This window comes from Streptomyces sp. NPDC052687, assembly GCF_040678395.1.
In the GTDB taxonomy this organism is placed as follows: Bacteria; Actinomycetota; Actinomycetes; order Streptomycetales; family Streptomycetaceae; genus Streptomyces.
In genome coordinates, this window is record NZ_JBFATR010000001.1 from 1 (window position 1) to 112620 (window position 112620).

Annotated in this window: 112 protein-coding genes, 1 rRNA gene and 5 pseudogenes (1 of these 118 only partly in view); 81 read left to right on the top strand and 37 right to left on the bottom strand. The window is 71.9% G+C overall.

The features are described from left to right. Positions 1–139: 139 nt before the first annotated feature. From rrf to AB0K92_RS00045, 9 genes are all read left to right on the top strand, one after another. Positions 140–256, top strand: a 5S ribosomal RNA gene (rrf, locus tag AB0K92_RS00005). Positions 257–318: 62 nt separating this feature from the next. Next, positions 319–963 (top strand): HAD family hydrolase, encoded by a 645-nt coding sequence (locus tag AB0K92_RS00010; protein WP_365917862.1) that lies wholly within the window; start codon positions 319–321, stop codon positions 961–963. A 79-nt stretch (positions 964–1042) separates the two neighbouring features. Next, the gene (locus AB0K92_RS00015; protein WP_365917864.1) at positions 1043–2260 is read left to right on the top strand and encodes an MFS transporter; all 1218 of its coding nucleotides are present in this window, start codon (positions 1043–1045) and stop codon (positions 2258–2260) included. Next, positions 2211–3383, top strand: a complete 1173-nt coding sequence (locus AB0K92_RS00020; RefSeq protein WP_365917866.1) for an acetoin utilization protein AcuC — start codon at positions 2211–2213, stop codon at positions 3381–3383. The genes AB0K92_RS00015 and AB0K92_RS00020 overlap by 50 nt, the downstream gene beginning before the upstream one ends. A gap of 232 nt (positions 3384–3615) precedes the next feature. Continuing rightward, positions 3616–4431, top strand: a complete 816-nt coding sequence (locus tag AB0K92_RS00025; RefSeq protein WP_365917868.1) for a phosphatase — start codon at positions 3616–3618, stop codon at positions 4429–4431. A gap of 129 nt (positions 4432–4560) precedes the next feature. Beyond that, positions 4561–4770 (top strand): helix-turn-helix domain-containing protein, encoded by a 210-nt coding sequence (locus AB0K92_RS00030; RefSeq protein WP_166001181.1) that lies wholly within the window; start codon positions 4561–4563, stop codon positions 4768–4770. Positions 4771–4925: 155 nt separating this feature from the next. Beyond that, a complete protein-coding gene (locus tag AB0K92_RS00035; RefSeq protein WP_003948845.1) occupies positions 4926–5024 on the top strand; it encodes an AURKAIP1/COX24 domain-containing protein in 99 nt (32 codons plus the stop codon). 295 nt (positions 5025–5319) lie between these two features. Next, on the top strand, positions 5320–6423 hold the full coding sequence (locus AB0K92_RS00040; protein WP_365917870.1) for an NAD-dependent epimerase/dehydratase family protein: 1104 nt from the start codon (positions 5320–5322) through the stop codon (positions 6421–6423). A 14-nt stretch (positions 6424–6437) separates the two neighbouring features. Beyond that, a complete protein-coding gene (locus AB0K92_RS00045) occupies positions 6438–7532 on the top strand; it encodes a lysophospholipid acyltransferase family protein (protein WP_365917872.1) in 1095 nt (364 codons plus the stop codon). Positions 7533–7640: 108 nt separating this feature from the next. On the opposite strand, the gene AB0K92_RS00050 is transcribed toward AB0K92_RS00045, so the two are convergent. From AB0K92_RS00050 to AB0K92_RS00060, 3 genes are all read right to left on the bottom strand, one after another. Continuing rightward, the gene (locus AB0K92_RS00050) at positions 7641–8861 is read right to left on the bottom strand and encodes a DUF5667 domain-containing protein (RefSeq protein ID WP_365917874.1); all 1221 of its coding nucleotides are present in this window, start codon (positions 8859–8861) and stop codon (positions 7641–7643) included. Positions 8862–9133: 272 nt separating this feature from the next. After that, the gene (locus tag AB0K92_RS00055) at positions 9134–9904 is read right to left on the bottom strand and encodes an ECF subfamily RNA polymerase sigma factor, BldN family (protein WP_365917876.1); all 771 of its coding nucleotides are present in this window, start codon (positions 9902–9904) and stop codon (positions 9134–9136) included. 346 nt (positions 9905–10250) lie between these two features. Continuing rightward, positions 10251–11168 (bottom strand): HAD-IB family hydrolase, encoded by a 918-nt coding sequence (locus tag AB0K92_RS00060; RefSeq protein ID WP_166001191.1) that lies wholly within the window; start codon positions 11166–11168, stop codon positions 10251–10253. A gap of 117 nt (positions 11169–11285) precedes the next feature. Here AB0K92_RS00060 and AB0K92_RS00065 point away from each other — a divergent pair, with 117 nt between their 5' ends. The 5 genes from AB0K92_RS00065 (at position 11286) to AB0K92_RS00085 (ending at position 16952) form a co-directional block, all read left to right on the top strand. After that, positions 11286–11573 carry a glutaredoxin family protein gene (locus AB0K92_RS00065; RefSeq protein ID WP_365917879.1) on the top strand — a complete coding sequence of 96 codons (288 nt, stop codon included), beginning with the start codon at positions 11286–11288 and terminating at the stop codon, positions 11571–11573. Between the two features lie 189 nt (positions 11574–11762). Next, complete coding sequence (locus AB0K92_RS00070) at positions 11763–12524, top strand: redox-sensing transcriptional repressor Rex (RefSeq protein ID WP_365917881.1); 762 nt, start codon at positions 11763–11765, stop codon at positions 12522–12524. Continuing rightward, positions 12521–14251 carry a glutamyl-tRNA reductase gene (locus AB0K92_RS00075; RefSeq protein ID WP_365917883.1) on the top strand — a complete coding sequence of 577 codons (1731 nt, stop codon included), beginning with the start codon at positions 12521–12523 and terminating at the stop codon, positions 14249–14251. Before AB0K92_RS00070 ends, AB0K92_RS00075 begins: the two co-directional genes overlap by 4 nt. Further along, positions 14248–15249: a hydroxymethylbilane synthase gene (hemC, locus tag AB0K92_RS00080; RefSeq protein WP_365917885.1), complete on the top strand. Its 1002-nt coding sequence runs from the start codon at positions 14248–14250 to the stop codon at positions 15247–15249. Before AB0K92_RS00075 ends, hemC begins: the two co-directional genes overlap by 4 nt. Beyond that, positions 15246–16952: a uroporphyrinogen-III synthase gene (locus tag AB0K92_RS00085; RefSeq protein ID WP_365917887.1), complete on the top strand. Its 1707-nt coding sequence runs from the start codon at positions 15246–15248 to the stop codon at positions 16950–16952. The genes hemC and AB0K92_RS00085 overlap by 4 nt, the downstream gene beginning before the upstream one ends. A 107-nt stretch (positions 16953–17059) precedes the next feature. Here the strand turns inward: AB0K92_RS00085 and AB0K92_RS00090 are convergent, their stop codons facing one another. Together AB0K92_RS00090 and AB0K92_RS00095 are read right to left on the bottom strand one after the other, a co-directional pair. Beyond that, on the bottom strand, positions 17060–17227 hold the full coding sequence (locus AB0K92_RS00090; RefSeq protein WP_365917889.1) for a DUF397 domain-containing protein: 168 nt from the start codon (positions 17225–17227) through the stop codon (positions 17060–17062). Continuing rightward, positions 17218–18082: pseudogene (locus AB0K92_RS00095) on the bottom strand (helix-turn-helix transcriptional regulator). Before AB0K92_RS00095 ends, AB0K92_RS00090 begins: the two are co-directional and overlap by 10 nt. A gap of 383 nt (positions 18083–18465) precedes the next feature. Here AB0K92_RS00095 and AB0K92_RS00100 point away from each other — a divergent pair. After that, a complete protein-coding gene (locus AB0K92_RS00100) occupies positions 18466–19359 on the top strand; it encodes a helix-turn-helix domain-containing protein (RefSeq protein WP_365917891.1) in 894 nt (297 codons plus the stop codon). A 113-nt stretch (positions 19360–19472) separates the two neighbouring features. Next, positions 19473–20471, top strand: coding sequence for a porphobilinogen synthase (gene hemB / locus AB0K92_RS00105; protein WP_365917893.1), 999 nt, complete (start codon positions 19473–19475; stop codon positions 20469–20471). 41 nt (positions 20472–20512) lie between these two features. Here the strand turns inward: hemB and AB0K92_RS00110 are convergent, their stop codons facing one another. Beyond that, a complete protein-coding gene (locus AB0K92_RS00110) occupies positions 20513–21247 on the bottom strand; it encodes a DUF4232 domain-containing protein (protein WP_365917895.1) in 735 nt (244 codons plus the stop codon). Positions 21248–21463: 216 nt separating this feature from the next. Here AB0K92_RS00110 and AB0K92_RS00115 point away from each other — a divergent pair, with 216 nt between their 5' ends. Together AB0K92_RS00115 and AB0K92_RS00120 are read left to right on the top strand one after the other, a co-directional pair. Further along, on the top strand, positions 21464–22885 hold the full coding sequence (locus AB0K92_RS00115; protein ID WP_365917897.1) for a helix-turn-helix domain-containing protein: 1422 nt from the start codon (positions 21464–21466) through the stop codon (positions 22883–22885). Positions 22886–23021: 136 nt separating this feature from the next. Beyond that, positions 23022–24263: a PLP-dependent aminotransferase family protein gene (locus AB0K92_RS00120; RefSeq protein WP_365917899.1), complete on the top strand. Its 1242-nt coding sequence runs from the start codon at positions 23022–23024 to the stop codon at positions 24261–24263. A 38-nt stretch (positions 24264–24301) separates the two neighbouring features. On the opposite strand, the gene argS is transcribed toward AB0K92_RS00120, so the two are convergent. Beyond that, positions 24302–26077: an arginine--tRNA ligase gene (gene argS / locus AB0K92_RS00125; RefSeq protein WP_365918730.1), complete on the bottom strand. Its 1776-nt coding sequence runs from the start codon at positions 26075–26077 to the stop codon at positions 24302–24304. A 296-nt stretch (positions 26078–26373) separates the two neighbouring features. Between argS and lysS the strand changes: the two genes are divergently transcribed. After that, positions 26374–28122, top strand: coding sequence for a lysine--tRNA ligase (gene lysS, locus AB0K92_RS00130; RefSeq protein ID WP_365917901.1), 1749 nt, complete (start codon positions 26374–26376; stop codon positions 28120–28122). Positions 28123–28194: 72 nt separating this feature from the next. Here lysS and AB0K92_RS00135 read toward each other — a convergent pair whose 3' ends face one another. From AB0K92_RS00135 to AB0K92_RS00145, 3 genes are all read right to left on the bottom strand, one after another. Continuing rightward, entirely contained in the window at positions 28195–29463 is a 1269-nt protein-coding gene (locus AB0K92_RS00135; RefSeq protein WP_365917903.1) for a DUF2637 domain-containing protein, read from the bottom strand. A gap of 105 nt (positions 29464–29568) precedes the next feature. Beyond that, a complete protein-coding gene (locus tag AB0K92_RS00140; protein WP_365917905.1) occupies positions 29569–30471 on the bottom strand; it encodes a DUF3558 family protein in 903 nt (300 codons plus the stop codon). A 105-nt stretch (positions 30472–30576) separates the two neighbouring features. Continuing rightward, complete coding sequence (locus AB0K92_RS00145; RefSeq protein ID WP_365917907.1) at positions 30577–31491, bottom strand: DUF3558 domain-containing protein; 915 nt, start codon at positions 31489–31491, stop codon at positions 30577–30579. 169 nt (positions 31492–31660) lie between these two features. Between AB0K92_RS00145 and AB0K92_RS00150 the strand changes: the two genes are divergently transcribed. Next, positions 31661–32854: an RtcB family protein gene (locus AB0K92_RS00150; protein ID WP_365917909.1), complete on the top strand. Its 1194-nt coding sequence runs from the start codon at positions 31661–31663 to the stop codon at positions 32852–32854. Here AB0K92_RS00150 and AB0K92_RS00155 read toward each other — a convergent pair. Continuing rightward, the gene (locus tag AB0K92_RS00155; RefSeq protein WP_365917911.1) at positions 32851–34116 is read right to left on the bottom strand and encodes a GNAT family N-acetyltransferase; all 1266 of its coding nucleotides are present in this window, start codon (positions 34114–34116) and stop codon (positions 32851–32853) included. The two genes, AB0K92_RS00150 and AB0K92_RS00155, sit on opposite strands and share 4 nt — an antisense overlap. Before the next feature lie 88 nt (positions 34117–34204). Then, positions 34205–34981 (bottom strand): SDR family NAD(P)-dependent oxidoreductase, encoded by a 777-nt coding sequence (locus AB0K92_RS00160; RefSeq protein ID WP_365917913.1) that lies wholly within the window; start codon positions 34979–34981, stop codon positions 34205–34207. Positions 34982–35144: 163 nt separating this feature from the next. Between AB0K92_RS00160 and AB0K92_RS00165 the strand changes: the two genes are divergently transcribed. Beyond that, positions 35145–35585: a nuclear transport factor 2 family protein gene (locus tag AB0K92_RS00165; protein WP_365917915.1), complete on the top strand. Its 441-nt coding sequence runs from the start codon at positions 35145–35147 to the stop codon at positions 35583–35585. Between the two features lie 118 nt (positions 35586–35703). Here AB0K92_RS00165 and AB0K92_RS00170 read toward each other — a convergent pair whose 3' ends face one another. Continuing rightward, a complete protein-coding gene (locus tag AB0K92_RS00170; RefSeq protein WP_365917917.1) occupies positions 35704–36039 on the bottom strand; it encodes a YnfA family protein in 336 nt (111 codons plus the stop codon). A gap of 228 nt (positions 36040–36267) precedes the next feature. On the opposite strand from AB0K92_RS00170, the gene AB0K92_RS00175 reads away from it, so the two are divergent. From AB0K92_RS00175 to AB0K92_RS00195, 5 genes are all read left to right on the top strand, one after another. After that, positions 36268–36699: a hypothetical protein gene (locus tag AB0K92_RS00175; protein WP_365918732.1), complete on the top strand. Its 432-nt coding sequence runs from the start codon at positions 36268–36270 to the stop codon at positions 36697–36699. 69 nt (positions 36700–36768) lie between these two features. Continuing rightward, positions 36769–37935 carry an LLM class flavin-dependent oxidoreductase gene (locus AB0K92_RS00180; protein WP_365917919.1) on the top strand — a complete coding sequence of 389 codons (1167 nt, stop codon included), beginning with the start codon at positions 36769–36771 and terminating at the stop codon, positions 37933–37935. Continuing rightward, positions 37932–38591 (top strand): CE1759 family FMN reductase, encoded by a 660-nt coding sequence (locus AB0K92_RS00185; protein WP_365917921.1) that lies wholly within the window; start codon positions 37932–37934, stop codon positions 38589–38591. The genes AB0K92_RS00180 and AB0K92_RS00185 overlap by 4 nt, the downstream gene beginning before the upstream one ends. A 75-nt stretch (positions 38592–38666) precedes the next feature. Next, positions 38667–39404 carry a response regulator transcription factor gene (locus AB0K92_RS00190; protein WP_365917923.1) on the top strand — a complete coding sequence of 246 codons (738 nt, stop codon included), beginning with the start codon at positions 38667–38669 and terminating at the stop codon, positions 39402–39404. Next, positions 39405–40823: a HAMP domain-containing sensor histidine kinase gene (locus AB0K92_RS00195; RefSeq protein ID WP_365917925.1), complete on the top strand. Its 1419-nt coding sequence runs from the start codon at positions 39405–39407 to the stop codon at positions 40821–40823. It abuts the gene before it with no gap. A 122-nt stretch (positions 40824–40945) separates the two neighbouring features. Here AB0K92_RS00195 and AB0K92_RS00200 read toward each other — a convergent pair. The 3 genes and pseudogenes from AB0K92_RS00200 to AB0K92_RS00210 all read right to left on the bottom strand — a co-directional run. Next, positions 40946–41152 (bottom strand): annotated as a pseudogene (locus AB0K92_RS00200) (HTTM domain-containing protein); the annotation flags it as partial. Between the two features lie 54 nt (positions 41153–41206). Next, positions 41207–41515 (bottom strand): annotated as a pseudogene (locus AB0K92_RS00205) (DUF5819 family protein); the annotation flags it as partial. Between the two features lie 409 nt (positions 41516–41924). Then, positions 41925–42362 (bottom strand): hypothetical protein, encoded by a 438-nt coding sequence (locus tag AB0K92_RS00210; protein ID WP_010353923.1) that lies wholly within the window; start codon positions 42360–42362, stop codon positions 41925–41927. 466 nt (positions 42363–42828) lie between these two features. Between AB0K92_RS00210 and hemL the strand changes: the two genes are divergently transcribed. The 10 genes from hemL (at position 42829) to AB0K92_RS00260 (ending at position 52636) form a co-directional block, all read left to right on the top strand. Next, the gene (gene hemL, locus AB0K92_RS00215; RefSeq protein WP_365917927.1) at positions 42829–44145 is read left to right on the top strand and encodes a glutamate-1-semialdehyde 2,1-aminomutase; all 1317 of its coding nucleotides are present in this window, start codon (positions 42829–42831) and stop codon (positions 44143–44145) included. Beyond that, positions 44142–44828 (top strand): histidine phosphatase family protein, encoded by a 687-nt coding sequence (locus tag AB0K92_RS00220; RefSeq protein WP_365917929.1) that lies wholly within the window; start codon positions 44142–44144, stop codon positions 44826–44828. Before hemL ends, AB0K92_RS00220 begins: the two co-directional genes overlap by 4 nt. Positions 44829–44966: 138 nt before the next feature. Next, a complete protein-coding gene (locus AB0K92_RS00225; RefSeq protein WP_365917931.1) occupies positions 44967–46211 on the top strand; it encodes a hypothetical protein in 1245 nt (414 codons plus the stop codon). Positions 46212–46299: 88 nt separating this feature from the next. Then, positions 46300–46917: a TlpA disulfide reductase family protein gene (locus AB0K92_RS00230; RefSeq protein WP_365917933.1), complete on the top strand. Its 618-nt coding sequence runs from the start codon at positions 46300–46302 to the stop codon at positions 46915–46917. A gap of 1 nt (position 46918) precedes the next feature. Then, a complete protein-coding gene (locus tag AB0K92_RS00235; protein WP_365917935.1) occupies positions 46919–47686 on the top strand; it encodes a cytochrome c biogenesis protein CcdA in 768 nt (255 codons plus the stop codon). Positions 47687–47689: 3 nt separating this feature from the next. Next, positions 47690–49432: a cytochrome c biogenesis protein ResB gene (locus tag AB0K92_RS00240; protein ID WP_365917937.1), complete on the top strand. Its 1743-nt coding sequence runs from the start codon at positions 47690–47692 to the stop codon at positions 49430–49432. Continuing rightward, on the top strand, positions 49429–50538 hold the full coding sequence (gene ccsB / locus AB0K92_RS00245; RefSeq protein ID WP_365917939.1) for a c-type cytochrome biogenesis protein CcsB: 1110 nt from the start codon (positions 49429–49431) through the stop codon (positions 50536–50538). The genes AB0K92_RS00240 and ccsB overlap by 4 nt, the downstream gene beginning before the upstream one ends. Before the next feature lie 89 nt (positions 50539–50627). Further along, a complete protein-coding gene (locus tag AB0K92_RS00250; protein WP_365917941.1) occupies positions 50628–51233 on the top strand; it encodes an RNA polymerase sigma factor in 606 nt (201 codons plus the stop codon). Next, entirely contained in the window at positions 51230–52165 is a 936-nt protein-coding gene (locus AB0K92_RS00255) for a CU044_5270 family protein (RefSeq protein ID WP_365917943.1), read from the top strand. The genes AB0K92_RS00250 and AB0K92_RS00255 overlap by 4 nt, the downstream gene beginning before the upstream one ends. 39 nt (positions 52166–52204) lie before the next feature. Continuing rightward, positions 52205–52636, top strand: coding sequence for an SRPBCC family protein (locus AB0K92_RS00260; protein ID WP_365917945.1), 432 nt, complete (start codon positions 52205–52207; stop codon positions 52634–52636). Between the two features lie 2 nt (positions 52637–52638). Here the strand turns inward: AB0K92_RS00260 and AB0K92_RS00265 are convergent, their stop codons facing one another. The 5 genes from AB0K92_RS00265 to AB0K92_RS00285 form a co-directional block, all read right to left on the bottom strand. Then, positions 52639–54180 carry a hypothetical protein gene (locus tag AB0K92_RS00265; RefSeq protein ID WP_365917947.1) on the bottom strand — a complete coding sequence of 514 codons (1542 nt, stop codon included), beginning with the start codon at positions 54178–54180 and terminating at the stop codon, positions 52639–52641. Next, on the bottom strand, positions 54180–56276 hold the full coding sequence (locus AB0K92_RS00270; protein ID WP_365917949.1) for a hypothetical protein: 2097 nt from the start codon (positions 56274–56276) through the stop codon (positions 54180–54182). Before AB0K92_RS00270 ends, AB0K92_RS00265 begins: the two co-directional genes overlap by 1 nt. A gap of 88 nt (positions 56277–56364) precedes the next feature. Continuing rightward, complete coding sequence (locus tag AB0K92_RS00275) at positions 56365–57507, bottom strand: helix-turn-helix domain-containing protein (RefSeq protein ID WP_365917951.1); 1143 nt, start codon at positions 57505–57507, stop codon at positions 56365–56367. Between the two features lie 366 nt (positions 57508–57873). After that, a complete protein-coding gene (locus AB0K92_RS00280; RefSeq protein ID WP_166001298.1) occupies positions 57874–58047 on the bottom strand; it encodes a hypothetical protein in 174 nt (57 codons plus the stop codon). Between the two features lie 397 nt (positions 58048–58444). After that, positions 58445–59245, bottom strand: a complete 801-nt coding sequence (locus AB0K92_RS00285; protein WP_365917953.1) for a TioE family transcriptional regulator — start codon at positions 59243–59245, stop codon at positions 58445–58447. 80 nt (positions 59246–59325) lie between these two features. On the opposite strand from AB0K92_RS00285, the gene uvrA reads away from it, so the two are divergent. The 7 genes from uvrA to AB0K92_RS00320 all read left to right on the top strand — a co-directional run bounded on the left by uvrA (position 59326) and on the right by AB0K92_RS00320 (position 65966). Further along, positions 59326–61782 (top strand): excinuclease ABC subunit UvrA, encoded by a 2457-nt coding sequence (gene uvrA / locus AB0K92_RS00290; protein WP_365917955.1) that lies wholly within the window; start codon positions 59326–59328, stop codon positions 61780–61782. Positions 61783–61926: 144 nt separating this feature from the next. Then, positions 61927–62322: a WXG100 family type VII secretion target gene (locus tag AB0K92_RS00295; protein WP_365917957.1), complete on the top strand. Its 396-nt coding sequence runs from the start codon at positions 61927–61929 to the stop codon at positions 62320–62322. A gap of 15 nt (positions 62323–62337) precedes the next feature. Then, entirely contained in the window at positions 62338–62640 is a 303-nt protein-coding gene (locus tag AB0K92_RS00300) for a WXG100 family type VII secretion target (protein WP_365917959.1), read from the top strand. Next, positions 62640–64313, top strand: coding sequence for an RNase A-like domain-containing protein (locus AB0K92_RS00305; protein ID WP_365917961.1), 1674 nt, complete (start codon positions 62640–62642; stop codon positions 64311–64313). Before AB0K92_RS00300 ends, AB0K92_RS00305 begins: the two co-directional genes overlap by 1 nt. A gap of 26 nt (positions 64314–64339) precedes the next feature. Then, a complete protein-coding gene (locus AB0K92_RS00310; protein WP_365917963.1) occupies positions 64340–64900 on the top strand; it encodes a hypothetical protein in 561 nt (186 codons plus the stop codon). A gap of 42 nt (positions 64901–64942) precedes the next feature. Next, on the top strand, positions 64943–65242 hold the full coding sequence (locus AB0K92_RS00315) for an RNase A-like domain-containing protein (protein WP_365917965.1): 300 nt from the start codon (positions 64943–64945) through the stop codon (positions 65240–65242). Positions 65243–65273: 31 nt separating this feature from the next. After that, positions 65274–65966, top strand: coding sequence for a contact-dependent growth inhibition system immunity protein (locus tag AB0K92_RS00320; RefSeq protein ID WP_365917967.1), 693 nt, complete (start codon positions 65274–65276; stop codon positions 65964–65966). 31 nt (positions 65967–65997) lie between these two features. Here AB0K92_RS00320 and AB0K92_RS00325 read toward each other — a convergent pair whose 3' ends face one another. After that, positions 65998–66423, bottom strand: coding sequence for a hypothetical protein (locus AB0K92_RS00325; RefSeq protein ID WP_365917969.1), 426 nt, complete (start codon positions 66421–66423; stop codon positions 65998–66000). 105 nt (positions 66424–66528) lie between these two features. Between AB0K92_RS00325 and AB0K92_RS00330 the strand changes: the two genes are divergently transcribed. Both AB0K92_RS00330 and AB0K92_RS00335 read left to right on the top strand, forming a co-directional pair. Beyond that, complete coding sequence (locus AB0K92_RS00330) at positions 66529–67491, top strand: helix-turn-helix transcriptional regulator (protein WP_365917971.1); 963 nt, start codon at positions 66529–66531, stop codon at positions 67489–67491. Then, positions 67439–67552, top strand: a complete 114-nt coding sequence (locus AB0K92_RS00335) for a DUF397 domain-containing protein (RefSeq protein WP_365917973.1) — start codon at positions 67439–67441, stop codon at positions 67550–67552. The genes AB0K92_RS00330 and AB0K92_RS00335 overlap by 53 nt, the downstream gene beginning before the upstream one ends. Here the strand turns inward: AB0K92_RS00335 and AB0K92_RS00340 are convergent. Both AB0K92_RS00340 and AB0K92_RS00345 read right to left on the bottom strand, forming a co-directional pair. Beyond that, a complete protein-coding gene (locus AB0K92_RS00340) occupies positions 67533–68672 on the bottom strand; it encodes an MFS transporter (RefSeq protein WP_365917975.1) in 1140 nt (379 codons plus the stop codon). The two genes, AB0K92_RS00335 and AB0K92_RS00340, sit on opposite strands and share 20 nt — an antisense overlap. Before the next feature lie 97 nt (positions 68673–68769). After that, a complete protein-coding gene (locus AB0K92_RS00345) occupies positions 68770–69366 on the bottom strand; it encodes a helix-turn-helix domain-containing protein (protein ID WP_365917977.1) in 597 nt (198 codons plus the stop codon). A 147-nt stretch (positions 69367–69513) separates the two neighbouring features. Between AB0K92_RS00345 and AB0K92_RS00350 the strand changes: the two genes are divergently transcribed. Beyond that, the gene (locus AB0K92_RS00350) at positions 69514–70476 is read left to right on the top strand and encodes a DMT family transporter (RefSeq protein ID WP_365917979.1); all 963 of its coding nucleotides are present in this window, start codon (positions 69514–69516) and stop codon (positions 70474–70476) included. Here the strand turns inward: AB0K92_RS00350 and AB0K92_RS00355 are convergent. Then, positions 70373–71254 (bottom strand): LysR family transcriptional regulator, encoded by an 882-nt coding sequence (locus tag AB0K92_RS00355; RefSeq protein WP_365917981.1) that lies wholly within the window; start codon positions 71252–71254, stop codon positions 70373–70375. The genes AB0K92_RS00350 and AB0K92_RS00355 overlap by 104 nt on opposite strands. 1 nt (position 71255) lies before the next feature. Continuing rightward, on the bottom strand, positions 71256–71576 hold the full coding sequence (locus AB0K92_RS00360) for a PLD nuclease N-terminal domain-containing protein (RefSeq protein ID WP_166001314.1): 321 nt from the start codon (positions 71574–71576) through the stop codon (positions 71256–71258). A gap of 89 nt (positions 71577–71665) precedes the next feature. Here AB0K92_RS00360 and AB0K92_RS00365 point away from each other — a divergent pair, with 89 nt between their 5' ends. From AB0K92_RS00365 to AB0K92_RS00420, 12 genes are all read left to right on the top strand, one after another. After that, positions 71666–73117: a menaquinone biosynthesis decarboxylase gene (locus tag AB0K92_RS00365; protein ID WP_365917984.1), complete on the top strand. Its 1452-nt coding sequence runs from the start codon at positions 71666–71668 to the stop codon at positions 73115–73117. Then, a complete protein-coding gene (gene mqnP / locus AB0K92_RS00370; RefSeq protein WP_365917986.1) occupies positions 73114–74016 on the top strand; it encodes a menaquinone biosynthesis prenyltransferase MqnP in 903 nt (300 codons plus the stop codon). Before AB0K92_RS00365 ends, mqnP begins: the two co-directional genes overlap by 4 nt. Before the next feature lie 44 nt (positions 74017–74060). Beyond that, positions 74061–74621: a Uma2 family endonuclease gene (locus tag AB0K92_RS00375; RefSeq protein WP_365917988.1), complete on the top strand. Its 561-nt coding sequence runs from the start codon at positions 74061–74063 to the stop codon at positions 74619–74621. 61 nt (positions 74622–74682) lie between these two features. Then, on the top strand, positions 74683–75333 hold the full coding sequence (locus tag AB0K92_RS00380) for a UbiX family flavin prenyltransferase (protein ID WP_365917990.1): 651 nt from the start codon (positions 74683–74685) through the stop codon (positions 75331–75333). A 58-nt stretch (positions 75334–75391) separates the two neighbouring features. Continuing rightward, positions 75392–75853 (top strand): Lrp/AsnC family transcriptional regulator, encoded by a 462-nt coding sequence (locus tag AB0K92_RS00385; RefSeq protein ID WP_166001319.1) that lies wholly within the window; start codon positions 75392–75394, stop codon positions 75851–75853. A gap of 33 nt (positions 75854–75886) precedes the next feature. After that, positions 75887–77050 carry an aminofutalosine synthase MqnE gene (gene mqnE, locus AB0K92_RS00390; protein ID WP_365917992.1) on the top strand — a complete coding sequence of 388 codons (1164 nt, stop codon included), beginning with the start codon at positions 75887–75889 and terminating at the stop codon, positions 77048–77050. A gap of 77 nt (positions 77051–77127) precedes the next feature. After that, positions 77128–77775, top strand: a complete 648-nt coding sequence (locus AB0K92_RS00395) for a UdgX family uracil-DNA binding protein (RefSeq protein ID WP_365917994.1) — start codon at positions 77128–77130, stop codon at positions 77773–77775. A 92-nt stretch (positions 77776–77867) separates the two neighbouring features. Then, the gene (locus tag AB0K92_RS00400; protein WP_365917996.1) at positions 77868–78392 is read left to right on the top strand and encodes a GNAT family N-acetyltransferase; all 525 of its coding nucleotides are present in this window, start codon (positions 77868–77870) and stop codon (positions 78390–78392) included. Positions 78393–78467: 75 nt separating this feature from the next. Further along, positions 78468–78767 (top strand): DUF4229 domain-containing protein, encoded by a 300-nt coding sequence (locus tag AB0K92_RS00405; RefSeq protein ID WP_365917998.1) that lies wholly within the window; start codon positions 78468–78470, stop codon positions 78765–78767. A gap of 140 nt (positions 78768–78907) precedes the next feature. Next, positions 78908–79015 (top strand): putative leader peptide, encoded by a 108-nt coding sequence (locus AB0K92_RS00410; RefSeq protein WP_346767995.1) that lies wholly within the window; start codon positions 78908–78910, stop codon positions 79013–79015. A gap of 39 nt (positions 79016–79054) precedes the next feature. Then, on the top strand, positions 79055–80374 hold the full coding sequence (locus AB0K92_RS00415; RefSeq protein ID WP_365918000.1) for a dicarboxylate/amino acid:cation symporter: 1320 nt from the start codon (positions 79055–79057) through the stop codon (positions 80372–80374). A gap of 44 nt (positions 80375–80418) precedes the next feature. Further along, positions 80419–81048 carry a TetR/AcrR family transcriptional regulator gene (locus AB0K92_RS00420; RefSeq protein WP_365918002.1) on the top strand — a complete coding sequence of 210 codons (630 nt, stop codon included), beginning with the start codon at positions 80419–80421 and terminating at the stop codon, positions 81046–81048. Here AB0K92_RS00420 and AB0K92_RS00425 read toward each other — a convergent pair. Then, positions 81031–82050 carry a MaoC/PaaZ C-terminal domain-containing protein gene (locus AB0K92_RS00425; protein ID WP_365918004.1) on the bottom strand — a complete coding sequence of 340 codons (1020 nt, stop codon included), beginning with the start codon at positions 82048–82050 and terminating at the stop codon, positions 81031–81033. The genes AB0K92_RS00420 and AB0K92_RS00425 overlap by 18 nt on opposite strands. 226 nt (positions 82051–82276) lie before the next feature. Between AB0K92_RS00425 and AB0K92_RS00430 the strand changes: the two genes are divergently transcribed. Beyond that, positions 82277–84226 (top strand): AMP-dependent synthetase/ligase, encoded by a 1950-nt coding sequence (locus tag AB0K92_RS00430; RefSeq protein WP_365918006.1) that lies wholly within the window; start codon positions 82277–82279, stop codon positions 84224–84226. A 33-nt stretch (positions 84227–84259) separates the two neighbouring features. Here AB0K92_RS00430 and AB0K92_RS00435 read toward each other — a convergent pair whose 3' ends face one another. After that, positions 84260–85165, bottom strand: coding sequence for a LysR family transcriptional regulator (locus tag AB0K92_RS00435; protein ID WP_365918008.1), 906 nt, complete (start codon positions 85163–85165; stop codon positions 84260–84262). 198 nt (positions 85166–85363) lie between these two features. Between AB0K92_RS00435 and AB0K92_RS00440 the strand changes: the two genes are divergently transcribed. Then, on the top strand, positions 85364–85909 hold the full coding sequence (locus AB0K92_RS00440) for a DUF6817 domain-containing protein (RefSeq protein ID WP_365918010.1): 546 nt from the start codon (positions 85364–85366) through the stop codon (positions 85907–85909). Positions 85910–85919: 10 nt separating this feature from the next. Here the strand turns inward: AB0K92_RS00440 and AB0K92_RS00445 are convergent, their stop codons facing one another. The 3 genes from AB0K92_RS00445 to AB0K92_RS00455 are packed head-to-tail and all read right to left on the bottom strand — an operon-like array spanning position 85920 to position 87621. Beyond that, the gene (locus AB0K92_RS00445) at positions 85920–86564 is read right to left on the bottom strand and encodes a class I SAM-dependent methyltransferase (RefSeq protein ID WP_365918012.1); all 645 of its coding nucleotides are present in this window, start codon (positions 86562–86564) and stop codon (positions 85920–85922) included. 50 nt (positions 86565–86614) lie between these two features. Continuing rightward, on the bottom strand, positions 86615–86929 hold the full coding sequence (locus AB0K92_RS00450) for an AzlD domain-containing protein (protein WP_365918014.1): 315 nt from the start codon (positions 86927–86929) through the stop codon (positions 86615–86617). After that, positions 86926–87621 carry an AzlC family ABC transporter permease gene (locus AB0K92_RS00455; protein WP_365918016.1) on the bottom strand — a complete coding sequence of 232 codons (696 nt, stop codon included), beginning with the start codon at positions 87619–87621 and terminating at the stop codon, positions 86926–86928. Before AB0K92_RS00455 ends, AB0K92_RS00450 begins: the two co-directional genes overlap by 4 nt. 68 nt (positions 87622–87689) lie before the next feature. Between AB0K92_RS00455 and AB0K92_RS00460 the strand changes: the two genes are divergently transcribed. Continuing rightward, positions 87690–88265 carry an XRE family transcriptional regulator gene (locus AB0K92_RS00460; RefSeq protein WP_365918018.1) on the top strand — a complete coding sequence of 192 codons (576 nt, stop codon included), beginning with the start codon at positions 87690–87692 and terminating at the stop codon, positions 88263–88265. A 106-nt stretch (positions 88266–88371) separates the two neighbouring features. Here the strand turns inward: AB0K92_RS00460 and AB0K92_RS00465 are convergent, their stop codons facing one another. Further along, entirely contained in the window at positions 88372–88575 is a 204-nt protein-coding gene (locus tag AB0K92_RS00465) for a cold-shock protein (protein WP_004984723.1), read from the bottom strand. A 286-nt stretch (positions 88576–88861) separates the two neighbouring features. Between AB0K92_RS00465 and AB0K92_RS00470 the strand changes: the two genes are divergently transcribed. The 10 genes and pseudogenes from AB0K92_RS00470 to AB0K92_RS00515 all read left to right on the top strand — a co-directional run bounded on the left by AB0K92_RS00470 (position 88862) and on the right by AB0K92_RS00515 (position 97955). Further along, positions 88862–89710, top strand: a complete 849-nt coding sequence (locus AB0K92_RS00470) for a menaquinone biosynthesis protein (protein WP_365918020.1) — start codon at positions 88862–88864, stop codon at positions 89708–89710. A gap of 75 nt (positions 89711–89785) precedes the next feature. Further along, a pseudogene (locus AB0K92_RS00475) lies at positions 89786–89971 on the top strand (serine/threonine protein kinase); the annotation flags it as partial. Positions 89972–90179: 208 nt separating this feature from the next. After that, positions 90180–90734 (top strand): DinB family protein, encoded by a 555-nt coding sequence (locus AB0K92_RS00480; RefSeq protein WP_365918022.1) that lies wholly within the window; start codon positions 90180–90182, stop codon positions 90732–90734. Between the two features lie 11 nt (positions 90735–90745). Continuing rightward, positions 90746–91678, top strand: coding sequence for an A24 family peptidase (locus tag AB0K92_RS00485; protein ID WP_365918024.1), 933 nt, complete (start codon positions 90746–90748; stop codon positions 91676–91678). A gap of 68 nt (positions 91679–91746) precedes the next feature. Further along, positions 91747–92868, top strand: coding sequence for a peptidoglycan bridge formation glycyltransferase FemA/FemB family protein (locus tag AB0K92_RS00490; protein WP_365918026.1), 1122 nt, complete (start codon positions 91747–91749; stop codon positions 92866–92868). Positions 92869–92935: 67 nt separating this feature from the next. Then, positions 92936–94132, top strand: coding sequence for a cyclic dehypoxanthinyl futalosine synthase (gene mqnC / locus AB0K92_RS00495; protein WP_365763105.1), 1197 nt, complete (start codon positions 92936–92938; stop codon positions 94130–94132). 7 nt (positions 94133–94139) lie between these two features. Further along, positions 94140–94739, top strand: a complete 600-nt coding sequence (locus AB0K92_RS00500; protein WP_365918028.1) for a hypothetical protein — start codon at positions 94140–94142, stop codon at positions 94737–94739. A gap of 186 nt (positions 94740–94925) precedes the next feature. Then, positions 94926–96026, top strand: coding sequence for an endo-1,4-beta-xylanase (locus AB0K92_RS00505; RefSeq protein ID WP_365918030.1), 1101 nt, complete (start codon positions 94926–94928; stop codon positions 96024–96026). A gap of 71 nt (positions 96027–96097) precedes the next feature. Beyond that, positions 96098–97030, top strand: coding sequence for a helix-turn-helix domain-containing protein (locus AB0K92_RS00510; RefSeq protein ID WP_365918032.1), 933 nt, complete (start codon positions 96098–96100; stop codon positions 97028–97030). Between the two features lie 52 nt (positions 97031–97082). Then, positions 97083–97955 (top strand): carbohydrate-binding protein, encoded by an 873-nt coding sequence (locus AB0K92_RS00515; protein ID WP_365918034.1) that lies wholly within the window; start codon positions 97083–97085, stop codon positions 97953–97955. A gap of 120 nt (positions 97956–98075) precedes the next feature. Here AB0K92_RS00515 and AB0K92_RS00520 read toward each other — a convergent pair whose 3' ends face one another. Further along, complete coding sequence (locus tag AB0K92_RS00520; protein ID WP_365918036.1) at positions 98076–98501, bottom strand: hypothetical protein; 426 nt, start codon at positions 98499–98501, stop codon at positions 98076–98078. Between the two features lie 73 nt (positions 98502–98574). Here AB0K92_RS00520 and AB0K92_RS00525 point away from each other — a divergent pair. Continuing rightward, positions 98575–98829: pseudogene (locus AB0K92_RS00525) on the top strand (acyltransferase); the annotation flags it as partial. Then, a complete protein-coding gene (locus AB0K92_RS00530) occupies positions 98826–99521 on the top strand; it encodes a demethylmenaquinone methyltransferase (protein ID WP_365918038.1) in 696 nt (231 codons plus the stop codon). The pseudogene AB0K92_RS00525 and the gene AB0K92_RS00530, both read left to right, overlap by 4 nt. Here the strand turns inward: AB0K92_RS00530 and AB0K92_RS00535 are convergent. Both AB0K92_RS00535 and AB0K92_RS00540 read right to left on the bottom strand, forming a co-directional pair. After that, a complete protein-coding gene (locus AB0K92_RS00535; protein WP_365918040.1) occupies positions 99508–99843 on the bottom strand; it encodes a PASTA domain-containing protein in 336 nt (111 codons plus the stop codon). The two genes, AB0K92_RS00530 and AB0K92_RS00535, sit on opposite strands and share 14 nt — an antisense overlap. A 135-nt stretch (positions 99844–99978) precedes the next feature. Beyond that, positions 99979–100485 (bottom strand): GNAT family N-acetyltransferase, encoded by a 507-nt coding sequence (locus AB0K92_RS00540; RefSeq protein WP_365918042.1) that lies wholly within the window; start codon positions 100483–100485, stop codon positions 99979–99981. A gap of 97 nt (positions 100486–100582) precedes the next feature. Here AB0K92_RS00540 and AB0K92_RS00545 point away from each other — a divergent pair, with 97 nt between their 5' ends. Next, positions 100583–101872 carry a geranylgeranyl reductase family protein gene (locus tag AB0K92_RS00545; protein WP_365918044.1) on the top strand — a complete coding sequence of 430 codons (1290 nt, stop codon included), beginning with the start codon at positions 100583–100585 and terminating at the stop codon, positions 101870–101872. Here the strand turns inward: AB0K92_RS00545 and AB0K92_RS00550 are convergent, their stop codons facing one another. Next, entirely contained in the window at positions 101873–103036 is a 1164-nt protein-coding gene (locus tag AB0K92_RS00550; protein ID WP_365918046.1) for a Cmx/CmrA family chloramphenicol efflux MFS transporter, read from the bottom strand. A 306-nt stretch (positions 103037–103342) separates the two neighbouring features. Next, positions 103343–104203, bottom strand: coding sequence for a C40 family peptidase (locus AB0K92_RS00555; protein ID WP_365918048.1), 861 nt, complete (start codon positions 104201–104203; stop codon positions 103343–103345). Positions 104204–104917: 714 nt separating this feature from the next. Here AB0K92_RS00555 and AB0K92_RS00560 point away from each other — a divergent pair. The 7 genes in view from AB0K92_RS00560 to AB0K92_RS00590 are tightly spaced (at most 13 nt apart) and all read left to right on the top strand, a layout consistent with a single transcriptional unit that may run on beyond the window. Continuing rightward, positions 104918–105277, top strand: a complete 360-nt coding sequence (locus tag AB0K92_RS00560; RefSeq protein WP_007383963.1) for an NADH-quinone oxidoreductase subunit A — start codon at positions 104918–104920, stop codon at positions 105275–105277. A gap of 13 nt (positions 105278–105290) precedes the next feature. Next, positions 105291–105845: an NADH-quinone oxidoreductase subunit B family protein gene (locus tag AB0K92_RS00565; RefSeq protein ID WP_030494814.1), complete on the top strand. Its 555-nt coding sequence runs from the start codon at positions 105291–105293 to the stop codon at positions 105843–105845. Then, positions 105842–106603, top strand: a complete 762-nt coding sequence (locus AB0K92_RS00570; RefSeq protein WP_166001378.1) for an NADH-quinone oxidoreductase subunit C — start codon at positions 105842–105844, stop codon at positions 106601–106603. Before AB0K92_RS00565 ends, AB0K92_RS00570 begins: the two co-directional genes overlap by 4 nt. Further along, positions 106600–107922, top strand: coding sequence for an NADH-quinone oxidoreductase subunit D (locus tag AB0K92_RS00575; protein WP_365918051.1), 1323 nt, complete (start codon positions 106600–106602; stop codon positions 107920–107922). Before AB0K92_RS00570 ends, AB0K92_RS00575 begins: the two co-directional genes overlap by 4 nt. Beyond that, complete coding sequence (gene nuoE / locus AB0K92_RS00580; protein WP_365918053.1) at positions 107919–108788, top strand: NADH-quinone oxidoreductase subunit NuoE; 870 nt, start codon at positions 107919–107921, stop codon at positions 108786–108788. Before AB0K92_RS00575 ends, nuoE begins: the two co-directional genes overlap by 4 nt. Beyond that, complete coding sequence (gene nuoF / locus AB0K92_RS00585; RefSeq protein ID WP_365918054.1) at positions 108785–110137, top strand: NADH-quinone oxidoreductase subunit NuoF; 1353 nt, start codon at positions 108785–108787, stop codon at positions 110135–110137. Before nuoE ends, nuoF begins: the two co-directional genes overlap by 4 nt. After that, on the top strand, positions 110134–112620 hold the 5' portion of the coding sequence (locus AB0K92_RS00590) for an NADH-quinone oxidoreductase subunit G (RefSeq protein ID WP_365918056.1). The gene runs 18 nt beyond the window's last position; 2487 of the gene's 2505 nt are visible here — the first part of the coding sequence; the start codon lies at positions 110134–110136; its stop codon lies off the right edge, out of view. The genes nuoF and AB0K92_RS00590 overlap by 4 nt, the downstream gene beginning before the upstream one ends.

Consider the following 112620-nt stretch of genomic DNA (forward strand, 5'->3'; position numbering starts at 1 on the left):
AAGCACGGTAACGTGTGGAGTTGACCGGTACTAATAGGCCGAGGGCTTGTCCTCAGTTGCTCGCGTCCACTGTGTTGGTTCTGAAACCACGAACAGCCCCATGTGCCACACATGGTGCGGCTGGACAGTTTCATAGTGTTTCGGTGGTCATAGCGTGAGGGAAACGCCCGGTTACATTCCGAACCCGGAAGCTAAGCCTCACAGCGCCGATGGTACTGCAGGGGGGACCCTGTGGGAGAGTAGGACGCCGCCGAACAATTATTGGGAAAACCCCCGCATCATATGATGCGGGGGTTTTCTGCGTTTAAGGTCTATCGCATGCGCTATGACTTGGTCATCTTCGACAACGACGGTGTGCTCGTCGACAGTGAGCCGATTTCCAATCGGCATCTGGCGGCCTATCTCACCGAGCTGGGGCACCCGACGACGTACGAGGACTCCATTCGGGACTTCATGGGGTCCGCGATGCACCGGGTCCACGAGCTGATAGAGGAGCGCACCGGGCGGCAACTGCCGGCGGAGTTCGACGACGTCTTCCACGCTCGGGTGTTCGCCGCGTTCGAGCGGGAGCTGAAGGCGGTCGACGGGGCCGCCGAGGTGCTGGAGAAGCTGGCCGCGGACGGGGTGCCGTACTGCGTGGCGTCCTCGGGGAGCCATGAGCGGATCCGGGTGGGGCATCGGGTGGCCGGGCTGGAGCGGTGGTTCGACGACGGGCGGATCTTCAGTTCGCAGGACGTCGGGCGGGGCAAGCCGGCGCCGGATCTGTTCCTGCACGCGGCGGAGCGGATGGGGGTCGCGCCGGAGCGGTGTGTGGTCGTCGAGGACAGCCCGCTGGGGGTGCGGGCGGCGGTGGCCGCGGGGATGGACGTGTACGGGTTCACCGCCATGACGCCGGCCGCGAAGCTCGCGGAGGCGACCGGGCTGTTCTCCGAGATGGGGCAGCTGATCGGACTGCTCGGCTGAGCCGGCGCCGAACAGCTGAAAGAAATTCATCTTTGGCTTGATGTACCCAGCGGTACGCCGGGGCCCTACGCTCGCCGCCATGACGGATCAGCTGCGGCGCGGCAGGGCTTCGCTGGCGTTCGGATTCTTCGCTCAGGGCGTCGCCTTCGCGTTGCTCGTGACGCGGATTCCGGCGATCCAGGACCGGTACGGGGTGTCGGACGCGCTGCTGCCGGCGTTCCTTGCGGCCGTTCCGGTGCTCGCCGGGGCCGGGAGCGTGGCGACCGAGTGGCTGGTGCGGCGCGTACCGGCCAGCGCGGTGCTGCGGTGGTCCCAGCCCGTCGTGCTCCTGGCGCTCCTCGGCGTGGGCGCGGGGGAGCGGATGGCGGTACTGGCCGTGGCGCTGGGGGTGTTCGGGCTGGCCGTGGGGGCGCTGGACGCGTCGATGAACATGCTCGGGGTGAGCCTCCAGCGGTCGTACGGGCGCAGCATCATGCTCGGGTTTCACGCGGCGTACAGCCTGGGCGGGATTCTCGGGGCCTCGCTGGCGTGGGTGGGGGCGCACTGGGGGCAGGCGCTGGTCGTGTCGTATCTGCCGGTCGTGGGGGTGTTGTTGCCGCTGTGTCTGGTGGGGAGCCGGTGGTACGTCGACGGGGGGCGGGCGGCGGCCGGTGAGGGGGAGGGGGACGCGGGTGGCGGCGGTGTCGTGTTCAAGGCGCTGCTGCCGTTGTGTCTGGTGATGACCTTCGCGTACATCGGGGACTCGACCGTGGCCAACTGGAGTGCGAAGTACCTCCAGGACGTGCTGGGGAGTTCCGAGCAGGCGGCGACGGTCCCGTACAACGTCTACATGGTGACCACGCTGCTGGGGCGGGCCGTCGGGGACGCCGGGGTGCGGCGGTTCGGGGCCGTGGCGGTGGTGCGGGGCGGGGCGCTGGTGGCGGCGGCCGGGTTCGCGGTGGTGGCCGGGGCGCCCGGGGCGTGGGTGGGGATGCTCGGGTTCACGCTGCTGGGGCTGGGGTTGTGCGTGCTCGTGCCGCAGACGTTCGCGGCGGCGGGGCGGCTGTTCCCGGGGGCGTCCGATGCGGCGGTCGCGCGGCTGAACGTATTCAACTACGTGGGGTTTCTGATCGGTTCGCCGCTGGTGGGGGCGCTGGGCGACACGTGGAGTTATCGCGGGGCGATGCTTGTGCCGATGGTGCTGGTCCTGGTGACGCTGGTGTATGCCAGGTCGTTCGCCGCTCAATCGGACCGATACGGTGGCGGGCATGAGCGGCCGCGCACAGCTGATGTGGGACGAGGCAGTAACGGGGTATGACTTCGGGCCGGGGCATCCGATGGATCCGGTCCGGCTGGCCCTGACCCGGCGACTGGTCTCGGCGTTCGGGCTCGACCGTGAGCTGAAGGTCGTGGCGGCGAAGCCGGCCGGGGAGTCGACGTTGCGGCTCGTCCATCGCGAGGACTACATCGAGGCGGTGAAGGCGGCTTCGGCGGATCCCCGGAGGGCGGACGGGGCGTACGGGATCGGGACGCTGGACGATCCGGCGTTCGCCGGGATGCACGAGGTGTCGTCGCTGATCGCCGGGATGTCGGTGGGGGCCGCGGAGGCGGTGTGGCGGGGCGACGCGCTGCACGCGGTGAACTTCGCGGGCGGGCTGCACCACGCGATGCCGGGCGGGGCGGCGGGGTTCTGCGTCTACAACGACGCGTCGCTGGCGATCGCGCGGCTGCTGGAGCTGGGGGCCGAGCGGGTCGCTTACGTGGACGTCGACGTGCATCACGGGGACGGGGTGCAGGCGGCCTTCTGGGAGGATCCGCGGGTTCTGACGATCTCGTTGCACGAGCATCCGCGCACGCTGTTCCCGCAGACCGGGTGGCCGGAGGAGACCGGCGGCGGCGCGGGCGAGGGGTCCGCGGTGAACCTGGCGTTGCCGGCGGGGACGGGGGACGCGGGGTGGCTGCGGGCGTTCCACGCGGTGGTGCCGGAGCTGATCGCGGACTTCCGGCCGCAGGTGCTGGTGACGCAGCACGGGGCGGACACCCACTTCGAGGACCCGCTGGCGCATCTCGCGGTGTCGCTGGACGCGCAGCGGGCGGTGCAGGTGGCGTGTCACCGGCTGGCGCATGAGTACGCCGACGGGCGGTGGCTCGCGCTGGGCGGGGGCGGGTACGCCGTGGTGGACGTGGTGCCGCGGTCGTGGACGCATCTGGTGGGCATCGCGGCGGGGCGGGAGATCGCGCCGGAGACGGTGATCCCGGAGGCGTGGCGCCAGGAGGTGTTCGCGCGGACTCGGGAGCTGGGGCCGATGCGGATGACGGACGGCCGGTGGCCGGTGTCCTTCCGGGAGTGGGAGGACGGGTACGACCCGGCGGACCGGCTGGATCAGGCGGTGCTGGCGGTGCGGCGGGCGGTGTTTCCGTTGCGGGGGCTGCTGGCGTAGCTGCGAGGGCTGTCGGCGTCGTCGCGGGGGTCTTGGACCGGCGGCCGGCGATACGGGGGCGGGGCCGGCGGTACGGGCGGTGCTAGCGGGGTCGGCGGTGCCAGCCGTGCCGGCGGGACGAGTGAGGGCCGCGGTGCCGGCGGTGCGCCGGGCCTTCCGTCCAGTTACGCCAACCGCGCGGTGGTCCCCCGTTTCCGGGGCGGAAGCGGATGCCGTCCGGCAGCATCGGTGCATGGTGAGTGCCGGGGTTCTGCGGGAGCATCTGGTGGCGGCCGGGCTGGCCGGGCGGGTGGCCACGGGGCGGGAACGGAGTCTGCGGAGTTACCGGCTGTTCGCTGCTCGGGATCCCCGCGTGCTGATCGGCATCGATCCGGTGGGAGCATGGCGCGTGCCGGATTTGGTGGGATTGATGGCTGAAAGGTGTGGCGTTTCTGGTGACATGAGGTGCGTTTCGGGTCCGGATCTGATTGATCCGGAGCTGACGCTCGCCGCCCTGGACGCCTTCGCGGAGCGGCTCGGGGCCGCGGCGCGGCGGCGGGCGCCGGTGCTCCTCGGGACCGGGCACCCGCACCGGCTGCTCGGCTTCTACGCCGACTTGGCGGACGCCCTCTCGGCGGCGGGATGTGTTGTCCTCACACCGGCGAAGGGTCGCTGTGTCGACATATTGACCCGGTTCGGTCTACGCACACACAACCTCGACTACGTACGAGGAGTCGCGCTCGTGCGGGAACCCGCCGCCCCGGGCCACGGTCGTGCGACCGGCGCACACACGCATTCCCCGCTCCCGATTCGTACCGCTCTGGCCGCCGCGGCGGAGGCCGGCGGACCCCTTCCGGAGCTGGTGATCGGGGACCACGGCTGGGTCTGCGGAGCAGGTCAGCTGGGGTTTGAGGCCATTGGGCTGGCTGACACCGACGACCCCGCGCTCTTCGTGGGGCAGGCCGAGGGGTGCGTGGCCGTCGTCGTTCCGGTTGATGACGCTGTGCGGTCTGCTTACTACCGCCCGCTTACCCGCTACGTACTCAATCGAGCGTGTCTGTCACAGTAGGCCGCCGATGGGTGCACCTCTTCCCCACTTGCATCACCCGCCCCTAGTCTGGGGAGTGAGCACGCAGCGACGAAGAGTCACCGGAAGGGGAAGCCGGTGGCCGTCGAGTGCGGAAGGTTCAGGTGTGTCATGGCAGCTGGCGAGAGGCCTCTGAGCGAGGTTCAGTTCCTTACCGTGGCGGAAGTGGCCGCGGTGATGCGAGTGTCGAAGATGACCGTGTACCGGCTGGTGCACAGCGGTCATCTGCCCGCGATCCGGGTCGGGAGGTCCTTCCGGGTCCCGGAGAACGCGGTTCACGAGTACCTTCGCGACAGCTACGTGGGGGTGGAATCCGCCTGAGACGACGGTCCGGGGGGATCACCACAGGGCATTTTCGATCTCCCCGGTCACCCCGATTACGACCTCAGCGCTCGGTTGGGTAGGCTAGCCCCTCGTAGGTCGTGTGGGCCCATGGCGCCCAAACACCGAGTGATGAGAAGTGAGCGAGGGTAGTCGTGGGCTCTGTTATCAAGAAGCGGCGCAAGCGGATGGCCAAGAAGAAGCACCGCAAGCTGCTCAAGCGCACGCGCGTTCAGCGTCGCAACAAGAAGTAAGGCGACGCGGCAAGCCGCAACGCGCGCAACGCGTTTCTGTGGCCCCCCACCGGGTTCGGTGGGGGGCCACCCGCGTTTCCCGGTGGGCCACCGCGTTTCCCCAGCGGGCCGCACCCGTATCCCCGGCGGGCCGCACCCGTATCCCGCGCGTTTTCCGTCATGTCACGCGTCAGGCGGTCGTCACAGGGCGGTGCCGACCCGCTAAGTTGGCCGCGAGAGGGGAACGCGGCAGGGTACGGGCGGGGACGCAGAGGACGTACGGCTGTACGACGTTGTACGAAGGAAGGCGCTGATCTTGGGCAAGGTCGTGCTCGTCACCGGAGTGGCCCGCCGGCTGGCCGGCCGGTTCGTACGGCGGATCCAGCGTGATCCGGAGGTGGACCGGGTCGTCGCCGTGGACGCGGTGCCGCCCGAGCACCACCTGGGCGGGGCCGACTTCGTCCAGGCGGACATCCGGCAGCCCGGCATCGCCCGGGTGGTCGCGGAGTCCGGCGCCGACACGGTCGTGCACATGGACGTCACGGGCACCGCGCTGGGCGGCGGCAGCCGGGCCACGGTCAAGGAGACCAACGTCATCGGCACCATGCAGCTGCTCGGCGCCTGCCAGAAGTCGCCGACGGTGCAGCGGCTGGTGGTGAAGTCCAGTACGAACGTGTACGGGTCGGCGCCGCGCGATCCGGCCGTTTTCAGCGAGACGACGCCGCCGAAGTCGCTGCCCAGCGGTGGCTTCGCCAAGGACGCGGTCGAGGTCGAGGGGTACGTCCGCGGGTTCGCCCGGCGGCGGCCGGACGTCGCCGTGTGCGTGCTGCGGTTCGCGAACATCCTCGGCCCGTGCGCCGACTCGCCGCTCGCCTCCTACTTCGCGCTGCCGGTGCTGCCGACCGTGTTCGGCTACGACCCGCGGCTGCAGTTCGTGCACGAGGACGACGTGATCGAGGTGCTGCGGCTGGCCTCGCACGAGCCGGCCCGGGGCACCCTGAACAGCGGCACCTTCAACATCGCCGGGGACGGTGTGGTGCTGCTGTCCCAGTGCTCGCGGCGGCTCGGACGGCCCACGGTGCCGTTGCTGCTGCCCGCGGTGACCTGGGCCGGGTCGCTGGTGCGGACCCTGGGCATGACGGACTTCTCGCCGGAGCAGATCCGGCTGCTCACCCATGGCCGGGTGGTGGACACCACCCAGATGCGCGAGACGCTGGGCTTCGAGCCGAAATACACCACCGCCGAGACCTTCGCGGAGTTCGCCCGCGGCCACGGCCCCGGGCTGCTGCCGCCGGAGGCGCTGGCGGGCGCCGTCGACCGGCTGGCCGCCGCGCTGTCCGCCGAGCCGGGCGCGCCCGGCTCGCCGCGCCATGCGGCCGGCCACTCCCCGAGCCAGTCCCCGACGCAGAGCGCCAACTGAGGAGCGCAGCAACGATGGCGGATGCCAAGGTCATTCCCTTCGACGACGACCGGTCCCGCGGAGGCGCCGCACAGCGGCCGTCGCGACGGCGGAGCACGGCCGGCCGGCGCGGTGGGGGCGGGGAGCAGGCGCGGGCGCGCGAGGCCGGCCGTGAGGCGGGTCGCGAGGCCGGTCAGGTGGGCGACGTCCAGCCACTGCCCACGCGCGCCGCGGCGCCGCAGGACGCCCCCGTGAGCGGCGCGCAGGAGCCGCCGCGGCCGGGGGACGCCGGGTCTCTGGACCGGCGGATCGCGGGCGGGCTGGCGTTCCTGCGCCGCCGCCTCACCGGGGACTACGAGGTCGACGACTTCGGCTACGACGAGGAGCTGACCGACCAGGTCCTGATGTCGCTGCTGCGGCCGGTGTACGACAAGTACTTCCGGGTCGAGGTGAAGGGCGTCGAGAACATCCCGGCGGAGGGCGGGGCGCTGATCGTCGCCAACCACTCCGGGACGCTGCCGCTGGACGGCCTGATGATGCAGGTCGCGGTGCACGACCACCACCCGGCCGGCCGTCATCTGCGGCTGCTCGCCGCGGACCTGGTGTTCGTGCTGCCGGTGGTCAACGAGCTGGCCCGCAAGCTGGGGCACACCCTGGCGTGCGCGGAGGACGCCGAGCGGCTGCTGTCGCAGGGCGAGCTGGTCGGGGTGATGCCGGAGGGCTTCAAGGGCATCGGGAAGCCGTTCGGCGAGCGCTACAAGCTCCAGCGGTTCGGCCGGGGCGGTTTCGTCTCCACGGCGCTGCGGCAGGGCGTCCCGATCATCCCCTGCTCGATCGTCGGGGCCGAGGAGATCTACCCGATGATCGGCAACGCGAAGACGCTGGCGCGGCTGCTGGGCTTCCCGTACTTCCCGATCACGCCGACCTTCCCGTGGCTGGGCCCGCTGGGCGCGATCCCGCTGCCGACGAAGTGGACGATCCAGTTCGGCGAGCCGATCCCGACGGACGGCTATCCGCCGGAGGCGGCGGAGGATCCGATGCTGATGTTCAACCTGACGGACCAGGTGCGCGAGCAGATCCAGCACACGCTGTACAAGCTGCTGGTGCAGCGGCGGTCGGTCTTCTTCTGAGCCGTGCACCGGCCGTATGAGCCGTGCACCGGCCGTGGCGGTACGACGACGGGGGCGCCCCTTGCACCACAGGGCGCCCCCGTCGTCGTTCGGCTCTTCGGGCCGCTGTTACTCCGCGTCCTCCGCCTCGATGTCCAGGCCGGGCAGCAGGCCGGGGAGGAGGGGCGGGACCGTGACGTCGGGCTCGGGGGCCGGCGCCTTGGTCTCGGACGGGGAGGCCGTGCCGGTGGTCTTTGGCGGGTCGAGGAGGCCGCCGGTGTTGCCGCCGAGCAGGCCGTCGCCGTCGTTGCCGGAGTCAGCCGACTGGCTGGGCCGTCCGGCGCTGCCGGACTGGCCGGTGTCGGCGCTGCCGCCGCCGGTGCTGGGCACCGAGGAGTGACCGGTGCCGGAGGAACCGGTGGACTCGTCGGTGTCCGGTCCCTGCTGCCCGCCGCCCGTGGGGCCGCCCCGGGCGGGGGGCTGGGGGAGCAGGGACTGCAGCGGGGCGACCTCTTGGTCTATGGCGTCGAAGACCGACGACACCTGCTCGCTGACATCGCCCAGCTGGAGCGGCAGCCGTTCGCGCAGGGCGCCCCAGGCCTCGCGGTGCGAGCGGGAGAACGCGGACAGCGCCTGGATGGGGGCCAGCGAGTCGGGGTCGCGCTGGAAGGCCGCGCTGAGCAGCCGGTGGCCCTCGGAGGCGTCGTGGCGCATCCCGGACAGGGCGCGGCGGATCTCCCCGAGGGACTCGTGGTCGAGGTGGCCGCCGCGGCCGCGCTCCAGCAGCCGGCGGGCCTCGCTCAGGCGGGTGGAGGCCTGGTCGAGATACATCCGGCCGCGCTCGTCGTCCTCGTCGGCCAGGCCCAGTTTGAAGTCCTCGATGCCCCGTTTGAGGCCGTAGAGCGAGTCACCGGGCAGGGCGTCCGAGCTCGCAGCGGCGACTCCGCCGAAGGCCCCGGCGGCGACCCCGACACTGAGGCCGCCGGCGGTGAGGCCCTTGGCCAGCCGGGTGCGCGGCCGGAACTTTCCCAGTGGCGTCGCCCGGTGTGCGCCCCGGGTGCGGCGCTGTTCGGGCACCGATGGGTCCGCCTCGCCGCCCTCCTGCAGCATGGCCTCCATCGCGGCCACCAACTGGGCCCGCTGGACGACCTTCACCTCGGGGTCCAGCTCCGGTTTGGGCAGCTCGCCGAGACTGGTCGCGAGGGCCAACAGGTGGCTCTGTCCGGTCGGCTCCGAGGCATCCGGTGCCGATGCCTCGGGCTGCTCGTCCGCCGTGTCCCGGTCGGACTGCTCCTCCAGAGCCTGGGCGAAGGCGTTCGCCCGCCGGTGCGCCGATACGTTCGCGATCACTGGCGGCACCTCCTCTCGTCATGACGGTCGACTCCCCAGGGGGTCCTGAGGGTTGCACACCCCGGCCGCACCCACACGAACGAGCGATCGGATACAGCCGGGGAGTGACCACAGGGAGCCTGCATCCCGCACAACGAGCGGCGCGGTACTTCGGTTACGGACGGCGGACGAGCGGACCGCGAAGTCAACGCGCTTTCACGGACGGTGAGTTGAAGGCAGCGGAGAGTGCGCGCGGGCCGGAAGCCGGGCGGGGCGGGCCGCGGGTGGCGCGCTCAGCGGGCGTCGTCCGGGAGGAGCCGGGCGAGGGTGCGGACGGCGCGGTACTGGAGGGTCTTGATGGCGCCCTCGTTCTTGCCCATGACACGGGCGGTCTCGGCGACCGAGAGGCCCTGGAGGAAGCGGAGCGTCACGCACTCCTGCTGCTGGGGGTTGAGCCGCCGTACGGCGTCGAGCAGGGCGGCGTTGGAGAGGGACTCGAGGACGGACTCCTCGGGGGAGCGCTCGACCTCGTTGGCGTCGAGCATCTCGCCGGTGGTCACTTCGAGGCGGAAACGGCTCGACTTGAAGTGGTCGGCGACCAGGTTGCGGGCGATCGTGACCAGCCAGGCGCCGAAGTCGCGGCCCTGCCAGGTGAACGTGCCGATGCGGCGCAGGGCCCGCAGAAAGGTCTCGCTGGTCAGGTCCTCGGCGGTGGCCTTGCCTCCCACGCGGTAGTAGATGTACCGGTACACCGTGTCGCTGTACTGGTCGTAGAGGCGGCCGAAGGCTTCGGCCTCGCCGGCCTGGGCGCGCTCCACGAGGTCCATCATCCGGGCGCTGTCGCTGTCGGCGGCCGGCCGGCGCGCGGCGGGGGCGCCGGTGGCACGTCCTCGTCTGCCGACCGCGGCGCCGCCGTCGGCCAGTGCGTAGCACGGGCCCGCGGGCGCGGCGGAGGCGAAGGCGGGGACGGCGTACGCGGTGGGGACGAAGTCGCGCAACAGTCGGTGGACCGTTGCGCGCAGCGTAGCCAGGCCCGAGGCGTCAACCCCGACGTGTGGGTACACGAGACTCCCAGAGGCAGAGCTTCCATCACGTGCAGTGCGGGACCTTTCACCCGTCGTAGCGACGGAGGGGTACCGGTTTGCGTCTGAGGAGAATAACGCTTCGTACAGGCGCTGCTACACCCAGTTGCTCAAATCATCGAATACGTCGCTTCTGTAACCGATTGACGCCGCATCAAGTCGCGCATAGTGACAACTTGTTGATCGGAAAGGTTCGGGTTCCGGGTGGGTCCGAGACGGGTTGTGGCCGGGTGCGGTAAGGAGGGACTGGCCGGGCGTCCGGGTGGGTACGACTGGTGGATTGGCCGCACGCCAGGGCGTGTCGGCCCGGCGGGACGCGCCCGGACCGCTAGCGGCGGCGGCGGTGCAGGGCGATCGCCGCGGCCGTGCCGCCGGCGACCGCGCCCACACCCGCCGCGGCGGGGATGCCGACCTTCGCGGCCTTGCGGCCGGTGCGGTAGTCACGCAGGCGCCAGTCCATCCGGCGGGCGTGTTTGCGCAGCTTGCTGTCGGGGTTGATCGCATACGGGTGGCCGACCAGCGACAGCATGGGGATGTCGTTGTGCGAGTCGGAGTAGGCGGCGCAGCGGGACAGGTCCAGTCCCTCCGCGGCGGCCAGGGCGCGGACCGCCTCGGCCTTGGCGGGGCCGTGCAGGGGCTCGCCGACGAGCTTGCCGGTGTAGACGCCGTCGACGGACTCGGCGACCGTGCCGAGCGCGCCGGTCAGGCCGAGGCGGCGGGCGATGACCTGCGCGATCTCCACGGGGGCGGCCGTCACCAGCCAGACCCGCTGGCCCGCGTCCAGGTGGGCCTGGGCGAGCGCGCGGGTGCCCGGCCAGATCCGCTCGGCCATGTACTCGTCGTAGATCTCCTCGCCGATGGAGCTGAGTTCGGCGACGCGGTGACCCTTGACGATGGACAGCGCCGAGTCGCGGGCGTCCTGCATGTGCTCGGGGTCCTCGACGCCCGCGAGCCGGAACCAGGCCTGCTGCCAGGCGAACCGGGCCAGGTCGCGGGTCTCGAAGAACTTGCGCTTGTACAGGCCCCGCCCGAAGTGGAACAGGGCGGCGCCCTGCATGACCGTGTTGTCCAGGTCGAAGAAGGCGGCGGCCTGCTCGTCGCCGGGCACCGGGAAGGGGGGTTCCGCGCCGGAGACCCCGGTGGCCCCGGCGGACTTGCGCGCGGCCTCAGCCGAGGCCTCGCCTGCCAACACGCTGCGCGCCGTGGCGGAGCGCCTACGGCCCGTGAGCCATCCGAGAGCGGCCATGGCGTGAGCATAGCCAGTTTGTTCGGAGGTTCCGTTCGCCGTGAGGGCGGAGGCGGTGAACACCGGGCGGCCGGCCCGCCGAGGGAGGGCTGAAGCACGGGCCCGAGGCGCGGGAGAATGGCCGGTATGAGTCCCATCTTCCGGCGGCGGGGCGCGGCCCCTCCGCGAGACCGTCTCGTCACCCTCATCCGCAAGCCCGGCTGCCACCTGTGTGATGACGCACAGATCGTCATCGAGAAGGTGTGCGCGGAACTGGGCGTGCCCTGGGAGCAGAAGGACATCACTCAGGACGCTGACCTGCACGATCGCTACTGGGAGCAGATTCCGGTCGTACTGGTCGACGGGGAGCAGCACACCTTCTGGCGAGTCGATGAGGAGCGGCTTCGCAAGGCCCTCACGGCTTAGGATCCATGGCTGTCGTGGTCTCGGGGGCGTGGATCGTGAGGAAGGAAATCGGTCGTGACCCCCGTCACGTTGGCCGGGCAAATCGGACACTATCTTTGTGCACGCGTTCACAAAGACATAGCCTGCTGTCGACGGGGCGGTCTGGGGACGTATGACCGCCTACAGCCCCGCTCTACCCGCAGGAGCACCGTGGCAACTGGCCGAACTCACCGACCGGCGACCCGTAGCCGAGGGATTCCCGAGGCCACCGTCGCCCGGCTTCCGCTGTACCTCCGCGCCCTGACCGCGCTCTCCGAGCGCTCGGTGCCGACGGTCTCCTCCGAGGAGCTGGCGGCCGCGGCGGGGGTCAACTCCGCGAAGCTGCGCAAGGACTTCTCGTACCTGGGCTCCTACGGGACGCGTGGCGTGGGCTACGACGTCGAGTATCTCGTGTACCAGATCTCCCGCGAACTGGGGCTCACCCAGGACTGGCCGGTCGTGATCGTCGGTATCGGCAACCTCGGCGCCGCCCTCGCCAACTACGGCGGTTTCGCCTCCCGCGGCTTCCGGGTCGCCGCGCTGATCGACGCCGACCCGAACATGGCGGGCAAGCCCGTCGCCGGGATCCCGGTGCAGCACACCGACGACCTGGAGAAGATCATCCAGGACAACGGTGTGTCGATCGGTGTCATCGCCACCCCCGCCGGTGCCGCCCAGCAGGTCTGCGACCGGCTCGTGGCCGCCGGGGTCACCTCCATCCTGAACTTCGCGCCGACCGTGCTGTCCGTCCCGGACGGCGTCGACGTGCGCAAGGTCGACCTGTCGATCGAACTCCAGATCCTCGCCTTCCACGAGCAGCGCAAGGCCGGCGAGGAGGCCGCGGGCGAGTCCGCCGTACCGGCCGCCGCCCAGCGCGGCGACTCCGCCGACCAGGGACCCGACGGGGACATGCCCGCCGTGATGCCGGCATGAGCCTCCTCGTCGTCGGACTGAGCCACCGCAGCGCCCCGGTCAGCGTGCTGGAGCGGGCGGCGCTGAGCGCGGACGCGCAGATCAAGCTGGCGCAGGACACCGTCGCCGCCGAACCGGCCGGCGAGGCCGCCGTGCTGGCCACCTGCAACCGCATCGAGCTGTACGCCGACGTGGACAAGTTCCACGCCGGTGTCGCCGAGCTGTCCACCCTGCTCGCCCAGCACAGCGGGGTCGGGCTGGACGAGCTCACTCCCTATCTCTATGTGCACTACGAGGACCGGGCCGTCCACCACCTGTTCTCGGTGGCCTGCGGACTGGACTCCATGGTCGTCGGCGAGGGCCAGATCCTCGGCCAGATCAAGGACTCCCTGGCCCGCGCCCAGGAACTGCACACCGCCGGGCGGCTGATCAACGACCTGTTCCAGCAGGCCCTGCGGGTCGGCAAGCGCGCGCACTCCGAGACCGGCATCGACCGCGCCGGGCAGTCCCTGGTCACCTTCGGCCTGCAGCAGCTCGCCGTCGGCACGCCGGTCGAGGACTGGGTGCGCGGCAAGAGGGCGCTGGTGATCGGCGCCGGTTCGATGTCCTCGCTGGCCGCCGCGACGCTCGCGCGCGCCGGGGTCGCCGAGGTCGTCGTCGCCAACCGCACCCAGGAGCGCGCCGAGCGGCTGGCCCGGATACTCACCGAGGCCGAGGACACGGACGTGCCGGCCCGCGCGGTACCGATGGACGCGGTGCCGGCCGAGCTGACACGTGCCGACATCGCCGTCTCCTGCACCGGCGCGACCGGCCTGGTGCTCGCCGCCGAGACGGTCGCCGCCGCGGTGCGCGACCGCGCCGGCGCGCCGGTCACCGAGGCCGCGGGCCGCCTCCGTACGCCGGACCGGGCGGACGGGAAGGCGGCGGACGACCGGACCGGCGTACGGCCCACGCCGCTGCCGCCCACCAGCGTCGCCACCGAGGACGGCTGCCCGCTGGACCTGTCCGCGGCGCCCGGGTTCTCCGTGATGGGCGAGGCCGCCGTGGCCGGGATGGACGCGGCGACGCTGGAGCAGCACGCCGCCTGGGTCGTCGGCGGCACCACCGCCCGCCGGGAGACCGCCCGGCGCGGGCCCGAAGCGGACGCCGAGCTGATCGGCGCGCTCGCCGCGACCGCCTCCGCCGTCGGCCGGATCCCGGAGCGGCGCAAGCCCGAACCGGTGGCCGCCGAGCGCCCCGAGCCCGTGCTCTTCCTGCTCGACCTCGCCATGCCCCGCGACATCGACGCCGCCGTGCACCGGCTCGCCGGAGTGCGCCTCGTCGACATCGAGTCGCTGGCCGAGGCGTCCGCCGACGCGCCGATGGCGGCCGACGTCGACCAGGTCAGGCGTATCGTTTCCGACGAGGTGGCGGCCTTCGGCGCGGCGCTGCGGGCCGCCCACATCACGCCGACCGTCGTCGCGCTGCGCGCGATGGCCGCCGACGTCGTCGCCGCGGAGATCGCCCGGCTCGACGGCCGGCTGCCCGGCCTGGACGACAAGCAGCGCGGCGAGATCCGGCAGACCGTCCACCGGGTCGTCGACAAACTGCTGCACGCCCCGACCGTGCGGGTCAAGCAGCTCGCGGCCGAGCCCGGCGGCGCCGGGTACGCGGACGCGCTGCGCACCCTGTTCGACCTCGACCCCGAGACGGTGGCCTCCGTCTCCCGCGCCGAGGACAGCACCGAGAAGAACCGAGGGCCACGATGAGTGAGAAGGCGCTGAGGCTCGGGACCAGGCGGAGCAAGCTCGCCATGGCTCAGTCCGGGCAGGTGGCGGAGGCCGTCCGCCAGGTCACCGGGCGGCCCGTCGAACTGGTGGAGATCACCACCTACGGCGATGTCTCCCGGGAGGCGCTGGCGCAGATCGGCGGCACGGGTGTGTTCGTGACCGCGCTGCGCGACGCGCTGCTGCGCGGCGAGGTCGACTTCGCGGTGCACTCGCTGAAGGACCTGCCGACCGCGCAGCCCGCGGAGCTGGTCCTGGCCGCCGTGCCGGTGCGCGAGGACCCGCGTGACGTGATCGTCGCCAAGGACGCGCTGAAGCTCACCGACCTGCCGCGCGGCGCGCGCGTCGGCACCGGTTCGCCGCGCCGCATGGCGCAGCTGCACGCGTACGCCCGCACCCACGGACTCGACCTCGCGTGCGTGCCCATCCGCGGCAACGTCGACACCCGGATCGGATACGTCCGCGACGGCGAGCTGGATGCCGTCGTGCTGGCCGCCGCCGGACTGAACCGGATCGGCCGCAGCGAGGAAGTGACCGACTTCCTGTCGGTCGACACGGTTTTGCCCGCCCCCGGCCAGGGGGCCCTGGCGATCGAGTGCACCGCGGACAACGCGGACCTGATCGCCGCACTCGGCGAGCTCGACGACCCGTTCACCCGGGCCGCCGTGACCGCCGAGCGGTCACTGCTCGCCGCCCTGGAGGCCGGCTGCAGCGCCCCCGTGGGCGCGCTGGCCGACCTTCCCCCACTCTCGGCTCCGCTCGAGCGGGGGGACCCCCAGGCCGCCGGCGGCGGGCAGATTGTCAAGGAAATGCGCCTGCGCGGCGTCGTCGGCACGACCGACGGTGCCACGCTGGTGCAGCTGTCCACCACCGGTCCCGTGCCCCAGACGCACGACCAGGCAGTGGCGCTCGGCCGCGAACTCGCCGCCGAGATGCTCGCCCAGGGCGCGGCCGGTCTGATGGGGGAGCGAGCACAGTGAGCCCCACCACCCTTCCCGCCGGTCCGGAACACGGTCACGTCACCTTCCTGGGTGCCGGACCCGGAGATCCGGGACTGCTCACACTGCGCGCCGTCGAGGCGCTGGCGAACGCGGACGTCCTCGTCGCCGAGCACCAGGTGCTCGACGTCGTGCGCGTCCACGCCAAGCCGGGCGTCGCCGTGGTGAACCCGGACCCGGATCCTTCCTCGGACCGGCTTCCGGGCGCAGGCACGCCCCAGCTGACGGTGGTTGACGGCACGTCAACAACCGTGGTGGCGCCCGTGGAACGGGATGCCGCACATCTTGTCATGGAGGCCGCGCGGGGCGGCAGGCGGGTGGTGCGTGCCGTCTCCGGCGATCCCGGACTCGACGCGTACGCCGCCGAGGAGATGCTCGCCTGCGCCGCCGCCGGGGTGCCCTTCGAGGTCGTGCCCGGTGTCGCCGCCGCCGTCGGCGTCCCCGCGTACGCCGGTGTGCCGCTGCGCGACGCCCAGGGCGCCGACGTGCGGTTCGTCGACGCGCGCACGGCGTCCGACCGGTGCTGGACGGAGGTGGGGGCGTCGGACGGGACGGTCGTCGTGTCGACGACGCTCGACTCCGTGGCGGCGGCCGCGGGGGAACTGGTCGCCGCCGGCCGCAAGCCGGACACCCCGATGACCGTCACCGTCGCCGGGACGACCACCCGGCAGCGGACCTGGACGGCCACCCTCGGCACCGTCGCCCAGACCCTGAAGCAGGCGAAGGTGCTGCCCTCGCCCGAGGGCGGGCAGCCGGTGATAGCCGTGGTCGGTGAGCGTTCCGCCGCCGCCCGGCGCGAGAAGCTGTCGTGGTTCGAGTCCAAGCCGCTGTTCGGCTGGAAGGTGCTCGTGCCGCGCACGAAGGAGCAGGCGGCGTCGCTCTCCGACCAGCTGCGGTCCTACGGGGCCGTGCCGCACGAGGTGCCGACCATCGCCGTCGAGCCGCCGCGCACCCCCCAGCAGATGGAGCGCGCGGTCAAGGGCCTGGTCACCGGCCGCTACGAGTGGATCGCCTTCACCTCGGTCAACGCGGTCAAGGCCGTCCGGGAGAAGTTCGAGGAGTACGGCCTCGACGCCCGCGCCTTCGCCGGGATCAAGGTCGCCGCGGTGGGCGAGCAGACCGCCAAGGCGCTCATCGCCTTCGGCGTGAAGCCCGACCTGGTACCCAGCGGCGAGCAGTCCGCGGCCGGGCTCCTGGAGGACTGGCCGCCGTACGACCCCGTCTTCGACCCGATCGACCGGGTGTTCCTGCCGCGCGCCGACATCGCGACCGAGACCCTGGTCGCCGGGCTCATCGAGCTGGGCTGGGAGGTCGACGACGTCACCGCCTACCGGACCGTGCGCGCCTCGCCGCCGCCGGCCGAGACCCGCGAGGCGATCAAGGGCGGCGGCTTCGACGCCGTGCTGTTCACCTCGTCCTCGACCGTGCGGAACCTGGTCGGCATCGCCGGCAAGCCGCACAACGTCACCGTGATCGCCTGTATCGGCCCCGCCACGGCCAAGACGGCCGAGGAGCACGGCCTGCGGGTCGACGTCATGGCGCCCGAGCCGTCCGTGCACAAGCTGGCGGAGGCGCTGGCCGACTTCGGCATGAAGCGGCGGCTGGCCGCGCTGGAGGCCGGCGAACCGGTGACGCGGCCGAGCGAGCGGCGTCCGGGGGCGCGCAGGCGGCGTACGACGACCTGAGCCGTGGAGCGGGGTGGATCGCGCGTGCGTGTCCACCCCGCTTCATTCCGGTCTCGGACCCTGCGTTCTCATACGGCCCGCACCGGGACTCGGTGCGGGCGACTCCGTCAGTGGGCGGAGGCGTACGGCAGGAAGGTCGCCCACGTGGTGGGGGTGAGGGTGAGGCGGGGGCCGGCGGGGTTCTTGGAGTCGCGGACGAGGACGTGGTCGGGGGCGGTGGCCACCTCGACGCAGTCGGGGCCCTCGTCCGTGCTGTAGCTGCTCTTTATCCACACGTGGTCCGGGCCGGCTCCGCCGTAGGGCTTGAGGGGCATGTCTCTCCAAGCACTTTCTCGATGAAGGCCATCGACTCTCGTGGGCTGAGAGCCTGCGCCCGGATGGTCCCATAACGCATGTCGAGGAGTTGCACTTCCTTCGGATCGGCGATCACACGGCTGATGTGCTGCACTTCGACGTGCCCGACCGTGGTGCCGTCCTTGAGCCTGAGCAGCCTGAACGGCCCGGCGAGACCCGAGTTCTCCTCGTGGCCGAGCGGAAGTACCTGAAGGTCGACGTTGGGGAACTTCGCGATCTTCAGGAGTCGTTCGAGCTGTCCCCGCATGACCGTCCTGCCTCCGATGGGCCGTCGAAGCGTCGACTCGCACTGGACGAAGCTGAAGACGGGCCGGACCGCCGTATCGCTGACGATCTCCTGACGTGCCACGCGGGCTGACAGCCGCTGTTCGAGCTCGTCGGGCGTGAAGGGAGGCCGACGAGCGCTGAACACGGCTCGTGCGTACTCCATGGTCTGCGACGGAGTTGTTGTAGGCGCACAGCTCGACGGCCTCCGCCTCCAGTTTCTTCAGGTCCCGTACCTTCTTCGGATACCGGACCTCCGCCACGTCCCGCTTGAGTGCCGCGACTTTCCCGCCCGCGCCCAGCACCTCGTCCGCCGCGTCCAGGTATTCCGGCCGGGGGATGCGCCGCCCCCGCTCCACGGAGGAGACCAGGTCCTCTCCGTACCCGATGGCCGCGCCGAACTCGGCCTGGGTGAGGCAGGCCGCCTCCCGCCACAGCTTCAACTCCTGGGAGGCCGTGCGCAGCACGGCCCCTGCCTCGTCGTCGTCCGGTCCCGCGTCCCAGTCGCTCACGGCCCTCGCCCTCCCGCCGGCCCTCATACGTTCCGCTTTTTCACAGGCTACGCACGAGCGGACACCGTGAGTGACGGGAATCGTCGGATCACCCCTCGCGGGTCCGCCGCGCCGGAGCCCGGAAACACGTGGACCGGTGGGGTGCGGGCCGGGGCTGCGGGCGGTAAAAGACCAAAGAACCCCGGGAAAAAACCCTCCCAACCAACCAAACCTCGCGTGTGTCACACGGGTGGGTGAAACCGGTCGGTGCGGCTGGCGCGGCGGTGGCGCGGACGTGCAGTCTCGGCCCAGGCACCATCACAACCCCACACATGCATCGGCCCCCGCCGGGACGGCAATCCCAGTGCGAGGGCCTGACCAACGAGGAAGAGAGCACCTTCCCCATGGCTGAGAAGAAGCCTAGCGCTGCCGCGCGCTCGCATCAGGGTGTTCGGCGCAGCGCCACCCGCTCCGGTGTCACCCACGTACGGGCGTCCCAACCCGACCGGTACACGATCGTCGGCAACCACCTCGCCCAGCACCGCGAGCTGTCGCTGACCGCGATCGGACTGGCCACCCACATCCTGTCGCTGCCGGAGGGCGCCCCCGTCGACATCCGCAGCCTCGCCGAGCGCTTCCCCGAGGGGCGGGACCGGATCGCCTTCGCCCTGCGGGAGCTGGAGGCGCATGGCTACCTGGAGCGGGTGCGCGAGCGCACGGAAGCCGGCCGCCTGTACACGCGGACCTACGCCCACCACGTCCCCGCCGCCGAGGGCGCCGCCCGCGCCGCCGACGGAGCCGTGACCGGCGGGGAACCGGAACCGCCCGCGCCTGCCGCACCACCCGTCCCGCCGCAGACGGGGGAGCCCGAGCGCACCCCCGGTGACCGGCACCACGACAGGGCCGTCGCCCTGCTCACGGATCTGCGCCGCACCGACGACCGCCTCACCCTCTCCCGGCGGCAGGTGGACCGGCTCGCTCCCGCCGTCGCCGCCTGGTTCGCCGGGGGCGCCACGACCGCCGTCGTCCACCGCGTCCTGACCGACGGCCTCCCCGAGGACATGCGCCACCCGGCCGGTGTGCTCGCCCACCGCCTGCGCGAACTGCTGCCACCACCCCTGCCCGTTCGCCCTCCGGCCGCGTCCGCCGACGCCGGAACCGCCCGCCGCCCCCACCCGTTCCAGACGTGCGACGGCTGCGAGCGTGCCTTCCGTGCCCCGTGCCCCGGCCGCTGCCGGGACTGCCGTGACCACCCGGACCGGTCCCCGGGGGCGGGCGAGCCGCTCCGGGCGGCGTGACGCGGGCGGTCGCGAACGGCCACGGCCGCCCGCCTCCGGGGGGCGTCGGCTGCATGCGGGGCGCCGACTGGGCGTCGGTAAAGGGGGTGTCGGGGCGGGCGTAGCGTAGGCGTATGACGAAGTACGGATCCTTCCCCGGGACGCGTCCGCGTCGGCTGCGTACGAGCCCCGTCATGCGGCGGATGGTCGCCGAGACCCGGCTGCACCCGGCGGACTTCATCCTGCCCGCGTTCGTGCGCGAGGGCGTGAGCGAGCCGGTGCCGATCGCGGCGATGCCGGGGGTCGTGCAGCACACGCGGGACAGCCTCAAGAAGGCCGCCGCCGAGGCGGTGGAGGCCGGGATCTCCGGGATCATGCTGTTCGGCGTGCCGGAGGAGTCCAAGAAGGACGCCCAGGGCACGCCCGGGACCGACCCCGACGGGATTCTGCAGGTCGCCATCCGGGACGTGCGCGCCGAGGTCGGGGACGACCTGCTCGTCATGTCCGACCTGTGCCTGGACGAGACGACCGACCACGGGCACTGCGGGGTGCTCGACGAGCACGGCCGCGTCGACAACGACGCCACGCTGGAGCGGTACGCCGAGATGGCGCAGGTCCAGGCCGACGCCGGCGCCCATGTCGTCGGGCCCAGCGGGATGATGGACGGGCAGATCGGCGTCATCCGCGACGCCCTCGACCAGATCGGGCGCGAGGACGTCGCCATCCTCGCCTACACCGCGAAGTACGCCTCCGCCTTCTACGGGCCGTTCCGGGAGGCCGTCGCCTCCTCGCTCCAGGGCGACCGCAAGACCTACCAGCAGGACCCGGCCAATGTGCGCGAGTCGCTGCGCGAGCTGGCCCTGGACCTGGAGGAGGGCGCGGACATGGTGATGGTCAAGCCCGCCGGCCCCTACCTCGACATCCTCGCCCGGGTCGCCGACGCGGTGGACGTGCCGGTCGCCGCCTACCAGATCTCCGGCGAGTACTCGATGATCGAGGCCGCCGCCGAGAAGGGGTGGATCGACCGGGATCGCGCCATTCTGGAGACGCTGACCGGCATCAAGCGTGCCGGTGCGCGCTCCATCCTCACCTACTGGGCGACCGAGGCCGCCCAGAAGCTGGGCCGGGACTAGCCGGACCAGCCGGGACCGGTCCTGGACGGTCGGTTCCCGGACTAGTTCAGCGCGTCCTCCATGGAGGACTGCCAGTACGTCACCGACAGGGAGCTGTCGTAGTAGACGCCCTCGGACGGGAGCGGCGGGGTCGCCGAGGCCCCGCCGTTGCTGTTGGGCGTGCCGCCCTGGAAGGAGACGGTCAGCTTGCGGGCGGTCGTGCCGCCGTCGCCGCTGCCGTCCGCCGAGGCGAGCAGGACGCCCGCGTAGCCGGACTCGCCCGGTGCGAGCGTGGGCACCGCCTGCGGCTTGGTCTCCGGCCGGGCCTGCGGCACCCACTGCATCTCGTCGAAGCGGAGCACCGGGTAGTACATGAGGTTGCACGGTCCCGAGCCGGTGTTGGTGACGGTGAGCAGCATGTGGTTCAGCGGGCGGGGCACGGGCTGTGCGGTGACCTTGGTGTTGGAGCCGTTGCAGATGGTGCGCACCGGTCCGTCGTCGGAGCCGGAGCCGGATCCGGAGCCTGAGCCGGCCGACCGTCCCGGGTCCGCCGATTCCGGGGCGTTGCGCGTCGGCTCGGGAGCCTGCCGGGTTCCTTCCGGGGCGCCCGACGGCCGGGCGTTCGTCGGCTTCGCGCTCGGCGTGGCGGCGCTCGGGGCGGTCGCGGACGGGGTGGTGGTCGCTGACGGCTTGCTCTCCACCCGCGCTCCCGTTCCGTCCTCGCAGGCGGTGAGCGCGAGGGCGGTGACGGCGATGCCGGTGGCGGCGAGCAGGCGGGTACGGCGGAACACGCGCATGGCTGAATCCTTCGTTCGAACAGGAGTTGAGGGCCGCCGCTCGACCGTCCGGCGGGAGCGGCGTGCTTGGATGAGAGGAGCCTGCGGTGTGTTCCGTCCCGGCTGCCAGACCTGGCGGGGGAAACGGGACGCTGGAACGCCCGCAGTCGCTTGACCTGGGGGAACAGCCACCGGCTGGAATGCCGGAACGGGACACGGATACGGGGGCGGACAACGGTGTCGGAGGATTTCGCCGCGCTGCTGCGGGAGTTGAAGGAGCGCTCGGGGCTCAGTTACGGGGTGCTCGCGCGGCGGCTGCACATGAGTACGTCGACGCTGCACCGCTACTGCAACGGGGACGCCGTACCGGCCGAGTACGCGCCCGTCGAGCGGCTGGCCCGGCTGTGCAAGGCGTCGCCGCGGGAGCTGGTGGAGCTGCATCGGCGGTGGGTGCTGGCGGACGCGGGGCGCGGGCAGCGCAGGGCGGCTCCGGGGCAGGTGCCGCGGGAGGGCGAGGCGGCGGCGGAACGGGTGCCGGAGGTGGTGCCCGAGGTAGTGCCGGAGGCGGTTTCGGAGGCGGTGCCCAACGTGGTGCCGGAGGCGGTCTCGGAGGCGGTGCCGGACGCGGCGGCCGAGGTGGTGCCGGACCAGGGGACGCCCGAGGTGGCGACCGAGCCCTCGGGGCAGCCCTTCCGCCGGCGGCGGGCCGCGCTCCTCGCCGGTGCCCTCGGCGTCGTCGCAGCCGTGGCGCTCGCGGTGAGCCTGCCGTCAGGGGGCCATGGGGCGCCCGGGGCGACGGACGCGCGCGGACCCGTCGGCGTGGCCTCGTCCGACGGCGGGCAGCGGGCATCCGCGCACGCGTCGGCGTCCCTTCCGCCGTCCGCGTCGGGATCACCGGAGGAGAGGCAGCGCAAGCAGGAGAAGCAGGGGGAGAAGGGCAAGGGCGGAACCGGATCCTCCGCCGGGAGCGCCGCCGACCCCTCCGCGAGCCCCCGTTCCGCGCCCCCGAGGCGCGGCGAGTCCGCCTCCGCCCCGGTGCCGCTGACCGTCACGACCCGCCCGTACGCCTGGGAGTCCCCCTGCTCCCAGCACTATCTGATCGACCGCCCGCCGGGCGAGGTGCCCCCGCCGCCGGTGGAGCTGGAGGCGCCGGCGTGGGTCGCCTCCCAGCGGGCGGTGTCGGCGGGCGAGCAGTACGTGACGCTCACCGTGCAGGGCACCGGTCGGGAGACGGTCGTCGTGGAGGATCTCACCGTGCGGGTGGTGGGCCGGGGCGCGCCGCTGCCGTGGAACGACTACGCAATGGGCGTCGGCTGCGGCGGCGACGTGCCCACCCGGCCGTTCACCATCGCGCTGGACGCGGCGCGGCCGGCGGTGAAGGCGGCGGCGGGCGGCCGGGACTTCCCGTTCAAGGTCAGCGAGTCCGACCCGGAGGTCTTCCACGTCACGGCCGACGCCTCGGCGTACGACGTGCGCTGGTACCTGGAGCTGACCTGGTCCAGCGGCTCCCGGGGCGGCACCCTGCTGATCGGCGACGGGGACAAGCCGTTCCGCACCAGCGGCAACAACGGCCGTCCCGCGTACGACTTCCCGCTGGGCGGCTCCGGGTGGGGCGAGGCGATGGTCGACGCCGACGCCGGCGCCGACGTCGGCGGGTAGGCGTCCGGGGCATACGGGGCGTAGGGCATCCGGGCGTCCGTATCGCGGAAACACCGGTGTAGACGGCAGCTATCTCTCTAGGGTGCGGCCGAGACGGTATGCGACCGTCGTCCCGACGCACCCCAGGAGCCGCACCGTGACCCTCGCCGCCGAGTCAGCGCCCACCGCGTCCAGCCCAGTCCCCGCGACCGCCGCCGCTCCCGTCCCGCCGCTCGCCGCCCGGGTGAGCGCGATCGGCGGGTCGCCGGTCCGGGACATCCTGGCCGTCACCGCCCGCCCCGAGGTGATCAACTTCGCGGGCGGGCTGCCGGCGCCGGAGCTGTTCGACACGGAAGGCGTCGCGGCGGCCTTCCGGGACGTGCTCGCCGAGTCGCCCGCGCGGGCGTTGCAGTACTCCACGACCGAGGGCGAGCCGGCGCTGCGGGCCGCGCTCGCCGCCCGGACCACCGCGCGCGGCCTGCCCACCGACGCCGACGACCTGCTCGTGACCACCGGCTCCCAGCAGGCCCTGTCGCTGCTCGCGACCGCCCTGCTGGAGCCCGGGGACACGGTGCTGGTCGAAAACCCCTGCTACCTGGCCGCACTTCAGGCCTTCGGGTTCGCGGGCGCGCGGATCGTGCCCGTGCCCGGCGACCCGGACGGGATGGACCCGGCGGCGCTGGCGGAGCTGGTGGTGCGGGAGCGCCCCAGGCTGCTGTACACCGTGCCGACCTTCCAGAACCCCACCGGCCGCACCCTGCCCGCCGAGCGCCGCGCCGCGATCGCCGCGGTCGCCGCCCGGCACGGCCTGTGGATCGTCGAGGACGACCCGTACGGCGAGTTGCGGTTCGAGGGGGAGCGGGTGCCGTGGATCGCCGCCCACGACGACGCGCGGGACCGGACCGTGCTGCTCGGCTCCTTCTCCAAGGTCATGGCGCCGGGGCTGCGGATCGGCTGGCTGCGGGCGCCCGCCGCGCTGCGCCAGGCCTGCGCGGTCGCCAAGCAGAGCGCCGACCTGCACACCCCGACCGTCACCCAGCTCGCCGCCGCCCGCTACCTGGCCGACCGCGACCTCGACGCCCATGTGGCGCGCGTGGCCCGCGTCTACGGCGAGCGCCGCGACGCGATGCTCGCCGGGCTGCCGGACGCCCTGCCCGAGGGCTCGACCTGGACCCGCCCCGAGGGCGGCATGTTCCTCTGGGCGCGGCTGCCGGAGCCGTACGACACCACCGCCCTGCTGCCGACGGTCGTGCGCGAGGACGTCGCCTACGTCCCCGGCGCCCCCTTCCACGCCGGCGAGCCCGACCGCGCCACCCTGCGGCTGTGCTTCGTCACCCAGGCTCCGGAGGAGATCGCGGAGGGGCTGCGCAGGCTGGCGCGGGGGCTCGGAGCGGCGTAGGACCGCCCGCGGGCGTTACGTCGGTAACGCCCGCGGGGTTACAGGCGCTCGGGCGTGCGGATGCCCAGCAGGGCCATGCCGCGGTGCAGGGTGCGGGCCGTGAGGTCGCACAGGAACAGACGGTTCTCGACCTGCTCCGGCGACTCCGCCTTCAGCACCGGGCACTTGTCGTAGAAGGAGGTGTAGAGGGAGGCGAGCTGGTAGAGATACGCGGCCAGCTTGTGCGGGGCGTACTCCCTCGCCGCCTCGTCCACCGTCTCCGCGAACGCGTCCAGGTGCAGGCCCAGCGCCCGCTCCGCCGCGTGCAGCTCCAGCTCCGGGCGGGCGGCGGGGCGGACCTCGCCGGCCTTGCGGAGGATGGAGCGGATACGGGCGTACGCGTACTGGAGGTAGACGGACGTGTCGCCGTTCAGCGAGACCATCTGGTCCAGGTCGAACTTGTAGTCCCGGTTCGCCGACGTCGACAGGTCCGCGTACTTCACCGCGCCGATGCCCACCTGGGCGCCCCGCTCGGCGATCTCCTCCTCGGACAGGTCCTGCGCCTTCTCCCGTACGACGGCCGAGGCGCGGTCGATGGCCTCGTCGAGGAGGTCGACCAGCCGGACCGTCTCGCCCTCACGGGTCTTGAACGGCTTGCCGTCCTTGCCGAGGACCGTGCCGAAGGCCAGCTGGTACGCCTTCACGTCGTCGTTCAGCCAGCCGGCCCGCCGGGCGGTCTCGAAGACCATCTTGAAGTGCAGGGACTGGCGGGCGTCGACGACGTACACCAGCGAGGTCGCCTTGAGGTTGAAGACGCGGTCGCGGATCGCGGACAGGTCGGTCGCCGCGTAGCCGTAGCCGCCGTCCGACTTCTGCACGATCAGCGGGACCGGCTTGCCGTCCGGGCCCTTGACGTCGTCGAAGAAGACGCACAGCGCGCCCTCCGAGCGGACCGCCACCCCCGACTCCTCCAGCAGCCGGCAGGTCTCCGCGAGCATGTCGTTGTAGCCGGACTCGCCGACGATGTCGGCATCGCGGATCTCCATGTCCAGCTTGTCGAAGACGGAGAAGAAGTAGATCTTCGACTCGTCGACGAACTTCTGCCACATGGCCAGCGTGTGCGGGTCCCCGGCCTGGAGGTCGACCACCCGGCGCCGGGCGCGCGTCTTGAACTCCTCGTCGGAGTCGAACTTCCGGCGCGCGGCCTTGTAGAGCCGGTCCAGGTTCGACATGGCCTCCTCGCCGGAGGCCCGGAGGTCGTCGCTCGCCTTGTGGTCCAGCTCGTGCGGGTGCTCGTCCAGGTACTGGATCAGCATGCCGAACTGGGTGCCCCAGTCGCCGATGTGGTGGCGGCGCACCACGTTCTCGCCGGTGAACTCCAGCAGCTGGACGACCGAGTCGCCGATCACCGCGGAGCGCAGGTGACCGACGTGCATCTCCTTCGCCACGTTCGGCTGGGCGTAGTCGATGACCGTGGTGCCCGGGTTCGCGGCGGCCGGGATGCCCAGGCGGCCCGTCTCGTCCGCGTACCGCGCGGCCAGGTTCCGCGTGATCGCCCGGTCCGCGATCGTGATGTTGAGGAAGCCGGGGCCGGAGACCTCGACGTCCTTGATCAGCTCGTCCCCGGTGGTCACCCGGGCAACGACCTGCGCCGCCAGCTCCCGCGGGTTCGCCTTCGCCTTCTTGGCCAGCGCGAGGATGCCGTTGGCCTGGAAGTCGGCCCGGTCGCTTCGTCGCAGCAGCGGGTCGACTCCGTCGGCCTCCGGCAGGGCGGAGGCGAGGGCGTCGGCGAGGTGCTGCTGGACGGAGTCGCTGAGGGACGTGACCGAGGCCATAGGTGGGGTGCCGTTCTCCTCGTGGGGATCGATAGACACGGTCAGTATCCCATGGGGGGTAAAGCGGATTTCGCGGCCGCGGGGGCGGGGGGTGCGGTCTGTCGCCGGGTGCGGGCCGGTGGGGGTTGTTCGCGCAGTTCCCCGCGCCCCTGAGACGGGCGGCTGCGCCGCCGTCCCCCGCGCCCCCGGGACGGGCGGCTGCGCCGCCGTCCCCAGGGGCTTCGAAAAGGCGTTTTCTCGGATGCGGCACGTCCTGGGACAATGGGGCCACCATCAAGCCTTCAGCAACAGAGGACGTGCCGATCGTGGCTCAGAGCACCGAGACCACCGACTGGGTCTCCCGTTTCGCGGATGAGGTCATCGAGGAGTCGGAGCGCCGGGCCCCGGGCAAACCGGTCGTCGTCGCGTCCGGGCTCTCGCCCTCCGGCCCGATCCACCTGGGCAACCTGCGCGAGGTCATGACCCCGCACCTCGTCGCCGACGAGATCCGGCGGCGCGGGTACGAGGTCAGGCACCTGATCTCCTGGGACGACTACGACCGGTACCGCAAGGTGCCCGCCGGCGTCACCGGCATCGACGACTCCTGGGCGGAGCACATCGGCAAGCCGCTGACCTCCGTGCCCGCGCCCAAGGGCTCGCCCCACCCGAACTGGGCCGAGCACTTCAAGGCGGCCATGATCGAGGCGCTGGGCCAGCTGGGCGTCGAGTTCGACGGCATCAGCCAGACCGAGCAGTACACCTCGGGGGCGTACCGGGAGCAGATCCTGCACGCCATGAAGCACCGCCACGACATCGACGCGGTCCTCGCGCAGTACCGGACCAAGCCGAAGCCCGCCGCCGCGGTGCAGAAGCAGCAGAAGCCGGTCGACGAGGCCGAGCTGGAGGCCGCCGAGGGCTCCGGCGCCGCCTCCGAGGACGACGGCAGCTCCGGCTCCGCCGGCTACTTCCCGTACAAGCCCTACTGCGGCAACTGCGAGAAGGACTTCACCACCGTCACCTCCTACGACGACACGACCACCGAGCTGACGTACGCCTGCACCGCGTGCGGCTTCTCCGAGACCGTCCGGCTCAGCGAGTTCAACCGCGGCAAGCTGGTCTGGAAGGTCGACTGGCCGATGCGCTGGGCGTACGAGGGCGTGATCTTCGAGCCGAGCGGTGTCGACCACTCCTCTCCGGGCTCGTCGTTCCAGGTCGGCGGGCAGATCGTCGGGATCTTCGGCGGCAAGCAGCCCATCGGCCCGATGTACGCCTTCGTCGGCATCTCCGGCATGGCCAAGATGTCGTCGTCGAAGGGCGGCGTGCCGACCCCGTCCGACGCGCTGAAGATCATGGAACCGCAGCTGCTGCGCTGGCTGTACGCCCGCCGCAAGCCCAACCAGTCCTTCAAGATCGCCTTCGACCAGGAGATCCAGCGGCTCTACGACGAGTGGGACAAGCTCGACGCCAAGGTCGCCGACGGCACCGCGCTGCCCGCCGACGTCGCCGCGCACTCCCGCGCGGTGCGCACCGCCGCCGGTGAGCTGCCGAAGACGCCGCGCCCGATGCCGTACCGCACGCTCGCCTCCGTCGCCGACATCACCGCCGGCCACGAGGACCAGGCGCTGCGCATCCTCAGCGAGCTGGACCCGGCGCGCCCGCTGGCCTCGCTGGACGAGGTGCGGCCCCGGTACGAGAAGGCCGAGGCGTGGATCAACACCCACGTCCCCGCCGACCAGCGGACCATCGTGCGCGAGGAGCCCGACACCGAGCTGCTGAAGTCGCTCGACGACCAGGCGCGCGAGTCGGTCCGGCTGCTGCTCGACGGGCTCGCCGACCACTGGTCCCTGGACGGCCTGACCCACCTGGTCTACGGCGTGCCGAAGGTGCAGGCCGGGTTCTCCGCCGACGCGACGCCCAAGGAGCTGCCGCCGGAGATCAAGACCGCCCAGCGCGCGTTCTTCGTGCTGCTGTACCACCTGCTGGTGGGCCGGGACACCGGCCCCCGGCTGCCCACGCTGCTGCTGGCGGTCGGCCAGGAGCGGGTGCGGCGCCTGCTCGGCGAGTAAGCCGGTCCGTACGACGGAAGGGGGCGCCCGGTGTTCCGCCGGGCGCCCCCTTCCGTCGTCGCGCGCGGGCGCTCACGCGATGTGGTCCTCCTCCAGCTCCGCGTTGAAACGCTGCTGGAAGCGGTCCGAGAGGGCCTTCAGGGCGCTCGGGGTGAGCTTCACGCCGTAGGTCGCCTCGATGTTGTCGCCGAGGACGCCCGGCGTGGGGAAGCTGCCGTCGATCGACTGGCGGAACACCTGGTAGTACGCCTCCTCGTCGGGCTCCGGGGTGCCGCCGCCCTCACCCAGCTCCCGCGTGCGCCCCGGCACGACCGGGATGGGGAAGCTGCCGGTGTCGTCCGCCGGAGGCTCCTCCTGGTACTGGTCCTCGTACTCCTCCGCCAGGCGCTGCTCCTCGTACCACTGGGCGTACGCGGCGTCCGGGTCGTAGTTGGGGTCGTAGTCGCCCTGGTACTGGACCGTGTGCGGGTCGCGGGCGTGCAGCCAGGGGTTCTGCGCGGGCTCCGGGGCCTGCTCCTGGACGGGGCCGCCCTGCTGCCGCGGCGCGGGCGCCTGGGCCGCCGCGGCGAGCTGCGGCTGACCGGGCTGCTGCCCGAGCTGCGGCTGCCCGGTTTGCTCCGCCTGGGGCGGCGCAGGCGGGATCAGGGCCGGTTCGATGCCCGCCGCCGCCAGGCCCGCCGGGGCCGTCTCCGACAGCGGGACGCCGTAGCGGGCCAGCCGCAGCGGCATCAGGGACTCCACCGGGGCCTTGCGGCGCCAGGCGCGGCCGAAGCGGGAGCGCAGCCGGGCCTGGTAGACGAGACGTTCCTGCTCCAGCTTGATCACCTGGTCGTAGGAGCGCAGCTCCCACAGCTTCATCCGGCGCCACAGCAGGAAGGTGGGGACCGGCGAGAGCAGCCAGCGGGTGAGGCGGACACCCTCCATGTGCTTGTCCGCCGTGATGTCGGCGATCCGGCCGATCGCGTGCCGGGCCGCCTCGACGGCCACCACGAACAGCACCGGGATCACCGCGTGCATCCCGACGCCCAGCGGGTCCGGCCAGGCCGCCGCGCCGTTGAAGGCGATCGTCGCCGCCGTCAGCAGCCAGGCCGTCTGACGCAGCAGGGGGAACGGGATGCGGATCCACGTCAGCAGCAGATCCAGGGCGAGCAGGACACAGATGCCCGCGTCGATGCCGATCGGGAAGACGTAACTGAAGTCCCCGAAGCCCTTCTTGAGGGCCAGTTCGCGTACGGCGGCGTACGAGCCCGCGAAGCCGATGCCCGCGATGATCACGGCACCGGTCACGACCACGCCGATGAGAACGCGGTGCATCCGTGTCAGCTGTATGGGCGCGGCCACCCGTACTCCCCTCCCGCTGCGTGTTGTTGCGCGCAACAGAGTGGCACACGTGTGCGGAGAACGAGTGACCGGTCCGTGCAGGGCTGCGCTTTCGTGACCCTCGGGTCAGCTCTTCTTCGCCGGGGCCTTCGACGAGGCGGCCGGTGAACCGGCCGACCCGGACGGGGAGCCGGCCGACGCGGACGGGGAGCCGGCCGGCTTCGACGGCGAGCCGGACGCGCCCGGCGACTTCGCCGCGCCGCCGCCCTCGTTCGCCTCGGTCACCGCGGCGACCACCTCCTTGGCGGCCTTCGTCGCGTCCTTCATCAGGTCGTCGGCGTCCGGCGTCTTCTCGCCGGCCAGGCCCGCGCCGTTGTAGTCCAGGGTGACGACCACGTTCTCCACGCGCGCCACGATCGTCTGCTGCTTGAAGGAGCCTTCCTTCTTCTTCAGGTCGTAGCGCACCGCCGTCGCCTCGTCGCCGGTGCCGGCCAGCGGCTCCGCCTTGGTGTCCTTCGCGCCCTCGACCGAGCGGACGTCGGTGACCTGCTTCTCGTAGTACTCCTGGGCCAGCTCCTCGCCCGAGCCGCGCGTCACATCGGACTCGAAGCGCAGCAGCGAGACGTTCAGCCAGCGGAACTGGGAGCCCTTCACGCCGTTGTTGTCGAGGCTGTTCCAGGAGCAGCTGGCGCGCGACGAGACATCGTCGGAGCTGCCCTCCTTGCCCGACTTCGTGCCCTTCGGGACGAGTTCTTCCAGCGTCTTCTCCGACAGCACGTCACACGGCTTCGGCAGGGTCCGGTACGCCGCGGCCCGCACCGTCGGCGACGGGCTCGCCGGCGTGCTCGCACTGGCCGCCGACGCCTTCGCCTCGTCGCCGGAGCCGGAGTCCGAGGAGCAGCCGGCGGCGAGCAGGATCACGGGGAGGGCGGCGGCGGAGACAAGGACGCGCCCGCGCCGTCCGGCTCGCTCAACACGCTGGTCACGCTTCTCTCGCTGTGCTCGTCGCTGCATGGTTCCTTCACTCATGACGCTCGGTTCCTGCGGTCGGATCGGGTCCGAGGGGCCACGGTACGCGGTGAAGGAACCGTGCGTTTCCGGTTCGGCGGATGTGCGCGGGCGCGCGAAGCGGGGCTAACCGGCCAGCGAGTCGGCCAGTTGGGACGCCAGATTCAGGGCCCTGTCCTGCATTTCCTTGCTGTCCGGCGCCATGCCGACGGTCGCCGGCAGCTCCTCGTACTCGATGGTCACGATGACGTTCGACGTGCGGAACGCCACAGTCACCGTGCGCTGCCTGGCCGTCGAACCACTGCTGCTCAGCTCGTCGTCAACGAACGCCTCGTCGCCGAGGTCGTCAAGGGTGCGGGGCTGGAGACCGGTGGGGGTGGCGCTGGGGGAGCCGGAGCCGGAGGGGGAACCGGTCGGAGAACCGGACGGCGAGCCGGAGGGCGAGGCGCCCTTGGCGGAACCGGCGGAACCGGCGGAACCGGCGGAGGGGCCGGTGGACGCGTCGGCCAAGGGGGCGCCCGAGGAAGCGCCGGCCGACGGCCCGTCGGATCCCTCCGTCGTGCCGGTCGCCGCGGACGTGGCCGCCGCAGGCAGCGGCAGATCCGCCTTCGCCTGCTTCGCGGCGAACAGTTGCTGGGCCTGGTTGTCGTCGCTGACGGTGTTGTCGTACGACACCACCCGCTCCAGGTCGACGAACAGATAGTTCGTCGCCGTCGGGGACGACACCTTCCAACGGCAGCCGACCTTGCGGTCGTTGTCGAAGGTGAGCGTGGCCTCGCCCTCGTAGGCCTTCTCGCGCTGCTCCTCGTCCAGGATCTGCGCGATGCCGGGCAGCAGGTCGTCGAGGGTGTCCTCGCCGACCGCGGAACACGGCTCCGGGAGGGAGCGGTAGCGGCCGGGTTCGACGGTGGCCACGGCGGTGCCGCCGTCGTCGGGGTTGGTGCCGTCCGTGGTGCCGCCGTCGTCGGAGCCGCCGGTGCAGCCGGCCAGCAGGGCCGCGAGGAGCGCGGCGGTGCCGGGTACGTACGCCTTCCGCTGCACGGTCAGGCTCCTCTCGCGGGGTAAATCGGTTGCCGGGCCGATCGCTGCCCGGGACACAATGTGTATCGCACGCGCAGCCGTGAACGCCGGTCCGTTGCCCCTTTCATCGACCTTGGCTCCGGTTTTTGCGATTCGAGAATTCTGTCCTGACTTACGGGGGATGAGGCGTATGTCGTACGTGGAAATGCAGGGCGCGAAGGTGCCGATCCGGATGTGGACCGACCCCACGACGGTCGAGGAGGGCGCCCTCCAGCAGCTCCGCAACGTCGCGACCCTGCCGTGGATCAAGGGCCTGGCCGTCATGCCGGACGTCCACTACGGCAAGGGCGCGACCGTCGGTTCCGTCATCGCCATGCAGGGCGCGGTGTGCCCGGCGGCGGTCGGGGTCGACATCGGCTGCGGAATGTCGGCGGTGAAGACGTCCCTGACCGCGAACGACCTGCCCGGAGACCTCTCCCGGCTGCGGTCGAGGATCGAGCAGGCGATTCCGGTGGGGCGGGGGATGCACGACGATCCCGTCGACGCGGGGCGGCTGCACGGGTTCGGCACGGCGGGGTGGAGCGACTTCTGGGGGCGGTTCGACGGAGTCGCCGAAGCGGTCAAATTCCGTCACGATCGCGCCGAAAAGCAGATGGGAACGCTCGGAAGCGGCAACCACTTTGTCGAGGTATGTCTCGACACGACCGGTTCCGTATGGCTCATGCTGCACTCCGGCTCCCGGAACATCGGCAAGGAACTCGCCGAGCACCACATCGGCATCGCCCAGAAGCTCCCGCACAACCAGGGCCTGGTCGACCGCGACCTCGCCGTCTTCATCGCGGACACCCCGCAGATGGCGGCGTACCGCAACGATCTGTTCTGGGCGCAGGAGTACGCGAAGTACAACCGCTCGATCATGATGGCGCTCCTCAAGGACGTGGTCCGCAAGGAGTTCAAGAAGGCGAAGCCGACCTTCGAGCAGGAGATCAGCTGCCACCACAACTACGTGGCGGAGGAGCGTTACGAGGGCATGGACCTGCTCGTGACCCGCAAGGGCGCGATCCGGGCCGGCTCCGGCGACTACGGGATCATTCCGGGCTCGATGGGCACGGGGTCGTACATCGTGAAGGGTCTCGGCAACGAGAAGTCCTTCAACTCGGCCTCGCACGGCGCGGGCCGGCGCATGAGCCGCAACGCGGCCAAGCGCCGGTTCACCACGAAGGACCTGGAGGAGCAGACGCGGGGCGTGGAGTGCCGCAAGGACTCCGGCGTCGTCGACGAGATCCCCGGCGCCTACAAGCCGATCGAGCAGGTCATCGACCAGCAGCGGGACCTCGTCGAGGTGGTCGCCAAGCTCAAGCAGGTCGTCTGCGTGAAGGGCTAGCCGAGCCGCTTCTCCAGCAGGGTCACCGCGTACGGGCTGCCTGTGCCGTCTGTTTTGGCGGGCTGTTCGCCGACGACCGTGTAGCCCGCCTTCTCGTAGTAGGCGCGCAGGCGGGGGTTGCTGGACAGGCAGTCGAGGCGGGCGTAGGGGCGGGAGGCGGCCCGGATGCGGGACTCGGCGTGGGCGAGGAGGGCGCGGCCGGTGCCCGGTGGGGTGGTGTGGGGGACCGTCATCAGGCGGTGGATGTAGCCGGCGTCCGGGGGGCGGGGGCCCCAGGCCGCCGGGTCGGTCCACCACAGTTCGCAGGCGCCGGTGAGGTGGCCTCCGGCGTACGCCAGCCAGACCTCGCCCTCGGCGACGCGGGTGCGGAAGTGGGCCTCGTCCTTCTCGCCGGGCTTCCACTGCTCGATGCCGCGGGCCAGTTGCCACAGGGCCGCCGTGTCGCGGAGGCGGACCAGGGCGGGGGCGTCCGCGTCGGTCGCTCTGCGGTAGGTGAGCGGCGGCCGGGTGGCGGGGGCGTCGTCGAGGAGGTGGGCGCGCAGGGTCGCCGCGAGTTCCGTCGCGTTCATCGCGAGCGCCTGTTCCACGTAGCCCTCGATCGAGCCGTAGCGGGCCTTCAGGGCCGTCAGGAACAGGCGCATCACCGAGGCGGGGGCGCGGCCGAAGGCCGGCCAGGCGGGGGTGCGGCCGTCGTTGCGCGCGGACCACTCCGCGAGGAGGGCGGGGGTGGCCAGTTCGGTGAGGCTGAAGTCCTCGACGATCGTGGGCTCGTCGACGCCGAGCAGGCCGAGGACCAGCGCCGCCAGTTCGCCGGTGCGGTCCTTGCCCGAGGCGCAGTGGAAGACCAGGGGGGTGCGGGAGCGCGCCGACTCGGTGATCAGTTCCAGGGCGCGGCGGATCTCCTTGGTGCCGTCCTCGGCGACCTCCATGAAGCGTTCGGCGAGGTAGGGGCCGGGGTCGGTGCCGGGGGGCAACGCGGCCTGGTCGTACGGGCGGTGCTCGATGCTGAGGTTGTGATAGGCGAAGGACGGGTGCTCCGGGACGCGGCCGCGGGCGTCGATCTCCCAGGGGTGGCGCAGGTCGATGACCGTGCCGATGCCCAGGGTGAGGAACCGGTCCCAGTCCGGGGTGCCGGGGGCGAGCTTGCCGAGGGAGTCCGAGCGGTACAGGCGGCCGGGCCGGACGCGCCGGCCGTCTGTCGTCGGATAGCCGCCCAGGTCACGGAAGTTGTGCAGACCGGCGAAGGGGAGGTGTCTGTCCACGTCCGCGAGCCTACGGGTCCGCTCCGGCCGTTGACCCGTCACCGGTTCCGCTGCCCGCCCCCGCTGCCCGCCCTCACCGCTCGCGCCGCTACTCGCCCTGCTTCTCCCGGTGCAGCTTGGTGTTGGAGGCCTGGGCGCGCGGGCGGACCACCAGCAGGTCGATGTTGACGTGGCTGGGGCGGGTGACCGCCCAGGTGATGGTGTCGGCGACGTCGTCGGCGGTCAGTGGGTCGGGCACGCCCTCGTAGACCTTCGCCGCGCGCTCGGCGTCCCCGTCGAACCGGGTCAGCGCGAACTCCTCCGTCTTGACCAGACCGGGCGCGACCTCGATGACCCGGACCGGGCGGCCGACGATCTCCAGGCGCAGGGTCTCGGCGAGGACGTGGGCGCCGTGCTTGGCGGCGACGTAGCCGGCGCCGCCCTCGTAGGTGCCGTGCCCGGCGGTGGAGGAGACGACGACCACCGTGCCGTCGCCGCTCGCCTCCAGCTTGGGCAGCAGGGCCTGGGTGAGGTTGAGGGTGCCGATGACGTTGGTCTCGTACATCTGCCGCCAGTCGGCCGGGTCGCCGCTCTCGACCGGGTCGAGGCCGAGGGCGCCGCCCGCGTTGTTGACGAGGACGCCGACGGTCCGGAAGGCGGTGGCGAACTCGTCGACGGCCGGGCGGTCGGTGACGTCCAGCTGGTAGGCGGTGGCGGAGTGGCCGGCCGCGTTGATCTCCTCGGCCAGTGCCTCGATGCGGTCCTTGCGGCGGGCGGTCAGCACGACGCGGTATCCGGCGGCGGCGAGCTGCCGGGCGGTGGCGGCACCGATTCCGCTGCTCGCACCGGTGACGACGGCGATGCGGGACGCGGCGGGCGGGGTCATACGGCTGCTCCTCGGGCGGTGGGGCGGGGGGCGGGGGCGACGGCAGGCGGGCGGTACGGGGCGGGACGGACGGTGCGGTGGTACCGCTCGCCAGGATAGGCGTCGGCTCCGGTGGGAGAATGAGTCGGGTGAGTCGGGTGATCCTCCCGATCGGAGGTGGATCATGGGAGAGGCGCGCGAGCTGATGGACCGGCTGACCGCGTCCGTCACCGGGCACGGGCACCTGGAGGCGCTCACCGACCTGTTCGCCGAGGACGCGGTCGCTCTCACCCCGGACGGGGAGCTGCGGGGGCGGGGCGCCGTCGTCGAGTGGTGGGGCCAGCTGACGGAGGCGGTGCCGGACGCCTCGTACCGGCCGGTGAACTCGTACGAGGTCGGTGACACGGCCATCGACGAGGGGGTCTACTCGGGGCGGAACACCGGGCCGGTGCGGCTGCCGTCGGGTGAGGCGCTGCCCCCGACGAACCGGGAGTTCGAGCTGCACGGTGTCGATCTCGCCACCGTCAGGGACGGGCGGATCGTCAGCTACCGGGTCTACTTCGACCAGATGTCCTTCCTCGACCAGCTGGGGCTGCTGCCGGGCGGGGAACCGGAGCGGGGCTGAGCGCCGGAGCCGAGCGGAGAGCCGGAGCGGGGCTGAGTGCCGGAGCCGGGACGGGCGCCGGAGCAGGGACGGGAGCAGGGACGGGTGCCGGAGCCTGGCTGAGCGCCGCCGCGCGGTGTCACTCGCCGCGCGGCGCCCACATGATCACCGCCATGCCGGCGAGGCAGATCAGCGCGCCGGCGAGGTCCCAGCGGTCGGGCCGGTAGCCGTCGGCGAGGACGCCCCACAGGATCGATCCGGCGACGAAGATCCCGCCGTACGCGGCGAGGACGCGCCCGAAGTGGGCGTCCGGCTGGAGGGTGGCGACGAAGCCGTACGCGCCGAGGGCGAGCACCCCGCCGGTCACCCACAGCCACCCGCGGTGTTCGCGCAGGCCCTGCCAGACCAGCCAGGCGCCGCCGATCTCCAGGACGGCGGCGACGACGAAGAGGGCGGCGGAGCGGAGCACGGTCATGCCGGTCAGCGTCGCACGCGCGCGCCGGCGGGCCGGCACCCCGTCCTCGCCCTCGCCGCCACCGGCACCGCTGTCACCTGATGGACGGCGCCTGCCGCCGCCCCCGCGTGGGATACATCCGTCCGGGACGCCTAGGACTGCGGTGTGTGAGGAGTGGGTGGCGTGCGCGGACGAGGGTGTGTGGTGGGTACGGCGGTGGCGGCGCTGCTGCTGGGAGCGGGGCCCGGCGTGGCCGGGGCCGGTGAGTCGCGGGTGAGCGGGGTGCGGGCCGGTGTGCCCGAGGCGGATCTGGCGTATCACGGCGCGGCGGCGCTCGCGGGCGGGTGGCTGGACGTGCGGTTCCTGCCGCGCAACCACGGCCCCTCGGCCGTACCGGAGGCGACGGTACGGCTGCGCTGGTCGGCGGAGCCGGAGAGCCGGCAGGAGCTGCCGCAGGGGTGTGCCCGGTCGGGGGAGCGGGTGGTGCTGTGCCGGCTGGGGGCGCTGGCGGCGGACGGGCTGGGGGAGCAGGTCCGGCTGCGGGTGCGGCTGCGCGGGGCGCCCGCGGAGGTGCTGATGGAGTTCGACACGGTGTGGCGCGGCGGCACGGTCGACCGGAACCGGGAGAACGACCGGCAGCGGGTGCTGGTGCTGGACACCGGGGATCCGTACTACTTCTGAGCCGGGAATAAGGGGCCGTCTCGTTCCGTTCGAAGCTTATAGTTGAACGGTCAACCAATGGAGGCGGCCATGCAGTTCGGGATCTTCAGCGTCGGCGATGTCACGCCGGACCCCACCACGGGGCGGACGCCGACCGAGCGCGAGCGCATCAAGGCCATGGTCGCCATCGCGCTGAAGGCCGAGGAGGTCGGGCTGGACGTCTTCGCGACCGGTGAGCACCACAACCCGCCGTTCGTGCCGTCCTCGCCGACCACCATGCTCGGCTACATCGCCGCCCGCACCGAGCGGCTCATCCTGTCCACGGCCACCACGCTGATCACCACCAACGACCCGGTGAAGATCGCCGAGGACTTCGCGATGCTCCAGCACCTGGCCGACGGCCGGGTGGACCTGATGATGGGCCGCGGCAACACCGGCCCGGTCTACCCCTGGTTCGGCCAGGACATCCGGCAGGGCATCAACCTCGCCATCGAGAACTACGCCCTGCTGCACCGCCTGTGGCGCGAGGACGTCGTCACCTGGGAGGGCAAGTTCCGCACGCCGCTGCAGGGCTTCACGGCGACCCCGCGGCCCCTGGACGGCGTACCGCCCTTCGTCTGGCACGGCTCCATCCGCTCCCCGGAGATCGCCGAGCAGGCCGCGTACTACGGCGACGGCTTCTTCCACAACAACATCTTCTGGCCCGCCGACCACACCAAGCGGATGGTCGAGCTGTACCGCACCCGGTACGCCCACTACGGCCACGGCACCGCCGAGCAGGCGATCGTCGGACTCGGCGGCCAGGTGTTCATGCGGAAGAACTCGCAGGACGCGGTGCGCGAGTTCCGGCCGTACTTCGACAACGCGCCGGTCTACGGCCACGGGCCCTCCCTGGAGGACTTCACCGCCCAGACCCCGCTCACCGTGGGCACGCCGGAGCAGGTGATCGAGAAGACCCTGACCTTCCGCGAGTACGCCGGTGACTACCAGCGCCAGCTGTTCCTGGTCGACCACGCGGGGCTGCCGCTGAAGACCGTGCTGGAGCAGATCGACCTGCTCGGCGAGGAGGTCGTCCCCGTACTGCGCGAGGCGTTCGCGGCACGGCGGCCGGCCGGTGTGCCGGAGGCGCCCACCCACCAGTCCCTGCTGGCCGCCGCCAAGGACCCGGCCGCGAAGGATCCGGCCGCCAACGGCCCGGCCGGCACCGACCCGGCCACTCAGGACCTGGTCAAGGACCCGAAGGAGACCGTGGCATGAGGCTCGTCGTCGTCTCGGCGGGGCTGAGCGTCCCGTCGTCCACCCGGCTGCTCGCCGACCGGCTGGCCGCCGCCACCGCCGCGCGGACCGGCGCTCAGGTGCGGGTCGTGGAGCTGCGCGACCTCGCCGTGGAGATCGCGCACCACCTCACCAGCGGCTTTCCCGGGCGCAGGCTGGCCGCCGCGCTCGACGCGGTGACCGGCGCGGACGGGCTGATCGTGGTCACGCCCGTCTTCTCCGCCTCCTACAGCGGCCTGTTCAAGTCGTTCTTCGACGTGCTGGAGCGCGACGCGCTGGCCGGGAAGCCGGTGCTGATCGCCGCGACCGGCGGCTCCGCCCGCCACTCACTGGTGCTGGACCACGCCCTGCGCCCGCTCTTCGCCCACCTGCGCGCCGTCGTCGCCCCGACCGGGGTCTACGCCGCCTCCGAGGACTGGGGCGCGGAGGGCCTGGAGGGGCGGATCGAGCGGGCGGCGGGGGAGCTGGCGGGGTTGATGGGCGCGGTGGGTGCCGGGGCCGCGACGGCCCCGGCCGCGGTCGCCCCTGCAGCGGTCGCCCCGGCCGTGCCGCAGCAGCAGGGCGCCTCCGATGCCGCCGGTGAGCTGACCGTCGTGCCCTTCGAGGAGCAGCTCGCCGCGCTGCGGCGGAGCGGGTGAGAGGGCAGTAAGAAGCGGGGCCGGGCGTCGCCGGCGGCGGTCGTACGGCCGTACGGCTTTGCCACACTGGGACGCGTGGCCCCGACTGTTCTGCTCGCCGAAGACGACCGCGCGATCCGGCACGCCCTGGAGCGGGCGCTGACCCTGGAGGGCTACCGGGTGACGGCGGTCGCCGACGGCGTCGAGGCGCTGGCGCAGGCGCACCGCACCCCGCCGGACGTGCTGGTCCTGGACGTGATGATGCCCGGGATCGACGGCCTCCAGGTGTGCCGGGTGCTGCGCGCCGAGGGCGACCGTACGCCGATCCTGATGCTGACGGCGCTGGTGGAGACCGCGGACCGGATCGCGGGCCTGGACGCCGGCGCCGACGACTACGTGGTGAAGCCGTTCGACGTGGAGGAGGTCTTCGCCCGGCTGCGCGCGCTGCTGCGGCGGACGGCCGACGCGCCCGGGATGCCGGTGCGGCAGGCCGCGCCGGCGCCCGTGCCCGCGCCCGCGAGACCGGCCGGGGACCGGCTGATCGAGGCCGCCGGGCTGCGGATGGACCCGCGGGCGCGGCGGGCCTGGCGCGGCGAGCGCGAGCTGGAGCTGACCCGCACCGAGTTCGAGCTGCTGGAACTGCTGGTGCGCAACGCGGGGATCGTCCTCGACCACTCCACGATCTACGACCGCATCTGGGGCTACGACTTCGGGCCGGGCTCGAAGAACCTCGCCGTCTACGTCGGCTATCTGCGCCGCAAGCTCGACCAGCCCGGCGCCCCGCAGCTCATCCACACGGTGCGCGGCGTGGGCTACGTGCTGCGGGAGAGCTGAGTGGGGTGGCGGCCGCGGCTGGTGTCGCTGGGCACCACGTTCGCGGTGTCCTTCGCGACGGTCACGGCCGCGGTGACTCTTCTCGTCGGCTTCCTGTCGTACAACGCCGCCGCCCGGCTGGTGCGGGTGGACCAGGTGTCCGTGTTCGACGAGGTCGTGCAGGATCTGCGCGGTGAGGTGCGGCAGTACCGGATGAGCCCGGCGGACTTCTCGTCCTCCGCGCCGGGCCACGACCTGGTACGCCCGGCCCGCACCGATGTGCAGGTGCTGGGCCCGGACGGCGGCATCGTCGACAAGGGCAACCCCGGCCTGCCGGTCACCGGCTCCGACCGGGAGGTCGCCGCGGCGTGGACGGCCGGGCAGCTCGTCGTGCACGCGGACGTCGACGTCGGTGACGACGTCTACCGCGTCGCGACCGTCGCGCTCGGCGGCGGCCGGGGCGCGGTGCAGGTGGCGCAGGAGTTCAGCGACACCGAGGACCTGCTGCGGGCGCTCCAGCAGCGCACCGTGCTGCTGATGGCGGCGGTGGTGGTCGCGGCCGGGCTGTTCGGCTGGTGGCTGGCCCGGCGGATCACGCGGCGGCTGGTGATCCTCACCGACGCCGCGGAGGCCGTCGCCCGCACCCGCCGGCTCGGCATCGAGGTGCCGGTCACGGGACACGACGAGGTGGGGCGGCTCGGCCGCGCCTTCGACCGGATGCTCGGCCGGCTCGCGCAGTCCGAGGAGGACCAGCGCCGCCTGGTCCAGGACGCCGGCCACGAGCTGCGCACGCCCCTGACCTCCCTGCGCACCAACATCTCCCTGCTGCGCCGGATCGACGAGCTGCCGCCCGAGACCCGCGCGGAGCTGGTCGCCGACCTCGGCCAGGAGGCCCGTGAACTGACCGATCTGGTGAACGAGTTGGTGGACCTGGCGGCCGGTCAGTCCGACTCGGAGCCACCGCAGCGGGTCGACCTCGCGGACCTCGCCGAGGACGTGGTGGGCCTGGCCCGCCGGCGTACCGGCCGGCAGATCACCCTGCGGGCCGCCGGCGACACGACGGTGCGGGGCCGGCCGGGGATGCTGACCCGGGCCATGTCCAACCTCGTGGACAACGCCGCGAAGTTCGACCGCACGGGCACCACCCCCATCGAACTGGTCGTCATGGGCCCGGCTCCCGGCGCCCTCGGCCCGGTGCGCGTCGAGGTCCTCGACCGCGGCCCCGGCATCGCCGCCACCGACCGCGACCGCATCTTCGACCGCTTCTACCGCGCCCCCGACGCCCGCTCCCTGCCCGGCTCCGGCCTCGGCCTGTCCATCGTCCGCGAGGTGGCCCTCGCCCACGGAGGCACCACGTTCGCCTGCCCGCGGGCCGGGGGCGGGTCGGCGATCGGGTTCACGGTGCGGGCGGGTGCGCCGGAGACCGGGGACCGCGCCTGAGCCGGTGCCCGAGGAGCAGGGCGACGATCACCACACGATCACGCATCCACCTCCGCCCCCGGCGCGCTCCTGGTGCCGCGGGCGGATCTCTGGTTCCCGTCCTGCCGTCCGTCACCGCGGCTTCAGACCGGGGCCTCGGGTCTTGCCCGCGGCGGTACGGACCGGCCCCCCGCTTCCTCGCGGGGCCTCGGCAGCCGTACGCCGAGCCGCCGTGCCGTCCGTCGTCCCAGGCGGGGCAGGGCGGTGTAGAAGCGGTCGGGCAGGAACACGGCATCGGCGATGATCATGGCACCCGAGAAGACCGGCAGCCCCAGCAGCACCGCGATGCCGGGGAGCTTCCGCATCTGCTCACTTCTCAGATGCCGGGGAGCTTCCGCATCTGCTCACTTCTCATCAGAGGTCACCTTCCACCAGGGCAGGAGCCGGTTCTCGACCGGTTTCGGCGGGTGGTCTCCGGCGTCGGCGCCGGGTGCCGCGACGGGGAGCGTGAGGACGCGGATGTGAAGGAAGTCGATGTCGCGGCCGCTGTCGCCGCGATGCTCGGCGATGCGGTCCGAGGCGATGTTGTTCAGGTATTCCTGGATCATCACGGCCCGTTCGGAGCGTGCCGTGTCGTCCTCGCCGTGTGTTTCGGTGCAGGAGGCCCAGGCGCGGCGCAGCAGATTCTGTGCCGTGTGGCTGGGAAACACATGGTGTTCGACGGCCCCAGGTGGCGCCTCATGACGGTGGGGTTGACGTTCGCCGCCACGACCGGTCTGCCTCCTGCTTCAAGTCATCGTGCCGGCCCGCGGATTGCCATGGGGCAGGACGTGTGGATCGTGTGCCGCGCCGTCCTGCTCCGGGAAGTCGAAAAGGGAATCTGCTCTTGTAATGTGCCCGCGTGGAAGCCGTCAGGCCTTCCGGATCGCGCGCTCCTGCGGAGCGAAGGGGAAGCGGCGGCGATCCGCCCGCCGCCCGGGCCACTCGGCGTCACGGCGCCCCGGAGGGCCGGTGGCCCCGGCATCAATGCGCCGGCACCTGACGGCCTCCTCCGGCACTGCAGCGGGCGAGGTCCGAAGACCTCGCCCGCTACCAGGAAGACCACTGATCAGTGAGCCCCGCTCAGGGCCACACCAGGCAATAAGGCTGATGCCCCGCCTCGTGCAGGCGGTGGCTGAAGTCCTGCCACTCGTGCAGGAGCTGGTACACGTTGAACGCGTCCCGGGGGCCGCCGCGGTCCGGGACCGTGGACCAGATGAAGGCCGCCGCGCCGACGGCCTCCTCGCCGATGTCGCGGAGGGGGTCGACGACCGTCATGGGGAGTTTCACCACGGCGTAGTCGGGGTGGAGGACGACGAGCTCCAGGGGCGGGACCTTGTGCAGGGGGACGCCCTCGATGCCGGTGAGGACCATCGCGGCCATCGTCTCCGGCTTGATCTTGGTGAACATGCCGTTCATGCCGAGTTCGTCGCCGCCGAGTTCCTCGGGGCGCATCGAGATCGGGACACGGGCCGCGGTCGCGCCGTCCGGCGCGCCGAAGTACTTGTACGTCACCCCCACCCGACCACCATTCCTGCTCCCCGCCCGCAGGCGGTCGATCCGTCCGTCGTCCATACGTCGGTCGAACCGCTCGGGTTCACTCGGTAGATTCCGTGCCTGACGTGTCTCGGTCGTGTCCTCCGCCTCGCGTCGGTGCCTTCCCCGCCGGGCACGTCGAGGACCCAGGTCGTCAGTCCCCTCGCCCAGTCCGCCACCGCGATGCATATCTCCACCCGACTGCTGTTCTAGGACGCGTGGCCCCCGCCGCGCAACCCGATCATCGTGTCAGTGACCTCCCCCACGACCGCGCGCCGAAACGTGCCGGGAAACACCGGTCCGCCAGATCCTCGCGCCGGGAGTTCGGCCCCTCTGACCAAGCCATGCCCAGTCTCGCAGATGGGTGGGGCCGACGCTCGGTTCTCCGGCCGCCTACCCTGAGGAGGTCACCCAGCAACCGGAGTCCGAGAAGTCGGAGAAGTCGCAGGTCATGAGCGAACTGCCCTATTCATACGAAGCGCCTGCCTCGCAGGCCCTGTTCGACCGTGCGGCGGCCGTCACGCCCGGCGGCGTGAACTCCCCGGTGCGCGCCTTCCGCGCCGTGGGCGGAACGCCCCGGTTCATGGTGTCCGGGAAGGGGGCCTGGCTCACGGACGCCGACGGGCGGGAGTACGTGGATCTCGTGTGTTCCTGGGGGCCGATGATCCTCGGGCACTCGCACCCCGAGGTCATCGCCGCCGTGCAGGAGGCCGTCGCCCGCGGCACGTCCTTCGGAACGCCGGGTGAGGGCGAGGTCGCGCTCGCCGAGGAGATCGTCGCCCGGGTCGCGCCCGTGGAGCAGGTGCGGCTGGTCTCCAGCGGCACCGAGGCCACCATGTCGGCCATCCGGCTCGCCCGCGGGTTCACCGGGCGGGCGAAGGTGATCAAGTTCGCCGGGTGCTACCACGGGCACGTCGACGCGCTGCTCGCCTCCGCCGGGTCCGGGCTCGCCACCTTCGCGCTGCCCGACACCCCCGGTGTGACCGGCGCGCAGGCCGGCGACACCATCGTGCTGCCGTACAACGACCTCGACGCCGTGCGGGCCGCCTTCCGGGCGCACCCCGGCGAGATCGCCTGTGTGATCACCGAGGCCTCGCCCGGCAACATGGGCGTCGTCCCGCCGATGCCCGGCTTCAACCAGGGGCTGAAGGACGTCTGCGCCGAGAACGGCGCGCTGTTCATCTCCGACGAGGTCATGACCGGGTTCCGCACCAGCCGCGCCGGGTGGTTCGGCGTCGACGGTGTCGTCCCGGACCTGATGACCTTCGGGAAGGTCATGGGCGGCGGGTTCCCGGCCGCGGCCTTCGGCGGCCGGGCCGACGTCATGGCGCACCTCGCGCCCGCCGGGCCCGTCTACCAGGCCGGCACCCTCTCCGGGAACCCGGTCGCCACCGCCGCCGGGCTGGCCCAGCTGCGGCTGCTCGACGACGCGGCGTACGCCAAGGTCAACGCAGTCTCGGAGCAGATCCAGGCGCTGGTCAGCGAGGCGCTGACGAAGGAGGGCGTCGCGCACACGCTGCAGAACGCCTCCAACATGTTCTCCGTCTTCTTCACCGACCGTCCGGTGCGCGACTACGACGACGCCAAGGCGCAGGAGTCGTTCCGCTTCACCGCGTTCTTCCACGCGATGCTGGCGAACGGCGTCTACCTGCCGCCGTCGTCCTTCGAGTCCTGGTTCGTCTCCACCGCCCACGACGACCGGGCCGTCCAGAAGATCGCCGACGCCCTCCCGGCGGCGGCCCGCGCGGCCGCGGAGGCCACGGCATGAGCGCCGCGGGCCGGGACATCACCGTCGTCTACCTGATGCGGCACGGCGAGGTCGCGAACCCGGACGGCATCCTCTACGGGCGGCTGCCCGGGTACCACCTGTCCGACCTCGGGCGGCGGATGGCCGACCGGGTCGCCGAGCATCTGGCCTCCCGCGACATCGCCCACGTCGGCTCGTCGCCGCTGGAGCGCGCGCAGGAGACCGCGGCGCCGATCGCCAAGGCGCACGGCCTGGACGTCGCCACCGACGCCCGGCTGATCGAGGCCGACAACGTCTTCCAGGGCAAGACCTTCGGTGTCGGCGACGGCGCCCTGAAGCGGCCGGAGAACTGGAAGCACCTGGTCAACCCGTTCAAGCCGTCCTGGGGCGAGCCGTACATCGACCAGGTGGTGCGGATGATGGGCGCGCTGGACGCCGCCAAGGACGCGGCCCGCGGGCGCGAGGCTGTGCTGGTCAGCCATCAGCTGCCGATCTGGATCGTGCGGTCGTACGTCGAGCGGCGGCGGCTGTGGCACGACCCGCGCCGCCGGCAGTGCACCCTCGCCTCGCTGACGTCCTTCACCTACCAGGGCGACCGGATCGTCTCCGTGGGTTACAGCGAGCCCGCCATCGACCTGGTGCCCCCGCATCTGCGCGCCGGTGCCCGGCCGGTGAAGGGGCAGGACAAGGCGTTCGGGGCGTGAGGTACGTACGTCCGTAAGTGCCGCGAAAGTCCCGCGCGTCTGGTTTTTGTGAAAAGAAGATGATTTCGGGGCAACCAACCCGTTCGTCGTGCCCTCTGTCCAGGTGAACCAGCACAGAGCACGACGGACGGGGACGGCATGCGTCACATCAGCCGCAGGGGAGCGATCGGACTCGGGGCGGGGGCCGCCGCCGCGCTCGGGATCGCCGGGTGCGGGAACCCCACCCCTTCAGAGGGCGTCGGTCACGCCGGTGGTTCCCCCGGGCGCAAGAACGGCGACCAGAAGCCGAGCCGGCCCCCGGCCCGTCCGCTCGGTGACGGCTCGACCGCCTACACCGGCAAGCAGCCCCACCAGCCCCCGGCGCCCGAGCCGCTGGAGCCGGGGCAGACCCCGCCGCAGTTCGTCGTCTTCTCCTGGGACGGCGCCGGCGAGGTCGGCAACGGGCTCTTCCCGCGCTTTCTGGACCTGGCGAAGGAACACGGCGCGCACATGACCTTCTTCCTCTCCGGGCTGTACCTGCTGCCCGAGTCGAAGAAGCGTCTCTACGACCCGCCGAACAACCCGCGCGGCGCCTCCGACATCGGCTACCTCACCGACGGCCACATCAAGGACACGCTGACGTACGTCCACCGCGCCTGGCTGGAGGGCCACGAGATCGGCACCCACTTCAACGGCCACTTCTGCGGCGAGGGCCGCGGCTCGGTCGCGCACTGGACGCCGCAGCAGTGGCGCAGCGAGATCGACCAGGCCAAGTCGTTCGTCAAGGAGTGGAAGAGCAACACCGGGTGGACCGAGCTGCCGCCGCTGCCGTTCGACTACGACAAGGAACTGGTCGGCGGCCGTACGCCCTGTCTGCTCGGGCAGGACAACCTGCTGCCGACGGCGCGCGAGCTGGGCTGGCGCTATGACGCGTCCTCGCCGGGCGGGCGCCAGGTCTGGCCGGTGAAGAGGCAGGGCATATGGGACCTCCCACTGCAGCAGATACCTTTCCCCGGGCGCTCCTTCGAGGTCCTGTCCATGGACTACAACATGCTCGCCAACCAGTCCCTGAACTCCACGAACGCGCCCGCGCACAACCACCCGGCGTGGCGGGAGCAGTCGGCGCAGGCGTACATCCAGGGCTTCAAGCGGGCATACGAGACAAATCGGGCACCGTTCTTCATCGGCAACCACTTCGAGCAGTGGAACGGCGGCATCTACATGGACGCCGTCGAGGAGGCGCTGACCCACATCGCGCGCGAGAAGGACAAGGGCGGAGACGTACGGCTGGTCTCCTTCCGGCAGTTCACGGACTGGCTGGACGTCCAGCGGCCCGAGGTGCTCGCCAAGCTGCGCACCCTGGAGGTCGGGCAGGCGCCCGCCGGGGGCTGGAAACGGTTCTGAGGGTGCCCGGAAGCGGTTCTGAAATGGGGGTTTCCGCCTGTAAGGGGGGTGCCCAAGATCCCCGGAACGGGCATGCGAAACTTTTCACATGAGTGCCGCCAGCCGTACCCCCCTGCTCTTCGCCGGTGCCCTCGCCGCCGCGCTGGCGCTGTCCGCGTGCTCGTCCGGGGGAGGGACGTCGGGCGGCGGTGACACCAACCTGGTCACCGGCAAGTCGGGCATCGCGACGGCGGCGAAGGGCGAGCGCGCCAAGGCACCGGAGCTGTCCGGGAAGACCATCGACGGCAAGCGGCTCAGCACCGCCGACTACCGGGGCAAGGTCCTCGTCCTCAACTTCTGGGGCTCCTGGTGCGGCCCCTGCCGGCTCGAGGCGGAGAACTTCGAGAAGGTCCACAAGGACCTCAAGGACCAGGGCGTGCAGTTCGTCGGCATCAACACCCGCGACACCAGCACCACCCCCGCGCTCGCCTTCGAGGAGGAGCAGGGGATCACCTACCCGAGCCTGTACGACCCGACCGGCAAGCTCATGCTCCGGTTCGAGAAGGGCACGCTCAACCCGCAGCTGATCCCCTCCACCCTCGTCATCGACCGGGACGGCCGGATCGCGGCCCGCGCCCTGTCCGCGCTCAGCGAGGAGAAGCTGCGCGGCATGATCGAGCCGGTCCTGGCCGAAGGGCCGGGCGTGTCGGAGAAGTCGGGGAAGTGACGTGACCGTCACGCTCGCCGCGGCCACCGACCCCAACCAGACCGTGCTCAACGGGGCGCTGCTGCTCGCCCTGCCGATCGCCGTGCTGGGCGGGCTCGTCTCGTTCTTCTCGCCGTGTGTCCTGCCGCTGGTCCCCGGCTATCTGTCGTATGTGACCGGCGTCACCGGCACCGATCTCGCCGAGGCCCGGCGCGGCCGGATGGTCGCCGGCGCCTCGCTGTTCGTGCTCGGCTTCACCGCCGTCTTCGTCTCCGGCGGCGCGCTGTTCGGCTACTTCGGCGAGAGCCTGCGCGAGGAGCAGGAGACCCTGACCAGGGTGCTCGGTGTGCTCATGATCCTCATGGGCGTGTTCTTCATGGGCCTGATGCCCTGGTTCACCCAGCGCGAGTTCCGCTTCCACAAGCGGCCGGTCGCGGGGCTGGCCGGGGCGCCGGTGCTCGGCGCGCTGTTCGGGATCGGCTGGACGCCCTGCATCGGCCCGACCCTCGCCTCCGCGCAGGCGCTCGCGATGCAGCAGGCCAGCGCCGGCCGCGGCGCCCTGCTCACCGTCGCCTACTGCCTGGGCCTCGGCCTGCCCTTCGTGCTCGCCGCGGTCGCCTTCCGCAAGGCCCTCGGCGCCTTCGGCTGGGTCAAGCGCCACTATGTGTGGGTGATGCGGGCCGGCGGCACGATGATGATCGCCACCGGTGTGCTGCTGCTGACCGGCGTGTGGGACCGCATCATCCAGGAGATGCAGGTCTGGTCCAACGGCTTCACTGTGGGGATCTGATCCATGAGCAAGACGACAACCAGCACCCCCGAAGGCCAGGACACCGGCCCGGAGACGGGCCAGGCCACCGGCCAGGACGCCGGCCACGACCAGGATCTCGGCGCGGCCGGCTCCCAGCTGTCCACCGCGCCCCGCGAGGAGGCCCCGAACCTGCCCGCGCTGGGCGTGCTCGGCTGGCTGCGCTGGTTCTGGCGGCAGCTCACCTCCATGCGGGTCGCGCTGCTGCTGCTCCTGCTGCTGTCGCTGGCCGCGATCCCCGGCTCACTGATCCCGCAGAACGGCATCGACGCCACCAAGGTCGAGGACTTCCGCGAGCGGCACACCACCCTCGCGCCGCTCTACGACAAACTCGGCCTCTTCGACGTCTACAGCTCGGTGTGGTTCTCCGCGATCTACATCCTGCTGTTCGTCTCCCTCATCGGCTGCATCGTCCCGCGCACCTGGCAGTTCGTGGGCCAGCTGCGCGGCCGGCCGCCGGCCGCCCCCAAGCGGCTGACCCGGCTGCCCGCGCACACCACCTGGCGCACCCAGGCGAAGCCCGAGGAGGTGCGCCGGGCCGCGCTCGCGCTGCTCAAGCAGCGCCGCTTCCGCGCCCATGTTGCCGGGGACGCGGTCGCCGCCGAGAAGGGCTATCTGCGCGAGGTCGGCAACCTCGCCTTCCACATCGCGCTGATCGTCATGCTCGTCGCCTTCGGCTGGGGCCAGCTGTTCAAGTCCGAGGGCAACAAGCTGGTGGTGGAGGGCGACGGGTTCGCCAACACGCTCTCCCAGTACGACGACTTCAAGTCCGGCAGCCTCTTCCACAACGACGACCTGGTGCCGTTCAGCTTCGACCTGAAGAACTTCACCGGCACCTACGAGACCTCCGGCCCCAACAAGGGCACCCCGCGCACCTACCAGGCCGAGCTGACCTACAGCGAGGGCGCCTACGGCAAGGAGCGCCGCACCACCGTCAAGGTCAACGAGCCGCTGGAGATCGGCGACGCCAAGGTCTACCTGGTCAGCCACGGCTACGCGCCGGTCGTCACGGTCCGCGACGGACGGGGCAAGGTCGTCTACCGGGACGCCGTGCCGCTGCTGCCGCTGGACGGCAACGTCACCTCCTCCGGCGTCGTCAAGGTGATGGACGGCTACAAGGACGCCAAGGGCCGCAGCGAGCAGCTCGGCTTCAACCTGTTCTTCCTGCCTACCTACGGCGGCGGCACGATGCTGTCGCAGTTCCCGGCGCTGGTGAACCCGATGCTCGCGGTCTCCGCCTACCACGGCGACCTGGGGGTGAACTCGGGCATCCCGCAGAGCGTGTACCAGCTCAACAAGAAGAACCTCAAGGAGTTCAAGGACGCCAAGGGCGAGCTGCTGAAGAAGCAGCTGAAGCCCGGCGACACCCTGACGCTGCCGGACGGCGCCGGCTCGATCACCTTCGAGCGGGAGGTCCGGGAGTGGGCCGGCTTCCAGGTCGTGCAGGAGCCGGGCGGCGGCTGGGCGCTCGCCGGCGCCGTCGTCGCGATCCTCGGCCTGTCCGCGTCCCTGTTCGTCCAGCGCCGACGGGTGTGGGTGCGGGCGACCGAGGGCCCGGACGGTGTCACCGTGGTGGAGATGGCCGGGCTCGGCCGCAGCGAGTCCGCCAAGGTGCCCGAGGAGCTGGGCGACCTCGCCGCGACCCTGTACGAGAAGGCACCGGGCGCGCCCGCTGCCGACGACCCCTCAGAATCCCCCGTACCTGCCGAAGGGTCTGACGACAAGTGACTCTCGCCGCCGCGACGAACGAAAATCTCGCGAGCCTCAGCAACACGCTGATCTACTCCGCGATGGCCGTCTACACCCTGGCCTTCTTCGCGTACATCGCCGAATGGCTCTTCGGCAGCCGCAGCAAGGTGGCCCGCACCGCGGCCGCGCTCACCCCCGCCAAGGCGACGGCGGCGGGCCCGGCCGTCACCGTGAAGAAGGGCGGCACCACGGCCGTGCTGGAGCGGCCGCGGGTCACCGTGCGGGCGCAGGCCGGGGCGCGGGACGTGCCGGACGGCCCCGGAGCGCACGGGGGGACCGAGAAGGGCGACCTCTACGGCCGGATCGCCATCTCCCTCACCGTGCTCGCCTTCCTCATCGAGTTCGGCGGGGTGCTCGCGCGGGCTCTCTCGGTGGAGCGGGCGCCGTGGGGCAACATGTACGAGTTCAACATCACCTTCTCCACGGTGGCCGTCGGCACGTACCTCGCGCTGCTGGCGCTGAAGAAGAACGTCCGCTGGATCGGGCTCTTCCTGATCACGACGGTCCTCCTCGATCTCGGCCTCGCCGTCACCGTCTTGTACACCGCCAGTGACCAGTTGGTTCCCGCCCTTCACTCGTACTGGCTGTACATCCACGTCTCCACGGCGATCTTCTGCGGCGCGGTCTTCTACCTGGGCGCGGTCAGCACGGTCCTGTACCTCTTCCGCGACTCCTACGAGAACAAGCTGGCCGGCGGCGGCACGCCCGGACGCTTCGCCTCCTCGGTGCTGGAGCGGCTGCCCGCCGCGGCCTCGCTGGACAAGTTCTCCTACCGGATCAACGCGGCGGCCTTCCCGCTGTGGACGTTCACGATCGTCGCGGGCGCCATCTGGGCGGGCGACGCGTGGGGCCGCTACTGGGGCTGGGACCCCAAGGAGGTCTGGTCCTTCATCACCTGGGTCGCCTACGCCTGCTACCTGCACGCCCGCGCCACCGCCGGCTGGAAGGGCCGCAAGGCCGCCTACCTGGCGCTCGCCGCCTTCGGCTGCTGGCTGTTCAACTACTACGGCGTGAACATCTTCGTCTCCGGCAAGCACTCGTACGCCGACGTCGGCCTCGGGGCGCTCCAGGCCGTCGGGTTCTGAGCCCTCGCACCCCGCGCGACCGCACCAGGCCGGTTCCTGTGGCCCGAGTCACAGGAACCGGCCTTCGTCGTACGGACAGGCAAAGGGGCGTGGACACGAATCTGCGGACACGTATCCGCGCGGGGGACCACGATGCCTTCGGCGAGCTGTTCGACGCCTACGCGCGCTCCGTCTACAACCACGCCTACCGGCTGACGGGGGAGTGGGCGGTCGCCGAGGACGTCGTCTCGCTGACCTTCCTGGACGCCTGGCGGCTGCGGGAACGCCTCGACGAGGAGGGCGGCTCGCTGCGCCCGTGGCTGCTCGGCATCGCCACCAACATCACCCGCAACACCCGCCGGGCCGCGCGAAGACACGCGGCGGCGATGGCCCGGCTGCCGCGTGACGAGGCGGTGCGGGACTTCGCGGACGAGGTCGCCGGGCGGGTGGACGACGCGGCTCGGCTGGCCGCCGTACGGATCGCGCTGGCGCGGCTGCGGCGGGCCGAGCGGGAGGTGCTGGCGCTGTGCGTGTGGGCAGGGCTGGACTACGCGGCGGCGGCGCGGGCGCTGGGGGTGCCGGTGGGGACCGTACGGTCACGGCTGTCGCGGGCGAGGACAAAACTCGCGAAACATATGGAACCGCCCTCGGGGCGCGGACAGATGAGAGGTGACCGCACGACAGCGGTCAGGCCCATCAGGGAGGGAAACCGATGAACCAGCTTCCCGAACGAGACCTTCCGCCGGGCCGTCACCGACTCCTCAAGGAGCACCTGATGACCGAGATCCGGCATACCGGCGAAGCCCCCGCCTCCACCCCCGCCGCCGCTCCCGCCCGCCGCCGCGACCGCCGGCTCCGCCCCGCGCTGATCGCCGGTGCCGCGGCGGCCCTCGTCGCCACCCTCACCGTCGCCCTGCCCTCCTCCGGGGAGTCCGCCCCGGCCGCGTCGAAGGAGGCCGTGGCGCTGCTGGAGGACATCGCGCTGGCGGCGGAGAAGGCCGACGAACCGGCGGACATCCGGGACGACCAGTTCGTGTACATCAAGAGCAAGGGCGGCTGGACGACGCACCTGGGCGACGACCGGCCCGCCGAGCTCCAGCCGGTCCACCAGCGCGAGCTGTGGGTGTCGGTGGACGGCTCGCAGGCGGGCATGCTGCACGATCCGTACGCCAGGTCGGACCACGAACTGCTGGAGAAGCAGACCCCCGGCATCCCGTCCAACACGAGCTACCGGCACCTGGAGACCCTGCCCACCGACCCGGACGAGATGTTCGAGTGGCTGAACAAGGTGAGCGAGGGCGGTGACAGCAAGGACGAGGCCAACTTCGTGCTGGTCGGCGACCTGTCCCGGGAGTCGCTGATGCCGCCCGCCCAGGCGGCCGCGCTGTACCGGGCGGCGGCGAGGATCGACGGTGTGTTCGTCGTCGACGACGCGGTCGACGCGATCGGCCGGCACGGGGTGGCGGTCGCCCGGGTCGACGGCGCGGAGCGCACCGAGCTGATCTTCGACAAGAAGACCAAGGAGTTCCTGGGGGAGCGGGTGGTGCTCGTCGAGGACGTGCCCTGGGGGTTCGAGAAGGGTGACGTGACCGGCCGCTTCGCCGTCCTGGAGCGGGCCGTCGTGGACAAGCGCGGCCAGCGCCCCTGACCGCGTGCGCGACCCCCGGCCAGGGGTCAGGCTGGTGTCATGACCGGAAAGACCGGAGCGAAGGCCGGACCGAGGACCGGAGTCGTCGAGCAGGGCACCAGCCAGACCCACGGGAACACGCACATCCTGCACTTCCTGGTGCGGATCCCGCGGACCATGGAGTCGGTGTGGCCCGCGTTCTCCACCCCGGAGGGGCTGGCGGCCTGGTGGACCCCGGCCGACGTGCTGGAACCCCGGCTCGGCGGTGCGGTCACCCTGCGTGAGCTGGGGTCCGGCAGGGTGACCGCCTGGGACGTGGACCGGGTCGCCGAGTACACGGTCGAGGCCGCCGGGCGGATCCGCTTCCATCTGGAGCGGGACGGCGAGCAGGCCAGCGTGCTGCGCTTCACGCACGAGTTCGAGGGCGAGGGGGAGTCGGAGTCCGGGTGGCGGGCCCGCTTCGAGCGGCTGCTCGCCGGCCTCCGGGCGTAGGCCTACGACGGCGGCAGGCACTCCTTGCCCGGCGGCTTCCCCTCCGGCCAGGCGATCTCCACGAACTTCGCCCGCCCCCGCGGCGTCAGCTCCACGATCGGCACGGCCTTGTCGTACGGGTTGCCGTGCACGTCCAGGCAGATCCAGCCGCTGGCCCCGTTCACCCGCAGCGAGCCCTTGACCTGCGGCCACTGGAGTCCGACGTCGGTCAGCGGCGGGTCGGTCCGGCCGTCCGGGGTGGCCTCGCGGATGCCGTGCACGGCGAGCCGCATCGCGTCGTAGGCGATGATCAGCTGCCCGTCCTCCAGGTCGACCGGGCCGATCGGCCCGATGGGCTCGCCGCGGCTGCTCGCCAGCAGTCCGTTCAGTTTCCGGGTGTCGGCGGCCGAGCCGCCGCTGTCCACCCGGTCCTCGGCGAAGGCGTCGGGGTGGGCGAGGGCGGTGTAGCGCACGGAGAGGTTGCGCAGGGCGGCGCGGTCGAGGTCGTGGTCGCCGGTGAGGTAGGAGCCCTCGTCACCGGTCAGGACGGTGAACCTGCGGTCCTGGCAGCCGCGCGCGCCGAGCGCGTTGACGAACTGCCGCAGCTGGGTGTGGCGGCCGGCGAAGAGGATGGTGTCGGTATCCCGCGAGGTGTCGCACACCAGGTGGGTGATCTGCCGGAACGTGTTGGCCGTGGTGCCCTCCCGGCTGCGGTCGGCGGGCGGGGTGAACGGCTGCGGCTCGTACGGCGAACCCTCGATGAGCCGCGCGAACGACTCCTGGAGGGTGCGCGTGTACGGGTCGCCCGGCTTGTCGTAGACCAGCAGCGCCCGCCCCGCCGTCACCTTGGCGAAGGAGGCCAGCGCGCGGGCCTCGTCGGTGTTGGTGGGGGCGACCCGGGCGAGGCCGGGGAACGGGTCGGTGCCGTGCTGTCCGTTGGCGAGGTCGTCGGCGGTGATGGAGGAGCCGACCACGGGGATCCCGCGCCGGGTCAGCTCCCGCACGGCCTTCTTGGTGTGGTGGGTGCTCTGCCCGATGCCGGTGACCGCCCGCAGCCGCTCCGGGCCCTTCGCCAGGCGCTCCAGCTCGTCGACGGTGTGCTCCCAGTGCTCCCCGGTCGCGCCGGGGCTGGCGAGCGCCAGCCGGATCGCCGGGGTCTGCCCGTTGGCGGAGTGGTTGGCCTGGTACTGCGCGAGGTAGGTGCCCTGGAGCTGGTGCAGGACGTGGTTGACGGTGTCGCGGTCGGTCGCGGTGAACGGCTCGAAGAGGGCGACGGTGACGTAGGAGCCCTCCTTGAGTGAACGGTTCTCCCGCTCGATCGCGGCGAGCGTCTCCCGCAGCCGGGGCTGCCCGAAGTCGTACGCCGTCGTGGCCACGCCCACGCACTCGCCGCCGCCGTCGAGGCGTACGACACCGGGGGCGCAGGAGCGGTCCTCGCGGGTGAGCGCGCGGACGGCGAAGGCCAGCCCGGCCACCAGCGCGGCGGTCAGCAGCAGGGCGAGATACCGGCGCAGCGGGATCTCCCAGACGTGTTCGCGCAGCCGGCCCCATGATCCGCCTCGCATCACGCACCCCCAGCGTGTTCGTCGTCGTCCTCGGGCAGCCGGAGCGGCCGTCCGGCCAGGGCGTCCTCGGGCCACTCCCGGGAGGCCCGCCACAGCAGGGCGTTGCCCGCCGGGCGCAGATCGGACAGCTGCTCCAGCTCGAACCGCAGCCGGTCGCACACCGTCGCGTCGGGCAGGACCAGCGGGTCGGACAGCTGCCACACCGCGTGCAGCAGCCGCCGTACCCGCAGGTGCAGCGCCGGGTCGGCCACCCCGTCGGGCACCTGGTACGCCGCGTCGGTGCGCCCGAGCGCGACCGCCGCCCGCCGGTCGCCGCGCCCGGTGAAGTCGCGGCCGCGGTCGTCGTGGGCGTGGAAATAGGGCGCGCCGGCGACGAAGCGGAGGGTGGCGAGCCAGGTGCGGGTGTCCAGGACGGGGAACGCGTCGCGCAGGTAGCCGATGGCGGACCGGTCGGCGCTGAGGGCGAGCTGGTGGTACAGCCGGTATCCGGCGCGCGCGGCGTCGCCGCCGCCGGGCCCGTAGTGCCGGATCAGCGTCTCGTGGGCCTGCCGCCAGCGCGCGTGGTCGGCGTCGAGGTGGTGCAGCCGCAGCAGCAGCAGGGTCCGGACGAAGGGGTCGCCGACGAACTGCCCGGCCGTGACCGGCATTCCCTCGTCGGCGAGCCGGGTCTGCAGGGAGCGTACGTCGGCGGGGCCGAAGTCGTCGGGGAGCAGGGCGTCGGCGAGGGCGCAGGCGGAGTCGTGGTCGTGGGCGGCGGTGAGGACGGTGAGTTCGCCGAGCCGGTCGGCGGGGACGAGCCGGTCGAGTAGTTCCCGGTAGGCGGGCGCGCCCGGCTGGTCCTGGGCCAGGCGCACCTCGCCGGTGAGCAGTTCGGCGGGGGAGGCGGGGCCGGGCAGGCGCTGGGCGGCGGCCTCGGCGAGGACGGTGATGCCGAGCGGGTTGCCGCCGGTCAGGCGGTGGGTGGCGTGCGGCAGCTGGGGCGGCACGGGCAGCTCGCCGCAGGCGGCGCCGACGATGTGCAGGGTGTCGTCCGGGCCGAGCGGCGGCAGCGTCACCAGTAGGGCCCGCGAGGAGGGCGCCCCCGCGGCGGGCGTCCAGTCGGTGCGCCGGGCCAGCTCGGACAGCTCCCGCCGGACGGCGCTGCGCAGGAAGTTCCCGGTGCCGCGCAGTCCGGCGAAGAACACCACGTGGTCGGCGATGCCGTCGGCGCGGTCGCGCAGCACGGCGTCGGTCAGGCCGGGGCCGGGCGGGTGCTGCGCGTTGTCGAGGAGGACGAGCGGCCGCCCGATGCGCCGCATCCGGGGCAGGACGCCGGAGTAGGCGTCGGTGAGGTCGGCGAGCAGGGCGCGCACCAGGTAGCGCTCGGCGTGCAGCCGGGAGGTGCCGCCGGCCCGGAAGTGGCCGGAGAGCAGCATCAGTCCGCGCCGGGCGTGCCCGCCCGCGTTGGGATAGTCCTGGTACCAGAGGGAGGCCCGCTGGTGGCGGCGGTTGCCGAAGCCCTCGGACAGCGAGTCGAGGGTGGCCTCGATGGCCGCGGTGAGCAGCTGCCCGGTGCCGCTGACGGCGGTGACGACGTTGGCGGCGACCTTCCCGGCCCACCGCCCGGCGAGCCCTGACAGCCACGAGCCGCTCTCGTTGAGCAGCAGGATCCGCTCGACCTCGCTGCGGATGCGCTCGGAGTCGGCGTCGTTCCAGCCGCCGGCGGCGACCGCGACCAGGCCCGACATCAGCCGCGGGAAGGGGATCCGCCCGGCTCCGGTGACCGGCGCGGCCAGTTGCTCGGCGACGACGAGCAGGGCCTGCGCGAGCGGCGACCAGGCCTCGCGGGGCCGTCCGGAGGGCGGCGCCGCGAACTCGGGGGCGGCGCAGTCGACGAGCGCGACGGGCGTGTGCCCGCGGTAGGCGTCCCGCAGCTCCTCCAGCACGGCGCTCTTGCCGAGCCCGCGCGCCCCGGCGAGCACGACGAACGGCACGTCGCGCGGGTGCTCGACGGCCACCGCACGGTGCTGGTGCGGACGCAGCCCCACCAGCCGCGGGGCCAGACCTGGCGGATCCGTCCCGAACAGTGCCCCGCGCCCGTGCAACCGTCTGTGCACCGCCGCACCTCCCCCGTCCGACGCGCTGCCCAACTCCAGGTTAAGGAGAGGGACTTGTTTCGGGCCAGGTCGCGTGGTGACCGTTGGGTCACGAAATCGCCGCGGCGCCGGACCGGCCGTGCACGGGGGAGGGCGCCGCGGCCCACCGGTGGGCGCCGCGGGTGAGGTAGGGGCGCTGACGTGCCTGCCGGGACGGCGTGGGCACCCTGGGGTAGAGGCAGGCGTACAGCCGGGCCTCGTTGAGGGCGCGGGAGACCCCGTGCGCGGAGAGCGCGAAGAGGTCGCCGCCGCTGTCGCCGCCCGTGCGGTACCGCTCCACCAGTCCGCGGTGCATCAGAGCCCGCCACACCTCGGGCTCGGCCAGGTGCAGGGCGCGCTGTTCGGGCACGGCCTCGCCGTTCAGCAGGCGTACGGTCAGCCGCCACTGGCGGCTCGGCATCGCCTCCGACAGGAAGCGGGGCAGCGCGGAGGCGGCGGCGATCGCGGCGCGCTCGATGCGCTCGGACAGCAGCTCCGCCCGGACGGTGGCCCGGTCCATGTCGGTGCGGTTCTGCGCGTACGCGGCGGTCGCCCGTGCCAGCGCGCGTTCCTTGAGGTCGCCCCGGAGCCGGCCGATCTCGTGGTTGACGAGCCGGCAGGTCATGCCGACGGGCCGGCGCAACAGCGCGGCGACCGCCTTCAGGTCGGGCTCGTCCGCGTGGACGGCGGCCACCTGGAACTCCTCGTGTGCGCGGGCGAACAGCGCGTCCAGCAGCCGGGTCAGCTCCGCGCGGCGGCGGACGGCCTCGGGGTGGGAGGTCAGGGCGCGGTGGACGGTCCGCACGTTGACGGAGAACGCGGCTGCCAGCCGGTGCGGCACGGTTCCGTCGTGGCGGGCGGGCAGTTGGGCGAACAGTTCCAGGTCCCGGTAGGTGGTGCGGCTGACGCCCAGGAAGTCGGCGGTCTCCGCCGCCGTCAGGCCGGCGGCCGCGCGCAGGTGCCGGATGCCGTTCTCCGCGTCCGAGGAGGGCGTGCACAGGTGGCGGGGCTGGATCCCGAACACCTTCGCCAGCTGCTCGATCCGGCCGGGTTCCGGCACGGAGGTGCCCTTCTCGTACGCGAGCACCCGCGACTTGGACGTGCCGAGCCGCCGGGCCAGTTCGGCCGAGCTGAGCAGCCGTCCGTCGACGCGGCGGCGCCTGCGGATGTCACGCAGTGCCTCGGGGTTGAAAGGAGCCGTGCCACGCGCCATGGAATGCACTCCTCCGCTGTTTTCTCCGCGCACGGTGTGGGCCAACGGTACTGTTTAGGGTCGGCCGCGGGCAGCCCGCGCTCAAGACGCGCCGAGCCGGGCGGCGGTGGCCACCCAGGCCGGGACGGGCGGTGGGTCCCGCCGGTACCGTCTAAGGTTTGAGAGGGTTCTCGAAACAGCGCGGCGCACGGCAGTATCGGTGGCGCGCGACACGGGGGATCGCTGAGCTCCCGTGCTGTTCGACGCGTGAGTACGGATCTCCGGGTGCACAAACAAGTGGGCCCGCCCCCTGGCGATGTTGGCGCACCGGCCCAGGGGGGCGGACCCTGGCCGACCCGGCGATACGCGGCGGGTGAGGCTGCTACCTCATCCGCCGCACCCACGCAGCAGCTCGGCCAGTCCGATCGTGACGCCGGCGGCGTTGACGATCAGCTGGACCCGCTGCATGCGTAAGCGCGGACCGCCAGGTTGATCCGGCTCCTCGGGGCCGGTCGGGTCGGGTGGTTCACCCGGCTCCGGCTCGGTCTCGGAAGTGGCCATGAATGGATCACTCTCCTTTCCTCGGATGCACGCTCGTAGGCAGGTGTTGCCTACAGGCGTGGACCCGGGAAGGAGATGCGACAACCATACCGACTCGCTCGTGGCTTCCCGTGACGCTCTTCGAACAGACAGTGCACAGATTCATATGCGAACGGTCGGGTCTTTGCGGAATCCGAACTCCGCTTCGCCGGGGCCGCCGTTGCCGGCCTGCGGCGGGTCGTCATCTGTGCAGATCGGAAGGGGTTGCACAGGGGTGCGGGCGGTCGCGGCACCCGCAACGAGCCTGCTCCGGCAAGGACACTGACGGGGCGTCAACGCGCCTGTGACATGCGCCACATTGACCCCCTGTGTGTGTCAACTGCCTTGGCCTACTTACCAGTAGGCACCCGGTGCCGTGTCACTGCCCTTCTGCTGCCGGTCCTGTCGTCGTCCCGGCCGCGCCGAGCGGGTCCGGGCCGTCCAGTTGGTCGAGCTGGTCGAGCTGGTCGAGGCGGTCGAGGTAGTCGTGAAGGCGGCCGGCGCCCCGGAGCATGGCCCGGGTGCGGGCCGTCAGCGTCTCGCCGCGCGCCGCGACCGCCGCCCGCAGCGCCTCGGTGCTGCCCTCCCGGCGCAGCCCCTCCAGCACCGGGCGGATCCGGTCGATCGGGTGGTGGCCGCGGCGCAGCGTGTGCACGAGCCGCGCGTCCCGCACGTCGACGGGCCGGTACAGCCGGTACCCGGTGCCGCGCTCCCGCTCCGGCACGATCAGCCCGGCCGCCTCCCACACCCGCAGCGCGGACGGCCGTACGCCGAGCAGCGCGGCGACCTCGCCGACGCGCAGCCCGCCGTCGGGCGGCCCGGCCTGCTCGCGTTCCATCGGCGTCTCCAGCGTCTCCAGCGCCTCGCGCGCCGCCTCCAGGGTGGCGCGCTCGGCGTGCAGCGCGGCGTGCGCGGCATCGACCAGCGCGAGGGCGCCGGGTACGTCACCGGCGTGCACGGTCTGCATGATCCGGGCCGCCCCGGTCGTGCCGTACCCCTTCGACAACGCCCGGTAGGCCAGCAGCGCCTCCCGGTGGACCGGTGCGAAGACGCGGTAGCCGGACTCGGTGCGGTCGGCCGGCGGCAGCACCCCGGCGTCCTCGTAGTTGCGGATCTGCTGGGCCGAGACCCCGGCGAGCCGGGCCAGGTCGACCGGCCGCAGCCGCTTGCTCTCCCTCACGGATTTGAAGCTTACGCGGCCTCTCCCCGCTACCTGCCGGAAAAAGTGCCAACAGGAGCTTCAATGAAACACTTGAAGCCATGGCCGACTCCCTGCGCGTCACAGGTGCCCGTCTCCACAACCTCAAGAACGTCTCCCTGACCCTGCCCAAGAACAAGCTGGTCGTCCTGACCGGCCTGTCCGGCTCCGGGAAGTCCACGCTCGCCTTCGACACCCTCCACCGGGAGGGCCAGCGGCAGTACCTGGAGTCGCTGGGCGTGGTCACCGGCCTCGTCAGCAAGCCCGCCGTGGACTCGATCACCGGGCTGTCCCCGTCCATCAGCGTCGACCAGCACCACACCAACCGCAGCCCGCGCTCCACGGTCGGCACGGTCACCGAGGTCCTCACCTACCTGCGCCTGCTGTGGTCGAGGATCGGCGTCCGCCCCTGCCCGTCCTGCGGGGAGCGCGTCCCGCCCGCCCACTCCTTCGCCCACGACGAGGACGCCGAGCCCGGCCACACCCCCTGCCCGCACTGCGCCGCGCCCGTCCCCGAGCCGGTCATGGGCTCGTTCTCCTTCAACAAGCCGGCCGGGGCCTGCCCCGAGTGCACCGGACTCGGCGAGGTGATCCGCGCCGACGTCCGGCAACTGGTCGACGAGGAGCGGTCGGTCGCGGACGGCGCGGTGCTCGGCTGGCACCCGAAGGTCACCGAACGCAACGTGGCGGTGCTGCGGGCCGCCGCCGAGCACTACGGCCTCGCCTTCTCGGCGAACACCCCCATCCGCCAACTCGCCCCGTTCACCCGCTCGTTGCTGCTGTACGGCGTCGAGTCCGACGAGTTCCGCCGCCACTTCCCGGACACCGCGCCGCCCGCCACGGTCACGGCCGGCCGCTTCGAAGGCGTCGTCACGGCGGTCCTGCGCCGCTACGCCGAACGCATCGACGACACCGACTACCGCGAGAAGACCGAACGCGTACTGCTGAAGGAGCCGTGCGGCGCCTGCGCGGGCACCCGGCTGCGCCCGGAGAGCCGGACCGTCACCGTGCACGGACTCGGCATCGTCGACGCGACCCGCCTGCCGCTGACCGAACTCGCCGCCTGGCTCGCCGGACTCCGGCAGCGCTCCACGCCCGACGAGTGGCTGTTCGCCGAGCCCGTCGTCGCCGACCTCACCGAGCGGGTGCGCCGCCTGGTCGACGTCGGCGTCGGCTACCTCACCCTGGACCAGCCCACCCCCAGCCTGTCCGCGGGCGAGACCCAGCGGCTGCGCCTCGCCGCCCTCCTCGGCTCCGGCCTGACGGGCGTGCTCTACGTCCTGGACGAGCCGACCATCGGCCTGCACCCGTCGGACACGGCCCGCCTGATCGACGTCCTGCGCCGGCTGCGCGACCTCGGCAACACGGTCCTGGTCATCGAGCACGACCTGGAGGTGCTGCGCGCCGCCGACCACGTCGTCGACATCGGCCCCGGCGCGGGCCGGGACGGCGGCCGGGTGGTCGCCCAGGGCACCCCCGAGGAGGTCGCCCGCGCCGAGGACTCGGTGACCGGCGCCTACCTGTCCGGACGGCTCCCCGCACCGGCCTCCCGGCGGCGCGGGGACGCGGACCGCGCCCTGGTCGTGCGGGGCGCGCGCGAACACAACCTCAAGGACCTCACCGTACGCATCCCGCTCGGCCGCCTGGTCACGCTCACCGGCCCTTCCGGCTCCGGCAAGTCGACCCTGCTGCTGGACATCGTCGACCGCGCCGCCCGCCGCCGCTTCCACGGCGCCGCCACCCTGCCCGGCGCGCACGACGGCATCGACGGCTGGGAGCACCTGGGCAAGGTCGTCACCATCGACCAGGAGCCGATCAGCCGCGTCCCGCGCTCCAACGCGGCCACCTACTCCGAGGCCTTCACCCCGATCCGTGAGGCGTTCGCGGCGGCCTCGGGCGGCCGGCTGACCCCCGGCCACTTCTCCTTCAACGTGCCCGGGGGCCGCTGCGAGCGCTGCGAGGGCGCGGGCGTGCTGACCGTGCACATGCACTTCCTGCCCGCCGTCGAGGTCCGCTGCCCCGCCTGCCAGGGCCGCCGCTTCCGCGACGAGGTGCTGTCCGTGCGCTACGACGGCCACGACATCTCCGAGGTCCTGGAGGCGACCGTCGACGAAGCGCTGGCGGTCTTCGCCGACGTCCCGGCGGTCACCAGCCGGCTGCGCCGCATGGCGGACGTCGGCCTCGGCTACCTCCCGCTGGGCCAGCCCGCGACCACCCTCTCCGGCGGCGAGGCCCAGCGCATCAAACTCGCCAAGGAACTGGGCCGCAGGCCCGCCGCCCGCACCCTCTACCTCCTCGACGAACCCACCACCGGCCTGCACGCCGCCGACACCGCCCGCCTCCTGGACGTCCTCCAGCGCCTGGTCGACGCGGGCCACTCCGTCGTCACCATCGAACACAACGAGGACGTGGCTCGCGCCTCCGACTGGCTGATCGAACTCGGCCCGGAGGGCGGCGCGGGCGGTGGTCGGCTGCTGGGGGAGGGGGCGCCGGCGCTGAGGGCTGTCGCAGCGCAATGAGACACCCCGCAAAACGGCAACCGGCGAAGAATGGCCGACATCACGGTGCCAAACAGTGGACCACACCGGCTGGTCCGGCGGGGCGGTTGCCGACGGAAACCCAGACGGAGGGCCGGACACGGCGAACGGGGAGAGGGGGGATCCATGTCACAACCCAGACTCAGGGCGGAACGCGACAAGCTCACCGCCCTCGCCGACGATCTCGACGATATGCAGGACTTCCTGGACCAGCAGGTCCGGCGTATGAACGCCATCGTTGACGGCATCGAGGCGAAGTGGCAGGGATCAACGGCCAGTGCGTACCGCGCACTGCACCGCGGCGCGGCCGAGGATGCGGTGCGTATTCGCGAAGTGCTGAAGCTCATCGAGCAGGCCGTACGGCTCAGCAGGGACGGCTTCACGGAGAAGGAACTGGAGACGCTGTGGCGGCTCCGGCAGATCCAGGTGTCTGTTGACGTCGAGGCTGAGGCCAACGAGCTGTCGACGCCGAACACGCAAGTGCCACCGCAGCCGCCACGCAGCCGACTGGACGATCTCTAGGGGGAGGAGCAGATCATGGGTGGGGAAGAGCGCATAGTCGTCGACTTCCCGACGCTGCAGCGTCTCTCCGGCGAGCTGGAGGACATCCTCAAGAAGCTCAACGGCAGGCTCGACACGCTGTATGAGCGGGTGGAAAAGGTCGTGCTCACCTGGGAGGGCGAGGCACGCGACGCCTTCGTCGACAAGCTCGACGAGTGGGACAGGTCCGCGCAGGACCTCCAGGCCGCCCAGGCGTGGCTGCACGACATCGTCACCCGTGGGCAGACCAACTACGCCGCCGCGCAGAAGGCCGTCCTCCAGGGCTGGGGGGCTCTCTGATGTCCACTCCGCCCCCGCAGGGCGGCACCATCGACGTTACACCGACCGTCCTGTACGGCGTCTCGGGCAATGTGGCGCTACAGCAGGACGCCTTGCACAGGGGCGCGAACAACCTCCTCGACGAGCTCCAGCGCTACCCGGACGCGGGCGGTTACGGCACTGCGGCCTGGGCTTTCGCCTCCTCGTACAAGGAAGTGGGGAATCGCTTCCTCGAAGTTTGGGCGAAGGCGGTCGTCAGCGTCGGAGGCGTTGCCGTCGGCTTCACCACCACGGCCAACAACTACGCGGCGGCGGACGCGGCCACCCATCCGTCGGGCAACCAGTCGCCCATCCATCAGCCGCCGCCGGTCGTCATCGACTCACCGCCGCACTACCGGTCCGTCACCGACCTCAAGTGGGCCGACCTGGATCAAGGGCAGAGCGTCTGGGAGAAATCGCTGGAAGGCCTGGAGGCCGGCGTCCTCGCCATCCTGCGCCCGCTTCTGGAGCATGCCTGCCGATGGGGCAAGGCAGCCGAGATCCTCCCCCTGCCGGACTACATCGGCCTCGACAACATCTCGAAGGCCTGGCAGCAGATCGCCGGCCTCAGCCTCATGACCGTCGAGGGCAACCTCACCGGCGCCATGGCCACCATCACCGACCGGACCAACACCGAGTGGTATGTCGCGATGCGCCAGTTCTGCAGCGCCATCTGGGGTACCAGCGACTGGGGCAAGGAACGGCAGGGCTACAACTGGGCGCACGACAAGGCAAGACCCGGCGGCGGCATGAGCCACCCGGTCTTCGCCGTACTCTTGGACACGTGCGACGCCCTTAGTGACGCACTGCGAGCATGGGCCGAGGCAGCCGAGACGTGCCGGGATGATCTGCGGCGCATCTTCCACGAGGCCGTACTGAAGGCCCTGCCGCACATCGACCTGAGCGATGGCCTCGGCATGAAGGACGTCAAGAGCTTCGGCAAGGGTCTGCTCAACATCGGCAAGAGCCTCGGCGAGGGCATAATCCTCGAAATCGACGAGGATGCGATGAACGCCACCGTCGAGGCGTACAACAACAAGGTCAACCGGCAGATACCCGAGCTGCGCAAGACACTGAAGGCGCTGGACGAGGCCTATCTCAGCGCGCCCGAATTCAACACGCAGACGGCCCGCGCCGAGGCGTTTGGCGCCCGCGCACTGACCGACTTCAAAGGAGACCCGCTTTACACCGTCCCCGGGGACGACGAATCGAACCACAGGTATCCGGTCGACCTGGCGAACCAGGAAGGCATCTCGGGTGCGCACGTCATCGACAAGCACGTCGGAAAGAGCGACACACAGCTCGAGCAGCGACTGCGCGACCAGCAGCGAGTTTATCCGGACGGAACGGTGCGCCCTATCGCCGTGTCCACCTTCAACAATCTACCTGAGGCCCAGAAATACACCCAGGCGGTGTTGGACGACCCGCGGAACCAACAGAAAATCCAGAACTGGCTCAACCAGAATCCCGACCCAGCGAAGTCCACCAAGAACATCGGCTTGGAGTTCCCGCACCCAGTGGGTCGGTCCTGGACGCGCGGGGACAACGGTGCGCATGACTCGGATAAGGTGCTGGTGACACTGCGGCCGCGGCCTGGCGGACATCCGCCCTATGTAGTGCTCACCGCGATGCCCAGTGATTCTCTGCCTCAGTGATGGCCCGTCTCAGTCTTGGAGTACCGGTGGTCGACGCCGAGTCGTGGGAAGCGTCCGTCGGAGAACTGTTCGGCGGTGGGTGGACCTTTGCCGCCGTCGGGCCTCGTACACACGAGGACTGGCGCCTGGATGCCTCCGCCGTGATGCGGCTGCGTACCCGGGACCCGCGCGGCTGGAAGGGGGTGAACTTCGCACCCGAAAGCTCGGCCAGCGGACTCGCCAGCACGTCGGAACCCTTCCTCCCCTACTCCGCCGACGAACTGGGCGCGGCACTCTTCGAGATCACGCCCGTGTCCGCCGCCCAGCTTCTCGTCGCGCTGAAAGGCGAGTGGTTCCAGGCTGCGAACATCCCCGACTTCGAGAACCGAGAGGAAGGACTTTTCCGTGCCGCCGGGGAGATCCTCGCGCGGTTCGGTCCCGAGCCCCACTGCTGGACGAACAGGTCAGCGGCACGCAGACGTCCGGATGTCGACCTCTTGAATGCCGAGGCAGAATTCGAGTGCCTCACCGGATACACCACCGACTGCGGGCTGGTCGTGGCATCCGAGTCCGAGATCGGTGTCTTCTGGGCGTTCTTCGAGGACTGATGGAACAACGGATAGAGATTTCCTACGGATAACGGACCTCTCATGCGAACCAGAAGCGCTACCTACCCCGATCGTGAGACCGCGCGATGGGCCACCCAGCAGGTCGTCACCCGCAATGAGCAGGCTATCCACCGCTGGCTCGCCCAGAACACACGCCCACGGTTGACCATCGAAGCCGCCTGGCCGTCCCGCGAGGAACCCGTCGGGCGGGTGCTGCTCCAGGCGATGATGCTCGCCGGGGAAGGGCCCGTCGACGTACGGGCGGCGCGCGTCGTGCTGAAGCGCGAGCCCGCAAGCCCTCACGGCTTCGTCGTGCACGCCACCTTCCCTGTCTACCTCTGACCTACCTCTCGACCACGAGGAAACCGCCGCCGTGTCCATGAAGCCCATCGAGTTCGATCGCCGTTACGGCGAATTGGACCAAGTGATGAGTGCCTACCTCGGTCAGCCGGCCCACGAAGATGAGGAAGCCGGGCCCAGCGAGGCGCTGCTGGCGTATCTGCGGCACACCTGGCACACCCGGCCGTGGGCCATTGCTGTCGCCGAGCAACAGGTGCGGGAGTACGCCCGCAACCCGCCAGGACGGCTGCGACTGCGGCTCGGCGAGTTCTACCCCGTACCCGATGTCGGGCTGCCCGAGTCGGAAATCCAAGACTGGCTACACCGGATCGCGGACCACCTGCGGCGGAGCGTCGAGGAAGGGCGTGTACCGCCACCGTCCGTGCCTGCCACCCACTGGGAATGGCGAGCACGGTTCCCGGAACTGGCGCAACTGCTGGGCGGCTGGTTCTCGCAGGACATGCCCGATGAGTTCGCCGATCACGACGCCGCGCTGCGCGACTACCGGGAGGGCACCGATCCGGTAGTCGTCGCCAGGCTCGTCGGGGAGCTCCACGAACTCCTCGCGCTCGACATGGAGGAGACCACGTACGCGCTGGCGCTCGCCGTACTCGGCATGGAGGTTGACCCACCGGCCCCGTACACCCCTGGCGCCTGGCTAGCCCTGGTGGCAGACCTCCTCACTCAGTCCCGTGCCGACTACGGCCCGCAGGGAACAGACAACTAGGACCTGATTCCACGGTTTCCTCGACACGGCCTCACTGCCGCTCCAGTACGGCGTAGTCCGCGAACGTGCGGCGGTAGCGCAGGTGCCGGGTCTCCTGGGTGTGCCTGCGCTGCCACTCCTCGACGTCCGCCGGGTGGGCGAACGTTCCCGAGGCCGCCCCGCACTCCGTCTCGTCCCCGGACACGCAGTAGGCCTCGTACTCCGGCTGTGCGGACGGGTCCTGGACGATCGAGTACGGCACGTAACGGAAGAGCCGCCGGCCCGTCGACCGCTCGTTCACCGCGCGCACCCCGGCGGCCAGGCGTTCCTCCTGCGTCGCGGGCCTGATGCTCGCCGGGTCCGCCTCCCACTCCCGGCCGCCACCCACGGGGCGCAGCAGGGCGTAAGGGCCCAGCCTGGCCTGGAATGCGCCAACCCTGCGCGTCTGGGCGTCGTAGACGAGCGTTCCCGGTTCCATCCCTGCACCTTTCGTAACTCTGGGTGTATCGAGCGTCGCGCAGGGGAATGGCCCGTATCAACGCGGAGCGCGTGCGACTGGGTGTTTGTCACGGAGGGGGAACCTGTGACCAGGCGGAACGCGGAGGGGGCCTCCGGCGCGACCAGTGCCGAGATGTTCGGCGAAGTGCTGCGTCATTTCCGGGAGGTGGCCGGACTGACCCAGGAAGGGCTGGCGCGAGAGATCCCGTGCGACCGGTCCCACGTGGCGAGGGTGGAGGCGGGCACGCGGGTGCCGCAGGACACGTTCGCGAAGAAGTGCGACGAAGTGCTGGGCACGGGTGGGGTGTTGCTGCGGCTGTGGGGGAGGGTGGACTGGTATCCGCAAGTGCAGCACCCCGATTGGTTCAGGCGCAGGGCCGACATGGAGGCCCAGGCGGTCAAGCTGTACGAGTACCAGGAAATGGTCGTGCCCGGCTTGCTGCAATCAGCCCATTACGCACGGGCGTTGCTCTCCCAGAAGGCCGACGGCGAGCTGCTCGAGGAGCGAGTCCGTGCCCGACTGAGCAGGCAGCAACGGTTTCTCGCCCAGGACGGGCCGATGTACATCGCCGTGCTGGACGAAAGCTGCCTGCGTCAGCGCGTGGGCAACCCCGCCGTGATGCGCGACCAGTGTGCACACCTTCTGCGGCTCGGGCAGCGCCCCAACATCCGTATCCAGGTTGCCCCGTCCGGTCGTTACGACCTTGTCCGCCCCAACAGTTCCATCTCCCTGATCACCATGCCCGACGGTGAGCAGTGGCTCTACACAGAGATGCTGAGCCGCGGCTACTTCACCAACGATCCGGAGGGCTACGCCCGGCAGAGCCGAACCTATGATGTGCTCAGGGCTGACGTACCGTCCGCCCGGGAGTCCGCTGCGTTGATCAGCGAGGCGATGGAAGGGTACGAGCGCGACCATGAGCAGTCACGACTTCAGCACCGTTTCCTGGATCAAGAGCAGCTACAGCGCCAACGACGCCGGCAACTGCGTCGAAGTGGCCCCCGGATTCCCCGGCGCCGTCCCCGTCCGCGACAGCAAGAACCCTGATGGCCCCGTGCTGCTTTTCAAGCGGAGCGCCTGGGCGAAGTTCACCGCGTCGCTCGGATGAGCGGCGGAGCCACCGTCGCCAGGCCCGCGAGGGCCATCGCCGCGCCCAGCCACAGCGGTGCCCGCAGGCCCCAGGTGTCGATCGCCACGGCTCCCAGGGACGAGCCGATGATGATGCCGAGGGTGATGAACGACGAGTGGACGGTGTTCACCAGCGGGCCCGCGTTGCCCGCGCGCTGCACGCGGGTGACCATCGCGGGGTTCATGGTGACGCCCACCAGCCCGATGCCGAGCATGCAGGCGACCGCCGGGACGGGTACGTCGGTGAAGAGGGCGAAGCCGGTCAGGAAGACCAGGTTGAGCAGCAGGCCGGTGGCGAGGACGGGCAGGGTGTACCGGTCGGCGAGGCGGCCGACGACGGTGTTGCCGACGACGGTGGCGGCGCCGTAGGCGATCAGCAGCGCGGGGACCGTGCCGGTGGAGAAGCCGGTGACCTCGGTGAGGATCGGGTTGAAGTAGCTGAACGCGGAGAAGGTCGCGCCGATGATCAGCGTGCTGGTGGACAGCGCCAGCAGCAGCCGGGGGCGCCGGAAGACGCGTACCTCGTCGCGGAAGCCGCCGCCGGTGCCCGCGGGGTCGGTGCGGGGCACGCCCGCGAGGGTGGCCGCGGCGGCGACGACGGTGAGGGCGGTGATGGTCCAGAAGGCCGCCCGCCAGCCCCAGCGTTCGCCGACGAGGGTGGACAGCGGCAGGCCCAGCAGGGTGCCGAGCATGAGGCCGTTCATGGCGACGGCGACGGCACGGCCGCGGACCTCGGGCCGGGTGAGCTGGGCGCACAGCGAGATGCCGACGCCGAAGAAGGCCTGTGAGGCGACGCCGGTGATGATGCGGGCGGCGAGCATGACGCCGTAGCCGGTGGCGGTCGCGGCGAGGACGTTGCCGGTGAGGAAGACGGCGAAGAGGATCATCAGGGCCGTGCGGGGCGGGAGTTTCATGAGGGCGACGGTCAGGAAGGGCCCGCCGGCGGCCATGGCGACCGCGAACGCGGTGATGAGGTAGCCGATCTGCGGGACGGTCACGTCGAGTCCGTCCGCCATCTGCGGCATCAGTCCGGCGACCACGAACTCACTGGTCACCATGGCGAAGATGCCGAGCGCCAGGACGTAGACGGCACGGGGCACGTTCGTTCTTCCTCTCTGGGCTTCTCTGGGCTTGTTCTGGAAAGATCAGTACAAAACTGGGGCATGGCGAGGCGCCGCCCGGCCGGTGGCGCGGTTCTCAGCCGGTCAGCGCGTCCATCGTGACGTCGGCGATCGACTGCAGCGTGGCCCGGTCGGCGCCGCCCTGGCTGGAGATCCGCATGCCGCCGATCGCGGCGTTGACGAACCGGGCGAGCGCCCCGGAGTCCCGGGGGGAGGTGATGCTGCCGTCGCGGCGGCCCTCCTCCAGGACCGCGCGCAGGGCGGCGAGGCGCCGGGCGAGGTCGCGTTGCAGCAGTTCGGCGGCGCGCGGGTCGCGGCCGGCCAGCTCCACGGTCGTGTTCACGGTGAGGCAGCCGAGGCTGCGGCCGCCCGCCCGGTGCTCCGTCTCGCCGTCGACGACCACGTCGAGCAGCGCGCGGATCCGTTCGGCGGCGCTGCGGCCGGTGTCCTCCAGGATCGCGAGCTGGTCGGCCGTCATGGTCTCGATGTAGTGGGCCAGCGCGCGTTCGAAGAGGTCGTGCTTGCTCTTGAACGTGTTGTAGATGCTGCTGCGGCCCAGTCCGGTGGCGTCGCACAGGTCCTGGGTGGAGGTGGCCTCGTAGCCCTTCTCCCAGAACGTGCGCATCGCCGCGTCCAGGGCCCGCCCCTCGTCGAAGTTCCGTGGTCGGGCCATGAGGTCACCTTACGGTTTTGGATCGTACGTTTCAATACCGTTCAGCGGGCCGGGAGCCGGACCCATCGCCGTCGCCGATACCCCCATCGGCAGGACGCCCCACCGGCGCGTGGACCCGCCCGTCCGCCCGCTCGTAGCGTCCGGGACATGACCTCACCGACCACCCGTTCGCAGCGCAGGGGCACGGCCCAGCTGACCGCCGCCATGGTGCTCTCCGGCACCCTCGGCGTCTTCGTCGTCGAGTCCGGCGCCTCGCCGTTCGACGTCGTCTTCTTCCGCGTCCTGTTCGGCGCCCTCGCCCTCGGCGGCTACATCGCCGCCCGCGGCTGGCTCCGCGACCACGGCTTCACCCCGCGCACCCTCGGACTCGCCGTCATCGGCGGCGTGTTCATCGTCTTCAACTGGGTGTTCCTCTTCCAGTCGTACGAGACCACGTCCATCTCCGTGGCGACGGTCGTCTACCACACCCAGCCGTTCTACGTGGTGCTCCTCGGCGCCCTCCTCTTCCGCGAGCGGCTCACCGCCGCCAAGGTGAGCTGGATCGCCGTCGCCTTCGCCGGACTGATCCTCGTCTCCGGCGTCACCCCCGGCGACTTCGCCTCCGGCGGCGGCTATCTGCTGGGCATCGGGCAGGCCCTGCTCGCCGCGCTGCTCTACGGCCTGTCCACGGTCGTCACCAAGCGGATCAGCGGGGTCCGCCCGCACCTGATCGCCCTCGTCCAGGTCCTCGTCGGCATCCCGCTCCTCCTGCCCTTCGCCGACTTCGGCGCGATGGGCGGCACGGGAGCCGACTGGGGCTGGCTGGTGGGCCTCGGCGTCATCCACACCGGGCTGATGTACGTGCTGATGTACGCCGCGTACGCCCAGCTGCCCACCGCGAAGATCGCCGTCCTGGCCTTCGTCTACCCGGCCGTCGCGATGGTGACGGACTGGCTGGTGTACGGCCACCACATCGGCCTCGTCCAGGCGCTCGGCGTCCCGCTGATCGTGACCGCCGGCCTCAAGGTCACCCTTGCTCGGCCACGAGCCGCCGCGCCTGCTCCACGAACAGCCGGGCGTGCGCCGGAAGCCGCTTCCCGGACCGCCACGCCAGTTGCGTCCGAAGCGTGAACGGCGGCTCCCAGTCCAGCCGTACCAGCGAGCCCTCGGCGAGTTCGGCGGCGACCGTGATCTCGGGCAGCAGACAGATCCCGAGACCGGCCGCCGCCGCCCGCTTGGTCGCCTCGATCGTGCCGAACTCCATGAACGACACGGGGGCCAGTGAGGTCAGCTCCCGCTCGAACAGGTCGCGGTAGGCGCAGCCGGGCTCGGTGGCGAGGAGGGAGTGGGCGGTGAGGTCGGCGGTGGTGGGCGGCCGGCCGGTGAGGGGGTGCGAGGGGGCGGCGACCAGGGCCAGCGGCTCCACGGCGAGGACTTCCGTCTCCAGACCGGGGTGCTCGGTCTCCCGCTCCATCAGGAAGCCCAGGTCGTAGACGCCCTGGCGCAGCGCCTGCCGGGTCTCGTCGCCGATCGTCGTCCGCAGGGACAGGCGGACCTTCGGGTAGCGGTGGTGGAAGAACTCCAGCAGCGGGGGCAGGCGGTGGTTGGTCAGCGACTCCATCGTGCCGACCACCAGCGCGCCCGACGGCTCCTCGGTGCCCGCGACCGCCGCGCGGGCCTCCTCGGTCAGCTCCAGGATCTGCCGCGCGTACGGCAGCAGCCGCTCACCCGCCTCGGTGAGCCGGATGCGGCTGCCCAGCCGGTCGAACAGCTCCGTGCCCAGCGAGGACTCCAGGGCGCGGATCTGGCTGGTCACGCTGGACTGCGCGTACTTCAGCTCCGCCGCGGCCCGGGTGAAGCTCAGGACGGTCGCGACCTTCTCGAAGGTGACCAGGAGCCGCAGCTCCACGTCAGGACTCGTCCCGCTTCTTCTTCCCGCCGTCCTCGTCGTCGTCCTTGTCGAGGGACTTCAGGAAGTCGGGGTTGTCGTCGGGGGCGACCCACTGGCGGGAACGGTTCGCCCGCACCCCGGACCAGCCGTCCGCGGCGAGCGCCCGCTTCTTGCCCGCGATCAGCCAGGAGATCGAGCCGACCAGGGGGAACAGCAGGACGAGGATCGCCCACAGCGGCTTCGGCATGTGGCGGATGTCCTGCTCGTCCGTGCTGATGCAGTCGATGAACGCGTACACGCTCAGCGCCAGTGGCACGACGAACATCAGGACCCGGAGCATCGGTGCACCCCCAGTGGTACGGCGGGTCGGGAATCGCGGTGCGGCCCCCGTGACGGGGCCAGGGTAGCCCCTCGGGGATACTTGACCCCATGGCTTACGACGATCTTCGCTCCCTGCTCAGGGCACTGGAGCGCGAGGGAGACCTGAAGCGCATCAAGGTGGAGGTCGACCCCCGTCTGGAGGTCGGGGAGATCGTCGACCGGGTGAACAAGGCCGGCGGTCCCGCCCTCCTCTTCGAGAACGTGAAGGGCTCGTCGATGCCCCTCGCCATGAACGTCTTCGGGACGGACCGGCGCCTGCTGAAGGCGCTCGGCCTGAAGTCGTACGGCGAGATCAGCGACAAGATCGGCGGGCTGCTGAAGCCCGAGCTGCCGCACGGGTTCGTGGGCGTGCGGGAGGCCTTCGGCAAGCTCGGCGCGATGACGCACGTACCGCCGAAGAAGGTCAAGGACGGCCCCGTGCAGGAGGTCGTCCTGACCGGGGACGACGTCGACCTCGACCAGCTCCCGGCGCTGTTCACCTGGCCCAAGGACGGCGGCTCCTTCTTCAACCTGGGGCTCACCCACACCAAGGACCCCGAGACCGGCATCCGCAACCTGGGCCTGTACCGCCTCCAGCGCCACGACAAGCGCACCATCGGCATGCACTGGCAGATCCACAAGGACAGCCGCAACCACTACCAGGTGGCGGCACGGCGCGGCGAGCGCCTGCCGGTCGCCATCGCCTTCGGCTGCCCGCCCGCCGTGACGTACGCCTCCACGGCGCCGCTGCCCGGCGACATCGACGAGTACCTGTTCGCCGGGTTCCTCGCGGGCAAGCGGATCGAGATGGTGGACTGCAAGACGGTCCCGCTCCAGGTGCCCGCGCAGGCGGAGGTGGTCCTGGAGGGCTGGCTGGAGCCGGGCGAGATGCTGCCGGAGGGCCCCTTCGGCGACCACACCGGCTTCTACACCCCGCAGGAGCCGTTCCCCGCGCTGAAGATCGACTGCGTGACGATGCGCAAGCGCCCGCTGCTCCAGTCGATCGTCGTCGGCCGCCCCCCGACCGAGGACGGCCCGCTGGGCCGCGCCACGGAACGCTTCTTCCTGCCGCTGCTGAAGATCATCGTCCCGGACATCGTGGACTACCACCTGCCCGAGGCCGGCGGCTTCCACAACTGCGCGATCGTCTCGATCGACAAGAAGTACCCCAAGCACGCGCAGAAGGTCATGCACGCCATCTGGGGCGCGCACATGATGTCCCTGACCAAGCTGATCGTCGTGGTCGACGCCGACTGCGACGTCCACGACCTGCACGAGGTCGCCTGGCGCGCCCTCGGCAACACGGACTACGCCCGCGACCTGACCGTCGTCGAAGGCCCCGTCGACCACCTCGACCACGCCTCCTACCAGCAGTTCTGGGGCGGCAAGGCGGGCATCGACGCGACGAGGAAGTGGCCCGAGGAGGGCTACACCCGCGACGGCGGCTGGCCGGACATGGTGGAGTCCGATCCGCGGACGGCGGCGCTGGTGGACCGCCGGTGGAAGGAGTACGGCCTGTGAGCAGCGCATCGGCGGCCGTCCCCCAGCCGGGCCGCACCAGGGCCTTCCTGCGCCTGGTGATGATCGAGCACTCGATCTTCGCGCTGCCCTTCGCCTACATCGCCTCGCTGACGGCGATGTTCCAGCTCGACCGGAACATCCACTGGCGCGAGCTGGCGCTGGTCACCGTCTGCATGGTCGGCCTGCGCACCTTCGCCATGGCCGTCAACCGGATCATCGACCGCGAGATCGACGCCCGGAACCCGCGCACGGCGCACCGCGAACTGGTGACCGGCGCGATGTCGGTCAAGCACGCCTGGACCGGCGCGCTGATCGCGGTGGTGATCTTCCTCGGCTCGGCGGCCCTGCTGAACCCGCTCTGCCTCGCGCTGGCCCCCGTGGCGGTCGTGCCGATGGTGGTCTACCCCTACGGCAAACGCTTCACGAACTTCCCCCAGGCCATCCTCGGCCTCGCCCAGGCGATGGGCCCCGTCGGCGGCTGGCTGGCGATCACGGGGGAGTGGTCCTGGGACGCGGTGATCCTCGGCCTGGCGGTCGGCATCTGGATCGGCGGCTTCGACCTCATCTACGCCTGCCAGGACGTGGAGACCGACCGCGAGATCGGCGTCCGCTCGGTCCCGGCCCGCTTCGGCATCCCGGCGGCGATCTGGGGCGCCCGCGCCTGCCACGCCGTCACGACGGCCCTCTTCGTCTGGTACGCCCTGGCGACGGACGCGGGCGTCTTCTTCTGGCTGGGCCTGATGATCGTCGCCGCCGCCTTCGTCTACGAGCACCGGATCGTCCGCCCCCACGACCTGTCCCGCCTCAACAGGGCGTTCTTCTCGGTCAACGGCTTCATCGGGATTGCCCTGTTCGTGTGCGCGCTGCTTGATCTTCTGGTTCGGGGTCTGACCGTCTGACTAGCGTGCGGCCTACCATCGAGTGCAGAGAGAGGGAGGCCGACGTGACCGTCTCGGACAGCGACCGCCTGCACTCGCAGCTCGCCCGGTACGAGGACATGTTCCGCGGGTACCGGATGGAGATTGTCGAGGGCAACATCGTGATGAGTCCGCTCAAGCCGTTCCACAACGAGACGATCATGCGGCTTTGGATGCAGCTCGAAGCCCAGCTCGACGAGGAGTGGGCGTTCATCAGCGACGTGGCCATCCCCTTCAGCGCGGACTTCGAGTTCTGCCCGGATCTCGCGGTGATCCCGGCGGCCGAGAAGAACAAGAACCTCAGCTCTTATCCGGCCGACCTGGTGGAGCTCGCCATTGAGGTGGTGTCTCCAAGCAGCGTGCGAAACGACTACGTCGTCAAGCACCGGCAGTACGCGGCCCGGGGCATTCCCAACTACGTGATCTTCGACCCGAACAAGGGCGAGCTGGTCACCTTCTGGAACCCCGGCCCGGATGGCTATCTCGGCCGTGACACCTTCCCCTACGCCGGCCAGGTGACGGTGGACACCAAGGTGGGGCGGCTCACCGTCGACACCTCCGCCCTCCCCGTCGACAAGGCGTCCTGACGAGTTACCCCGCGGACGTCGCCGGTACGCTCAAGATGTGAACGCAGGAGAATCGCAGCGCGTGCCTTGGATCGTGGGGGTGTCCGGGGCTTCCGGGACGCCGTACGCGGCGGCTGTGCTGCGTGGGCTGCTGGAGGCGGGGGAAGCGGTCGATCTCGTCGTCAGCCGGGCGTCGCGGCTGACGCTGCTGGACGAGACCGGGATCTCCTTCCGGGACGCGCGCTGGCGGGACGACCTGCGGGACTGGCTGGCGCGCGGGGCGGACGGGAAGCCGGACACCTTCGAGGTCGGCCTGGACCGCGTGCGGTACTGGAGCGCCGGGGACCTGGCCGCGGGGCCGTCCTCCGGGTCGTATCCGGCCAAGGGGATGATCATCGTGCCCGCGTCGACCGCCTCCGTCGCCGGAGTCGCGCTCGGGCTGTCCAAGGACCTGCTGCAGCGCGCCGCGAGTGTGGTGCTCAAGGAGCGGCGGCCCCTCGTCGTCGCCGTCCGCGAGGCGCCCCTGACCGGGCAGACGCTGCGGCACCTGGTCGCGCTCGACGACGCCGGCGCGGTCGTCGTCCCCGCCTCGCCCGGCTTCTACGCGGGCGCCACCCACATCCAGGACCTGGTCGACTTCGTCGCGGGCCGGGTCCTCGACGCGGCCGGCGTGCCCCACACCCTCTACCGCCGCTGGGAGGGGGAACTCGGCGGCGGCTCCCGCGACGACTGACCCTCCCCCACGCTCATTTCTCGGATCTCGGATCTCTTCAGCGGAAGGCTCGAATCGCATGGACGCGGTGGACAGGCAGCTCATCCAGGCCCTCAGGGAAAACGGCCGGGCCTCCTACGCGGAGCTGGGACGCCTCGTCGGCCTGTCGGGCCCCAGCGTCACCGACCGCATCAACCGGCTGGAGGCGGCCGGTGTCATCACCGGCTACCGCGCCACCGTCGACGCCGCCTCGCTGGGCCTCGGCGTCACCGCCCTGATCGGCATCTCGCTCTCCGACGCCGCCGACCACGAGGACGTGGCCCGCCGGCTGAAGGACCTTCCCGAGATCGAGGACTGCTGGTTCATCGCCGGCGACGACTCGTTCATGCTCAAGGTGCGGGCGACCGACGTGGACGGCCTGGAGAAGATCATTCGGCGGCTGTCCGGGACCAGGGGCGTCTCCCGGACCCGTACCACCATCGTCCTCTCCACGAAGTGGGAGAACCGGGTGGGCGAACTGCCGGAAGAGGTCCAGGCGTAGGTTGGTCGGAGTCTGTCGAGCGAAGGGAACACCATGGACGTCGGGCTCAAGCGCGAGCTGGAGGAGAAGGTCCGCTCCGGTGAGCGGCTGACCCGCGAGGACGGCATCGCGCTGTACGCGTCGGACGACCTGGCCTGGCTCGGCGGACTCGCCCACGAGGTGCGCATCCGCAAGAACGGTGACGTCGTGCACTTCAACGTCAACCGGCACCTCAACATGACCAACGTGTGCACGGCCTCCTGCGCCTACTGCTCCTTCCAGCGCAAGCCGGGGGAGAAGGACGCGTACACGATGCGCATCGAGGAGGCCGTCAAGCTCGCCAAGGCGATGGAGTCGGAGAACCTGACCGAGCTGCACATCGTCAACGGGCTGCACCCGAACCTGCCGTGGCGGTACTACCCGCGCTCGCTGCGGGAGCTGAAGGCCGCGCTGCCGAACGTCTCCCTGAAGGCGTTCACCGCGACCGAGATCCACCACTTCGAGACGATCAGCGGGCTCAGCGCCTCCGAGATCCTCGACGAGCTGATCGACGCCGGGCTGGAGTCGCTGACCGGCGGCGGCGCCGAGATCTTCGACTGGGAGGTCCGGCAGCACATCGTGGACCACCGCACCCACTGGGAGGACTGGTCCCGCATCCACCGCCTCGCGCACGAGAAGGGTCTGAAGACCCCGTGCACCATGCTCTACGGCCACATCGAGGAGCCCCGGCACCGGGTCGACCACGTGCTGCGGCTGCGCGAGCTGCAGGACGAGACCGGCGGCTTCCAGGTCTTCATCCCGCTGCGCTACCAGCACGACTTCGTCGACATGAAGGACGGCAAGATCCGCAACCGGCTGCAGGCGCGGACCACCATGGCCACGCCGGCCGAGGCGCTGAAGACGTTCGCGGTGTCGCGGCTGCTGTTCGACAACGTCCAGCACGTCAAGGTGTTCTGGGTGATGCACGGGCTGCAGACCGCCCAGCTGGCGCTCCAGCACGGCGCCGACGACATGGACGGGTCGGTCGTCGAGTACAAGATCACCCATGACGCGGACAACTACGGCACGCCGAACAAGCTGACCCGCGACGATCTGCTGGACCTGATCCGGGACGCGGGGTTCCGGCCGGTGGAGCGCAACACCCGGTACGAGATCATCCGGGAGTTCGACGGGCCCGATCCCGCGCGGCGGGAAGCTCCGCAGGCCATGCGGGTATGACGTTGTCGGGCGGGTGCGGGTAGGGGTGGGCTGGTCGCGCAGTTCCCCGCGCCCCCAGCCGGGGTACTCCGGGCCTTGTGAAGAGCGCGCCCGAGGATCAGTACACCGCCGAGCCCTTCGTGCCGGCCGGAGCGCCGGATCTCGACGCCCTGCGGCGGGCCGCCGCAGGGTGCCGGGGGTGTCCGCTGTATCGCGATGCCACGCAGACCGTGTTCGGGGCGGGTGGCGCGGACGCGCGGGTCATGCTGGTCGGTGAGCAGCCCGGGGATCGCGAGGACCGCGAGGGGCGGCCGTTCGTCGGGCCCGCGGGGAAGCTGCTGGACCGGGCGCTGGCCGAGGCCGGGATCGATCCCGGTGAGGCCTATGTCACCAACGCGGTGAAGCACTTCCTGTTCACGCGGGCGGAACCGCGCAAGCGCCGCATCCACAAGGCGCCGAGTCTGCGGGAGACGAGCGCCTGCGGGCCGTGGCTGGCCGCGGAGCTGGCGCTGGTCGGGCCGGAGCTGATCGTCGTGCTCGGCGCCACCGCGGGCAAGGCGCTGCTCGGGTCGTCCTTCCGGGTGGGCGAGGTGCGCGGGACGGTGCTGGAGCGGGAGATCCACGGGCACCCGGAGCGGCTGGTGCCGACCGTGCACCCGTCGTCGGTGCTGCGGGCGGACGACCGCGAGGAGGCGTACGCGGGGCTGGTGGCCGATCTGAAGGTGGCCGCACGCGTACTGGCGTAGGACCGTCAGGGGGAGTACGCCGTCATGGGCAGGTGTCGTATCGGGGGAGCAGACCGTCACCGGCAGCCTGGCGTAATGGGTAGCATCGCCGCATGGCCCTTACCTTCACGCTCGATCCCGCCGTCACCCCCGAGCTGCGCGACGGCATCCTCGACCTGTGGACCGATGTCTCCAACGCGGGCGGAGCCGTCGGCTTCGTGCCCCCGGTGGAGCGGGAGACGGTCCGGCCGGAGCTGGTGAGGCACCTCGTGGCGATGGCGGAAGGCCGGGCCCGGCTGCTCGTGGGGCACGACGAGGAGGGGCGGGTCGCCGCCACCGCCTTCTTCCACTTCAACACCCACCGGCTGATGGCCCACTGGGCGTGGCTCTACACGGTGATGGTGCACCCCCGGCACCAGGGCAAGGGGTACGGCCGTGACCTGCTCGCCGCCGCGGAGGGTGCCGCGCGCGGGTTCGACGGGATCGAGGCGATCCGGCTGACCTGCCGGGGCGGGCTCGGTCTGGAGCGGTTCTACGCCTCCTGCGGCTACAAGGAGGTCGGCCGCGTACCCGCCGCGATCCGGGTGGCGCCGGGCGACGACCGCGACGACGTGATCATGCTGCTGCCGCTGGGCTGACCCCCGTACAAGATCGGCATCCTGGCGTGCTTCACTGGACGCTGGCCCCTTTTGGAATCGGAAGAGTGGATTGAGATGCTCCGGTACACGCTGATGCGCCTCGGGATCTTCGCGGGCTGCCTGCTGGCCGTCTGGGGCCTCGTCTACTCGGGTATCGCCCCGCGCGGTCTCGGCGCCTCCAACGGCCTGTGGGTCGTGCTGCTCGCGCTGGTGATCTCCGCGCCGATCAGCTTCGTCGTGCTGCGCGGCGAGCGGGACCGGGCGTCCGAGCAGATCGTGCGCAGGGTCGACCGGCTGAAGGCCGGCTTCGAGGCCGACCGCAGTCAGGAGGACCGTGCGGACGACGCGGCCCGCGCCCAGGGGCAGACGTCGTAAGACGCGTCACGTTCACTGCCGCCCCGGTTTCCGAAACCCCCGGAAACCGGGGCGATTTGCATTGTGAGGGTCATACTCCCCCTGCGCCTCTCAAAGTAAGGCTTTGAGGTTCCCAAAGTTCAGGTGTTACGGTCATCGGTATGAAGCCAGCAGTCGTGTCCGTCGACGCGCCGCCCCGCAGCGTTCCGCTCGTGGCCCGTCTGCACGTGGACCTCTGCCGGTGCGCCTCCGCCGGCTGTCCCCGCTGACGCATTCCGCCGCGCACCCCTTCCCTCTTTCCCCGGAGCATGTCCGTGTCCGCGAACACGAAGTCCTTCAAGCTGCCCTTCTGGGCCCAGATACTCGCCGGCCTCGTCCTCGGTGTCGGCCTCGGCTGGCTCGCCCGCAGCCAGGACGTGTCCTGGCTGGTCACCACCCTGGAGAAGACCGGCGGCGTCTTCGTCGGGCTGCTGAAGCTCGCCGTCGCCCCGCTCGTCTTCTTCGCGATCCTCGTCTCGATCACCAACCTGCGGAAGGTCAACAACGCCGCCCGGCTGGCCGGCCGCACCCTCCTCTGGTTCATGATCACCTCGTTGATCGCGGTGGCCATCGGCCTCGCCATCGGCCTGGTCACCAACCCCGGCGCCGGCACCGGCCTGACCCCGAAGGACGGTGAGCTGCCGGAGAAGACCGGCTCCTGGCTCGACTTCCTCACCGGGATCGTCCCGACCGACGTCATCACGCCGTTCACCGAGCTGAACGTGCTGCAGATCGTCTTCATGGCCGCCGTCGCCGGTGTCGCCGCCCTCCAGCTCGGCGAGAAGGCCCAGCCGATCCTCACCCTGAGCGAGTCCGTGCTGGAGCTGCTGCAGAAGGCCCTGTGGTGGGTCATCCGGCTCGCCCCGCTCGGCACCGCCGGCCTCATCGGCCACGCCATCGCCACCTACGGCTGGGACCTGATCGGCAAGTACGCCACCTTCACCGCCGACATCTACATCGGCTGCGCCCTGGTCCTCTTCGGCGTCTACCCGGCGCTGCTCGCGACCGTCGCCAAGGCCAACCCGCTGCAGTTCTTCAAGGGCGCCTGGCCCGCCATCCAGCTGGCCTTCGTCTCCCGCTCCTCCGTCGGCACCATGCCGGTGACGCAGAAGGTGACCGAGCGCCTCGGTGTGCCGAAGGAGTACGCGTCCTTCGCGGTGCCGTTCGGCGCCACCACCAAGATGGACGGCTGCGCCGCCATCTACCCGGCGATCGCCGCGATCTTCGTCGCGCAGATCTTCGACATCCAGCTGGGCGTCGGCGACTACCTGCTGATCGCCTTCGTGTCCGTGGTCGGCTCCGCCGCCACCGCCGGCCTCACCGGCGCCACGGTGATGCTGACCCTCACCCTGTCCACGCTGGGCCTGCCCATGGAGGGCGTGGGTCTGCTGCTCGCCATCGACCCGATCCTGGACATGATGCGCACCGCCACCAACGTGGCCGGCCAGGCGCTCGTGCCGGTCATCGTCTCGGCCCGCGAGGGCCTGCTGGACCGCACGGCCTACGACTCGGTGGGCGCCGGCTCCCCGGTCGACGAGCCCGCGCCGGTCGTGGCCGACGAGCCGAGGGCGGTCAAGGCCACGGCCTGAACGATCGGTCAGTAGGGCGGTCGCACGGACCGTACGCTGTCCGCATGGGTTCCGTGAAGACCAAGCGGATGCCGCGTGCGGTCCGTGAGCAGCAGATGCTGGACGCCGCCGTGCAGATCTTCGGGCGGCGCGGGTACATGGCGGCGTCCATGGACGACATCGCGGAACTCGCCGGTGTGTCCAAGCCGTTGGTGTATCTGTATCTGAACTCCAAGGACGATCTGTTCGGCGCCTGCATCCGCCGTGAGGCGCGGGCGCTGATCGCGGCGGTGCGGGCCGGCATCGACCCGGAGCTGCCGCCGGACCGTCAGCTGTGGGACGGGCTGCTGGCGTTCTTCACGCACACCGCCGAACATCCCGACGGCTGGTCGGTGCTGCACGTCCAGGCCCGCACCCACGGGGACGCCTTCGCCGCCGAGGTCACCGCGATGCGGGGCGAGGCGGTGGCGTTCGTGACCCGGCTGATCGCCGGGGCGGCCCCCGGGACGCACGCCGAGCGCGAGATCGCCGGGCTCGCCCAGTCCCTGGTGGGCGCCGCCGAATCGCTCGCCGCGTGGGCCAACACCACTCCCGGCGTCACCGCCCGGCAGGCGGCGACCACCCTGATGAACTTCGCGTGGGCGGGTCTCGGCGGTCTGCTGGAGGGGCGGTTCTGGTCACCGCCGCGGGCCTGACCCCAAGGGGTCGACGGTCGCGGTGAGATGGACCCGGCCGCCGCCGCGCAGGGCGAAACGGCCCTTCTCTGCGGCGAATTCGACGGTTCCCGGCAGCGGGACGGGCGCGAGGAACCGGGCCCGCACGCGCACCGCGTCGGGGGTGCCGTGCGCGGCGAGACAGCGGGCCAGTGTCCACATGCCGTGCGCGATCGGCCGGGGGAAGCCGAACAGGCGCGCGGTGAGCGGGTGCAGGTGGATGGGGTTGCGGTCACCGGAGACGGCGGCGTAACGGCGCCCGAGGTCCCCGCCGAGGGGCCACGCGGCGAGCGGGGGCAGCGCGGAGGCCGCGTCGGTGGCGGGCGTGGTCGTCTGGTCGGTGGCGGGCGTGGTCGTCGGGCCGGTGGCGGGTTCGGTCGTCTGGCCTGTGGCGGGCGTGGCCGTCTGGTCGGTGGCGGGCGTGGTCGCCCGGCCGGTGGCGGATGCGGCCGTCTGGCCTGTGGCGGGCGTGGTCGTCTGGCCGGAGGGGGGCGTGGTCGTCCGGCCGGTGCGGGGGTCGGCGGGGCGGTCCGTGCCGTGCCGGGCGAGATACGTGCTGCGCGACTCCCACACGGTCTGCCCGCCCGACCGCAGCTCGGTCAGCACGGCCGCTTCCGTGCCCCGCCGGTGCGGCGCCAGTCCCTCGACCCGCACGGAGAGTTCGTAGGCGGCGGTGGCCGGCAGCGCGGTGTGCCGGGTGAGGTCGAACGAGGTGTGGACCAGGCCGAGCAGCGGCAGCGGGAAGGCGCGGGCGCTCATCAGCCGCATGGCCAGGGGGAAGCCGAGGACGTGCGGATACGTCGGCGGCAGCGCGTCCTCGCCGGTCGGGAACCCGCAGATCCGCTCGTAGGCCGCCAGCCGCGCCAGGTCGATGCGCACCTCGGGGAGGGTGAGCGGGGCGCGGGGGAAGGCGGCGTCGGCGCGGGGGCGCCGGAAGGGGGACAGCAGGGCGCCGCGGAGGAGGGAACCGGCGAGCGTGGGCATGGGTACGGGGGGCTCCCTGGGGGGGCGGGTCCACTGTGCTTACTCCGGAGTAAGGTTACCTCAGGTAAGGTCTTGCCCCGTCCGGGAGTTCAGGCAGGCGCACGGTGCGCACGTCTGCCCCGGATCGGCCCCGAACCGCCGTGGAATTCGCACAGACCCCTCACGCGGGCGCCGTAGGATGCGCGTCCTGCCGGCGGTAACGCCACGAGCCGCCCGGAGGAGCCGTATGCCGATCTCGTACTCGTCCCAGCCGCTGCCGCCCGACTCGGCCGCCTCGGCCCTCGACTACGACCCGGACGCCGGACCCGTCCTCGTCGCACCGGAGATACGGCGGCTGGACGGCGAGGTGCGCGAGGTGGCCGTACCGCCGCTGGTGCCGCCCGTGACCCACGGCTCGCTCGCCGACCTGCCGTTCGAGAACGCGGCGGCCGTGCCCGCGCAGGCGGTGCTCAGCCGCCGTACCGGGGACGGGACGTGGGCCCACGTCACGGCGGCGGAGTTCGCCGCGGAAGTGCTCGCGGTCGCCAAGGGGCTCATCGCCGAAGGGCTCGCGCCGGGCGACCGCATCGCCATCATGGCGCGGACCACCTACGAATGGACCCTGCTCGACTTCGCCGCCTGGGCCGCCGGACTGGTCACCGTGCCGGTGTACCCGACCTCCTCCGTCTTCCAGACCCGCTGGATCCTCCAGGACTGCGGCGCCGTCGCCCTCGTCACCGAGACCGGCCGGCAGGCCGCCGCGCTCGGACCCGAACGGGAACGGCTGCCCGGACTGCGCCACGTGTGGGTCGTCGAACAGGGACACGTGACGGGACTGGCCGAGCGGGGCGCGTCCGTCCCCGACCCGGAGGTCGAGGTGCGGCGCGCGATGCTCGGCCCCGACACCCTCGCCACCCTCGTCTACACCTCCGGCACCACCGGCCGCCCCAAGGGCTGCGCCCTCACCCACGGCAACTTCCTCGCCGAGGTCGACAACGCGATCGAACTGCTCTACCCGGTGTTCAAGGCGCGCACCGACGCGGAACCGGCCACGCTGCTGTTCCTGCCGCTGTCGCACGTCTTCGGCCGGATGGTCGCGGTGGCCTGCGTGCGCGCCCGGGTACGGCTCGGGCACGCGCCCGGTCTCAAGGCCGAGGAGCTGATCGCCGACCTCGCCGCCTTCCGGCCCACCTTCCTGCTGGCCATCCCGTACATGCTGGAGAAGGTCTTCAACAACGCGCGGGCCACCGCCGAACGCGGCGGCAAGGCGGGCTCGTTCGACCGGGCGGTGAACGTCGCCCGGCGCTACGGGGAGGCGGTCGAGGCCCGCCGCCACGGCACCGGCCCCGGACCCGGCGCCGCCCTGAAGGCGGCCCGCGCGCTGTACGACCCGCTGGTCTACCGCCGTATCCGCAACGCGCTCGGCGGCAGGCTCCGCTATCTCATCTGCGGCGGCTCCCCGCTGAGCCGGGACCTCGCCGCGTTCTACCTGGGCGCCGGCATCGAGGTCTACGAGGGCTACGGCCTGACCGAGACCACCGGCGCCGCGACCGTCACCCCGCCCCTCAAGCCCCGCCTGGGCACCGTCGGCTGGCCGCTGCCCGGCACCCGCGTGCGGATCGCCGCCGACGGCGAGGTGCTGCTGGCCGGCGGGCAGGTGCTGCGCGGCTACTGGGACCCGCACGCGGACGGAGTCGTCCCCGCCACCGCGGACGGCTGGCTCCCGACCGGCGACCTCGGCCGTCTCGACGACGAGGGCTATCTGACCATCACCGGCCGCAAGAAGGAGATCCTGATCACCGCCGGCGGCAAGAACGTGGCCCCGGCGCCGCTGGAGAACTGGCTGCGGCAGCACCCGCTGATCTCCCAGTGCCTCGTCGTCGGCGACCGCCGCCCGTACGTCGCCGCGCTGATCACCCTCGACATGGAGGGCGTCAGCCACTGGCGGCGGATGAACGGCAAGCATCCCGTGCCGGCCGAACTCCTCACCGGGGACGCCGAGTTGCGGGCCGTCCTGCAACGGGCGGTCGACGAGGCCAACAAGCTCGTCTCCCGCCCCGAGTCCATCCGCCGCTTCGCCGTCCTGCCCGTCGACTTCACCGAGGAGGCCGGACAGCTGACCCCGTCGATGAAGCTGCGGCGCGCGGTGATCGAGCGGGACTTCGCCCGGGAGATCGAGGCGCTGTACGGCTCGTGACGTGACCTCCCGCCGGGGGAGCGGGCCGCGGGGTCAGGTGCGCTGCGGTGCCGTCGTGCCGCAGCGGGCGGCGACCGTGTCGGCGAAGGTCCTGGCCTGGGGGGTGAGCGCGTCCCAGTGACGGACGGCCCAGCCGACGGCCAGGGGCCGCAGGGCGGGCACCGGGACGAGGCGCAGGCCCGAGGCGCCGGTGCCGCGGGCGCCCGGCAGGGCGGGGACCAGCGCGCGGCCCAGGCCCAGTTCGGCCAGGAGCAGGGCCGTGTCCCAGTCCGCGACGCTCGTGTCGTAGCCGAAGCGGACGCCGAGAGCGGCGCAGGCCGCGTCGAGGTGGGCGGCGGAGGTGGAGTTCGGGGGGAGGCGGATCAGCCGCAGGTCGGTCAGTTCCTCCGGGCGCAGGGCGGGGCGGTCGGCGAGGGGGTCGTCGGCGGGGACCGCGAGGACCCAGGGCAGTTCGGCCACCGGGCGCTGCTCGATGCCGCGCACCGGCGGGCCGAGGGTGATCCACGCGAGGTCCAGGTCGCTGTCGGTGAGCGCGTCGAAGCAGGCGCGGCTGGAGCTCTCGGTACGGAACTCCAGGCTGACCCGGGGGTGGCGGCGCCGGAAGTCGACGATGGCGTCCGCCATGAAGTGCCGTACGGTCGTCGCCCCCGTCGCCACCCGCACCGAGCCGGTCTCCCCGTCGGCCAGGTCCCGCAGCCGCCGCAGCGCGAGGTCGAGCCCCGCGATGCCCTCCGCGGCGGCGGCCTCCAGAACCCGGCCCGCCGCCGTGGGCACCACCCCGCGCGGGCGCCGCTCCAGCAGGCTCACCCCCGTCTCCCGCTCCAGCCGCCTGACGTGCTGGCTCACCGCCGACTGCGTACAGCCCAGGTCACGGGCCACGGCACTGAGGTTTCCGGCACGGCACACGGCCACGAACACGCGCAGGTCGTCGAGCGTCATGACACCCAAGCTATCGCTTGGGGCCGGGCAGTTTTCCTTAGGATTGACTGGGCGTCAGGTCGTGCACGACGATCGCCGCAGGGCCCGGGCGGCAACCCGCTCCGCGCTCCGCCGGGATCCGGACCCGGGGGACACCCCCGTGGGCGGGGCGCGGAGCGGGTGCCGACCCACACGACCTGCCGACAGGGGACCCGGCTCATGACCCACACCGCCGAGCACGCTCGTGACCTGCTGCGCCGCTCGGGCGCCGCCGCCGTCGGCCACCCCGGCGGCGGCACCCTCCTCGCCCATCTCGACCGCGTCCGCGACCGGCTCGCCGGCTGGGGCGCCCGCCCCGCCCTCCAGCTCGCCGGCCTCTGCCACGCCTGCTACGGCACCGACGGGTTCGCGGTGGCCCTGCTGCCCTTGGCCCGGCGCGCCGAACTCGCCGACGTGATCGGCGCGGAGGCCGAGGCCATCGTGTACGGGTACGCGAGCCTCGACCGCGCCGCCGGCTACCCGCGCTTCACCGGCCCCGGCGCCGTCCTGCCCGACCGTTTCACCGGCACCGCCCGCCCCGCGGACCCCCGGCTGCGCCGTGACCTCGCCGAACTCACCGCAGCGAACGAACTCGACCTCGCCGCCCACGACCCCGCCTTCCGTGACCGCTTCGGCGCCGAGCTGCTGGACCTCCTCACCCGCCTGCGCCCGCTGCTGACCGCGGCGGCTTGGGCGGACTGCCGGGCGGTGCTGGGCGACGCCTGACGCCCCCGGCTCACCCGCGCACGGCCGTCAGGAACGCCTGCGGAGCCGACTCGCCCTTCTCCTCCTCCGCCTCCCGCAGGGTTCGCGACCGTACGGCGAATCCGGCGTCCTCCAGCAGCCTTGCCATCCGCTCCGGCCGCCGCCGCTCGAAGTCGAGGTTGACGGGGTGACCGAAGGGCCGCTCCAGGCGGAGGGGCGCGTCACCGGCCTGGAAGGCGAGGAGCAGGTGCCCGCCGGGCGCCAGGACACGGGCGAACTCGGCGAAGAGAGCGGGGAGGCGGTCCGCCGGCGTGTGGATGGAGGAGTACCAGGAGACGATCCCGGCGAGCCGCCCGTCCGGCAGACCGAGGTCCAGCATGGAGCCCTGCACGAACCGCAGCCCCGGGTTCTCCCGCCGGGCCACGGCCAGCATGGACGCCGACAGGTCCACGCCGAACACCCGCACCCCGAGGGAGGCGAGGTGGGCCGTCACCCGCCCCGGCCCGCATCCGAGGTCCGCCACCTCCCCGGCGTCCGCGACCAGCGCGGCGAACGCCCCGAGGAGCGCCACGTCCAGCGGCGAGTGGGCGAGGACACCGGCGAAGTGGCCGGCGTAGTCCTCCGCGATGGCGTCGTAGAAGGAGCGGGTGGTGGTGAGGAAGTCGGTGTCGGTCATGGGCACGGACCCTAGACCCCGCCACCGACAGCACGTGGCGGCCCTCGTCCTCACGGCACGCCCAGCGCCCGCAGTACGGCCGTCGCCCCCACCCCCGCGAGGACCACGACCACGAACGGCGCCCGCCGCCACGCCAGCACGACCGCCGTCAGCACCCCGGCGGGGCGGGCCCACCCGGCGAGGCCGGTGCCCTCGGTGAGCGCGCCCGTGGCCAGCAGGGCGACGAGCAGGACCACCGCCCCGGCGGACAGCAGCTCCTGCGCGCGCGGCGGCACGCGGACCCGCCCGTGCAGCACGGGCCCGACCAGGCGCAGGGCGTACGTCGCGGCGGCCAGCGCCAGGACCAGGACGACCGGCGCGCTCATCCCGCCACCGCCTTCTCGCGGGCGCCGCCGCCGTACAGCGCGAGCCCGGCGAGGGCGAGCAGCACCGGCAACCCGGCCGGGACGACCGGTGTGACGGCGAGCGCCACGCAGGCGCCGGGCAGGGCGCAGCGGCGCAGGCGGGGATCGTCGCGCAGGGCGGGGACCACGAGGGCGGCGAGGACGGCCGGGAAGGCCGTGTCCAGGCCGTAGGCCGCGGTGTCGCCGAGCGCGCTGCCCGCGAGGGCGCCGGCCAGGACGGAGACGTTCCACACGGTGAACAGCCCGATCCCGGAGACCCAGAACGCGGTGCGCCGCCGCTCCCAGTCGGGCTGGGCGAGGGCGAAGGCGACGGTCTCGTCGGTGATCAGATGGGCGCCCGCCAGACGGGCGAGCCTGCCCCGGCCGACGACGTCGGCGACCGCCACGCCGAACGCGGCCAGCCGGGTGTTCAGCAGCACCCCGGTGGCGGCCGCGGCGAGCGGCCCGCCCCCGGCGAACAGCACCCCGAGGGCGCTGAACTGCGCCGACCCCGCGTACACCAGCAGGGACATCGCCACCGGCACCCAGACGGGCAGTCCCCCGGCGACCGCGATCGCGCCGAAGGAGATGCCCACGATGCCGCCGGCCACCCAGACCAGTGAGGCGTCGCGGACCAGGGAGGCGACCATGGGTGTTCGGAGTGGCGAACGCATGTTTCCTACAATGAACAGACGGCTCCCTGTTCGTCAAGCCGAACGATCGTACTTCTGGAGCGAACGACATGACCGACGGCACCCCGCGCACCCCGCCACGGCTCCCCCTCGACTGGATCGCCGCCGCCCTGCGCCGCGAACGCACCCGCGCCGGACTGTCCCTGTCCGAGCTGGCCAAACGGGCCGGGATCGCCAAGTCGACGCTGTCCCAGCTGGAGGCGGCGAGCGGGAACCCGAGCATGGAGACGATCTGGGCGCTCGGCGTGGCCCTGGGCGTGCCGTTCAGCGCGCTGGTCGAGCCGCCGGCCCCGGCCGTCCAGGTGATCCGCGCCGGAGAGGGGCCCGCGGTCGCCTCCGAACGGGCGGACTACGTGGCGACCCTGCTGTCGGCGAGCCCGCCCGGAGCCCGGCGTGACATCTACCACCTGAGGGCCGAACCGGGCGCCGCGCGGGAATCGGAGCCGCATATCCCGGGCACGGTCGAGCATCTGATCGTGAGCACCGGACGGGTGAAGGCGGGGCCGCGCGGGGAGAGCGTGGAACTCGGGCCGGGCGATTACATGGCGTATCGCGGAGATGTGCCGCACGCCTATGAGGCGCTGGTGCCGGGCACCACGTTCGTGCTGATCATGCAGCACGTGTGAGAAGTCCGAGAATTCGCGAGAAGTTCACCGGAAAAGGGCAGGAGCCCCGTCGCCGTACGGCGCGGGGCTCCTTGGGTACTGCACTCGATCCCGGATCAAGAAAGGATCAGACCGGGGTGACGTTCTCGGCCTGCGGACCCTTCGGGCCCTGCGTGACGTCGAAAGACACCTGCTGGTTCTCCTCGAGGGACCGGAAACCGGTCGCGTTGATCGCGGAGTAGTGGACGAAGACGTCGGGGCCGCCGCCCTCCTGGGCAATGAAGCCGAAGCCCTTTTCGGCGTTGAACCACTTAACGGTTCCGGTAGCCATAAGCCCTCCTTGGGCTCAAAGGGTTGCCCTGCTCCAGAACCAGCAAGTGTGAAGACGAGTTCTCACAACTGCATCCGCCTGAAAACGACGAGAGCCCGCGGTCACATGCTCCGCAGGCTCTGCACTGCAAGGGAAACCAAACTGCAACTTGCGGCGAGCCTAGCACGCGGGCACCCGAAAGCAATAGAGGTCAAGATCACGTCACCCGGATGTTTGAAGATCGCGACGCACCTCTGACGCCGGGGGTGAGGCCTGGACCCTATCCCACAGGGTCTAGCCTCGCGATGTGGACATTTCTCGCACCCGGCCGCGCGTCGGCCACATCCAGTTCCTGAACTGCCTGCCCTTGTACTGGGGGCTCGCGAGAACGGGCACACTCCTCGACTTCGAGCTGACGAAGGACACCCCGGAGAAGCTCAGCGAGCAGCTGGTGCGCGGAGAGCTCGATGTGGGGCCCGTCACCCTCGTCGAGTTCCTGAAGAACGCCGACGACCTGGTCGCCTTCCCGGACATCGCCGTGGGCTGCGACGGACCGGTCATGTCCTGCGTGATCGTCTCCCAGGTCCCGCTGGACCGGCTCGACGGCGCCCGGGTCGCCCTCGGCTCGACCTCGCGCACCTCGGTGCGGCTGGCGCGGCTGCTGCTGGAGGAACGGTTCGGCGTCCGGCCCGACTACTACACCTGCCCGCCCGACCTCAGCCTGATGATGCAGGAGGCCGAGGCCGCCGTCCTCATCGGCGACGCGGCGCTGCGCGCCAACCTGATCGACGGGCCCCGCTTCGGCCTGGAGGTGCACGACCTGGGCGCCCTGTGGAAGGAGTGGACGGGGATGCCGTTCGTCTTCGCGGTCTGGGCGGCGCGCCGGGACTACGCGGAGCGCGAGCCGGTCCTCACCCGCCAGGTCCACGAGGCGTTCCTCGCCTCCCGCAACCTCTCCCTGGAGGAGGTCGCCAAGGTCGCCGAGCAGGCGGCCCGCTGGGAGGCCTTCGACGAGCGGGTCCTGGAGCAGTACTTCACCACGCTCGACTTCCGCTTCGGCGAACCGCAGCTCGCGGCCGTCGCCGAGTTCGCCCGGCGGGTCGGCCCGACGACCGGCTTCCCCGCGGACGTGCGGGTGGAACTGCTGCGGCCGTAGCGAGTCCGCGCCGCGGCGCAACAAGGTGCGTAACCTGCTGGGGGATTGACAGGTCCACGGGGGAGGGGGCGCGCCATGCAGCCGCTCGGAGCGGACGAGCCCACCGGCGTGGGGCCCTACCGGCTGCTCGGCCGGCTGGGCTCCGGCGGGATGGGACGGGTGTACCTCGGTCGCAGCGCCGGCGGGCGCACGGTCGCGGTGAAGATCGTGCACCCGCACCTCGCGCTCGACGAGGAGTTCCGGGCCCGCTTCCGCCGCGAGGCGACCGTGCGGCTCACCCCGGTGGGCGACGACCTGCGGTACCAGTCCGAGAGCCCGGAGTCCGGCCGCCCCCAGGCCCGCCTCTCCCGGGTCGAGTGACAGGAACGCGCCGTACCGGCGGGGCCGGTTGCGCCGAACGGGGCGCCGAGGCGCGGGCCGCGCTGACAGACTGACGGGCCGACACGTCCACCCGTCACAGGAGCGTCGTATGCACTCGCCCCGACCGGTGCCGCCGCAGGAGCAGTCCGACTTCGCGTGCGAGCGGCTCACCGGCCGGCTCGCCGGGCCCGTCGTGGACAGCGGGGACGGCACGCCGGCCGCGGTCGGTCCGATGACCGACGGGGAGTACGTCCGGGAGTTGGTGCCCGGCTGCCGGCCGGTGCGGCGGCGCTCGGCCGGGCCCGGCGCGCGGGCGACGGCGCCGAGCGGCGCCCCGGCCGGGGAGCGGGGGCGTGACACCGCGCCGTATCCGCACCCCGCGCCGTCGCTCACCACGATCGCCCGGCGGCTGACCCGCCACGCCGAGATGCCGGCCCTGCGCGCCGACCACACCCCGCCCGGCGGCCGCACCCTCACCCGGGACGACCACCGGGTCAGGGGGGACGCCGCCGCCCTCAACACCGTCGGCCACCGCACGTATCCGCATGGCGGCGACGCCGGGGAGCCGTTCGTCGGCGTCGTGTGGTCGGTCAGGCAGGAACTGCCGTATCACGGTGCGCAGGTCGCCCTCCTGCGCGACCTGTTCCGCGCCCGGCGGGACTGACCGTGCCGGCGATGTGGCTGACCGCTGCGGCGGCAGCCTGGGGCGCGGCGGCCGGCGCGGCGCTGCCCCGGGCCGCCTACCGGCTCTCGGTGCCGCACGGGGACGCCGGGGCGGAGCCCGCCGGGGTATCGGAGCCCGCCGGGGTATCGGAGCCCGCCGGGGTATCGGAGCCCGGCGGGGGAGCGGAGTCCGCCGGGGTATCGGAGTCCGCCGGGGTATCGGAGTCCGCCGGGGTATCGGAGTCCGCCGGGGTATCGGAGCCCGTCGAGGGTGTCCGTTCCTCCCCAGACCCCCTGCCCCCACGGCAGTGGCGGACGGCCTGTCCGGCCGGGCATCCGCTCGCCGGGCCGCTGGGCGGCTGGGTCGGTCCGGGCCGGTGCGGTGAGTGCGCCGGGGCCGGGTACGGGCCCTCCGACCGCGCCCTCGCGGCGGTCACCGCCCTGCTCTGCGCTGCCCTCGCCGCCGCCACCGGGCCGCGCCCCGAGCTGGCCGTATGGCTGCTGCTCGGGCCGGTCGGGGTGCTGCTGGCGGTGGTGGACCTGCGGGTGCACCGGCTGCCGGACGTGCTCACCCTGCCGCTCGCCGTCGCCGCCCCCGCCTTCCTCGGTCTCGCCGCCCTCGCCCCGAACCACGCCGGTGACTGGAGCGGCGCCCTGCTCGGCACCCTCGCGCTCGGCGCCGGCTATCTCGTGCTGTGCCGGATCAACCCGGCGGGCATGGGCTTCGGCGATGTGAAGCTCTCCCTGAGCATGGGCGCCGTCCTCGGCTGGTACGGCCCGCGCACCCTGCTGCTCGGCACCTTCGCCGCGTTCCTGCTCGGCGCGCTCTACGCGGGCGCCCTGGTCGCGCTGCGCCGCGCCGGGCGCGGGACCGCGATCGCGTTCGGCCCGTTCCTGCTCGCGGGCGCGCTGATCGGGGTGGTGTCCGGCGCGTACGCCGCCTAGCCCAGTGAAAGGGGTGGGCGGCATTCCGCGGCCGTAGGCTCCTTGCGTCGGACGAAGGAGCACGGCGCATGAGCTATCGCCTGAAGGCCATCACCCGCGAGGACCACCTGGCGTTCGTCGCCACCCTGCCCTCGGTGAGTCATCTGCAACTCCCGTCCTGGGGCGACGTGAAGCAGGACTGGCGGGCGGAGAGCCTGGGCTGGTTCGACGCGGACGACCGTCTCGTCGGCGCCGGACTGGTGCTGCTGCGGCCGCTGCCGAAGCTCAGGCGGTACCTCGCCTATCTGCCCGAGGGCCCCGTCATCGACTGGACCGCCCCCGACCTCGACGCGTGGCTGCGGCCCCTGCTCGCCCACCTCAAGGCGCGCGGTGCCTTCACGGTGCGGATGGGCCCGCCGGTCGTCGTACGCCGCTGGAGCGCCGACGCGGTCAAGGCCGCCATCGCCGACCCGGAGACCAGGCGGCTCGGCGACGTGGCGCCCACCGCCGAGGACCCGCGCGCCCTCGATATCGCCGACCGGCTCCGCCGCGCGGGCTGGCGGCGAAGCGCGTCCGGCGGCGAGGACGGCTTCGCCGCGGGCCAGCCGCGCCACGTCTTCCAGGTGCCGCTCGCCGGCCGCTCCCTGGAGCAGATCCACCAGGGCCTCAACCAGCAGTGGCGGCGCAACATCAAGAAGGCCGAGAAGGCCGGCGTGAAGGTCGTCCAGGGCGACTACGAGGACCTGCCCGCCTTCCACCGGCTGTATCTGGAGACCGCCGAACGGGACCGGTTCGTCCCTCGCCCGCTGTCGTACTTCCAGCGCATGTGGACCGCGCTGCGCGCCGAGGACGAGAACCGGATGCGCCTCTACCTCGCCCACCACGAGGGCGAGGTCCTCGCGGCGGCGACGATGCTGACCGTCGGCGAGCACGTCTGGTACTCCTACGGGGCCTCCACCAGCCGCCGCCGCGAGGTCCAGCCGAACAACGCGATCCAGTGGCGGATGATGTGCGACGCCCATGAACTCGGCGCCGCGGTCTACGACTTCCGCGGCATCACCGACACCCTGGAGGAGGACGACCACCTCCTGGGGCTGCTCCGCTTCAAGGCCGGCAGCGGCGGCGAGGCCGTCGAGTACCTCGGCGAGTGGGACCACCCGCTCAACAAGGTCCTGCACCAGGCTTTCCGGCTCTACCTGTCCCGCCGCTGAGCCGGGAATGTCGCTGGCGTACGCTGGATCGGTCCGCCCGCAACCCCTGACGAAAGGGACGCCCCCGGTGACCGAGAAGGCCGACCTCCAGTCTGTGCTCGACCGTGCCGCAGCGGGCGGGCGGATCACCCCCGAGGAAGCGCTCGACCTCTACCGCCACGCGCCGCTGCACGCGCTGGGCGCCGCCGCCGACGCCGCCCGCCGCCGCCGGTACGCGGGCGTGGAGCACATCGCGACGTACATCATCGAGCGCAACATCAACTACACCAACGTGTGCGTCACGGCCTGCAAGTTCTGCGCCTTCTACGCCCCGCCGAAGAGCGACAAGGGCTGGACCCGCGACCTCGACGACATCCTGCGCCGCTGCGCCGAGACCGTCGAGCTGGGCGGCACGCAGATCATGTTCCAGGGCGGCCACCACCCGGACTACGGCGTCGAGTACTACGAGAAGCACTTCTCGGCCATCAAGAAGGAGTTCCCGCAGCTCGTCATCCACAGCCTGGGGGCGAGCGAGGTCGAGCACATGGCCCGGATCTCCAAGGTCAGCGTCGAGGAGGCGATCCAGCGCATCCACGCCGCCGGCCTCGACTCCTTCGCCGGCGCCGGCGCCGAGCTGCTGCCGGAGCGGCCGCGCAAGGCCATCGCCCCGCTGAAGGAGAGCGGCGAGCGCTGGCTGGAGATCATGGAGACCGCGCACAACCTGGGCGTCGAGTCGACGTCCACGATGCTCATGGGCACCGGCGAGACCAACGCCGAGCGCATCGAGCACCTGCGGATGATCCGTGACGTCCAGGACCGCACGGGCGGCTTCCGCGCCTTCATCCCGTACCTGTACCAGCCGCAGAACAACCACCTGAAGGGCCGCACCCAGGCGACCATCTTCGAGTACCTGCGGATGATCGCCGTCGCCCGGCTCTTCCTCGACAACGTCGCCCACATCCAGGGCTCCTGGCTGACCACCGGCAAGGACGCCGGGCAGCTCACGCTGCACTACGGCGCCGACGACCTCGGCTCGATCATGCTGGAGGAGAACGTCGTCTCGGCGGCCGGTGCCAAGCACCGCTCCAACCTGATGGAGATGATCGAGATGATCCGGGGCGCGGACCGCGTCCCCGCCCAGCGCTCCACGACGTACGAGCACCTCGTCGTCCACGACGACCCGGCGAACGACCCCGTCGACGAGCGGGTCGTCTCCCACATCTCGTCGACCGCGATCGAGGGCGGCACCGCCCACCCCGAGCTGAAGATCCTCGCCGCCAACTGAGGTACGTGTGCTGACCCTTCACGTCGCCGAGGCCACGCCCGGGACGGCCGTCCTGGTCGACGGCGCGCGCCTCGCCGCCGTCGGCCCGTACGACGAGCTGGCCGCCGCCCACCCGGACGCCCGGGTGCGGCGCTGGCCCGGCATCCTCACGCCCGGCCTGCTCAACCAGTACGGGCCGGAGCTGCTGGAGCAGACGTACCACCCGGACCCGCGCGAGGCCGACCGGTTCGGCACCGAGCCGATCGGCGGGGAGCGCGCCCAGGCCCTGTTCCGCGCGGACCCCGCCCGCCGGGGCGCCAGCGCGCGGCGCGGCGTGCAGCGGCTCCTCGCGCACGGCACCGTCGCCGTCGCGGGCGAGCTGCGCGACCGGGCCGCGCTGGACGCCGTACGGCGCGCCGGGCTCGCCGTCGGACAGCGACCGCCGTCGCTGCCGGGGCCGCCGGCCCTCTCCCCGGTCCCGCTGATCCTGCTCCCGCCCCTCGCCGCGGGCGGGCCCGCCCGCTTCGCCGTCTTCGACGTGCCCGACCGCGCCGCCCTGGTCCGCCTGGGCGCCGCGACCTGCGTCGCGACGGTCGTCGCGGGCCGCCTGGTGTACCGCGGCCGGTAACCCGCACCCTCCCTCGCGCCCCACGACCTTCCGTTCGGTCGTGGGGCGCTTCGGCGTGCACGCGTATTGACGGGCCGCTCGGCGAGCCCTTAGCGTCCGGCCATCCCTAATCTTTCGGATTTCGCTTCGAAACTTTCGAAGACGCGAACCCTCCGAAGACGCCGAGCCGACGGAATGAGACTCCCCATGAGATCCGTTCGCACCGCCACCGCGGCCCTCACCGTGGCCGCCCTGTCGCTCCCCCTCCTCGCGGCCGCCCCGCACTCCGAGGCCCGGCACGACCGGCTGCGCGCGGCGGCCCCCGAGGGCTTCTCCGTGGGCACCGCCGTGGCCGGCGGCGGCCACCACCTGTCGCAGCCGTACCCCGACCCCTTCACCTCCGACAAGGAGTACCGGAAGATCCTGGCCCGCCAGTTCGGCTCGGTCTCCCCGGAGAACCAGATGAAGTGGGACTTCATTCACCCCGAGCGCGACCGGTACGACTTCGCCGCCGCCGACGCCATCGTCGCCTTCGCCGAACGCAACCGGCAGGTCGTGCGCGGCCACACCCTGCTGTGGCACAGCCAGAACCCGGAGTGGCTGGAGCAGGGGAACTTCTCCCAGGAGGAGCTGCGCGCGATCCTGCGCGAGCACATCACCACCGTCGTCGGCCGCTACGCCGGGCGGATCCAGCAGTGGGACGTCGCCAACGAGATCTTCGACGACCAGGGCAGGCTGCGCACCCAGGACAACATCTGGATCCGCGAACTCGGCCCCGGCATCGTCGCCGACGCCTTCCGCTGGGCGCACGCGGCCGACCCCGGGGCGAAGCTGTTCTTCAACGACTACAACGTGGAGAGCGTCAACGCGAAGAGCAACGCGTACTACACCCTCGTCCAGGACCTGCTGAGGCGGGGCGTCCCGGTGCACGGCTTCTCCGTCCAGGCCCACCTGAGCACCCGTTACGGCTTCCCGGGCGACCTGGAGAGCAACCTGCGCCGGTTCGACGCGCTCGGCCTGGAGACCGCCGTCACCGAGCTGGACGTCCGCATGGACGTGCCGGAGGGCGGCGTGCCCACGGCGGAACAGGAGCGCACACAGGCCGAGTACTACCGGCGGACCCTGGCGGCGTGCCTCGCCGTGGACGGCTGCGACTCGTTCACCATCTGGGGCTTCACCGACAAGTACTCGTGGGTGCCGGTGTTCTTCGAGGGTGAGGGCTTCGCGAACGTCATGACCGACGAGTTCGAGCGCAAGCCCGCCTTCTACGCGCTGCTGGACACCCTGAAGGCGGCCCGCGGGCACTGAGCCCCGCCGCGCGCGTGAGACGCTGGTGTCGCTCGATTGGTCTGTACCTGCCACGAGGAAGGTCCGGGTCCATGCGCGGCACCACCGTCCCGCCGGGAACGCCCTGTCTCCCGCCCCGCCCCGGCGACGTACCCCTGCACCGGCTGGAGGTGACCGGTCCGCCCGCCGTCCCCTTCGCGGCGGGCAGCTTCGACGCCGTCGGCCCGCTCGCCCGCTCCGACCGGCCCCACCGGCACACCTTCTACGAGATCGTCCACGTCACCGCCGGAACCGGCACCCACGTCGTCGACCTCGCCCGCTGGCCGCTCACACCGCCCCACCTCGCCGTCCTCGCCCCCGGACAGGTCCACCACTGGGAGGACGGCCAGGGCCTGGACGGCACGCTGGCGCTGTTCACCGAGGACTTCCTGGTGGACCACCCCGGCGACCGCGACCTGCTGCGGAGCCTCGCCGACCGCTGCTGGTTCCGGCCCCCGCCCGAGGACGACGAACGGATCGGCGCGCTCATGGCCGAGCTGGTGACGGAGCACCGGCAACGCCGCCCCGGATACGCGAGCGTGCTGCGCTCGCTGCTGCACGTCCTCGTCGTCCGGGCGGCCCGCCTCCCGGACGGCCCCGCGCCCGGCACCCCGGCCGAGGGACGCGGGGCCCCCGTGGCGCAGGCCTTCGTCCGCCTGATCACCCGCCCCGAAGCGCTCTCCTGGACGGTCCGCGAGTGCGCGCACCGCCTCGGCGTCACCCCCGGCTACCTCACCGAGGCCGTACGGTCCGCCACCGGCCGCAGCCCCGGCCGCCTGCTCATCGAGGCCCGCGCCCGCCACGCCCAACGGCTGCTCGCGCACACCGAGTTGTCCGTCCGCCAGGTCGCCGCCCGCACCGGCTTCACCGACCCGGCCTACTTCAGCCGCTTCTTCCGCCGCGAGACCGGGCAGAGCCCCGGCGCCTTCCGAAAACACCACAGTGGCGCACACCAGTCCATCGAAGCCCCGCGGCCGCGCTCCTAGGGTCGGTCCCGTCCGGTTCACCGTCCTCCCGACACCCCCACGAGGAGCAGACATGGACGGCACCTCCCCGCACGGCGACCCCCGGCACGGCGACGCCCCGCACGGCGACTCCCGGCACGGCGACACCGCGCACGGCAACTCCCGGCACGTGCGCCGCAAAACGGTGCTGCGCGCCGCCCTCGCCGCGACCGTCGGAGTCCCCACCGCCCTGCTGGGCGCCCCCGCCCTGGCCCGCACCCTGACCGCCGCGGACACGGCACCCCCGCTCACCCCGCCCTGCGACGACGGCGACGACCCCACCCCGCCGCAGACCGAGGGCCCCTACTTCAAGCCCAACTCCCCGCGCCGCACCAGCCTGCTGGAGGCGGGCACCCCCGGCACCCGGCTCACCGTGAGCGGATACGTCTTCGGCCTCGCCTGCCGGCCGATCACCGGAGCCCTGCTGGACTTCTGGCAGGCCGATGCGGGCGGGGCGTACGACAACACGGGGTTCCGGCTGCGCGGTCACCAGTTCACCGGTGCCGACGGCGCGTTCACCCTCACCACGATCGTCCCCGGCCTCTATCCGGGCCGCACCCGCCACCTCCACGTGAAGGTGCAGGCCCCCGGCCGGCCGGTGCTGACCACCCAGCTGTACTTCCCGAACGAACCCCGCAACAACACCGACACGATCTTCGACCCGCGGCTGCTGATGACCGTCCGCGACGCGGGCGGCGCCAAGGAGGCCGCCTTCGACTTCGTGCTCGACGTGCCGCAGGACCCCGGACCCACCCCGCCGCCGGGCGGCACCTGGACCCCCGGCACCACCTACCGGGCGGGCGACCGCGTCACGTACGCGGGCCGCGCCTACGTCTGCCTCCAGGCCCACACGGCCCAGCCCGGCTGGGAGCCACCGGCCGCACCGGCCCTGTGGCGAGCGGCCTGAGCCCGCCGGTCCGGACCTCTCGGCCGGCCATGACCCCTCGGCCGGCCATGACCTCTCGCCCGGCCGCGGCCCCTCGCCCGGCCGCGGCCTCTCGGCTGGCCGGGCACCCGCCCCGCCCGCTCAGCCCGCGAACGCCTCCCCGAACGCCCCGTCCTCCTGCTCCACCCCGCTGCACCGAGCCGCCGAGTCACCCTCCCGGCAGTTCCGGTCCCGGAACGCGGCCCAGACCGACACCCACGCCGGCCGCCGCTGCCGCGCGAACTCCCGTACCCGCGCGGCGTCGTCGAGGGTGAACGTCTCGCCGTCGACATCGTTCACACCGATCATCGACGTCAGCGCCATTGCCTGCCAGGCGGCGGCCGGCGACAGCCCGAAGACCTCCGCGAGCTGGGCGTGGGCCGCCCGCGCCAGCTCGGCGGCGGTGCCGCAGACGGCCGCGAGCTCCCGCCCGGAGGCACCGCCGAAGGAGACGCGCACGGGCACGCCGGTCTCCCGCAGCGCGGCGATCCGCGAGGTCACGGCCGGGTCCGTGAGACGGACCGGCAAGGGCGGCACCCCCGCCGGGACGACCTGAGTGGGCAGGCACCGCAGGAGCGGCACGGCGGGCGGCCGTGACCGGTACAACGCCCGCGCGGTGACCGTCTGCCTCTGGCACGAGATCGCCCTGATCCTCGCCGTGCCGCTGACCGACCGGCTCCGGGAGGTGCCCGCCTTCGAGGCGTGGCTGCCGCTGGACAGCCGGTGGTTCCTGTTCGGCGTGGGCTGGCTGCTGATCGCGCTCTTCGCGGCGCTGTGCGGGTGGGTGGAGGACGTGGCGGCGAAACGCACACCGCGGCTCCGGCCGCACGGCCCGGCTGCAACAATGAGGGCGTGACCCGCGCATCCCTGGACAAGCAGCCGCACGAAGTCGCCTCGATGTTCGACGACGTCGCGGACCGGTACGACCTCACCAACGACGTGCTGTCCCTGGGCCAGGCCCGGGGGTGGCGGAAGGAGGTCGCCAAGGCCGTCGACGCGCGGCCCGCGCAGAAGGTCCTGGACCTGGCCGCCGGTACGGCGACCTCGTCGCTGCCGTTCACCCGCGCCGGCGCCTATGTCGTCCCCTGCGACTTCTCCCTCGGCATGCTCCAGGTGGGCAAGCGGCGGCACCCGTGGCTGCCGCTGACCGCGGGCGACGCCACCCGGCTGCCGTTCCAGGACGACGTCTTCGACGCCGTCACCATCTCCTTCGGGCTGCGCAACGTCCAGGACTTCGACGCCGCGCTGCGCGAGATGTACCGGGTGACGCGGCCCGGCGGACGCGTCGTGATCTGCGAGTTCTCGCACCCGACCTGGGCGCCCTTCCGCACCGTCTACACCGAGTACCTGATGCGGGCGCTGCCGCCGGTGGCGCGCGCGGTGTCCTCCAACCCGGAGGCGTACGTCTATCTCGCCGAGTCCATCCGCGCCTGGCCCGACCAGGCGGGCCTCGCCGACCGGCTCAAGGGCGCCGGCTGGTCGCGGGTGGCGTGGCGGAACCTCACCGGCGGTGTGGTCGCGCTGCACCGGGGCTTCAAGGACAGCTGAGCGCGCTCAGCTCCGGCGGCGCCTGCGGCGCGGGCTCGGGCGGGGTCAGCTCGCGGCGGACGCCGCCGTGCGGCGGGCCGGGCTCGCGCGGCTCGCGGACGCCCGATCCGCCGCCCTCCCCCTCGCCGAGGTCGAACCAGACGGTGACCACGGCGCCGCGCGGGACCCGCGCGCCGGGCGGCGGGTACTGCCGTACGACGTAGTCGACGACGGTGCGGCGGAAGTCCGGGCGGTCGGGCGCGTCGAGCCGCACGCCGTGGGCCTCGGCGGCGGCGCGGGCGTCGACGGCCATGAGACCGACGAGCCGTGGCACGCGTGCCACGGAAGTCCGGGGCGATGCGGTCGGTATGGGTGGTCTGCTCACAGATGTCACCCCCCAGCGGTACGGAAAGGGTAACGGTCCGGGGTGCCGTCCGGAAGCGTCCGGTGTCTTTCCGTAGCCAAAGGTGACCGACCGTCACAGATCCAGGCGGTAGCAGTGGCCCCGCTGCTCCGACTCGGGCGTCGTGAAGGTCTCCGCCAGCCGCATCCCCAGCCGCCGGGTCACCGCGATGGAGCGGGTGTTGCGGGCGTTGACCATGGCGACCACGCCCGGCACGCCCGCCTCCCGCAGCCGCTCCAGCGTCATCAGCGCCGCCGCGGTCACATAGCCCCGGCCCCAGTGCTCCCGGCCCAGCCGCCAGCCGATCTCGATCTCCCCGGCCGGGCCCCACGGCTGCGGCCAGGGCTGCGCGCCGGTGAAGCCGATGACCCGGCCGTCCTCGTCCAGCATCGTCCACAGGCAGAAGCCCAGTTCGGCGTCGTGCTTGCGCTGGCGGGCCGTCAGCTCCTCGTAGACGGACAGCTCGGCGGAGCGGCCGCCGTGGAACTCCATGACATCCGGGTGGTCGAAGACCCGGTGCCAGGCGACGGCGTCCTCGTCGGTGGGGACGCGCAGCCGTACCACGGGGAGCGTTCTGTTCACGGGGCAGCCCTTCAGCCGGTTGATCAATTCTGCTGAATAGACTGCCCATGTCCAGTGCCGGTCGGCACGCAGATTTCGAACTTGGGGAGATCCCGCCGTGACCGAGCCCCTCCTCTCCGACAACACCGCCGACGTGATCGTCGTAGGCGCGGGGCCGGCCGGCTCCACGACCGCGTACCACCTCGCCAAGGCGGGGCTCGACGTGCTGCTGCTGGAGAAGACCGAGTTCCCGCGCGAGAAGGTGTGCGGCGACGGGCTCACCCCGCGCGCGGTCAAGCAGCTCGTCGCCATGGGCATCGACATCTCGGAAGAGGCCGGCTGGCTGCGCAACAAGGGCCTGCGCATCATCGGCGGCGGCGTCCGGCTCCAGCTGGACTGGCCGGATCTCGCCTCCTTCCCGGACTACGGCCTGGTCCGCAAGCGCGACGACTTCGACGAGCAGCTCGCCCGCCAGGCGCAGAAGGCGGGCGCCCGGCTGTACGAGCGCTGCAACGTCTCCGGGCCGATCGTCGACGACCGCACCGGCCGCATCACCGGCGTCACCGCCAAGCTGGGCGAGGACAAGCGCGAGGTCTCCTTCCACGCGCCGCTCGTCGTCGCCGCCGACGGCAACTCCACCCGGCTGTCCCTGGCGATGGGCCTGCACCGCCGCGAGGACCGCCCGATGGGCGTCGCGGTCCGAACGTACTTCCAGAGCCCCCGCCACGACGACGACTACCTGGAGTCCTGGCTGGAGCTGTGGGACCGCCGCGGCCCCGGCGAGGACCGGCTGCTGCCCGGCTACGGCTGGATCTTCGGCATGGGCGACGGCACCTCCAACGTCGGCCTCGGCGTCCTCAACACCTCCGACTCCTTCAAGGAGCTGGACTGGCGCGAGGTGCTGAAGGCCTGGTGCGCCTCCATGCCGGAGGACTGGGGCTACACCCCCGAGAACATGACCGGCCCGATCCGCGGCGCCGCCCTGCCGATGGCCTTCAACCGCCAGCCGCACTACACCCGCGGCCTGCTCCTCGTCGGCGACGCCGGCGGCCTGGTGAACCCCTTCAACGGCGAGGGCATCGCCTACGCCATGGAGTCCGGCCAGATCGCCGCCGACGTCATCGTCCAGGCCCACGCCCGGTCCACCCCGGCCCAGCGCGAGACCGCCCTCCAGCGCTACCCGCGCGTCCTCAAGGACACCTACGGCGGCTACTACACCCTCGGCCGCGCCTTCGTGAAGCTCATCGGCAACCCGAAGGTCATGAAGATCGCCACCCAGCGCGGGCTCACCCACCCGCTGCTGATGAAGTTCACCCTCAAGCTGCTCGCCAACCTCACGGACCCGACGGGCGGCGACGCGATGGACCGCATCATCAACGGGCTGTCCAAGGTGGCGCCCAAGGCGTGATCACGCCACCCCGTCCGTTGCCCGCCGCGCCGCCCGCCCGGTACGGCGGCCGGCGGCGGCCAGGGCCGCTCCCGCCGCGGCGAGAGCGGCGCTGACCCAGGCGGCGGCCCGCTGGTCGCCCGCCGCGGAGGCGGCCGCCCCGGCCGCCAGAGGCCCGGCGAACGCGCCCACGTTCAGCGCGGCCGTGGCGAACGAGCCGCCCAGCGCGGGCGCGCCGGACGCCGCCCCCAGCACCCGCCCCACCAGCGCCGAGCCGGCGCCGAAGGACAACGCGCCGAGGACGGCGGCCAGGAGGAACAGGGGTACGGCGCCCGAGGCGGTCAGGGCGAGCGCCGCCCAGCCGGCCGGCAGCGCGGCCGTCGCGTACCGGACGAGACGGCCGTCGCCCCGGCGGCCGGCCACGGTCACCCCGAGGAAGGCACCCGCTCCGAACGCCGCGAGCAGCCCGGGCACCACCGCCTCGGGCAACCGCGTCACCTCCGTGGCGACGACGGCGAGGTGGGCGAACGTCGCGAAGGTCGCCCCGTTGACGAGCGCGGCCAGCGCCAGCGCCGACCGCACCGGGCGTTCCCCGAGGACCCGCAGCTCCCGGCGGACCGAGACCGGTGCGCGGCCGGCGGCGCCGGCGGGCGCCGAGCGGAACACCAGCGCCAGCGCGGGCAGACACAGCGCGGCCACCGCCCAGAACGCCGCCCGCCACCCGGCCCGCTCACCGAGCAGCGCGCCCGCGGGCACCCCGGCGACGCACGCCAGCGTGACCCCGGACAGGAGCACGGCGGTCGCCCGGCCCTGCTTGGCGGGAGGGACGAGGGAGGCGGCCACGGACATCGCCACCGCCAGGAAACCGGCGTTGACGAGCGCGGCGACGACCCGGGTGGCGAACAGCACCGCGAAGTCGTCCGTGAGCGCGCCGGCCACATGCACGGCGACGAACGCCGCGAGGAACGCCGCCAGCGCCCGGCGGCGCGGCCAGTGGGCACTCCAGGCGGCCATCACCGGGGCGCCGGCGACCATGCCGATCGCGTAGGCGGAGGTCAGGCTCGCCGCGGCGGCCGGTGACACGGACAGCTCCCGGGCGATGCCCGGCACGAGCCCGGCCAGCATGAACTCGGACGTCCCCTGGGCGAAGACGGCGAGGCCCAGGACGTGAAGGAAGAAAGGCAAGGAGTCGACTCCGGCGTGAGACGCGGGCAGGAAGCATCCGCGCGCCGGACAAGTCAGGGAAGGAGGAACCGGCCAGGCACGCGGAGCGCGTGTCCGGTCGCCGGGGGCGGCTCGGAGAGCCGTACGGCGGTCAGCCTGCGGCCCGCCGCCGGGCGACCGGCGGCTCCGCTCTGTCGGACTCGGGGTTCGTCACGCGAGGCACGCTAGCGGCGCGCTCGCGGCGAGGCAACGGGAATACCGTCCCGAGGACGGGCGGAGGGCCGCAGCCCCCGAGCGGCTGCGGCCCTTCCCACGATGAGAGGCGACTCAGAGGACGCGCACCGCGCCCGACGCCGGGTAGCCGGACAGGTCCTGGATGACGACGCCCTTGGAGGGATTCGCGGCGTCCAGGTACTGGCCGTCGCCGATGTAGACGCCCACGTGGTACGCGGAGCCCTTGCCACCCCAGTACAGGATGTCGCCGGGCTGGATCTGGGACAGCGGGATGTCGGTGCCGACCATCGACTGGTCCTGGGACACGCGCGGCAGGTCCACACCGACCTGGCGGAAGGCGGCCTGGACGAGGCTGGAGCAGTCCCAGGCGTTGGGGCCGGTCGCGCCCATGACGTAGGCGTCGCCCAGCTGGGCCTTGAGGAACGAGATGACCGTACCGACGCTGCCGCTCGCGGGCGCGGAGACGGACGGCGCGGACACGGAGCCCTGCGGGGACGCGGAGGCGGACGCGGACGCGGTGAGCGTGGTGCGCTCGGCGTCGCGGGCGGCGCGCTCGGCGGCGGCCCGGCGCGCGGCCTCCTCGGCCTTCTTCTTGGCTTCCGCCTTCTTCTTCGCCTCGGCGAGGTCGGCCTTGGCCTCCTTGGCGGCCTGGGCCGCGGCCGCGTCACGCTCGGCCCGCAGCTCGTAGTTCGCGGCGGCCAGTTCGGTGGCGTCCGCGGACTCGGCGACCTGGGCGGCCAGGTCGTCCGTCAGGGTGGGCAGTTCGAGAGTCTGCGTCACCGGTTCGGCGGCGTTCGCGGACGCCGACGCACCGGCCACTGCCACGGTGCTGAGGATGCCACCGGCAACTCCGGCCCGCATCGCGATCGAGGACGCGCTGCGGCGGGGTTTCCGGTGGCTGCGTATGTGAGCGGTGTGGGACATGAGAACAACCGGTATCAGGGGCTCCTTCATACCTTCAAGAAACGTGGCGTGCGCCACAGTTGTTCAATCCGGCCTCCGAAACCCGGTCGTCAGCCTCCTTATTGACGCCGTAACGGACATTGCGGACCCACCCTCTCAAGCCTGTGATCATGGGCTTTCGTCGTTACGCCCGAATTGCCCCGCGCTTACCACTGGTTGGGATGGTTGGCCAAGCCCGCTTCTCGCGGCCCCTCGTGAATGTGGCAGAGGTCACGGAACGGTTACCCGGAGGGGCGCGTCTCGGGCGCGCGGCGACGGCCGGCCCGCTCGTGAACGCGCGCACACGTCCACACCCCGGCTCGCGACTCCTTTCGAGGTGTGAACGGAGCCCACTATCAAGAGATCGGGGCCAGCGCCAATTTGCATGCAGCGGAACTCTCTTGATATTGAGACGCCCCTTCCGAGCTGCGGCGACGAGCGAAAATGTCACCACTAGTGATCACTCTGACGCTTCGCGTACGAAGATCACCGCTCATACGACTTCATGATCCTTCGTCAGGTGGTGGAGATCACAAAGCTTGTGCAATACCCCGTGTCGCAGATCACAGAGCGGCGGGCATAAGATGCGAGGCAGTTGGGCTTGTGACCTGCTTCACATGTTCGCGATCTTCGCCGGGGCCAGCGGGGTCGGCGGGACCGGTGGGGCGGATGTGAGCCCAGTGAAAACCGCCAGCAGTCAGTGCCGACTGAGAGGAGCGAGGAGCGGTGAACGCGTATGCGCCCATCCTCGTACTGGGAGCCCTCGGGGCAGGCTTTGCGATCTTCTCCGTGGTCATGGCCACGCTGATCGGTCCGAAGCGGTACAACCGCGCCAAGCTCGAGGCCTACGAGTGCGGTATCGAGCCGACCCCCACGCCGGCCGGCGGCGGGCGCTTCCCCATCAAGTACTACCTGACGGCGATGCTCTTCATCGTCTTCGACATCGAGATCGTCTTCCTCTACCCCTGGGCCGTCACCTTCGACGCCCTGGGTGTGTTCGGGCTCGTGGAGATGCTGCTCTTCGTGCTCACCGTCTTCGTCGCCTACGCCTACGTCTGGCGGCGCGGCGGCCTGGAATGGGACTAGGGGCCTTTTAGTCATGGGACTCGAAGAAAAGCTGCCGAGCGGCTTCCTGCTGACCACCGTCGAGCAGGCCGCCGGGTGGGTGCGCAAGGCGTCGGTCTTCCCGGCCACCTTCGGCCTGGCCTGCTGCGCCATCGAGATGATGACCACCGGCGCCGGACGGTACGACCTGGCGCGCTTCGGCATGGAGGTCTTCCGCGGCTCCCCGCGCCAGGCCGACCTGATGATCGTCGCCGGCCGCGTCAGCCAGAAGATGGCGCCGGTGCTGCGGCAGGTCTACGACCAGATGCCGAACCCCAAGTGGGTGATCTCCATGGGGGTCTGCGCCTCCTCCGGCGGCATGTTCAACAACTACGCCATCGTCCAGGGCGTCGACCACATCGTCCCCGTCGACATCTACCTCCCCGGCTGCCCGCCGCGGCCGGAGATGCTCATGGACGCCATCCTCAAGCTCCACCAGAAGATCCAGGGCTCCAAGCTCGGGGTCAACGCCGAGGAGGCGGCCCGCGAGGCGGAGGAGGCGGCGCTCAAGGCCCTGCCGACGATCGAGATGAAGGGGCTGCTGCGGTGAGCGACGCGAACGGCACCCAGGGTGCGCACGGGCCGGACCGGCCCAACCCCGAGCAGGACCTCAGCGCCTCCAACCTGCCCGGTCAGCGCGGCGACGGCGGCGAGGAGATCCGCGTCCAGCGCGGCATGTTCGGCGCGAACAACGGCGGCGACACCTCCGGCTACGGCGGCCTGGTCCGCTCGGTCCGGCTCCCGGGACCGGCGAGCAGGCCCTACGGCGGCTGGTTCGACGAGGTCGCCGACGAGCTGGAGGGCGCGCTGGAGGAGCAGGGACTGCTCCCCGGGAACGCCATCGAGAAGACGGTCGTCGACCGCGGCGAACTCACCTTCCACATCGAACGCGAGCACCTGGTCCGCGTCGCCCGCACCCTGCGCGACGACCCGGCCCTGCGCTTCGAGCTGTGCACCGGCGTCAGCGGCGTCCACTACCCGCACGACAAGGGCCGCGAGCTGCACGCCGTCTACCACCTGCGCTCGATCACCCACAACCGGCTGATCCGCCTCGAAGTCAGCGCCCCGGACGCCGACCCGCGCATCCCGTCCCTGGTCGAGGTCTACCCGACCAACGACTGGCACGAGCGCGAGACGTACGACTTCTTCGGGATCGTCTTCGACGGCCACCCGGCCCTGACGCGGATCATGATGCCGGACGACTGGCAGGGCCACCCGCAGCGCAAGGACTACCCCCTCGGCGGCATCCCCGTCGAGTACAAGGGCGCCCAGATCCCGGCTCCGGACCAGCGGAGGTCGTACTCGTGAGCACTTCGCACGCCTCCCCCAGGGAGACCACCGAGGGCACCGTCTACACGGTCACCGGCGGCGACTGGGACGAGATCGTCCAGTCCGCGGCCAAGGCCGACGACGAGCGCATCGTCGTCAACATGGGCCCCCAGCACCCCTCCACCCACGGGGTGCTCCGCCTGATCCTGGAGATCGAGGGCGAGACGGTCACCGAGGCCCGCTGCGGCATCGGCTACCTGCACACCGGCATCGAGAAGAACCTCGAGTACCGGACCTGGACGCAGGGCACCACGTTCGTGACGCGCATGGACTACCTGACGTCCTTCTTCAACGAGACCGCCTACTGTCTCGCCGTCGAGAAACTCCTCGGCATCGAGGACCAGATCACCGAACGCACCAAGATCATCCGCGTGCTCCTGATGGAGCTGAACCGGCTCTCCTCCCACCTGGTGTGCATCGCCACCGGCGGCATGGAGCTGGGCGCCACCACGATCATGATCTACGGGTTCCGCGACCGCGAGATGATCCTCGACATCTACGAGCTCATCACCGGCCTGCGGATGAACCACGCGTACATCCGCCCCGGCGGACTCGCCCAGGACCTGCCGCCCGGCGCGGTGGACCAGATCCGCGAGTTCGTGAAGAAGATGAAGAGGAACCTCCCGGAGTACGACAAGCTCGCCACCGGGAACCCCATCTTCAAGGCCCGCATGCAGGACGTCGGCTACCTCGACCTGGCCGGCTGCATGGCCCTCGGCGCCACCGGCCCGATCCTGCGCTCCACCGGCCTCCCGCACGACCTGCGCAAGGCCCAGCCCTACAGCGGCTACGAGACGTACGACTTCGACGTCCCGACCACCGACACCTGCGACGCCTACGGCCGCTTCCTGATCCGGCTGGAGGAGATGCGCCAGTCGCTGAGGATCATCGAGCAGTGCCTGGACCGGCTCCAGCCCGGCCCGGTCATGGTGCCCGACAAGAAGATCGCCTGGCCCGCCCAGCTCGCCCTCGGGCCGGACGGCCTCGGCAACTCCCTCGACCACATCAAGAAGATCATGGGCACCTCCATGGAGGCCCTGATCCACCACTTCAAGCTGGTCACCGAGGGCTTCCGGGTCCCGCCCGGACAGGCCTACGCGGCCGTCGAGTCGCCCAAGGGCGAACTCGGCGTGCACGCCGTCTCCGACGGCGGCACCCGCCCCTACCGGGTCCACTTCCGCGACCCGTCCTTCACCAACCTGCAAGCCATGGCGGCGATGTGCGAGGGCGGCCAGGTCGCCGACGTCATCGTCGCCGTCGCGTCCATCGACCCCGTGATGGGAGGCGTCGACCGGTGACCACCTCATCCTCGGAGCGAGCCGAGCGAGGCGTCAGCCTGGGCATGCCCGAGCTGCCCGCGCCCGACTACCCGGACGACGTCCGAGCCCGGCTCGAGCGGGACGCGCGGGAGATCATCGCCCGCTACCCGGACTCCCGGTCCGCGCTCCTGCCGCTGCTGCACCTGGTGCAGTCGGAGGAGGGCCACGTCACGCGCACCGGAATGCGGTTCTGCGCGGAGACGCTCGGCCTGACCACGGCCGAGGTCACCGCGGTGGCCACCTTCTACACCATGTACCGGCGCAAGCCCTCCGGTGACTACCAGGTGGGCGTGTGCACCAACACCCTGTGCGCGGTGATGGGCGGCGACGCCATCTTCGAGACCCTCCAGGAACACCTGGGCGTCGGCAACGGCGAGACCACCGACGACGGCAAGGTCACCCTGGAGCACATCGAGTGCAACGCGGCCTGCGACTACGCCCCGGTCGTCATGGTCAACTGGGAGTTCTTCGACAACCAGACCCCGGACACCGCCCGGCGCCTCGTCGACGACCTGCGCGCCGGCCGGCCCGTCAGCCCCACCCGCGGCGCGCCCCTGTGCACCTTCAAGGAGACCGCGCGGATCCTGGCCGGCTTCCCCGACGAGCGGCCCGGAGCCGTCGAGGCGGGCGGCAGCGGCGGACCGGCGTCCCTGGTGGGCCTGCGCCTGGCCAAGGGCGAGGCGGCGCCCGCGCGCGTGGTCCACCCGCGCGGTGAGGCACCCCGCGACGAACCGCCGCACCAGCCGCCGCCCGCGGAGCACCTCAGCTCCCACGACGCGCCGCAGTCCACATCGGCCTCCGACCCCGCGAACCCCAGCGGACCCGTCGCCGAGGAGGGGGAGTGATGACCGTGGTACCCGACGTCAAGGACACCAGCCCCGAGAAGCTGCTCGCACCCGTGCTGTCGGCCTTCTGGGACGAGGACCGCTCCTGGTCGCTGGACGTCTACCGGCGGCACGAGGGCTACGAAGGGCTGCGCAAGGCGCTCGCCATGTCGCCGGACGACGTGATCGCGTACGTCAAGGACTCCGGTCTGCGCGGGCGCGGCGGCGCGGGATTCCCGACGGGCATGAAGTGGCAGTTCATCCCGCAGGGCGACGGCAAACCGCACTATCTCGTGGTCAACGCCGACGAGTCGGAGCCCGGGACCTGCAAGGACATCCCGCTCCTCTTCGCGAACCCGCACAGCCTCATCGAGGGCATCGTCATCGCGTGCTACGCCATCAGGTCGTCGCACGCCTTCATCTATCTGCGGGGCGAGGTCGTCCCCGTCCTGCGGCGGCTGCACGAGGCCGTCCGCGAGGCCTACGCGGCGGGCTACCTCGGCGAGAACATCCTCGGCAGCGGACTCGACCTCGAACTCACCGTGCACGCGGGCGCCGGCGCGTACATCTGCGGTGAGGAGACCGCGCTGCTCGACTCGCTCGAAGGCCGCCGCGGCCAGCCGCGGCTGCGTCCCCCCTTCCCCGCCGTCGCGGGCCTGTACGCGTGCCCCACTGTCGTGAACAACGTCGAGTCGATCGCGTCGGTTCCCGCCATCATGAAGAACGGCAAGGACTGGTTCAGGTCGATGGGCAGCGAGAAGTCCCCGGGCTTCACGCTGTACTCGCTCAGCGGCCACGTGGCCAGCCCCGGCCAGTACGAGGCCCCGCTCGGCATCACCCTGCGCCAGCTGCTCGACATGAGCGGCGGGATGCGGCCCGGGCACCGGCTGAAGTTCTGGACGCCGGGCGGCTCCTCGACGCCGATGTTCACCGACGAGCACCTCGACGTCCCGCTCGACTACGAGGGCGTCGGCGCCGCCGGGTCCATGCTCGGCACCAAGGCCCTGCAGTGCTTCGACGAGACGACCTGCGTGGTCCGCGCCGTCACCCGCTGGACCGAGTTCTACGCCCACGAGTCCTGCGGCAAGTGCACCCCGTGCCGGGAAGGCACCTACTGGCTGGTGCAGCTGCTGCGCGACATCGAGGCCGGCAAGGGCGCCATGAGCGACCTCGACAAGCTGGCCGACATCGCCGACAACATCAACGGCAAGTCCTTCTGCGCCCTCGGTGACGGTGCCGCCTCGCCGATCTTCTCCTCGCTGAAGTACTTCCGCGAGGAGTACGAGCAGCACATCACGGGCCGCGGCTGCCCCTTCGACCCGGCCAAGTCGACGGCCTGGGCCGATCACCGCACGGAGGTGAACGCATGACCGTGACCACCAGCGCCCCCGCGGGCGGGGGAGAGGCGGCGGTCCCGCCGGAAGATCTCGTCACGCTGACCATCGACGGCATCGAGATCAGCGTGCCCAAGGGCACCCTGGTCATCCGCGCCGCCGAACAGCTCGGCATCGAGATCCCGCGTTTTTGCGACCACCCCCTCCTCGACCCGGCCGGCGCGTGCCGCCAGTGCATCGTCGAGGTCGAGGGGCAGCGCAAGCCCATGGCGTCCTGCACGATCACGTGTACGGACGGAATGGTCGTGAAGACTCAACTGACCTCACCGGTCGCCGAGAAGGCCCAGCACGGCGTGATGGAGCTGCTGCTCATCAACCACCCGCTGGACTGCCCGGTCTGCGACAAGGGCGGCGAGTGCCCGCTGCAGAACCAGGCCATGTCGCACGGCAACGCCGAGTCCCGCTTCGAGGGCAGGAAGCGCACCTACGAGAAGCCGGTGCCGATCTCCACCCAGGTGCTGCTCGACCGTGAGCGCTGCGTGCTGTGCGCGCGCTGCACCCGCTTCTCCAACCAGGTCGCCGGCGACCCGATGATCGAGCTGATCGAGCGGGGCGCCCTCCAGCAGGTCGGCACCGGCGAGGGCGACCCCTTCGAGTCGTACTTCTCCGGCAACACCATCCAGATCTGCCCGGTCGGCGCGCTCACCTCGGCGGCGTACCGGTTCCGCTCCCGCCCCTTCGACCTGGTCTCCTCGCCGTCGGTGTGCGAGCACTGCTCCGGCGGCTGCGCCACCCGCACCGACCACCGGCGCGGCAAGGTCATGCGGCGCCTCGCGGCCAACGACCCCGAGGTCAACGAGGAGTGGATCTGCGACAAGGGCCGCTTCGCGTTCCGCTACGCACAGCAGCGCGACCGCCTCCAGACGCCGCTGATCCGCAACCCCGAGGGCGAGCTGGTGCCGGCGTCCTGGCCGGAGGCGCTGCAGATCGCCGCGCAGGGACTGCTCGCCTCGCGGGGCCGCACCGGTGTCCTCACCGGCGGCCGGCTCACCGTCGAGGACGCCTACGCCTACAGCAAGTTCGCGCGGGTGGCGCTCGACACCAACGACATCGACTTCCGCGCGCGGCCGCACAGCGGTGAGGAGGCCGACTTCCTCGCCGCGCGGGTCGCGGGCCGCGGCCGCGACCTCGACGGCACGGGCGTCACGTACACCTCCCTGGAGAAGGCCCCGGCGGTGCTGCTGGCCGGGTTCGAGTCCGAGGAGGAGGTGCCGGGCGTCTTCCTGCGGCTGCGCAAGGCCTGGCGCAAGCACGGACAGCAGGTGTTCGCGCTGGCCACCCACGCCACGCGGGGCCTGCGGAAGGCGGGCGGCACGCTGCTGCCGGCCGCGCCCGGCACCGAGACCGAGTGGCTGGACGCGCTCGCCGCCGGGGTCGGCCTGGAGGGCGACGGGGCGAAGGCCGCCGAGGCGCTGCGCGCCGAGGGCGCGGTGATCGTCGTCGGCGAGCGGCTCGCCTCGGTCGCCGGAGGCCTCACCGCCGCCGTCCGGGCCGCGTCCGCGACCGGTGCGCGGCTGGTGTGGATCCCGCGGCGGGCGGGCGAGCGCGGCGCCGTCGAGGCCGGCGCGCTGCCCTCGCTGCTGCCCGGCGGACGCCCGGCCACCGACCCGCGCGCGCGGGAGGAGGTCGCCGCCGTCTGGGGCCTCGCCGGCCTCCCGCACCGCTACGGCCGCGACACCGGCCAGATCGTGGAGGCCGCCGCCACCGGGGAACTGGGCGCGCTGCTCGTCGCGGGCGTGGAGGTCGCGGACCTGCCCGACCCGGCCCGCGCGCGGGAGGCGCTCGCCGAGGCCGGCTTCGTGGTCTCGCTCGAACTGCGGCCCAGCGAGGTGACCGCCCTCGCGGACGTCGTCCTGCCGGTCGCCGCGGTCGCCGAGAAGGCGGGCACCTTCCTCAACTGGGAGGGCAGGGTGCGCCCGTTCGAGGCCGCGCTCAAGCCCGACCAGATGACCCGGCGGCTCGCGCCCAGCGACGCGCGCGTGCTCCAGATGCTCGCCGACGCCATGGACGTCCACCTGGGCCTGCCGGACCTGCGGACCATCCACGCGGAGCTGGACCGGCTCGGCGCCTGGGACGGCCCGCACGCCACCGAGCCGCTGGAGACCGCGGCCCCGCTGCCCCGGCCCGCGGCCGGGGAGGCGGTCCTCGCCGGACACCGGCTGCTGCTCGACCAGGGCGTCCTGCAGCAGGGCGACGAGGCGCTGGCCGGCACCCGGCACGCCGCACGCGCGCGCGTGTCGGCCGCCACGGCCGCCGAGGCCGGCGTCGAGGAAGGCGACGCGCTCGCCGTGACCGGCCCCGCCGGGACCGTCGAACTCCCGCTGGAGATCACCGAGATGCCCGACCGCGTGGTGTGGCTGCCGCTGAACTCCACCGGCGGCGGCGTCGCCTCCGACACCGGCGCGCTGCCCGGCTCCCTCGTCCGCATCGGCCCGGCCACGCTCGTCGGCGAGGCCCCC

Excerpts from the sequence above, each read along its gene's own strand:
- AB0K92_RS00465 (WP_004984723.1), bottom strand. The coding sequence starts at position 88,575 with ATGGCTACCGGAACCGTTAAGTGGTTCAACGCCGAAAAGGGCTTCGGC.
- AB0K92_RS00140 (WP_365917905.1), bottom strand. The coding sequence starts at position 30,471 with ATGAGTGAAGGAACCATGCAGCGACGAGCACAGCGAGAGAAGCGTGAC.
- AB0K92_RS00440 (WP_365918010.1), top strand. The coding sequence starts at position 85,364 with ATGACCCACACCGCCGAGCACGCTCGTGACCTGCTGCGCCGCTCGGGC.
- AB0K92_RS00150 (WP_365917909.1), top strand. The coding sequence starts at position 31,661 with ATGTCGTACGTGGAAATGCAGGGCGCGAAGGTGCCGATCCGGATGTGG.
- AB0K92_RS00515 (WP_365918034.1), top strand. The coding sequence starts at position 97,083 with ATGGACGGCACCTCCCCGCACGGCGACCCCCGGCACGGCGACGCCCCG.
- AB0K92_RS00260 (WP_365917945.1), top strand. The coding sequence starts at position 52,205 with ATGACCGGAAAGACCGGAGCGAAGGCCGGACCGAGGACCGGAGTCGTC.
- AB0K92_RS00230 (WP_365917933.1), top strand. The coding sequence starts at position 46,300 with ATGAGTGCCGCCAGCCGTACCCCCCTGCTCTTCGCCGGTGCCCTCGCC.
- AB0K92_RS00060 (WP_166001191.1), bottom strand. The coding sequence starts at position 11,168 with ATGGCCGCTCTCGGATGGCTCACGGGCCGTAGGCGCTCCGCCACGGCG.
- AB0K92_RS00420 (WP_365918002.1), top strand. The coding sequence starts at position 80,419 with ATGGGTTCCGTGAAGACCAAGCGGATGCCGCGTGCGGTCCGTGAGCAG.
- AB0K92_RS00065 (WP_365917879.1), top strand. The coding sequence starts at position 11,286 with ATGGCCGGTATGAGTCCCATCTTCCGGCGGCGGGGCGCGGCCCCTCCG.
- AB0K92_RS00345 (WP_365917977.1), bottom strand. The coding sequence starts at position 69,366 with ATGGCCCGACCACGGAACTTCGACGAGGGGCGGGCCCTGGACGCGGCG.
- AB0K92_RS00010 (WP_365917862.1), top strand. The coding sequence starts at position 319 with ATGCGCTATGACTTGGTCATCTTCGACAACGACGGTGTGCTCGTCGAC.
- AB0K92_RS00425 (WP_365918004.1), bottom strand. The coding sequence starts at position 82,050 with ATGCCCACGCTCGCCGGTTCCCTCCTCCGCGGCGCCCTGCTGTCCCCC.
- AB0K92_RS00455 (WP_365918016.1), bottom strand. The coding sequence starts at position 87,621 with ATGCGTTCGCCACTCCGAACACCCATGGTCGCCTCCCTGGTCCGCGAC.
- AB0K92_RS00435 (WP_365918008.1), bottom strand. The coding sequence starts at position 85,165 with ATGACGCTCGACGACCTGCGCGTGTTCGTGGCCGTGTGCCGTGCCGGA.
- AB0K92_RS00510 (WP_365918032.1), top strand. The coding sequence starts at position 96,098 with ATGCGCGGCACCACCGTCCCGCCGGGAACGCCCTGTCTCCCGCCCCGC.
- AB0K92_RS00365 (WP_365917984.1), top strand. The coding sequence starts at position 71,666 with ATGGCTTACGACGATCTTCGCTCCCTGCTCAGGGCACTGGAGCGCGAG.
- AB0K92_RS00280 (WP_166001298.1), bottom strand. The coding sequence starts at position 58,047 with ATGGCCACTTCCGAGACCGAGCCGGAGCCGGGTGAACCACCCGACCCG.
- AB0K92_RS00385 (WP_166001319.1), top strand. The coding sequence starts at position 75,392 with ATGGACGCGGTGGACAGGCAGCTCATCCAGGCCCTCAGGGAAAACGGC.
- AB0K92_RS00255 (WP_365917943.1), top strand. The coding sequence starts at position 51,230 with ATGAACCAGCTTCCCGAACGAGACCTTCCGCCGGGCCGTCACCGACTC.
- AB0K92_RS00565 (WP_030494814.1), top strand. The coding sequence starts at position 105,291 with ATGGGACTCGAAGAAAAGCTGCCGAGCGGCTTCCTGCTGACCACCGTC.
- AB0K92_RS00045 (WP_365917872.1), top strand. The coding sequence starts at position 6,438 with ATGGCGGATGCCAAGGTCATTCCCTTCGACGACGACCGGTCCCGCGGA.
- AB0K92_RS00450 (WP_365918014.1), bottom strand. The coding sequence starts at position 86,929 with ATGAGCGCGCCGGTCGTCCTGGTCCTGGCGCTGGCCGCCGCGACGTAC.
- AB0K92_RS00400 (WP_365917996.1), top strand. The coding sequence starts at position 77,868 with ATGGCCCTTACCTTCACGCTCGATCCCGCCGTCACCCCCGAGCTGCGC.
- AB0K92_RS00460 (WP_365918018.1), top strand. The coding sequence starts at position 87,690 with ATGACCGACGGCACCCCGCGCACCCCGCCACGGCTCCCCCTCGACTGG.
- AB0K92_RS00300 (WP_365917959.1), top strand. The coding sequence starts at position 62,338 with ATGGGTGGGGAAGAGCGCATAGTCGTCGACTTCCCGACGCTGCAGCGT.
- uvrA (WP_365917955.1), top strand. The coding sequence starts at position 59,326 with ATGGCCGACTCCCTGCGCGTCACAGGTGCCCGTCTCCACAACCTCAAG.
- AB0K92_RS00305 (WP_365917961.1), top strand. The coding sequence starts at position 62,640 with ATGTCCACTCCGCCCCCGCAGGGCGGCACCATCGACGTTACACCGACC.
- AB0K92_RS00110 (WP_365917895.1), bottom strand. The coding sequence starts at position 21,247 with ATGCGCGTGTTCCGCCGTACCCGCCTGCTCGCCGCCACCGGCATCGCC.
- AB0K92_RS00275 (WP_365917951.1), bottom strand. The coding sequence starts at position 57,507 with ATGGCGCGTGGCACGGCTCCTTTCAACCCCGAGGCACTGCGTGACATC.
- AB0K92_RS00480 (WP_365918022.1), top strand. The coding sequence starts at position 90,180 with ATGCACTCGCCCCGACCGGTGCCGCCGCAGGAGCAGTCCGACTTCGCG.
- AB0K92_RS00265 (WP_365917947.1), bottom strand. The coding sequence starts at position 54,180 with ATGCGAGGCGGATCATGGGGCCGGCTGCGCGAACACGTCTGGGAGATC.
- hemL (WP_365917927.1), top strand. The coding sequence starts at position 42,829 with ATGAGCGAACTGCCCTATTCATACGAAGCGCCTGCCTCGCAGGCCCTG.
- AB0K92_RS00160 (WP_365917913.1), bottom strand. The coding sequence starts at position 34,981 with ATGACCCCGCCCGCCGCGTCCCGCATCGCCGTCGTCACCGGTGCGAGC.
- AB0K92_RS00315 (WP_365917965.1), top strand. The coding sequence starts at position 64,943 with ATGCGAACCAGAAGCGCTACCTACCCCGATCGTGAGACCGCGCGATGG.
- AB0K92_RS00360 (WP_166001314.1), bottom strand. The coding sequence starts at position 71,576 with ATGCTCCGGGTCCTGATGTTCGTCGTGCCACTGGCGCTGAGCGTGTAC.
- AB0K92_RS00225 (WP_365917931.1), top strand. The coding sequence starts at position 44,967 with ATGCGTCACATCAGCCGCAGGGGAGCGATCGGACTCGGGGCGGGGGCC.
- AB0K92_RS00505 (WP_365918030.1), top strand. The coding sequence starts at position 94,926 with ATGAGATCCGTTCGCACCGCCACCGCGGCCCTCACCGTGGCCGCCCTG.
- argS (WP_365918730.1), bottom strand. The coding sequence starts at position 26,077 with ATGGCCTCGGTCACGTCCCTCAGCGACTCCGTCCAGCAGCACCTCGCC.
- AB0K92_RS00430 (WP_365918006.1), top strand. The coding sequence starts at position 82,277 with ATGCCGATCTCGTACTCGTCCCAGCCGCTGCCGCCCGACTCGGCCGCC.
- AB0K92_RS00015 (WP_365917864.1), top strand. The coding sequence starts at position 1,043 with ATGACGGATCAGCTGCGGCGCGGCAGGGCTTCGCTGGCGTTCGGATTC.
- AB0K92_RS00020 (WP_365917866.1), top strand. The coding sequence starts at position 2,211 with ATGAGCGGCCGCGCACAGCTGATGTGGGACGAGGCAGTAACGGGGTAT.
- AB0K92_RS00100 (WP_365917891.1), top strand. The coding sequence starts at position 18,466 with ATGGCTGAGAAGAAGCCTAGCGCTGCCGCGCGCTCGCATCAGGGTGTT.
- AB0K92_RS00555 (WP_365918048.1), bottom strand. The coding sequence starts at position 104,203 with ATGAAGGAGCCCCTGATACCGGTTGTTCTCATGTCCCACACCGCTCAC.
- AB0K92_RS00350 (WP_365917979.1), top strand. The coding sequence starts at position 69,514 with ATGACCTCACCGACCACCCGTTCGCAGCGCAGGGGCACGGCCCAGCTG.
- AB0K92_RS00485 (WP_365918024.1), top strand. The coding sequence starts at position 90,746 with ATGTGGCTGACCGCTGCGGCGGCAGCCTGGGGCGCGGCGGCCGGCGCG.
- AB0K92_RS00075 (WP_365917883.1), top strand. The coding sequence starts at position 12,521 with ATGAGCCTCCTCGTCGTCGGACTGAGCCACCGCAGCGCCCCGGTCAGC.
- AB0K92_RS00445 (WP_365918012.1), bottom strand. The coding sequence starts at position 86,564 with ATGACCGACACCGACTTCCTCACCACCACCCGCTCCTTCTACGACGCC.
- AB0K92_RS00185 (WP_365917921.1), top strand. The coding sequence starts at position 37,932 with ATGAGGCTCGTCGTCGTCTCGGCGGGGCTGAGCGTCCCGTCGTCCACC.
- hemB (WP_365917893.1), top strand. The coding sequence starts at position 19,473 with ATGACGAAGTACGGATCCTTCCCCGGGACGCGTCCGCGTCGGCTGCGT.
- hemC (WP_365917885.1), top strand. The coding sequence starts at position 14,248 with ATGAGTGAGAAGGCGCTGAGGCTCGGGACCAGGCGGAGCAAGCTCGCC.
- AB0K92_RS00410 (WP_346767995.1), top strand. The coding sequence starts at position 78,908 with ATGAAGCCAGCAGTCGTGTCCGTCGACGCGCCGCCCCGCAGCGTTCCG.
- AB0K92_RS00295 (WP_365917957.1), top strand. The coding sequence starts at position 61,927 with ATGTCACAACCCAGACTCAGGGCGGAACGCGACAAGCTCACCGCCCTC.
- AB0K92_RS00490 (WP_365918026.1), top strand. The coding sequence starts at position 91,747 with ATGAGCTATCGCCTGAAGGCCATCACCCGCGAGGACCACCTGGCGTTC.
- AB0K92_RS00030 (WP_166001181.1), top strand. The coding sequence starts at position 4,561 with ATGGCAGCTGGCGAGAGGCCTCTGAGCGAGGTTCAGTTCCTTACCGTG.
- mqnE (WP_365917992.1), top strand. The coding sequence starts at position 75,887 with ATGGACGTCGGGCTCAAGCGCGAGCTGGAGGAGAAGGTCCGCTCCGGT.
- AB0K92_RS00025 (WP_365917868.1), top strand. The coding sequence starts at position 3,616 with ATGGTGAGTGCCGGGGTTCTGCGGGAGCATCTGGTGGCGGCCGGGCTG.
- AB0K92_RS00165 (WP_365917915.1), top strand. The coding sequence starts at position 35,145 with ATGGGAGAGGCGCGCGAGCTGATGGACCGGCTGACCGCGTCCGTCACC.
- AB0K92_RS00415 (WP_365918000.1), top strand. The coding sequence starts at position 79,055 with ATGTCCGTGTCCGCGAACACGAAGTCCTTCAAGCTGCCCTTCTGGGCC.
- AB0K92_RS00240 (WP_365917937.1), top strand. The coding sequence starts at position 47,690 with ATGAGCAAGACGACAACCAGCACCCCCGAAGGCCAGGACACCGGCCCG.
- AB0K92_RS00170 (WP_365917917.1), bottom strand. The coding sequence starts at position 36,039 with ATGACCGTGCTCCGCTCCGCCGCCCTCTTCGTCGTCGCCGCCGTCCTG.
- AB0K92_RS00325 (WP_365917969.1), bottom strand. The coding sequence starts at position 66,423 with ATGGAACCGGGAACGCTCGTCTACGACGCCCAGACGCGCAGGGTTGGC.
- AB0K92_RS00405 (WP_365917998.1), top strand. The coding sequence starts at position 78,468 with ATGCTCCGGTACACGCTGATGCGCCTCGGGATCTTCGCGGGCTGCCTG.
- AB0K92_RS00180 (WP_365917919.1), top strand. The coding sequence starts at position 36,769 with ATGCAGTTCGGGATCTTCAGCGTCGGCGATGTCACGCCGGACCCCACC.
- AB0K92_RS00220 (WP_365917929.1), top strand. The coding sequence starts at position 44,142 with ATGAGCGCCGCGGGCCGGGACATCACCGTCGTCTACCTGATGCGGCAC.